The sequence below is a fragment of the Bartonella sp. CM31XJBT genome (assembly GCF_028618555.1).
In the GTDB taxonomy this organism is placed as follows: domain Bacteria; phylum Pseudomonadota; class Alphaproteobacteria; order Rhizobiales; family Rhizobiaceae; genus Bartonella.
Genome location: NZ_JAQITD010000004.1, coordinates 1 through 115343, shown reverse-complemented (window position 1 = coordinate 115343; position 115343 = coordinate 1). Strand labels below are relative to the sequence as shown.

At 37.8% G+C, this 115343-nt stretch carries 89 protein-coding genes, 1 other RNA gene and 6 pseudogenes (1 of these 96 running past the window's edge); 46 read left to right on the top strand and 50 right to left on the bottom strand.

All coding sequences use genetic code 11. From position 1 onward, the window contains the following. From PVV63_RS03340 to PVV63_RS03330, 3 genes are all read left to right on the top strand, one after another. Positions 1-302 carry the 3' portion of an invasion associated locus B family protein gene (locus PVV63_RS03340; RefSeq protein WP_273790632.1) on the top strand. Its footprint begins 259 nt before the window's first position, so 302 of the gene's 561 nt are visible here — the last part of the coding sequence; its start codon lies off the left edge, out of view; it ends in the stop codon at positions 300-302. A 327-nt stretch (positions 303-629) separates the two neighbouring features. Beyond that, on the top strand, positions 630-923 hold the full coding sequence (locus tag PVV63_RS03335) for a YggT family protein (RefSeq protein ID WP_273790631.1): 294 nt from the start codon (positions 630-632) through the stop codon (positions 921-923). Between the two features lie 22 nt (positions 924-945). After that, positions 946-1260, top strand: coding sequence for a DUF167 domain-containing protein (locus PVV63_RS03330; RefSeq protein ID WP_273790630.1), 315 nt, complete (start codon positions 946-948; stop codon positions 1258-1260). 53 nt (positions 1261-1313) lie between these two features. Here the strand turns inward: PVV63_RS03330 and ppa are convergent, their stop codons facing one another. The 3 genes from ppa to mgtE form a co-directional block, all read right to left on the bottom strand. Continuing rightward, positions 1314-1844 (bottom strand): inorganic diphosphatase, encoded by a 531-nt coding sequence (gene ppa, locus PVV63_RS03325; RefSeq protein ID WP_273790629.1) that lies wholly within the window; start codon positions 1842-1844, stop codon positions 1314-1316. A 68-nt stretch (positions 1845-1912) separates the two neighbouring features. Then, positions 1913-3739 carry a translational GTPase TypA gene (typA, locus tag PVV63_RS03320; RefSeq protein WP_273790628.1) on the bottom strand — a complete coding sequence of 609 codons (1827 nt, stop codon included), beginning with the start codon at positions 3737-3739 and terminating at the stop codon, positions 1913-1915. A 1260-nt stretch (positions 3740-4999) separates the two neighbouring features. Beyond that, entirely contained in the window at positions 5000-6376 is a 1377-nt protein-coding gene (gene mgtE / locus PVV63_RS03315; protein WP_273790627.1) for a magnesium transporter, read from the bottom strand. 552 nt (positions 6377-6928) lie between these two features. Here mgtE and PVV63_RS03310 point away from each other — a divergent pair. Next, positions 6929-8953: a M3 family metallopeptidase gene (locus PVV63_RS03310; RefSeq protein ID WP_273790626.1), complete on the top strand. Its 2025-nt coding sequence runs from the start codon at positions 6929-6931 to the stop codon at positions 8951-8953. 162 nt (positions 8954-9115) lie between these two features. Here the strand turns inward: PVV63_RS03310 and PVV63_RS03305 are convergent, their stop codons facing one another. Further along, positions 9116-10192, bottom strand: a complete 1077-nt coding sequence (locus tag PVV63_RS03305; RefSeq protein WP_273790625.1) for an SGNH family hydrolase — start codon at positions 10190-10192, stop codon at positions 9116-9118. A gap of 14 nt (positions 10193-10206) precedes the next feature. Then, a complete protein-coding gene (locus tag PVV63_RS03300; protein WP_273790624.1) occupies positions 10207-11460 on the bottom strand; it encodes a lytic murein transglycosylase in 1254 nt (417 codons plus the stop codon). A 264-nt stretch (positions 11461-11724) separates the two neighbouring features. Between PVV63_RS03300 and PVV63_RS03295 the strand changes: the two genes are divergently transcribed. Both PVV63_RS03295 and PVV63_RS03290 read left to right on the top strand, forming a co-directional pair. After that, positions 11725-12615, top strand: a complete 891-nt coding sequence (locus tag PVV63_RS03295) for a UTP--glucose-1-phosphate uridylyltransferase (protein ID WP_273790623.1) — start codon at positions 11725-11727, stop codon at positions 12613-12615. Positions 12616-12654: 39 nt separating this feature from the next. Continuing rightward, positions 12655-13647, top strand: a complete 993-nt coding sequence (locus tag PVV63_RS03290) for an SIS domain-containing protein (protein ID WP_273790622.1) — start codon at positions 12655-12657, stop codon at positions 13645-13647. 276 nt (positions 13648-13923) lie between these two features. On the opposite strand, the gene PVV63_RS03285 is transcribed toward PVV63_RS03290, so the two are convergent. Then, positions 13924-14283 carry a hypothetical protein gene (locus tag PVV63_RS03285; protein ID WP_273790621.1) on the bottom strand — a complete coding sequence of 120 codons (360 nt, stop codon included), beginning with the start codon at positions 14281-14283 and terminating at the stop codon, positions 13924-13926. A 252-nt stretch (positions 14284-14535) separates the two neighbouring features. On the opposite strand from PVV63_RS03285, the gene PVV63_RS03280 reads away from it, so the two are divergent. The 10 genes from PVV63_RS03280 (at position 14536) to PVV63_RS03235 (ending at position 29084) form a co-directional block, all read left to right on the top strand. Continuing rightward, the gene (locus PVV63_RS03280; RefSeq protein WP_273790620.1) at positions 14536-15921 is read left to right on the top strand and encodes a sigma-54 dependent transcriptional regulator; all 1386 of its coding nucleotides are present in this window, start codon (positions 14536-14538) and stop codon (positions 15919-15921) included. A gap of 403 nt (positions 15922-16324) precedes the next feature. Continuing rightward, positions 16325-17896, top strand: a complete 1572-nt coding sequence (locus PVV63_RS03275; RefSeq protein WP_273790619.1) for a phospholipase D family protein — start codon at positions 16325-16327, stop codon at positions 17894-17896. Between the two features lie 150 nt (positions 17897-18046). Further along, positions 18047-19546, top strand: coding sequence for an IMP dehydrogenase (gene guaB, locus PVV63_RS03270; RefSeq protein WP_273790618.1), 1500 nt, complete (start codon positions 18047-18049; stop codon positions 19544-19546). A 780-nt stretch (positions 19547-20326) separates the two neighbouring features. Continuing rightward, the gene (locus tag PVV63_RS03265; protein WP_273790617.1) at positions 20327-21613 is read left to right on the top strand and encodes an RsmB/NOP family class I SAM-dependent RNA methyltransferase; all 1287 of its coding nucleotides are present in this window, start codon (positions 20327-20329) and stop codon (positions 21611-21613) included. A gap of 132 nt (positions 21614-21745) precedes the next feature. Beyond that, positions 21746-23302, top strand: a complete 1557-nt coding sequence (gene guaA, locus PVV63_RS03260; protein ID WP_273790649.1) for a glutamine-hydrolyzing GMP synthase — start codon at positions 21746-21748, stop codon at positions 23300-23302. A 76-nt stretch (positions 23303-23378) separates the two neighbouring features. Further along, positions 23379-24101, top strand: coding sequence for a glycerophosphodiester phosphodiesterase family protein (locus tag PVV63_RS03255; RefSeq protein ID WP_273790616.1), 723 nt, complete (start codon positions 23379-23381; stop codon positions 24099-24101). A 757-nt stretch (positions 24102-24858) separates the two neighbouring features. Continuing rightward, positions 24859-26193, top strand: a complete 1335-nt coding sequence (gene ugpB, locus PVV63_RS03250) for a sn-glycerol-3-phosphate ABC transporter substrate-binding protein UgpB (protein ID WP_273790615.1) — start codon at positions 24859-24861, stop codon at positions 26191-26193. 95 nt (positions 26194-26288) lie between these two features. Continuing rightward, positions 26289-27173 (top strand): sn-glycerol-3-phosphate ABC transporter permease UgpA, encoded by an 885-nt coding sequence (ugpA, locus tag PVV63_RS03245; protein WP_273790614.1) that lies wholly within the window; start codon positions 26289-26291, stop codon positions 27171-27173. Positions 27174-27183: 10 nt separating this feature from the next. Further along, positions 27184-28035: a sn-glycerol-3-phosphate ABC transporter permease UgpE gene (gene ugpE, locus PVV63_RS03240; protein ID WP_273790613.1), complete on the top strand. Its 852-nt coding sequence runs from the start codon at positions 27184-27186 to the stop codon at positions 28033-28035. 2 nt (positions 28036-28037) lie between these two features. Beyond that, the gene (locus tag PVV63_RS03235; RefSeq protein WP_273790612.1) at positions 28038-29084 is read left to right on the top strand and encodes a sn-glycerol-3-phosphate import ATP-binding protein UgpC; all 1047 of its coding nucleotides are present in this window, start codon (positions 28038-28040) and stop codon (positions 29082-29084) included. 1719 nt (positions 29085-30803) lie between these two features. On the opposite strand, the gene PVV63_RS03230 is transcribed toward PVV63_RS03235, so the two are convergent. The 3 genes from PVV63_RS03230 to PVV63_RS03220 are packed head-to-tail and all read right to left on the bottom strand — an operon-like array spanning position 30804 to position 33357. Continuing rightward, entirely contained in the window at positions 30804-31721 is a 918-nt protein-coding gene (locus PVV63_RS03230; protein ID WP_273790611.1) for a metal ABC transporter solute-binding protein, Zn/Mn family, read from the bottom strand. A 10-nt stretch (positions 31722-31731) separates the two neighbouring features. After that, positions 31732-32601, bottom strand: coding sequence for a metal ABC transporter permease (locus PVV63_RS03225; protein WP_273790610.1), 870 nt, complete (start codon positions 32599-32601; stop codon positions 31732-31734). A 3-nt stretch (positions 32602-32604) separates the two neighbouring features. Next, complete coding sequence (locus PVV63_RS03220) at positions 32605-33357, bottom strand: ABC transporter ATP-binding protein (RefSeq protein ID WP_273790609.1); 753 nt, start codon at positions 33355-33357, stop codon at positions 32605-32607. 682 nt (positions 33358-34039) lie between these two features. On the opposite strand from PVV63_RS03220, the gene nrdH reads away from it, so the two are divergent. The 4 genes from nrdH to nrdF are packed head-to-tail and all read left to right on the top strand — an operon-like array spanning position 34040 to position 37780. Continuing rightward, positions 34040-34264 carry a glutaredoxin-like protein NrdH gene (gene nrdH, locus PVV63_RS03215; protein ID WP_273790608.1) on the top strand — a complete coding sequence of 75 codons (225 nt, stop codon included), beginning with the start codon at positions 34040-34042 and terminating at the stop codon, positions 34262-34264. Further along, complete coding sequence (nrdI, locus tag PVV63_RS03210; protein ID WP_273790607.1) at positions 34264-34662, top strand: class Ib ribonucleoside-diphosphate reductase assembly flavoprotein NrdI; 399 nt, start codon at positions 34264-34266, stop codon at positions 34660-34662. The genes nrdH and nrdI overlap by 1 nt, the downstream gene beginning before the upstream one ends. After that, on the top strand, positions 34644-36794 hold the full coding sequence (gene nrdE, locus PVV63_RS03205) for a class 1b ribonucleoside-diphosphate reductase subunit alpha (RefSeq protein WP_273790606.1): 2151 nt from the start codon (positions 34644-34646) through the stop codon (positions 36792-36794). The genes nrdI and nrdE overlap by 19 nt, the downstream gene beginning before the upstream one ends. 11 nt (positions 36795-36805) lie before the next feature. Next, complete coding sequence (gene nrdF, locus PVV63_RS03200; protein ID WP_273722534.1) at positions 36806-37780, top strand: class 1b ribonucleoside-diphosphate reductase subunit beta; 975 nt, start codon at positions 36806-36808, stop codon at positions 37778-37780. On the opposite strand, the gene prmC is transcribed toward nrdF, so the two are convergent. The 4 genes from prmC to secA all read right to left on the bottom strand — a co-directional run bounded on the left by prmC (position 37777) and on the right by secA (position 43087). Beyond that, a complete protein-coding gene (gene prmC / locus PVV63_RS03195) occupies positions 37777-38643 on the bottom strand; it encodes a peptide chain release factor N(5)-glutamine methyltransferase (protein WP_273790605.1) in 867 nt (288 codons plus the stop codon). The genes nrdF and prmC overlap by 4 nt on opposite strands. Further along, entirely contained in the window at positions 38640-39716 is a 1077-nt protein-coding gene (gene prfA / locus PVV63_RS03190; protein ID WP_273790604.1) for a peptide chain release factor 1, read from the bottom strand. The genes prmC and prfA overlap by 4 nt, the downstream gene beginning before the upstream one ends. 223 nt (positions 39717-39939) lie before the next feature. Further along, positions 39940-40431, bottom strand: coding sequence for a Fur family transcriptional regulator (locus PVV63_RS03185; RefSeq protein WP_273790603.1), 492 nt, complete (start codon positions 40429-40431; stop codon positions 39940-39942). Next, positions 40370-43087, bottom strand: a complete 2718-nt coding sequence (gene secA / locus PVV63_RS03180; protein ID WP_273790602.1) for a preprotein translocase subunit SecA — start codon at positions 43085-43087, stop codon at positions 40370-40372. Before secA ends, PVV63_RS03185 begins: the two co-directional genes overlap by 62 nt. Before the next feature lie 435 nt (positions 43088-43522). On the opposite strand from secA, the gene PVV63_RS03175 reads away from it, so the two are divergent. The 3 genes from PVV63_RS03175 to mutT all read left to right on the top strand — a co-directional run bounded on the left by PVV63_RS03175 (position 43523) and on the right by mutT (position 46373). Further along, complete coding sequence (locus PVV63_RS03175; protein ID WP_273790601.1) at positions 43523-44476, top strand: peptidylprolyl isomerase; 954 nt, start codon at positions 43523-43525, stop codon at positions 44474-44476. 125 nt (positions 44477-44601) lie between these two features. Next, positions 44602-45834 (top strand): bifunctional glutamate N-acetyltransferase/amino-acid acetyltransferase ArgJ, encoded by a 1233-nt coding sequence (gene argJ, locus PVV63_RS03170; protein ID WP_273790600.1) that lies wholly within the window; start codon positions 44602-44604, stop codon positions 45832-45834. Positions 45835-45959: 125 nt separating this feature from the next. Continuing rightward, a complete protein-coding gene (mutT, locus tag PVV63_RS03165; RefSeq protein ID WP_273790599.1) occupies positions 45960-46373 on the top strand; it encodes an 8-oxo-dGTP diphosphatase MutT in 414 nt (137 codons plus the stop codon). A gap of 876 nt (positions 46374-47249) precedes the next feature. Here the strand turns inward: mutT and PVV63_RS03160 are convergent. The 4 genes and pseudogenes from PVV63_RS03160 to PVV63_RS03145 all read right to left on the bottom strand — a co-directional run bounded on the left by PVV63_RS03160 (position 47250) and on the right by PVV63_RS03145 (position 51788). Continuing rightward, on the bottom strand, positions 47250-48137 hold the full coding sequence (locus PVV63_RS03160; RefSeq protein WP_273790648.1) for an NlpC/P60 family protein: 888 nt from the start codon (positions 48135-48137) through the stop codon (positions 47250-47252). A 153-nt stretch (positions 48138-48290) separates the two neighbouring features. Beyond that, positions 48291-49664, bottom strand: a pseudogene (locus PVV63_RS03155) (leucyl aminopeptidase family protein). Between the two features lie 13 nt (positions 49665-49677). Then, a complete protein-coding gene (gene coaA / locus PVV63_RS03150; RefSeq protein WP_273790598.1) occupies positions 49678-50676 on the bottom strand; it encodes a type I pantothenate kinase in 999 nt (332 codons plus the stop codon). Positions 50677-50798: 122 nt separating this feature from the next. Then, positions 50799-51788, bottom strand: coding sequence for an asparaginase (locus PVV63_RS03145; protein ID WP_273790597.1), 990 nt, complete (start codon positions 51786-51788; stop codon positions 50799-50801). Between the two features lie 220 nt (positions 51789-52008). Between PVV63_RS03145 and hslV the strand changes: the two genes are divergently transcribed. Both hslV and hslU read left to right on the top strand, forming a co-directional pair. Next, positions 52009-52590: an ATP-dependent protease subunit HslV gene (gene hslV, locus PVV63_RS03140; RefSeq protein ID WP_012754621.1), complete on the top strand. Its 582-nt coding sequence runs from the start codon at positions 52009-52011 to the stop codon at positions 52588-52590. Then, positions 52591-53901: an ATP-dependent protease ATPase subunit HslU gene (gene hslU / locus PVV63_RS03135; protein ID WP_273790596.1), complete on the top strand. Its 1311-nt coding sequence runs from the start codon at positions 52591-52593 to the stop codon at positions 53899-53901. A gap of 19 nt (positions 53902-53920) precedes the next feature. Here hslU and PVV63_RS03130 read toward each other — a convergent pair whose 3' ends face one another. The 3 genes from PVV63_RS03130 to rpsO form a co-directional block, all read right to left on the bottom strand. Then, positions 53921-54916, bottom strand: coding sequence for a class I SAM-dependent methyltransferase (locus tag PVV63_RS03130; RefSeq protein ID WP_273790595.1), 996 nt, complete (start codon positions 54914-54916; stop codon positions 53921-53923). A gap of 74 nt (positions 54917-54990) precedes the next feature. After that, positions 54991-57186: a polyribonucleotide nucleotidyltransferase gene (gene pnp, locus PVV63_RS03125; protein ID WP_273790594.1), complete on the bottom strand. Its 2196-nt coding sequence runs from the start codon at positions 57184-57186 to the stop codon at positions 54991-54993. A gap of 250 nt (positions 57187-57436) precedes the next feature. Further along, the gene (gene rpsO / locus PVV63_RS03120; RefSeq protein WP_007347659.1) at positions 57437-57706 is read right to left on the bottom strand and encodes a 30S ribosomal protein S15; all 270 of its coding nucleotides are present in this window, start codon (positions 57704-57706) and stop codon (positions 57437-57439) included. Between the two features lie 314 nt (positions 57707-58020). Between rpsO and PVV63_RS03115 the strand changes: the two genes are divergently transcribed. After that, complete coding sequence (locus tag PVV63_RS03115; RefSeq protein ID WP_273790593.1) at positions 58021-59649, top strand: MFS transporter; 1629 nt, start codon at positions 58021-58023, stop codon at positions 59647-59649. A gap of 462 nt (positions 59650-60111) precedes the next feature. Here the strand turns inward: PVV63_RS03115 and truB are convergent, their stop codons facing one another. The 24 genes from truB to PVV63_RS02995 all read right to left on the bottom strand — a co-directional run bounded on the left by truB (position 60112) and on the right by PVV63_RS02995 (position 86105). Beyond that, the gene (truB, locus tag PVV63_RS03110) at positions 60112-61074 is read right to left on the bottom strand and encodes a tRNA pseudouridine(55) synthase TruB (RefSeq protein ID WP_273790592.1); all 963 of its coding nucleotides are present in this window, start codon (positions 61072-61074) and stop codon (positions 60112-60114) included. A gap of 4 nt (positions 61075-61078) precedes the next feature. After that, entirely contained in the window at positions 61079-61486 is a 408-nt protein-coding gene (rbfA, locus tag PVV63_RS03105) for a 30S ribosome-binding factor RbfA (protein WP_273790591.1), read from the bottom strand. 123 nt (positions 61487-61609) lie between these two features. Beyond that, complete coding sequence (gene infB, locus PVV63_RS03100) at positions 61610-64129, bottom strand: translation initiation factor IF-2 (protein ID WP_273790590.1); 2520 nt, start codon at positions 64127-64129, stop codon at positions 61610-61612. Then, positions 64126-64761, bottom strand: coding sequence for an RNA-binding protein (locus tag PVV63_RS03095; protein WP_273790589.1), 636 nt, complete (start codon positions 64759-64761; stop codon positions 64126-64128). The genes infB and PVV63_RS03095 overlap by 4 nt, the downstream gene beginning before the upstream one ends. Then, positions 64762-66393: a transcription termination factor NusA gene (gene nusA / locus PVV63_RS03090; RefSeq protein ID WP_273790588.1), complete on the bottom strand. Its 1632-nt coding sequence runs from the start codon at positions 66391-66393 to the stop codon at positions 64762-64764. Positions 66394-66440: 47 nt separating this feature from the next. Then, positions 66441-67091, bottom strand: a complete 651-nt coding sequence (gene rimP, locus PVV63_RS03085) for a ribosome maturation factor RimP (RefSeq protein WP_273790647.1) — start codon at positions 67089-67091, stop codon at positions 66441-66443. A gap of 127 nt (positions 67092-67218) precedes the next feature. Then, positions 67219-67920, bottom strand: a complete 702-nt coding sequence (locus PVV63_RS03080; RefSeq protein ID WP_273790587.1) for a tRNA (guanine(46)-N(7))-methyltransferase TrmB — start codon at positions 67918-67920, stop codon at positions 67219-67221. After that, on the bottom strand, positions 67917-69185 hold the full coding sequence (metK, locus tag PVV63_RS03075) for a methionine adenosyltransferase (RefSeq protein WP_273790586.1): 1269 nt from the start codon (positions 69183-69185) through the stop codon (positions 67917-67919). The genes PVV63_RS03080 and metK overlap by 4 nt, the downstream gene beginning before the upstream one ends. A gap of 130 nt (positions 69186-69315) precedes the next feature. Continuing rightward, positions 69316-69729: a helix-turn-helix domain-containing protein gene (locus tag PVV63_RS03070; protein ID WP_273790585.1), complete on the bottom strand. Its 414-nt coding sequence runs from the start codon at positions 69727-69729 to the stop codon at positions 69316-69318. Between the two features lie 148 nt (positions 69730-69877). Then, on the bottom strand, positions 69878-71512 hold the full coding sequence (gene lnt / locus PVV63_RS03065) for an apolipoprotein N-acyltransferase (protein ID WP_273790584.1): 1635 nt from the start codon (positions 71510-71512) through the stop codon (positions 69878-69880). Further along, entirely contained in the window at positions 71475-72500 is a 1026-nt protein-coding gene (locus PVV63_RS03060; protein WP_273790583.1) for a hemolysin family protein, read from the bottom strand. The genes lnt and PVV63_RS03060 overlap by 38 nt, the downstream gene beginning before the upstream one ends. An 84-nt stretch (positions 72501-72584) precedes the next feature. After that, positions 72585-73076, bottom strand: coding sequence for an rRNA maturation RNase YbeY (gene ybeY / locus PVV63_RS03055; RefSeq protein WP_273790582.1), 492 nt, complete (start codon positions 73074-73076; stop codon positions 72585-72587). Beyond that, the gene (locus tag PVV63_RS03050) at positions 73073-74209 is read right to left on the bottom strand and encodes a PhoH family protein (protein WP_273790646.1); all 1137 of its coding nucleotides are present in this window, start codon (positions 74207-74209) and stop codon (positions 73073-73075) included. Before PVV63_RS03050 ends, ybeY begins: the two co-directional genes overlap by 4 nt. A 158-nt stretch (positions 74210-74367) precedes the next feature. Beyond that, the gene (gene miaB, locus PVV63_RS03045) at positions 74368-75744 is read right to left on the bottom strand and encodes a tRNA (N6-isopentenyl adenosine(37)-C2)-methylthiotransferase MiaB (protein WP_273790581.1); all 1377 of its coding nucleotides are present in this window, start codon (positions 75742-75744) and stop codon (positions 74368-74370) included. A gap of 31 nt (positions 75745-75775) precedes the next feature. Then, positions 75776-76267 carry a ribosomal protein S18-alanine N-acetyltransferase gene (gene rimI / locus PVV63_RS03040; RefSeq protein WP_273790580.1) on the bottom strand — a complete coding sequence of 164 codons (492 nt, stop codon included), beginning with the start codon at positions 76265-76267 and terminating at the stop codon, positions 75776-75778. Beyond that, positions 76267-76953 (bottom strand): tRNA (adenosine(37)-N6)-threonylcarbamoyltransferase complex dimerization subunit type 1 TsaB, encoded by a 687-nt coding sequence (tsaB, locus tag PVV63_RS03035; RefSeq protein WP_273790579.1) that lies wholly within the window; start codon positions 76951-76953, stop codon positions 76267-76269. Before tsaB ends, rimI begins: the two co-directional genes overlap by 1 nt. Positions 76954-77666: 713 nt before the next feature. Further along, complete coding sequence (locus tag PVV63_RS03030) at positions 77667-78695, bottom strand: YeiH family protein (RefSeq protein ID WP_273790578.1); 1029 nt, start codon at positions 78693-78695, stop codon at positions 77667-77669. A gap of 49 nt (positions 78696-78744) precedes the next feature. After that, positions 78745-79350 (bottom strand): recombination mediator RecR, encoded by a 606-nt coding sequence (recR, locus tag PVV63_RS03025; protein ID WP_273790577.1) that lies wholly within the window; start codon positions 79348-79350, stop codon positions 78745-78747. Positions 79351-79380: 30 nt separating this feature from the next. After that, complete coding sequence (locus PVV63_RS03020) at positions 79381-79704, bottom strand: YbaB/EbfC family nucleoid-associated protein (RefSeq protein ID WP_273790576.1); 324 nt, start codon at positions 79702-79704, stop codon at positions 79381-79383. A 14-nt stretch (positions 79705-79718) separates the two neighbouring features. After that, entirely contained in the window at positions 79719-81659 is a 1941-nt protein-coding gene (locus PVV63_RS03015; protein ID WP_273790575.1) for a DNA polymerase III subunit gamma/tau, read from the bottom strand. Positions 81660-81882: 223 nt separating this feature from the next. Continuing rightward, positions 81883-81980: signal recognition particle sRNA small type (gene ffs, locus PVV63_RS03010), an RNA gene on the bottom strand. Positions 81981-83568: 1588 nt separating this feature from the next. Next, positions 83569-83976 carry a hypothetical protein gene (locus PVV63_RS03005; RefSeq protein WP_273790574.1) on the bottom strand — a complete coding sequence of 136 codons (408 nt, stop codon included), beginning with the start codon at positions 83974-83976 and terminating at the stop codon, positions 83569-83571. A gap of 537 nt (positions 83977-84513) precedes the next feature. Next, positions 84514-85377, bottom strand: a complete 864-nt coding sequence (locus tag PVV63_RS03000; protein ID WP_273790573.1) for a prephenate dehydratase — start codon at positions 85375-85377, stop codon at positions 84514-84516. Continuing rightward, positions 85374-86105 carry a 3-deoxy-manno-octulosonate cytidylyltransferase gene (locus PVV63_RS02995; RefSeq protein WP_273790572.1) on the bottom strand — a complete coding sequence of 244 codons (732 nt, stop codon included), beginning with the start codon at positions 86103-86105 and terminating at the stop codon, positions 85374-85376. Before PVV63_RS02995 ends, PVV63_RS03000 begins: the two co-directional genes overlap by 4 nt. A 104-nt stretch (positions 86106-86209) precedes the next feature. Between PVV63_RS02995 and PVV63_RS02990 the strand changes: the two genes are divergently transcribed. Continuing rightward, positions 86210-86773, top strand: coding sequence for a cytochrome c family protein (locus PVV63_RS02990; protein ID WP_273790571.1), 564 nt, complete (start codon positions 86210-86212; stop codon positions 86771-86773). An 822-nt stretch (positions 86774-87595) separates the two neighbouring features. Here the strand turns inward: PVV63_RS02990 and PVV63_RS02985 are convergent. Then, complete coding sequence (locus PVV63_RS02985; RefSeq protein WP_273790570.1) at positions 87596-88390, bottom strand: molybdopterin-synthase adenylyltransferase MoeB; 795 nt, start codon at positions 88388-88390, stop codon at positions 87596-87598. An 87-nt stretch (positions 88391-88477) separates the two neighbouring features. On the opposite strand from PVV63_RS02985, the gene gshB reads away from it, so the two are divergent. The 11 genes from gshB to PVV63_RS02930 all read left to right on the top strand — a co-directional run bounded on the left by gshB (position 88478) and on the right by PVV63_RS02930 (position 101029). Further along, positions 88478-89425: a glutathione synthase gene (gene gshB, locus PVV63_RS02980; RefSeq protein ID WP_273790569.1), complete on the top strand. Its 948-nt coding sequence runs from the start codon at positions 88478-88480 to the stop codon at positions 89423-89425. A 132-nt stretch (positions 89426-89557) separates the two neighbouring features. Continuing rightward, entirely contained in the window at positions 89558-90604 is a 1047-nt protein-coding gene (locus PVV63_RS02975) for a PstS family phosphate ABC transporter substrate-binding protein (RefSeq protein ID WP_273790568.1), read from the top strand. A gap of 75 nt (positions 90605-90679) precedes the next feature. After that, positions 90680-92140 (top strand): phosphate ABC transporter permease subunit PstC, encoded by a 1461-nt coding sequence (pstC, locus tag PVV63_RS02970; RefSeq protein ID WP_273790567.1) that lies wholly within the window; start codon positions 90680-90682, stop codon positions 92138-92140. Continuing rightward, positions 92137-93426 carry a phosphate ABC transporter permease PstA gene (gene pstA / locus PVV63_RS02965; RefSeq protein WP_273790566.1) on the top strand — a complete coding sequence of 430 codons (1290 nt, stop codon included), beginning with the start codon at positions 92137-92139 and terminating at the stop codon, positions 93424-93426. Before pstC ends, pstA begins: the two co-directional genes overlap by 4 nt. A gap of 51 nt (positions 93427-93477) precedes the next feature. Beyond that, on the top strand, positions 93478-94236 hold the full coding sequence (gene pstB, locus PVV63_RS02960) for a phosphate ABC transporter ATP-binding protein PstB (protein ID WP_273790565.1): 759 nt from the start codon (positions 93478-93480) through the stop codon (positions 94234-94236). Positions 94237-94257: 21 nt separating this feature from the next. After that, positions 94258-94980 (top strand): phosphate signaling complex protein PhoU, encoded by a 723-nt coding sequence (gene phoU / locus PVV63_RS02955; RefSeq protein WP_273790564.1) that lies wholly within the window; start codon positions 94258-94260, stop codon positions 94978-94980. Between the two features lie 550 nt (positions 94981-95530). Beyond that, positions 95531-96367: a cell wall hydrolase gene (locus PVV63_RS02950; protein ID WP_273790563.1), complete on the top strand. Its 837-nt coding sequence runs from the start codon at positions 95531-95533 to the stop codon at positions 96365-96367. A gap of 174 nt (positions 96368-96541) precedes the next feature. Then, positions 96542-97789 (top strand): aminopeptidase, encoded by a 1248-nt coding sequence (locus tag PVV63_RS02945; RefSeq protein WP_273790562.1) that lies wholly within the window; start codon positions 96542-96544, stop codon positions 97787-97789. A gap of 272 nt (positions 97790-98061) precedes the next feature. After that, positions 98062-98937 (top strand): bifunctional DNA-formamidopyrimidine glycosylase/DNA-(apurinic or apyrimidinic site) lyase, encoded by an 876-nt coding sequence (gene mutM / locus PVV63_RS02940; protein ID WP_273790561.1) that lies wholly within the window; start codon positions 98062-98064, stop codon positions 98935-98937. An 84-nt stretch (positions 98938-99021) separates the two neighbouring features. After that, entirely contained in the window at positions 99022-100416 is a 1395-nt protein-coding gene (locus tag PVV63_RS02935; RefSeq protein WP_273790560.1) for a M20/M25/M40 family metallo-hydrolase, read from the top strand. Beyond that, positions 100409-101029 (top strand): ribonuclease D, encoded by a 621-nt coding sequence (locus PVV63_RS02930; protein ID WP_273790559.1) that lies wholly within the window; start codon positions 100409-100411, stop codon positions 101027-101029. The genes PVV63_RS02935 and PVV63_RS02930 overlap by 8 nt, the downstream gene beginning before the upstream one ends. Before the next feature lie 248 nt (positions 101030-101277). Here the strand turns inward: PVV63_RS02930 and PVV63_RS10455 are convergent. Further along, positions 101278-101712: pseudogene (locus PVV63_RS10455) on the bottom strand (integrase); the annotation flags it as partial. Positions 101713-102124: 412 nt separating this feature from the next. Here PVV63_RS10455 and PVV63_RS02920 point away from each other — a divergent pair. The 3 genes from PVV63_RS02920 (at position 102125) to PVV63_RS02910 (ending at position 105471) form a co-directional block, all read left to right on the top strand. Continuing rightward, positions 102125-102454 carry a hypothetical protein gene (locus tag PVV63_RS02920; RefSeq protein WP_273790557.1) on the top strand — a complete coding sequence of 110 codons (330 nt, stop codon included), beginning with the start codon at positions 102125-102127 and terminating at the stop codon, positions 102452-102454. Positions 102455-103472: 1018 nt separating this feature from the next. After that, positions 103473-104306 carry an outer membrane protein gene (locus PVV63_RS02915; protein WP_273790645.1) on the top strand — a complete coding sequence of 278 codons (834 nt, stop codon included), beginning with the start codon at positions 103473-103475 and terminating at the stop codon, positions 104304-104306. A 337-nt stretch (positions 104307-104643) separates the two neighbouring features. Next, positions 104644-105471: an outer membrane protein gene (locus PVV63_RS02910; protein WP_273790556.1), complete on the top strand. Its 828-nt coding sequence runs from the start codon at positions 104644-104646 to the stop codon at positions 105469-105471. Positions 105472-105748: 277 nt separating this feature from the next. Here the strand turns inward: PVV63_RS02910 and PVV63_RS02905 are convergent, their stop codons facing one another. Continuing rightward, positions 105749-105919, bottom strand: coding sequence for a hypothetical protein (locus tag PVV63_RS02905; protein WP_273790651.1), 171 nt, complete (start codon positions 105917-105919; stop codon positions 105749-105751). On the opposite strand from PVV63_RS02905, the pseudogene PVV63_RS02900 reads away from it, so the two are divergent. Together PVV63_RS02900 and PVV63_RS02895 are read left to right on the top strand one after the other, a co-directional pair. After that, a pseudogene (locus PVV63_RS02900) lies at positions 105849-106651 on the top strand (outer membrane protein). The gene PVV63_RS02905 and the pseudogene PVV63_RS02900 sit on opposite strands and share 71 nt — an antisense overlap. Before the next feature lie 182 nt (positions 106652-106833). Further along, positions 106834-107724, top strand: coding sequence for an outer membrane protein (locus PVV63_RS02895; RefSeq protein WP_273790555.1), 891 nt, complete (start codon positions 106834-106836; stop codon positions 107722-107724). A 410-nt stretch (positions 107725-108134) separates the two neighbouring features. Here PVV63_RS02895 and PVV63_RS02890 read toward each other — a convergent pair whose 3' ends face one another. After that, positions 108135-108359: a hypothetical protein gene (locus PVV63_RS02890; protein WP_273790554.1), complete on the bottom strand. Its 225-nt coding sequence runs from the start codon at positions 108357-108359 to the stop codon at positions 108135-108137. A gap of 6 nt (positions 108360-108365) precedes the next feature. Here PVV63_RS02890 and PVV63_RS02885 point away from each other — a divergent pair. The 3 genes and pseudogenes from PVV63_RS02885 to PVV63_RS02875 form a co-directional block, all read left to right on the top strand. Next, positions 108366-112168: pseudogene (locus PVV63_RS02885) on the top strand (hemagglutinin repeat-containing protein); the annotation flags it as partial. Further along, on the top strand, positions 112165-112578 hold the full coding sequence (locus PVV63_RS02880) for a hypothetical protein (RefSeq protein WP_273790553.1): 414 nt from the start codon (positions 112165-112167) through the stop codon (positions 112576-112578). The pseudogene PVV63_RS02885 and the gene PVV63_RS02880, both read left to right, overlap by 4 nt. Positions 112579-112757: 179 nt before the next feature. After that, positions 112758-113160 (top strand): annotated as a pseudogene (locus tag PVV63_RS02875) (hypothetical protein). Between the two features lie 100 nt (positions 113161-113260). On the opposite strand, the gene PVV63_RS02870 reads toward PVV63_RS02875, so the two are convergent. Continuing rightward, positions 113261-113461, bottom strand: coding sequence for an AlpA family transcriptional regulator (locus PVV63_RS02870; protein ID WP_015856172.1), 201 nt, complete (start codon positions 113459-113461; stop codon positions 113261-113263). Between the two features lie 207 nt (positions 113462-113668). Continuing rightward, a pseudogene (locus PVV63_RS02865) lies at positions 113669-114835 on the bottom strand (tyrosine-type recombinase/integrase). Positions 114836-115343: the final 508 nt, after the last annotated feature.

Below are 115343 nucleotides of genomic sequence, written 5' to 3'. Positions count from 1 at the left end.
CTGAGGGTGTTGTATCTGGTAATTTAACAGTTCCTTTTGGCATTTTGGTTTCTAAGCCTGTTCGTTTACAAGTTGATGAGGGAAAAGCTGTTATCGAAACCGGTATCCGGACTTGTGTACCAGCAGGTTGTGTGGTTCCTGTCGTTTTTGACAAAAATCACGTAGCAGCTTTACGTTCTGGAAAACAGTTAAAGTTGGCGATGACAATTGCTGCTGCAGGTGAACCAGCTTTGAATGATTTATTTGTTCAGCTAGATGGTTTTAGCAGTGCTCTTAATCGTTTGACTGCTTTGCAGAAATAATTTTAAAACTAAAAGCGGCCTTTAAAAGGCCGTTTTTAGTTTGTTTGTTTTTTATATATTAATAATTAAGACGATGAGATTTAAGATTAATCCTATAAGGGATATTCAGATTTTTTGCCGTTTCTTCTATTGTATGTGCTATTTTTAATTTTGATATTTGTTTTCTAACTGCATCGTCATTAAATAGAGAGATGAAGAATTTAGATATCTGGTTTTTATTCAAGAAAAAAGAGTATTGAAATATAAAACCATTTTTTGATACACAGACCTGCTTTAATGAAGGTTTTCTATACGCTCTTCTGTTTCCTTGATTGAAAGGGATGACGCATGATTTATGCATTGCTTCGAACGATTGATTTGATTTTTGAGATTTATATTGATATTTTAATCGCTAGTGTCATTTTTTCTTGGCTTTATGTCTTTAATATCATAAATTCACGCAATCGCTTTGTTGTTTTGATAGGAAGCTTTCTAGATCGTCTTACAAATCCCGTTCTAAGCCGTATCCGGAAAATTTTACCAAATTTGGGAACGATTGATATTTCACCTATTGTAGTGTTCATTATTATATATTTTATTCGTACTTTTATGTGGCGCGTTTACGCAAACATGTATGTATAGAAATATTACTTGAGGCGAATACATGTTTTATCAAGTTGATAAAAATAACTTGATTTTGTTTGTATATCTCATTCCCAAATCGTCCGTTGACAAAATAATAGGGATTGAATGTAGGGATGGTGAGAAACAATATCTGGTTATACGCCTTCGTGCTGTTCCTGAAGATGGAAAAGCGAATAAAGCTCTCATTAAATTTCTTGCCAAGCAATGGAGAATACCATCTTCTTCTATTTCTCTGAAAAACGGTGCAATATCTCGCTACAAACAACTTTACTTTTCAACACATTTAGAAGAGCTAAAGCAGATATGGCAATCCTTTAGAGATTGCATCTCGTAGAAAAAATAAAGAATAAAGCCTATTTTTAAATAGGCTTTATTTTATTAAAATCGTTATATTTTTTTATTGCGCTCAACAGCTTGCTTAATTAATTCATGCGCAAAGTTTTTATCACGCCATCCTTCAATTTTAGCCCATTTTCCAGGTTCCAGATCTTTGTAATGCTTGAAGAAATGTTCAATTTGTTTGAGTGTAATCTCGGGTAGATCTGTATAGTCATGAATATTGATATAGCGTTTTGTTAATTTTGTAGTGGGAATGGCAATAATTTTTTCATCTTTACCACCATCATCTTCCATCATTAGAGCTCCGATGGGGCGAACATTGATAACACAACCAGGCATAAGTGGACGGGTATTACAGATAAGGACATCAATAGGATCACCATCATCTGAAAGCGTATGAGGGACAAAACCGTAATTTCCAGGATAAACCATTGATGTATGAAGAAAACGGTCAACAAATAATGCACCAGACTTTTTATCCATCTCATATTTTATTGGTTGCCCACCAAGGGAGACTTCCACAATAACGTTAATATCTTCTGGTGGATTTTTGCCTACGGGTATTTCCTTAATATTCATAGAGACATCCTTTCTGGAATATAGTGAGGCTCAATACAATTAAATATTTTACCAAAGAGATTATGAAATTAACTTGAAATTGATGCACGTGTTTTTTCAAAACGTTTACGTTCATTAGGATCAAGATAGAGTTTGCGGAGACGAATATTTTTAGGGGTTACCTCCACAAGTTCATCATCTTGTATCCACGATAAGGCACGTTCTAATGTCATTTTAATGGGAGGCGTTAACTTTACGGCCTCATCTTTTCCAGAAGCGCGCATATTGGTGAGTTTTTTCCCTTTTAAGACATTGACTTCTAAGTCATTATCTCGTGAGTGGATGCCAATAATCATACCTTGATAGACTTTCACACCCGCATCGATGATCATAGGACCACGATCTTCAAGATTAAAAAGAGCATAAGCGACAGATTCACCGTTGTCATTTGAAATCATAACACCATTAACACGACCAGCAATGTCTCCTTTATAAGGTTCATAAGCATGGAAAAGGCGATTCATAATTGCTGTACCACGTGTGTCCGTTAAAAGTTCAGATTGATAACCAATGAGTCCTCGGGTTGGTGCATAAAAGACAAGGCGGACACGATTACCTCCAGAAGGACGTAATTCCACCATTTCGCCTTTACGTTCAGACATTTTTTGTACAACAGTACCGGAATATTCTTCATCAACATCGATAACAACTTCTTCGATTGGCTCAAGAGTTATTCCATTTTCATCTTTTTGCATAACAACACGTGGGCGTGAAACACTAAGTTCAAATCCTTCACGGCGCATATTTTCAATGAGAACTGCAAGCTGTAATTCTCCTCGTCCTGAAACGTAGAAAGAATCTTTATCGGCTGATTCTTCAATTTTAAGAGCGACATTGCCTTCTGCTTCTTTTAACAATCGGTCACGAATGACACGGCTTGTTACTTTATCGCCTTCAGTTCCAGCAAGGGGACTATCGTTGACGAGAAAACTCATAGTAACAGTAGGAGGATCAATTGGTTGGGCAGTAAGGGGTTCATTGACAGTAGGATCACAGAAAGTATCAGCTACGGTACCTTTTTGCAGACCTGCAATCGCAACAATATCACCAGCACTTCCTTCTTCAATAGGTTGCCGTTCTAAGCCACGAAACGCTAAAATTTTTGAAATACGCCCAGTTTCTAAAAGTTTTCCATCTTGTCCAAGAACTTTGACATTTTGATTGGGTTTTAGACAGCCAGAATGAATCCGCCCTGTAATAATTCGTCCCAAAAACGGATCCGCTTCAAGAATAGTTCCAATCATGCGAAACGGTCCTTCTGCTACACTAGGAGAAGGGACATGCTGCGTCACAAGATCAAATAAAGGACCTAATCCATGATCTTTTGGTCCTTCAGGGGCTTCAGCCATCCATCCATCGCGTCCAGATCCATAAAGAATAGGAAAATCAAGCTGTTCATCGGTTGCATCAAGAGCAGCGAAAAGGTCAAAAACCTCATTAATGACTTCATCAACGCGTGCATCCGGTCGGTCAATTTTATTAATAGCAACAATAGGGCGCAATCCTACTTTCAATGCTTTGCCAACGACAAATTTTGTTTGTGGCATTGGTCCTTCAGCAGCATCAACAAGTACAATGGCTCCATCAACCATATTTAGAATGCGTTCAACTTCTCCACCAAAGTCGGCGTGTCCTGGTGTATCAACAATATTAATTCGAGTATCTTTCCAAACAACAGATGTCACTTTCGCTAGGATTGTAATTCCGCGTTCTTTCTCAATATCGTTTGAATCCATCATACGTTCGCTTGTACGCTGATTATCACGGAAGTTTCCTGATTGCTTGAGAAGTCCGTCTACAAGCGTTGTTTTCCCATGGTCAACGTGGGCAATGATGGCAATGTTACGCAATTGCATAAATTTTCTTCTTTTCGTTTAATGAAATTTCATTTGAGGCAAAGTCTTTACATTCTTTGCCTGACTATTAAAAAACCTTTTACATGTTTTTTTATAGTTTTGGAAGATGGAGGCAATATTTTTATGACAAAACTATTTATCCAAGTCTTTAGGGTTCTATTAAGCTTCAATTGCTGGAGCTTCGTAAAAGGATTTTTATAGTGCGTATGTTCTATTCTCGAGCTAAGAATTATCCAAAAAATCACCGTCAACTTGATTTCTATCAATATGACACAAGGAGTTTATATGAGCTCTTGTAAGAGTAAGTAAGTATAAAGCTAGCCATATTATTGTTGTTGTTTTGCAAAGAGATTAATAAAAATCCAGAATATCTCTCAATCCATAGCCAATTTATTGACAATTGTACAACATTCTTATTCTAAATAAAGCTTTTTCTTATTCTATAACTTGTCAATCAAAATCCAGATCTAATGCAACCGTGTATTTGAGGTAAATATTGAGATGATTAAGAATTTTATAAGAAGTTCTAGCTTTTGTATGCCAGATTGGGCAAGAGTTATATCTGTTTGATTTATTTATGAACCCGGAATACAGTTTTATTTAGAAAGAATATGAAGGCATCCAAAGAAAATTTCCATCTTTGCTGTTAATCCAATTTATGCTTTCAAAGGCATCTAAAGTAATATCTTTTAAACCATGGAGATAGTGCTTTGCCCCTCACACTTTTGTTAATCGTATTCTCTAATAGGAGCATGCTTTTCATGCCAAACAGAACACTTTAAACAGAATATACTTGTTGTTGCATATTCATGTACTTAAGAGAGATTGCTTAACGTACACTACATCCATTCCATGATAGGCTCATAAATGATATAATATACGCGAATAGTATACTACTAACGCCTTTGTGAAAAAATATAAAACTGTTGAGCATTATCATTCTTTCTCAGCTGTCAATATTGCGCCAGTTTTTGCTACGAGAAAGAAGATATAAGAAGTATTTTATTTTTTTCTTGAATAGTTTTTAGCCATACACCGATCTCGTTTGTGACTGGCAAGAAGATGACTTTAATCGATTTAATATGAGAAGCTTTATGATGAGGTAAATTTACGTTATTCGGAGCTGTTATTCAAAAAAATAATAAATTATCTATGGAGCGGTGCGCTAGAAAATAAATAATAAAGCTTATTCTCTTATGGAAAGAATCTTAGGTTACATGACAAGATCTTTCCATAAGTAAGAGTTTTTACTTTACATGTTTAAAGAAGAGTTCCTGACAAAATGAGGGAAGCTACAGAAAAATAGATTATAATGCCCATGACATCTACTAAAGTTGCCACAAAAGGAGCGGAAGCACTTGCTGGATCAAATTTTAAACCTTTAAGAATAAAAGGCAACATAGATCCAGAAAGAGAACCAAAGGTAACGATTCCAACTAAAGCTGTACCCACTGTTGTCGAAATAGCAATCCAATGTTGGCCATAGTCGTAGATACCCAGTTTTTGCCAAAGAGCAATGCGCGTAACACCAATAATTCCTAGTAAGAGACCAAGGGATAGTCCTGTTGGAATTTCACGAATGATCACTTTCCACCAGTCTTTCAACGTGAGTTCACGTAAAGCCAATGCACGGATAATAAGGGATGTAGCTTGTGAGCCGGAATTTCCTCCTGAGCTCATAATGAGAGGTATGAACAGTGTAAGAATAATCGCTTTTTCGAGTTCTGTTTCGAAATGTTGCATAGCGCTTGCTGTCAGCATTTCACCGATAAAGAGTAAAGCGAGCCATCCGCCACGTTTTTTCATCATTTCAGGAAACTTAATTTGCATATAGGGCTTATTAAGCGCTTCCATACCCCCAAATTTATAGGCATCTTCATTCATCTCATCGACCATAGTATCAAGCACGTCATCAACGGTTACAATGCCAATGACATGGTTACTTTCATCAACTACAGGCACAGAGAGAAGATCATGGCGCTGGAAAAGGCGTGCGATATCTTCATGATGTGTGAAGGGCGATATTGTAATGGGCGAGTCATGGGTAGGGACATTAAGAATTAGTTCATCAGGTGAGGCAAGAATAAGGTTACGCAGGGAAACAGCTTTGAGAAGAGTACCTGTTTTAGGGTCAATTACATAGCTGGTATAAACTGTTTCACGTGTTCGCTCGACCTCACGGATGTGATCCAAAGTTTTTTGTATGGTCCAGTTTGAAGGAACGGCTATAAATTCTGTTGTCATCAGTGCCCCTGCTGTATGGTCAGGATAACTGGTGAGTTTTTTAAGTTCAGCGCGCGTTAAGGGGTTAAGCAAGGCATAAAGTCGTGTGCGGGTTTCTTTATCCATTTCTTGAAAGACGTCTGCAGCAGCATCGGCAGACATGCCATCAAGAATTTCAACAGCACGATTTATAGGGAGAAGTTCTAGGATGGCAGCAGGTTGCTCAAGCTCTGGTTTATCAAAAAGTTCGATAACATAATCAAGAGGCAGAAGACTAAGAATAGTTACACGTTCCATGCTATCGAGGTCATTTATGATATCAATAGAGTCTGCAAAATGCTGGTTCTTTAACTTTTCAGCAAGAGCTTCAGGAGAAAAATTTTTGAAGTCGAAGGCCGTTTTGATTTCAGTCATGATAAAGTACCTCCTGAAGAGTTGGAGAGTTATAAATCTAGATAATAGATGAGATAAAAACAAAAGTTTATGGAAGATTTAAAAAAAACTCCCCAGCTATATTCCCAATTGTTAATATTTGAAGTAAAGTCAAGGGTGAATTATAAGTTATAAACAAGTTTCTGAATCACTAAAACGAGAATACAGCTTAATTTGAGGATAATATAAAAGCGTAAATGTAAAAATCAGTTCTGATTTTTACCATCATTTCTTTAATGCAGTTTTGTGATTTTCAAAAGAATCTACAGCAATATTTTGTAAAGAGTGGAGATTATGCCTTTCTCCAAGTGTTTTTGTTAATATGCAATTCTATTGTGATGTGTGAGCGAATAATCTTTATTGCTTCAATATAATATGGTTTAAAATGAAAGAACTTTGCGATTTTCAGGTTTTTTATTCAATAGCGTTTTGAAAGGTAGTTTTGAAACTCACGAGATAGTTTTAGTATGTTATCAATTTGTGTCGTAAAGATAATTGTTACAGTTTAAATTTATAATGGAGACATAAAGTATTATGGCAAAAGAAGCAGTGCTGGAGTGGAAGGGATTTTCATGTCTTCCTGATTTTTCTTCTATAAGTGATGAAGATTTTAAACCCGCTTTTGAACAGGCTCTTCAAGAAGCCGAAGAAGAACTAGAGGCGATTGCGATGGTGCAAGAACCACCAACGCTTGAGAATTTTTTACAGCCTTTTGAGCTTTGCGGCAAAGCGCTTGATCGTGTCTGTTCAATATTTTTCTTACGCACCAGTGCTCATACGAATGTATTAATTCAACAGCTAGAGCAAGAGTTCGTTGTAAAACTTTCTCGTTATTCTTCAAAAATGATGATGGATGCGCGGATATTTGCGAAAATAGATATGCTTTATAAACAGTCGCAGCTGGGCACATTTGAGAGTGAAACAACACGTGTTCTTGAATTATGGTGGAAAAAGTTTGTTTGTCATGGGGCAAAACTCGATGAAAAAGCTAAGAAACGGCTTTTGGAAATTAATGAAAGACTTGCTTTTTTAAATGCTACTTTTGGACAAAATGTCTTAAATGATGAAGCTGAATGGATTCTATTTTTAAAACAAACAGACTTATCTGGTTTACCGCAAGATCTCATTGCTTCAATGAAGGAAATTGCGTGTGAAAGAGGCAATGAAGAAGCGTATGCATTAACACTAGCACGTTCGATTGTTGAACCTTTTTTAAAATTCTCTGATCGTCGTGATTTGCGTGAGGTTGCATTCCAAGCTTGGGCTAAACGTGGTGAAAATAATAACAAGAATGATAATAAAACAATTATTGTAGAGATTGTTGCGCTTCGAGATGAGCAGGCTAAATTATTGGGATATAAATCTTTCGCAGATTTGAAGCTCGATAATACTATGGCTAAAAGTGTTGATTCCGTTATGGATTTGCTTATGCCTGTATGGGAGCGCGCAAGAGCGAAAGCTTCTACTGAGCAAATTGACTTACAAAATTTTGCCAACAATCAGGGCTGCAATGAATCTTTAGCTGCTTGGGATTGGCGTTATTATGCTGAAAAACTTCGTACTGAAAAACTTTCTTTCGATAGCGCGGAGATTAAATATTATTTTCAGCTTGATCGTATGATTAAAGCGGCTTTTAGGGTAGCAGAAAAACTCTTTGGCATTACATTTGAAGAAAAAAACGCTGTTACACTTTGGCATCCTGATGCACGTTTGTGGGAAGTAAAAAAGTCTGATGGAAGTCTACTTGGGCATTTTATTGGTGATTATTTTGCGCGTTCTTCAAAACGCTCCGGTGCGTGGATGAGTAGTTTGCAATCACAACATAAATTGGATGGCGGACAAAAGCCTATTATCTACAATGTTTGTAATTTTGCTAAACCGCCCAAAGGAGAAGTTGCTCTTTTATCACTTGATGATGCACGTACGCTTTTCCACGAATTTGGACATGCATTGCATGGTTTGCTTTCTGATGTCACATGGCCATCTGTGTCGGGAACATCTGTTGCACGTGATTTTGTTGAGCTACCTTCTCAACTTTACGAACATTGGTTAACCGTGCCAGAGATATTAAAATCTTATGCTATACATACAAAAACAGGCCATCCTATGCCACAAGAGTTGATAGATAAAGTTTTAGTAGCACAGACATTTAATGCAGGATTTTCTGCCGTTGAATTTATCTCATCAGCTTTAGTGGATATGGCTTTTCATCAAGGCGAAACAGTCACTGATCCAACAGTGTTTGAACGCCAAGAATTAGAAAAGCTGCAAATGCCTGACACAATTATTATGCGTCATCGTCCCCCACATTTTATGCATGTGTTTGCAGGGGATGGTTATGCATCTGGTTACTATTCTTATATGTGGTCGGAAGTTCTTGATGCAGATGCTTTTCAGGCTTTTGAAGAAACGGGAGATGTTTTTAATTCAGAGCTCGCTGATCTTTTAAAGCGTTGTATTTACTCCGCTGGAGGAAGTCGTGATCCAGAGGAGCTTTATAAAGCTTTTCGGGGACGGATGCCTTTACCAGAGGCAATGATTAACAAACGTGGACTATAAGATATAACGGTATGGTTAACACCATGCCGTTTTCATATTATTCGAAAGGTGCAGTTGCGAGTTATGCAAATTTCCTCTTCATTATAGCTCTGTAAACAGAGTTTTTTATCTTATTCGCTTTTTGTTTATAGAGGAAAACAGATTTTGTATTTTAAATAGACATTATGGGAAAGAAAAATCATCAGCTCGATCTTTTTGATGCCCATTTGGTGGAAACCATGATTTTTTTATAAAACTTAACTTTCTTTTGCCTAAAAGGTGAGTGTTTTGTTGTGCCATATCATCGAGGCTCATTGGAAGCTGACGCATAATTTTACTCCGCTCTTGATTCTCTGATTCTTGTATAAGTTTTTGAATAGCTTGATCGGTTGAGTAAGGATTTCCATGAGAAAAGGCATAAAAATTTAAAATATTTTTCAATGGCTTTTCTAAATAAGAGGCAAGTTTTTTCTTTCCTTCAGGGGTGAAATGCATGCCATTATTGGTGCGTAATTTGGTTATTTTCCCATTAATATCATAGCCTGAAAAAGAAAAATTTCCTGTCTCATCACTAAAGCCGCTCCAGATATCGAGAAAATACCCTCCTGCTGTTTCTGTTTCTTGTTGATAGAGCGCATTAAAAATTTTTATTTTTTGTGTCAAAAGATCATTTCCAAAAGAAGGCTGACCTATCCATATCCATGGTTTTCCAGAGGCATGAAGACTTTCAGCAATTTCGATAATTCTTTGTTTGTAGATGCGTATCCATTCTGACTGATCTGTGTTAATCATGTTATGAGAGTCTGTGATGGGTTGATTATCATTTGCACCGATCATCATGATAATAACATCGGGATTATTTTGATCAATGAGTTTAGAAATATTGCCTTGCCAAGAATAATAATCCGTTCGAACTAAGCCGGAAGCTGGTATTGTGTTGTTCATGATAACGATATAGCTATTATTTATAAAAGACTTCTTAAGTGCATCGGCAACAGCAGAAGCTGCAAAATCCCCTATGACAAGAACGCGCTTTGCATTCTCATTTTTTAGCTTTTGTATGTTTTTTTGTGTTACGATCTTTTTTTGCGGCTTGTCTATTTTTTGTTCTATAATTTGCGGTGGCTGCTGTGTCTGTTTGTTTTGTTGTGACAACCATTTGAAGAAGTTCGTTGCTTTACTTGGGGATGGCTGTAAGATCCCCACAATAGAAAGTGAAAACAGCAATAATGTCAAGTATATCAGGCGAAAAGAAGACAAAAATTTAGTCTCCCTTATTGTTTGCGAAGGAGAAAAAGCACTTGAGGTGATGGATATCCATTTGCTTTTAGACCGTGACGCAGTTGAAAAGCTTTAATTGCTTTGCGAGAAGCTGTTCCGATTTTTCCATCAACATTCCCTTTATAATAGCCCAGTGCACTTAAGCGAGATTGTAGTTCTTTACATTCCTGGAAAGTAAGAGGTTGAAAAGGTCTTTGCCAATCATTTACCAATCCAGGATGTCCAGCAATGCGATCAGCAAGAAGGCCAACAGCAAACGCATAACGATCTGCATTATTATAATGTTTCAGAACAAAGAAATTTTTTGTGACTAAAAATATAGGTCCTTTTGCTCCATCTGGATATTTTAATATTGCTTGTTCAGCTGATGTAGGAAGAGGGTGACCATTTGCGTGTTTTACACCTAATTTTTTCCATTGTTCAAAGGAATACCAGCCTTCAGGAAGGTTTTTCCCCTGCGGCACTTTTACCTCTACTCCCCAAATAAGATTAGGTTGCCAGCCATTTTTGTGGAGAAGGTTAGCAGCAGTAGCCAGAGCATCTGGAACAGAGTTCCAGATATCACGCCGTCCATCTTGGTCCATATCAACTGCATAGGCGAGATAACTGCTTGGAATAAATTGTGTATGCCCCAATGCACCGGCCCAAGATCCAGTGAGTTGAGAGCGTTTAATTTCGCCACTTTGTAGAATTTTCATAGCAGCAATCAGCTGTGTATATGCATATTTTGCACGTTTTTTATCAGCATAGGCTAAAGTTGCAAGAGAGCGAATGGTATCACGCATTACACTTTTATTGGCTAAAACCTTCCCATAGTTGCTTTCCATTGACCAAATAGCAAGCAGAATATTGCGATCAACACCAAAACGTTTTTCAATTTGAAGAAGCCATTTGTTCCATTTTTGAGTTTGGCGCCGTCCTTCCTCAATTGCAATATCATGGACACGATTATCGAAATAGTTCCATGAAGGAGCAACAAATTCCGGTTGGTATGCGGCGCTTTTTAGAACTTCTGGATCAATGGCATTAACACCTTTAAACGCCATATGAAACGTAGAAGGGGTAATATTGTGAGCAATAGCTATTTTTTTAAATTCTTTAATCCAGTGTTTAAATCCGCTATCAGCATATGAAAGGGATATAAAAAACATAAAAAAAGCAGAAAAAATAACGGCAGAGACAGTGAAAAGAGTTCTCCAAGTTATTGACTTCTCTAAAAAGAGAGTCTTCAATTCTGTTTTTTGCATTTTGAAATCCCCATTAATATTCAATTCATTAGATGTGCAATAACTTTATTTTGTATTTAGTTTAATCGATAATATGATCAAGAAGAGGAAAAAACTGAATAAATAATTCGTTTTAATCCTTTCAATAAATTCTCAGACTCTTTTTACATTTTTATTATCCATTATAATGATAATCAAAACAATAAGATATCTTTTTTACCATTTCGTAAAAACATATGATAAATAAAACAAAAAAGTTATATGAATTCATTGAGGAGGGTGAGTGTGCGTAAAATCCGGAAAGCAGTATTCCCAGTAGCAGGTCTTGGTACGCGTTTCCTTCCTGCGACAAAAACGATTCCTAAAGAAATGCTAACAGTTGTTGATAAACCTGTTATTCAATATGTTGTGGATGAGGCGAGGGAAGCTGGTATTGAGCATTTTATTTTTGTGACTGGACGTAACAAAGCAGTCATTGAGGATTATTTTGATGCGCAAGTTGAATTATACACGACACTTGCTGAATGTGGAAAGAAAGAAGATCTTGCAAATTTATACCGTTTACAGCCATTACCAGGGTCAACTTCTTTCACTCGGCAACAGCAACCTTTGGGATTAGGGCATGCTCTTTGGTGTGCGCGTGAATTAGTTGCAGGGGAACCTTTTGCTTTATTATTACCCGATATGTTGATACAGGCGAAAAAGGGCTGTCTTTCTGAAATGATGAGCCTTTATGAAAAGGTGGGTGGGGGAAATATTATAGCAGTTCAGGAATGCGATCCTAGAGAAACACATAAATATGGTATTGTTGGGAAAGGCAAACAGATTGCAAATGGTTTTGAAATCACAAAAATGGTAGAGAAACCAGTACAAGGAACGGCACCATCAAATTTGTACATCAATGGACGTTATATTTTGCAGCCAGAAATTTTTAATATTCTTTCTACTCAAGAACGGGGAACAGGAAATGAAATTCAATTAACAGATGCTATGATACGGCTTTCAAATGAGCAAGATTTTTGGGGTTTGCAAGTAAAAGGGCGCACTTTTGATTGCGGTTCTAAAGCTGGTTTTATTGAAGCCAACGTTGCATTTTCTTTGGCACGCGCTGATATGCACAGCCACGTTTCTGCTTCATTGAAAAATTTATTGGAAACCATTAATGTTGAAAAATAATATAGATCTCTCATTTAATTTTATTGATCGAATTTGATTATGATAATACCGTCTCCTCATATGGCTTTGCAGGGTGCTGTTGTATCAGCGCTTAAAACACTTGCCAGTGAAAAGCAGGGGCTTGAAGCCCTTGAAAAAGCTCTTCTGGAAAGTCTTTCTTCTTCTTTTGAAGCGGCTGTTCAAACTATTAGAAATGCTCGTGGACATGTGGTCATTACTGGTCTTGGAAAAAGTGGTCATATAGGGACAAAAATTGCAGCAACCTTAGCCTCAACTGGAACACCTGCCTTTTTTGTTCACGCTGCAGAAGCCAATCATGGTGATCTTGGTATGATTGGATCTGATGATGTTATTCTTGCTTTATCATGGTCTGGTGAAACTCAAGAGTTAAGTGGTATTATGAGTTATGCGGCGCGTTTTCGTATTCCCCTTATTGCGATGACATCAAGTAAGCACTCTGTGTTAGGACGACAAGCTGATATTGTGCTATTATTACCAAAGATAGAAGAGGCTTGCCCCCATGGTTTAGCCCCTACAACTTCAACAATTATGCAATTGGCAATGGGAGATGCATTAGCGGTTTCTCTTTTAGAAATGCGTGGTTTTACCGCAACGGATTTCAAAATATATCATCCTGGTGGTTCTCTTGGTGCAAGCCTTAAATACGTGTGTGATATTATGCATGAGGGTGATAATATTCCTTTGGTAATGCAGGGAACATCTATGACTGAAGCGATGAATGTTTTGGTGGAAAAACATTTTGGTTGTGTTGGTGTTGTGAATCAAGAAGGTGAACTAATCGGAATTGTAACTGATGGCGACCTTGCACGTAACATTCATTTTAATTTATCAAAATTTAATGTTGACGAGGTGATGACCAAAGCTCCTAAAGTTGTAAAGCCAAATACACTTGTTGGTGCAGCAACAGCTTTTATTAATGATCATCAGATTGGTGCATTTTTCGTGGTTGAAGATAAAAAACCGATAGGAATTGTCCATTTTCATGATCTTTTGCGCATTGGCGCTGCTTAGATTAAGCTTCCTTATCAAATAAAATGTTATTTTAGGTTGAAATAGATTGCAGGATACAAAGTTATAATTTTATTGTGAGGTGGCTTTACTGATATTTTGTGGAAGAAAATGATTATTTTACGCATTTCATAATGTTTAGAAAATTCTCAGGGTAAAGATTATACCAGCCTCTTTGCGTATTTTAGAGAGGATTTTCTATCAGGAGGAGAACGGATCGCCTCCTGCTTAATGTGTGTGCTCCCTCTGTTCTTAAGAGAGGTTTCCCTTGTACTTTGTTTAAGATTTCCGCTTAAGGAAAAACTGTGCTCCTGTATGTGAGGTGCAGAGAAGTTGTGTGGCGTCATAGGACATTGTACAATTGACTCTAGAAATTGTTCCACGGAGAATAGAGCGTATTTCAATTTCTATATTTTGGGCATTGAGATAATTATATGCCCCTTCTGATAGTTTTTCTTCTGTATCTGCTGCACGCGTTTCAAAAACACCATTGTGGAAAGAAGAAATAATACCATTCTCATCAACCCATTTCCCATCAATTCCAGTTGGCATATTTGAATTATAATATTGCGAAAATTTACAGGCACTTAACAGCAAGGCGGTGATTGTAAGACATAAAATATGATAGGTATGTTTCATTTATTGCACTCTATTTAGATTATTTGCTCTCGAGTTTCTATAACATTATTAAATTACCCCATGAGTCAATATGAAAAATTTAATGAAAATCAATGAAAAAGCAAAAAAATGGAAAAAAATGCCTTAATGTTGTATTTAATTGATAGCTTGATGAAGTTCGTAAGTGAAACACAAGAGGTGAAATATTTCTTATGGTTTACAACAATTTTGATATTAAGCTGCTGAGTAGTCTCAAAGGAGATTATTGACATTATGGTTGGTCCCATTCTTGTTGCGAGTGAAGATTATGGAAGACGTATAGAACTTTCTGCTATGCTGAGAGGTTTTGGTTATCGTGTCATTGAAGCAGAAAATGGTCTCCGTACGATTGATCTTTTACACAGGCGTAAAAACATTGTGCTTGCACTCCTTGATGTCGTTATGAGTGATTTGAGTGTGAGCGATTTGATTAAAATGATTAGAGTTGCTGGTGTTTCTGTTCCTATTGTCGTTATAGCACAACAAGAGAATCAGCATTTACTCCAGAAAGCTTTAACAGCTGGAGCTATTGATTATTGGATCCATCCAGTAACATTATTACGCGTAAGAGTTACTTTGGATATTCTTGCTCTTATTTCTGCCTTGGAGCACGAGGTTCGAGATATTCGGCGAAAAAAAGAGAATCATTTACGGTTTTCTGATCTTTGCGTAAAAAGTAGAGCTATGCAGATAGTGTTAGAACAATCGAGACAAGCAGCAACTTCTTTACAGAATCTTTTGATAGAGGGGGAAGCTGGAACAGGACGTGAGACATTAGCTCGGATTATTCATCATGAGGGATTATTTTCGGAGGGTGTTTTTGTTCGCTTTCAATGTTCAGCCATCGTTGATCCAGAAGAAGAAAATCAGCAGTGGTTTAAAGAATTCCTACCATTGGTTTCTTCTCTTGAAAAAGGGACACTTTGCCTTTGTGATATTGATCGACTTGAGCCCATACAGCAAAAACGGTTTGCTCATTACCTTAAAGAGAGGGAAAGGGATACAAAAGGAGGATTTTTCCCTTTTCGGATCATTGCTATTTCAACATCGCGTTTAAAGGACTTGGTTAATGAGAACTTTTTTTTGCATAGTTTGTTTGAACAATTTTCTCACTTGTCTATTAGCGTCCCTGCTTTACGAGAATTAAGGGATGATTTTCCAGAGATTACACAACGTTTGATTGATCACATTATCACAGAAACAGGGCGATCACATGTCCATGGTTTAGCAGGCTCTGCTCTTTCCTTGCTTATGCAGTATGATTGGCCTGGCAATAGAAATGAGCTTGAAACCTTTTTATTTCGTGCGATTTTACTCAGTGAAGGACCGTTATTAACTGTTCGAGATTTTCCGCAATTAATGGGAAATTCATTAATGAATGTTCCCAATATCATTGAGGGTAATATACAAGAAGATAATGAACAAGAATCGATAAAATTTTTGAATACTGATGGGCATGTGCGTACTTTTGCAGAGATGGAACATGATATTATAGAGAAAGCGATTAAACATTATAAAGGACATATGAGTGAGATTGCGCGCCGCCTTCATATTGGTCGCTCTACACTTTATAGAAAAATGGAAGAATTGAGAGCAATAAGAAATCAAGAACGAAAGTAAAATTCATAACAAATTTCTCTTCATGACAAGCATGAGTTTCAAAAAAATAGAGTGGATTTTGATAAAGTTCGTGGGGGAAGCTTAAGAAAACAATTATTTATTGTAAAATTTATCTATAGAGGATGATTTTGTAGATTTAAATCAAATATAAATTTTATGTGATTATTTTAATCGTTTGTTTCAATTTATACAATTTTAGTTAAGTTTACATTTATTAAAACAGAGAAGCATTTTTAAAAACTTTTAAATACTACCGCTAAAATTTTTGTATCATCAATATTAAATTTATACTCTCTTAAGCAAGAAGTGGCATTTTATCTGCTATACGATTAAGATAAAGTGATTAGTGTTATCGTTTGCATTACTGATGATGTGATAGTTTAAAATAGAAAGTTTATCCTCTTTGACTCTTTTACAGATTGTTATTGGTTTTGTCCTCTTTTTTTTTATTGCATCTATGTTGGCAATCTACACCTATGGACGTTTTGTGAAAAATGCTAGGGGGCAATGTTCTTATGCGTTACCTATTCAGAAAGATGAAACTAAGCTTGATCGTATCGTCAGTCAATTAGCTGAGGAAGAAAGTGGATTGGGGATTGATAAAGATGCCCTTTCCCTCATTATCAGCAATTTGGATGCGTTTTGTGTTCGTGCAATAGGAGCTGCAGAGGCTGGGCGTAGCCTTGATCTGATGTATTATATTTGGGACGATGATTTAACGGGGCGCCTATTATTAAGTGAAATAGTTGAGGCAGCAGATCGGGGTGTTCGGGTACGGCTTCTTTTGGATGATATTAATGCTCAGGCACGTGATCCAGCTTATATTGCGCTAGATAAACATCCTCATATTGAGGTGAGAATGTTTAATCCAGGGCGATCTCGTAAAGGTGGTTTACGCCGTGGTTTAGAAATTATATTACGGGCAATTACCGTAACACGTAGAATGCATAATAAAGCTTTTATTGTTGATGGCAGGGTCGCTTTTGTAGGAGGACGTAATCTTGCAGATTCTTATTTTGATGCTGGTAAAGAATCTCATTTTCGAGATTTAGATTTGATGTTAATCGGTCCCTCTGTTAAAAAGGTAGAAAGTATCTTTGATGATTTTTGGAATAGTGCTGTTGTTTTACCAATTCATACTTTGGTTGTTCCTAAAAGCGCAAGTGATCTTAGCTATTGGAAAGATAAATTACGAAAGTTTCGTGATTCCAAGGTTGCAAAAGTTTATTTAGATTATGTCAAAGAGCACATTAACTTTAATTGTTTTATCCAAACAGGAAAGCGGTTATTTTTAGCAGACAAAGTTGTTGTTCTTTCTGATCCTCCAGAAAAAGCATTGCGTAAAAAAGCAAGCAATTGGCTTATGAAGGCACTTTCAAAGGTTATTGGAAATGCCCAAAAAACGGTTCAGATTACGTCACCTTATTTTGTTCCTGGTAAGGTTGGCACGCAGAATTTTAGTAATTTGGTTTCAAAGGGTGTTGATGTCAAAATTCTGACAAATTCTTTAGCAGCTACTGATGTAGCATTAGTGCATGGTGGTTATGTACCGTATCGTAAGGCATTGTTGAAAAGTGGTGTTAATCTTTATGAATTAAAAGCGGAAGGCAATACTCATGGGTTACGATTGTTTCGATCGAGTAAGGCAAGTTTACATGCCAAAGCTTTTTTAATTGATCGTAAAACAGCTTTTATTGGATCTTTAAATTTTGATCCAAGATCAGCATCATTAAATACAGAAATGGGCATTCTTTTTGAATGTGCTCCCATTACAGCAAGATTAGATTTGTTGTTTTCTGAAGAAACCACAGGGGAAATGAGCTATCATCTGCGTCTTGGTGATAATAATCGTATTTATTGGGATTTTATTGAAAATGAAAAAAAATATAGCATTGACTATGAGCCAGAAAGCAATTTTTGGCGTCGCGCATTTGCAAAAATAATAAGTTGGTTACCTATTGAATCACAATTGTAAATTTTTATAAACCACACTTAAAAAAATATTTTATTTTTCTTTTCATTTTGTTTGTAGCATGGCATAATTTTTTGCCAATCTACCATGTATGAGAACCGCAGTTGTATTTTAAAGCTCCTTGCGGTGTTTTATTATAAAAGGAATTTTGCTATGGCAAAGATTGTTGAAACGGGGACAGGTGCATTGGCACTGACTTTTGATGATGTACTTTTACAACCCGGTCATTCTCTTGTTATGCCTAGTCAAGTGGATCTCAGTACGCGCATTGCAGCGGATATTAAGCTCAATTTGCCATTGCTTTCTGCGGCAATGGATACGGTAACAGAATCGCGTTTGGCTATTGCGATGGCTCAAGCTGGTGGTCTTGGGGTTATTCATCGTAATATGTCTCCTGCAGAGCAGGCAGAAGAGGTCCGCCAAGTAAAAAAGTTTGAATCTGGTATGGTTGTTAATCCAGTCACCATTGGACCAGATGCAACACTTGAAGAAGCAAAATCTTTGATGCGCTCTCATGGTATTTCCGGTATTCCGGTTGTTGAAAATGGTGCTAAAGGTGAAACTGCTGGACGGCTTGTTGGCATTTTGACAAATAGGGATGTGCGTTTTGCATCGGATCCCAAACAAAAAATTTATGAATTAATGACGCATGAAAATTTAATCACAGTGCGTGAAAATGTTCAACTCAATGAAGCAAAGTATCTTTTACACCATCATCGTATTGAAAAATTATTAGTTGTGGATGAACAGAATCGTTGTGTCGGACTGATAACAGTTAAGGATATTGAAAAAGCAAAATTAAATCCAAACGCTGCCAAAGATTCGCAAGGTCGCTTGCGTGTTGCAGCTGCAAGTAGTGTAGGGGACGATGGGTTTGAGCGGGCTGAACGATTAATTGATGCAGGTGTTGATATTCTAGTGATTGATACTGCACATGGACATTCTCAGCGTGTATTAGACACAGTTGAGCGTATTAAAAAAATGACGTTTTCTCCAGCCATTATTGCTGGTAATGTCGCAACTCCGCAAGCAACACAGGCTTTGATTGACAGTGGTGCGGATGCTATAAAAGTTGGTATTGGTCCTGGTTCTATTTGCACAACGCGAATTGTTGCAGGTGTTGGTGTTCCTCAGCTTGCAGCCATTATGAGTGCGGCAGAAATTGCTGATAAGGTCGGTATTCCCGTTATTGCTGATGGGGGGATAAAAGCTTCGGGTGATTTTGCTAAAGCCTTAGCAGGTGGGGCTTGTGCTGCTATGATTGGCTCTCTTTTAGCGGGTACAGAAGAAAGCCCTGGTGAAGTTTATCTATATCAAGGACGATCCTTTAAAGCTTATCGCGGCATGGGATCTGTTGGTGCTATGGCACGAGGATCGGCAGATCGCTATTTTCAAGATGATGTTCGTGATGAACTTAAGTTGGTTCCTGAGGGTGTAGAGGGGCAGGTGGCTTATAAAGGTCCTATAGCATCAGTTCTACATCAGCTTGCTGGTGGACTTCGTGCTTCGATGGGGTATGTTGGAGCAAAAGATCTTGTAGAGTTTCGTGAAAAAGCAACGTTTGTACGTATTACGAATGCGGGACTCCATGAAAGTCATACGCATGATGTTTCTATCACACGAGAGAGTCCAAATTATCGTGGGCCAGTTTAAAGATACAAGATCCTAATGTCATATTGCATAAATATAAAATCTTCCGAGAATAAGAAAGAGAGACTGCGCTTTTTTCTGTTTGTAATTTGGTGTAATAATCCCAAAAAGGAAAGAATTAGAGGTCAAAACTCTAATTCTTTCTGTTAAGACTATATGAAATAAGTTATATAAAATTAGAATTAACTTTTTGTTGTCTTCCGTCCAGTCTTTGACGCACGTTGGCGAGTGTTTGTCTGATCACTTTGGATGGATTTCTTTCCGTTGTTTGAGGGCATTGTATTATGACGGCTTTTAGACGAAGTTGTTTTTCCATTATTATAAGTCATTATTTTCTCCTTTTAAATTGTCTGGCAGTTGCCATTAGAGTAAAAACGGTCATGCCAAATAGTGGTTCCAAGCATTTTCTAAAAAGTTAATTTTTTGTTGAACGTAAGATGAAATTGTTTAATTTTATGAGAAGACTTTTTCTATTTTTTCAGCAGGATAGCCGTACAAAGATGGGAGATATTTGATTTTTTCGTAATGCATGGCGGAAATAAGTTCTTTATGGATGGCTACGTATCTTTTAGCATAAGAGGTAGAAGGATAAAAAGCGAATGGGCAGAAGATGAAAGGAAAAATCTAGATACTCTAAATTGGATTTTATAAAAAAGTATGATCAGATCATTTTAATATTGAATGTAAATTTTTTATGGCTTTGAGAAGGTTCCATTGGCAAGAAGACGATAATATTATTTTTTTAGATGATTTAAAATTTTATTATTTTAATGGGAGAAATGAATGCGATTAGGTGGGCGTTTGCAAGCAGCAATAGATGTTCTCAAAGAGATAGAAATGAAGCATCGCCCAGTAGGAGCAGCTTTAAAGGATTGGGGGCTTTCTCATCGCTTTGCTGGAGCAGGTGATCGCGCAGCTATTGGTACAATCGTTTATGATGTTTTAAGACGACGTTATTCTTTACAATGGCGTATGGAGAGTGATGATATCCGAGATATCGTTTTTGGTGCCTTATTAGATTATGGAAAAATGACGCTGGAGCAAATTGACGGTGAGTTGGCAGAAGATCGGTTTGCACCACAGTTATTAGGGGCTAAGCAGCGTAAATCGTGGCAAGGTCAGCAATTAGTGGATGCTCCAGACTATATTCGTGGTGATATTCCACAATGGTGTCAAGCGCATCTGCGTCCTTTATTTGGTGATAATTGGATCACTGAAGCGGCTGCGTTAGCAACGCGTCCTTCTTTAGATCTACGGGTAAATAACCTAAAGGCAACACCAGAAAAGGTGCTGAAAGAATTAGCAAAAACCAAACTTAAATCTTTTCCATGGTTTGGGCAAGCTTTAAGAATTGCACCGATTGAAAAGTTTAATCGTCATCCCAATGTTCAAGTGGAACAAGCTTTTCAAAAAGGACACTTTGAAATACAGGATTTAGGATCTCAAATTGTTGCTCACCTTGTGGACGCGCAAGAGAGCATGCAGGTATTAGATTATTGTGCAGGTGCTGGGGGCAAAACATTAGCTTTAGCTTCCGATATGAACAATCGTGGACAAATTTATGCTTATGATTCCGATAAAGCGCGCTTAGCTCCTATTTTTGATCGTCTTCGACGCGCTGGTGTTCGTAATGTACAAACACGAGCACAAAAAGAAGAATTGAAGCCATTAATAGGCCAGATGGATAGAGTTCTACTAGATGCACCATGTAGTGGGACAGGAATATGGCGTCGTCGTCCAGATGCGAAATGGCGTTTAACATTAGAACAGGTGAAACAACGCCAAACAGAACAGAGGGCTATTTTGAATGAAGCGATAGCTTATCTTAAGCCAAATGGGCGCCTAATCTATATTACCTGTTCTCTTTTTACAGATGAAAATGAGGAACAAATTTCCCATTTCCTTCAACAACATTCTCATTTTTCTCCAATAGATATGCCAGCGCTTTGGCAGAAACATTTTAGTTTTTCTCCTGTGCAACCAGTTTTTTCAAATTATGGACTTACTTTGTCGCCAGCCACAACACAAACAGATGGGTTCTTTTTATCTGTGTTGCAAAAAAAACATTGATCCATATTTTTGCACTTTTTATCATAAACTTTACGAGAATAATCTTTTTCTTAAGAAAACAGGCTTGTGAAAAGAGAAAGATTAAATCATAACTCTCATGAGTTTTCTTTTACAATTGTTGATTGGTTTTCTATGAGCATATCACATCCAGACACTGTTCTTATTATTGACTTTGGTTCACAAGTTACACAACTTATTGCACGACGGGTACGAGCAATGGGGGTATATTGTGAAATTGCTCCTTTTCAATTGGCTTTAGAAGTTGTGCGCCGCATAAATCCTAAAGCTATTATTTTATCAGGGAGTCCTTATTCCGTTATTGATGAGGGTTTTCCGCGTGCTCCAATGGAAATTTTTGAGGCGGGTATTCCGATTCTGGGTATTTGCTATGGTGAACAAGTCATGTGTGTTCAGCTTGGAGGAAAGGTTGAAGTTGGGCATGAGCGTGAATTTGGGCGTGCTTTTTTGGAAGTGCAAGAAGAGAGTGCCCTTTTTGATGGAGTGTGGAAAAAAGGTTCTCGTTATCAAGTATGGATGAGCCATGGTGACCGTGTGGCAGCTTTACCAGAAGGTTTTCGTGTCATAGGAACCTCAAAAGGAGCTCCCTATGCGGCTATTGCGGATGAAAAAAGACATTTTTATGCGGTACAGTTTCATCCTGAAGTTATCCATACACCGGATGGTACAAAACTTTTGCAAAATTTTGTTCATAAGATCTCTGCTATTACAGGCAATTGGTCAATGGCTTCTTATCGTGAGCAGGCAATTGCTACGATACGACAAAAAGTTGGAAAAAATCGTGTGATTTGTGGTCTTTCAGGGGGAGTGGATTCATCTGTTGTAGCGGTACTCCTTCATGAAGCTATAGGAGATCAACTGACATGTATTTTGGTAGACCATGGGCTGATGCGCAAGAATGAAGCTGAAGAAGTTCTCACGCTCTTTCGTGATCACTATAATATAGAGCTTATTCACGTTAATGCTGCTGATGTGTTTCTTAATGCTTTAAAAGGTGAGACAGATCCAGAAAAAAAACGCAAAACAATTGGTCGCCTTTTTATTGAAGTTTTTGAAGAAGAAACGAAAAAAATAGGAGGTGCAGAGTTTTTAGCACAAGGAACACTTTATCCAGATGTTATTGAGAGTGTGTCTGCTATTGGTGAAACGGTAACCATTAAAAGCCATCATAATGTGGGTGGGCTACCAGAACAGATGAAGATGAAACTTGTAGAACCGTTACGTGAGCTCTTTAAGGATGAGGTTCGCTCGCTAGGACGAGAGTTAGGGCTACCGGAGCAGTTTATTGGTCGCCATCCTTTTCCAGGTCCCGGCCTTGCAATTCGGTGTCCAGGTGCTGTAACACGTGAAAAATTAGAAATTTTACGCGAAGCAGATGCTATTTATCTTGAGGAAATCCGTAAGGCCGGTCTTTATGATGAAATTTGGCAAGCTTTTGCTGTTCTTCTTCCAGTTCAAACTGTTGGTGTTATGGGGGATGATCGCACTTATGAATTTGTTTGTGCTCTTCGCGCTGTCACATCTGTAGATGGAATGACCGCTGATTTTTATCCCTATGATATGGCATTTTTAAGTAAGACAGCAGCACGTATTATTAACGAAGTTAGAGGGATTAATCGTGTTGTATATGATGTAACCTCAAAGCCTCCTGGTACTATTGAATGGGAATAATTGAAATGAAGAATAAGCTTTTATCTGACAATCTGTACGTCAATATCGTTTAAAATTGAGAAGTGTGGGATTTTGCATGTCTGAGAAAAAAATTGTTGCACACCGTGGAGGAGCTCATCTTTATCCTGAAAATACCCTTTCAGCATTTAATAATGCTATAGCGTTAGGTGTTGATGAAGTTGAATGCGACGTTCATTTGCTGAAAAGCGGTGAAGTGGTTGTCTTTCACGACTTCCGTTTAGACCAATTGGTTGGGAAAAAGGGGTATATTCACGACATTGATAATGAAACACGCAAACAACTCTGCGTGAAAGGAAGCCAAGAAGCACCTCCCTTATTAGAAGAAGTGCTTGATCTTTTAGCACCAACGAATGTTGCGTTGCATCTTGAAATCAAAACATGTGGTGAAGTGGAGCGTGAAACAATATTATCCCAAAAAGCGCTTGCACTAATAAAAAGCCGAAATTTATTAGAACGGGTTTCTGCAATTAGTTTTGATCCTTTTATCCTTCGTCCTTTTATTGAAGCAGGAATACCATCTGGTCCATGTGTTGATAATTTTGAAGGTGATATGTACCGTCATTTTTCTGAATGGAAGCAATTAGGTTATTCTGATCTAAGTTTAGATGGCTCCATTGTTTCACAGAACTTTATTGAATCAGCTCTTGAGGCTGGTTTTACTGTAGGGGTATGGACAATTAATGGAAAAGCTCGGTTATCACATTGGCTTGATATGCCTGTACATTACATTACGACAGATCAACCTGATCTCGCATTGCAATTGCGTGCACAAAGGTAAAAAACACATCAACACAAAAGGAACTATATATTTTCATAAAGCTAGCGTAATAAAAGAATAAAAATTATCTAATATATAACAATAATACATTGATTTATAATGATAATTAATGGTTTATTCATGTGAATAATAGACCTTAATACATAAGATTTTCTTATTTCAAATCTTTTTACAATGAATCAATTCAAATCATTCGTTTGCACATTACAAGCAGGGTTGGTGTGTGGATAAAAAATGATTGAGAAAAGAATGAAAATGTTCATTGAACGTATTTTAAATGCAAGATTTGTTGAAGCATTAGGGTCTCACATGATGATGTCGTTTTGCACTTTTATGAAGTGTAAAAGTGATGGTATACAAAAAGTCTTATATACTTTAGTGGAGAGGCTTTATGGCTTATATTATAGGAGCTATCACGAAATGTAGATGTATTGAAAGATTTTTTTACAGCATGGAAATTGGTCATACATTGTCATTTTGTTTTGCGTGAGGGGCGTGATCTTGTTACAGGGAAAGAGACTATTAAGCGCTCAAAATGATTTTTAATTTTAAGAAAAGTTTTATTTGTCTCTTCGTTAATACATAAGAATGCTTATAAAAGAAAATGAATAAATTTAAACAAATTCATTTGACCTTTTGGTGGTTCCTGTTTAAATGAGAGAATATGTTTCTGAAATAAAACTGTCATAGCATGTTCATGTGTAATACTATAAATTTAGGGGTAGTTTGTATTCCATCACTTCAGAAAGGGTGAACCATGAGTCGTTTTTATCTTTCCATAGCGGCCACGGTTGCTATCATAATGTCCACAGCGGGAATAACAGCAAGTTTTGCGCAGACAAAAATCAGCTTTTGGCATTCTATGAGTGGTGAATTAGGAAAGCAAACTGAAAGTCTCATTAACGATTTTAATGCAAGTCAATCTGAGTATAAAGTTGTTTCTTCATATCGCGGTGAATATGAAGAGGGGTTGATTTCACTTATTGCAGCATTTCGTGGAAAGAAACAGCCAGTACTTGCCCAAATTTATGACGTTGGTACTGGAACTATGATGGCTGCAAAAGGCGCAATCTACCCATTTTATCAACTTATGGCTGATACAAAACAAGAATTTGATCCTACAGATTATTTCCCTGCTATTAGTGGTTATTACTCCGATGAACAGGGGCGTATGGTTTCTATGCCATTCAATATTTCAACACCCATCCTTTATTATAACAAAGATATCTTTAAAAAAGCAGGGCTTGATCCAGAACAGCCTCCTAAAACGTGGCAAGATATAGAAAACTTTTCCAAAAAAATTCTTGAGACTAAAGCAGCAACTTGTGGTTTTACAATGGCTTATGCCGCTCAATGGATTGGTATAGAAAATTTTTCAGCGTTGCATAATGTTCCGTTTGGAACGAAGGAAAATGGCTTTAAAGGACTTGATTCAGAACTTACATTTAATGGACCTTTACAAGTGCGTATGTGGACTGACCTGAAAAAGTGGTCTGATCAAGGTATTTTCCGCTATGGTGGTCCAGCAGGTGCATTAGATTCAACACCAATGTTTATGGCACAAAATTGTGCAATTTTTATGCAATCTTCAGGATCACATGCTGGAATTGTTTCTGAAGCTCAGTTTAATGTGGGGGTTGGTATGCTACCGTACTATAAGGATACAGAAGGAGCACCACAAAATTCAGTTATTGGGGGAGCTTCTATTTGGGCGTTTAAGGGCCATACCCCAAAGGAATATGCAGGGGCAGCCGCTTTTCTTAAATTTCTTTCAAAAACAGAAAATCAAGCAAAATGGCATCAGGAGACAGGTTATCTCCCAACCACAAAAGCAACTTATGAATTGAGTAAAAAGCAACATTTCTATGAAAAAACGCCAGGTGCGGATATAGCTATCAAACAGATTAATCTTAATCCACCAACAGTTAACTCAAAAGGGATAAGATTTGGTAATTTACCACAAATCCGTGCCATTCTTGATCAAGAGTTGGAAGCTGTTCTTAGTGGTTCAAAAACACCGAAAGATGGTTTAGATGAGACCGTTGAACGTGGAAATAAACTCTTGCGTGAATTTGAAAAGTCTAATCATTAATTTCGTTTTATTGTTAAACATTAAAGACTCAACAAAAACAGTTGAGTCCTTTTTGTTTACCTTTTTAAAGTCTCTACATTTAAAGAGCCCTACGAATGCAAGAAAAACAAGCATATTTTAAAAATAGTCTACTTTCTTACGGACTGCTTTTTCCTCAGCTTCTTGTGACTTTTTTGTTTTTCTTTTGGCCTGCTGCTCAGGCAATAAAATCATCTTTTGAGCGTGAAGACCCTTTTGGTTTTACAACAACCTTTATTGGTTTTGAAAATTATCTAACCGTTCTTTCTGATCCTACTTATCGGCAATCACTTCTTACAACCGCAGTATTTTCCATCTCCGTTACTGTCGCTTCAATGACAATATCACTTCTCTTAGCTGTCTGTGTTGATCGTGTCATCCGTGCAAAAAAGGCGTATACAATGCTTTTGCTCTGGCCCTATGCTGTTGCTCCAGTATTGGCAGGTATATTGTGGCTGTTTATCTTTCATCCCACCATCGGAATTATCCCTTTTCTTCTCGAGAAAATAGGGGTGCTATGGAATTATCGTATTAATGGCACTCAAGCAATGATTCTTATTGTCATTGCGGCTAGTTGGAAACAAATTTCTTACAATTTTCTCTTTTTTCTTACAGGTCTTCAGTCTGTTCCGCGTTCTCAAATAGAAGCAGCCGCCATTGATGGTGCTGGTCCCTTTAAACGATTTTGGACAGTGGTCTTCCCGCAAATTTCACCAACGACGTTTTTCCTTCTTATTGTCAATGTCAATTATGTTATGTTTGATACTTTTGGTATTATTGATAATACAACTTCTGGAGGTCCTGCGCGTGCAACGAGCATCCTCGTCTATAAAGTATATGACGATGGCTTTAGAAATCAAATAATCGGTGCATCAGCAGCACAATCAACAATATTGATGTTGATGGTTATTGTCTTAACGTTTATCCAGTTTCGCTGGATTGAGCGCCGTGTACAATATTAGGAAACAAATTATGGTTGAAAATCGCCCTGTTTTGAAATTTCTAACCCATATTATTCTCATTGTTGGTATTATCATTATTTGCTTTCCAGTTTATGTTGCTATCATTGCATCAACTCATAGTTCAGCAGCATTTAACTCAGGAACACTTCCTCTCTTACCTGGGAAATATGCTTTGGAAAATTATAAAACAATCTTCGGTGATGGCCTTGCACAGCTAGGTTTGCCCAACCTTTGGCCACTCTTAATGAATTCATTCATTATGGCTCTTGGGATTAGTATTGGAAAAATTATTATTTCACTTTTGTCTGCTTATGCAATTATTTACATGCGCTTTCCCTTCCGAAAAACTGCTTTTGTTCTTATTTTTGTTACATTGATGCTCCCTGTCGAAGTTCGTATTCTTCCAACCTATGAGATTGTTGCAAAATTGGGGATGGTTAACACCTATAGTGGAATGATTATTCCACTTATTGCATCTGCAACCGCTACATTTTTATTTCGCCAGTTTTTTTTGACTGTTCCAGATGAACTCTTAGAGGCGGCACGTGTTGATGGTGCAGGTCCAGTTAAATTTTTTAAGGATATTCTTCTTCCTCTTAGTAAAAGCAATATCGCTGCTTTATTTATCATTATGTTCATTTATGGATGGATACAATATCTCTGGCCTCTTATCATCACAACGGATCAAAATCATCAAACGATCCTTATTATTTTAAAACAGCTTGTTGTCGAATCTCTTCAACATGATCCTCAATGGAATATACTCATGGCAGTATCGGTTGTTGCTATGGTTCCCCCTGTACTTGTTGTTATCTTCATGCAGCGGCTTTTTATCAAAGGCCTTATTGAAACGGAGAAGTAATTGTGGCCATAATCCAGTTATCAAATATAAAAAAACAGTATGACAACGGCATTCTGGTCATTGATGATTTAAACTTAACTGTTGCCGATAAAGAACTTCTTGTTCTTGTCGGTCCTTCAGGGTGTGGAAAATCAACCTTATTACGTATTATAGCAGGACTTGAACAAGTTACCTCAGGTGAATTATGTATTGATAACGAATGTATCAATGATCGTGAACCAGCTGATCGTGATATCGCTATGGTTTTTCAAAATTATGCCCTTTATCCCCATATGACAGTTCGTGGAAACTTAGAATATGGTCTTAAAAATCGTAAAACCCCTAAAGAAGAAATTAAAAAACGCATCGCACATGCTGCAAAACTTTTGGAGATAGAACCATTTCTTGATCGTAAACCACGACAATTATCAGGAGGACAACGTCAGCGTGTTGCAATGGGGCGTGTGATTGTACGTCAACCCCGTGTTTTTCTCTTTGATGAACCTCTTTCAAATCTTGATGCAAAATTACGGGCGCAAATGTGTATTGAAATAAAAACACTACAGCGTTCATTAGGAACAACGAGCCTCTATGTTACCCATGATCAACTAGAAGCTATGACATTAGCTGATAGAATAGTCGTTTTGAATAAAGGAGCTATCGAGCAAATTGGAACACCAATGGAAATTTACGACACTCCAGCAACAACATTTGTTGCTGATTTTATTGGTTCTCCTCCTATGAATTTTCTTGATCGCCATGTCTTAGAACAACATTTAGGGCATTCATTGTCTTATGGCGAAGAAACGGATCTTTTAGCATTCAGACCTGAAATAATCTTATTAGGCGAACATCCAGATAAAGGACCTGTCTTTCACACAAAAATTGAGCTTATCAAGCCTATTGGAACAGGTTGCCATGTTTTAACGCGTTGGAATGATATCATCTTTACGATTGAAATAAAAGAACGCTTGACACACGACTATGATCAAAAACTAAGTTTCACTGTCGCTCATCAGAATTTTCATACTTTTAACAAAAACACTGGAAAGCGCACAAATAATAAATAAGCATTAATTGATGTGACACGACTTTCTTTTATACCGCGTCATGATAATGGTGCGTTTCGACTTTCTCGATTACATTTACAAAATCAGATTATAACCGATGGGATTAAAAATAAAATTTTAAAAGTTTTGGTAATGATCCATTGTCCCATGGCGCTGAGAATGCCAAAATATTTATATGAACAAAATGTGCATTTTCAGGGTCTGTGAGAAGAATATTATTTTCAAACCTCAAACATAATAAAATCATTTTCATTATAAAAAAATATCAATATAAAATAACCATTTATTAACCATATTTTTCTCATTTATAATTTTTTTATAAAAAACAATATATTATCATATGTTCCTTGATGTAATAATTTATGTAACTTATAAAAAGTAAATGAGAGAAATAGAGGGAAACAATGATTCACAGATGAGAGGGGATGCGCCCCATATCTTAGCTTTGATCCCTAACATAAGAAGTCTATTTGATCCACAAAATACGACGCTGTTCTAAATAATCTGTACGAGAATAGGCACATTCTATTTTACCGCTGACCATATGATCTAAAATGGTTTCAGAGCTCCTATAAGAAGCATTTGTTTTTTCTACTAATTAAATAAATTAGAGAGAAACCTATGCGCGCATGCTGCAAGTTTATTTTTTCTCATGTAAATCACTATGCAATTCTCAGCGAGTGTATCCGATCAGTTGCAAAAGAAATCATTGAGAGATAGAAGGCGCGCTTGTTTTAGAATTTTCATTACTTTTAACGATAAAAGCAGATGAAACACATCTGTAACATCCCATCGATCTTTCTATATTCTTGAGTTAAAAATTGCCTGTAGATCATCCTCAAACAGATCTTTATGAATATAACATAATGAATATAACATAAGGGATCGGTGCGAACACCTATAAGAATCAGCAGGGACAAAGACAGTTATATTGTTGTTTTGCAAAGCATTTTATAAAAGCTGGTATATTTTTTCAATATATTGCCAGTCTATTAATGGTTTTATCATATTGCTTTCTTATAAAGCGTGTGCTTTTTTGTTGCTTATAAATCAACCTAAACTTTATACAGCAGTATGTTTGAGACAAATATGAAGACGGTTCAGTGCTGTATTCAGTTGTGTATGCCAGAGTAGAATGAGCTTATCTGCTTGTGTAATTTCTAAAATGAGGGGACTGCTTAATTTAGGGGAATATGAAAGCATCAAGATAAAAAATAGATTCTATCTTTAGCATCATCTTTTAATTTAGTATTGCGATTTTCAAAAATATCTGGGCCAATGTCTCTTACATAATGGCGATTAAGTATTGCCGAACACATTTTTTCACGTAGTCGTTTATGAGTAATATAACATAAAATCCATTGTGTATCTCAATCTTTATGCTTATAAAAATGCAAGCTTGGGCCATCATCATACTCTCTTTCAGTCTCCAACATTGCAATAATTATTGTGTTGAGACTCTTCTGAATTGTTTCAAGTGTCGAGAGTTATTGTAAAAGAATCATTGAAAAGTAGAGTGCTACTGCTGATGGTTTGGGCACCATGAGGCAATAAATCCACTTACTTTATCTATCTTAGCATCTATTGAGTATAAATTTCTCTGTAAAAGTAACTTTATTTCATATCAATGTTAATCAATTATAGATATTGGGTATCATTAGTAACATAATCATAGACTTACGATTTTATAAACTCTTTTTATCTCTTTTGTAGAAGATCTTAATGTTTTGTGATGGCATCAATGATGGTATTCACATTATGTTCCATCATATCGAGATAAGTTGCTGCTGGACCATTTTTGTTTGACAATGCATCAGAATAAAGTGTTCCACCAATTGTTAAACCTGTTTCTTTTGCAATCTGTTTTATGAGACGGGGATTAGAGATATTTTCAACGAATAGTGCAGCTGCTTTATTCGCTTTAATTTGTTTGATAAGTTTAGCAACATCGGCTGCGGTTGCTTCAGCTTCTGTTGAAGCACTTTGAGGGGCAAGGATAGTAAAACCATATTCCTCGGCAAAATAGCCAAAGGCATCATGAGATGTGATAATGATACGTTTATCTTTAGGAATGGTAGCAATTTTTGTTTTTAGGGTATCTTGTGCTATTGTAAGTTTTTGGATGTAGGTTTCGGCATTTTTTTTGTAGCTGGTACAGGATTGTGGATCGATTTTACAAAAAGCAGCAGCGATATTCTTCACATAGATTTTGACATTGGGAATTGTTTGCCAAGCGTGTGGATCAATAACGCTGTGGTAGTGATGGGCATTATGTTCTTGATTTTTCATTTTGATGGAGGGAATGTTAGCGCTAACTTCGACAAGAAGTGCTTTTGTACCGCTTGCTGTAATGAGGCGATCAATGAATCCTTCTAAATGAAGTCCGTTGATGAAAATAATTTGAGCATTTCTAAGAGCTTGAGCATCATGGGGGGTAGGTTCATAAGTGTGGGTATTCGCATTGGGACCTACAAAAGTGGTCATAGAGATATGGTTGTCTCCTACATTTTTTACGAGATCTGCAAGAATAGAAAAGCTCGCAACAACTTTGATTTTATTGTGTGCAGAAGCAGAAAATGGAGAAAGAGCAAGCAATAAAGCTCCAAGAAGAACAAATTTTTGAGCAAACTTAGGCACATTTTTTTCCTTAAAGTGAGGAGGTATAAAAGAGGTGGGGAAACCATGTTACAATAAAGCCACGTGGACTTATCAAACAGGAAACAAGATAAATAAATCCTGCGGCAATGATGATAGCAGGGCCGGATGGAAGTGAAAGATGAAAAGAAAGCAGGAGACCACATACACTAGAAATGATTCCAAAAAGAGTGGAAAGCGCGCAAATAGGGCCTAGCCGTGAAAACCAAAAACGGGCTGTAATAGCTGGAATCATCATAATGCCAACGGAAAGTAATGTTCCTAGTGACTGAAAGCCTCCAACCAGATTCAACACCACAAGTCCAAGCAATGAAATATGAATATATTTACTCAATGGAGAGAGTGATTTAAAAAAGAGGGGGTCAAAGCTTTCTAAAACGAGTGCGCGCCAAAAAATACAAAGACTGCATAGTGTAATCAGCATTATAGTAGTGATTAACCAGAGGGCTTGTGCATCAAGTGCAAGAACCGATCCGAATAAGAGATGAAGCAGCTCAATTGTTGAATCTTTCAGTGAGATAATAATGACACCTGCCGCGAGTGCAATAAGATAAAAGACAGTCATGGATGCATCTTCTTTCTGAAAGCTATTTCGTGAAATTAAAATGGTTGCTAAAGCAACAATAATACCAGCGAAGATGCCACCAAGTGTCATAGATATGAGGGAAAAGCCACAAATCAGAAAAGCAGTTGCAACACCAGGAAGAATGGCATGAGAGATAGCATCTCCTGTCAAGCTCATTCCACGGAGCATCAAAAACACACCAACAGGACAAGCGCTAATAGACAGGAAAATAGAACCGATAAGGGCGTTTTGCATAAATTGGAAATCAACAAAGGGGGCAAGAAAAAATGCATACACGTCTTATAACCTAAGAAAGAGAGGATCATTGATGGGAAGATTTTGTTTTTGTGCGCTAACAGGGAAAGAATTGGATGAGAGAGGTGGCATAACGTGATGAATGGTGTTGTTTAAAAACTGTGTTGTTTCTCCATAAAAGGCGTTTTGTTGATCAATTTGAATCATTTGGGGGAAAAATTCTTGCACGATGAGAGGGTTATGGAGTGCGGTGAGAATTGTGCGTCCTTGCTGTTGCCAGTATGTGATCAGTGCAAGAAGGTCTTTTTGGGTACTATGATCTACACCATTGAAAGGTTCATCAAGCAAAATAATATTGGCATCTTGCACAATGATACGTGCAAAAAGAGCGCGTTGTAATTGCCCGCCTGATAATGTTTCAAGTGAACGGGGTGCGAGTTCTGTAAGCCCAACCATTTTAAGCGCATTTTGAATCTTAGAATCATAAGGGCGTTGATTTTTCCATAATCCACAAAAAGACCACAGTCCTGTTTTTACAAGCGTTTTCACATCAATTGGAAATGTTTGATCTATATCACATTGCTGAGCAAGATAAGCAATGCGACTTTTTTTTTGTTTTATAATTTTTCCCTTAAGAGGTTTAATCAATCCGGCGATGGCTTTTAGCAGTGTCGATTTTCCAGCGCCATTATCACCTGTTATTGCGACCAATGAACCAGCTTTTAACTTTGCTGAAAAGTTCTTTATTGCTATTCTATTCCTATAGCCTAATGTTGTCTTATTGAAGAGCAGATCCATATTTTTTACCATCGTTGCTTATTATTTTGGAAACTATGTAATAATATAACGTTTGTCAACAAAATGTTATATTATTACATAGTTTTGAGTACTGAAAATTTTAGTGGGAAGATCGTGGAAAATTAAAAATAATAATTGAATTCACCTTGACGAAAGAGAGAGAGTATATACTATATATAGTATCAAAATGATTGGTGATTCTAAATAAGCACAAGAGAGGGTGTTAGTGTGTTTCGTTTGGTATCTAAGTTATTTCCATTATTGTAAAGAGTTTATTGACCAAGGGTATAGCAGTATTTTTGCTGAAGGATCTCTTTTGGAAGGATTCCCTTTCATTTTTGTAATTGATTTTTGCCGTAAAAGAGTAAAACAGAGCTCTTGGAAAACGGTAGTTTAGAACGTTAGTTTTTTAGACAGCAGGAGGGAATTGTAATGCAAGCAAAAGATTGTTTTATAACTAGGGGGCTTTGCCATTTAAGTTGTAGAATAATCTCTTATTCTCATCATAGTCTTTGAAGTTATTTGATGAGGAATTCTGTTATATTCAGGAAGCTGTGTACTATTTGAAGAATAACCACATGCTTTGCGTACAATTTCTATTTTTTGTTATTCTTGAGTACCTATAAAATTATTAGATTGACCTTTGAGGGTTGATTGTTTGGAATTGTGAAAGTTGAAGAAAATGTCGATCACTATTTATAGTAAACCATCTTGTGTCCAATGTGATGCTACACGCCGCGCTTTTGATGCAAAAGGCATTCGTTATCGTGTTGTTGATATTTCCTGTGATGAACAAGCATACAGTTTTGTTCAATCTCTGGGGTATCGTCAGGTTCCTGTCGTTGTTTGTGGTGAAAATCATTGGTCTGGTTTTAGACCAGATATGATTAGTGGTCTTTGTGCTTAATGGGGCTTATTGTTTATTATTCGAGTGCAACGGGTAATACACAGCATTTTGTCTCGCAGCTTGGTCAACGACTCTTCAAAATTGATAAAAGAAAGCCTTCTGCATTGGTTGGTGAACCTTATGTACTGGTTGTTCCTACATATGCAGATGGTGAAGGAAGAGGGGCAGTGCCGAAAGCCGTTGTCCAGTTTCTTAATGAAGCTGAGAACCGAAAATTAATTTGTGGTGTTATTGGCGGTGGGAATCGTAATTTTGGTCGCTATTATAATTTAGCAAGTAAAATTATTGCTGAAAAATGTTGTGTACCTTGCCTTTATCGTTTTGAGCTGCGTGGAACTGATGAAGACGTTATTTATGTAAAAAAGGGATTGGAAATATTTTGGAAACAATTGGTATAGGACAATCGCAGAAATCGGATCAGATTACTGATTATCATGCGCTGAATGCAATGCTTAATCTTTATGATGAAAATGGTCATATTCAATTTGATATGGATCGGCTTGCCGCACGGCAATATTTTCTTCAGCATGTTAATCAAAATACAGTTTTTTTTCATAACCTGAAGGAAAAAATAGATTACTTAATAGAAGAAGGTTATTATGAAAAAGCTTTATTTGAGCTTTATGATTTTTCTTTTATTAAAAAACTTTTTAAACGTGCTTATGCATTTAAGTTTCGTTTTCCTACCTTTTTAGGCGCATTTAAGTATTATACCAGCTATACACTGAAGACTTTTGATGGGAAACGTTATCTTGAACGTTATGAAGATCGCGTCTGTCTTGTAGCTTTATATTTGGCACAAGGGAATAAAGCTCTTGCTGAAAATTTTGTGGATGAAATTATTACAGGACGTTTTCAACCGGCAACACCGACATTTTTAAATGCTGGGAAAAAACAACGAGGTGAATTGGTTTCGTGTTTTTTGCTACGTGTTGAAGATAATATGGAATCGATAGGTCGTGCGGTTAATTCGGCTTTGCAGCTTTCAAAACGTGGTGGAGGTGTGGCGCTTTGTTTAACGAATTTGCGGGAAGCAGGGGCACCAATTAAGCAAATAGAAAATCAGTCCTCAGGTGTTTTACCGGTGATGAAACTCTTGGAAGATTCTTTTTCTTATGCCAATCAGCTTGGGGCACGACAGGGGGCTGGAGCTGTTTATTTGCATGCTCATCATTTAGATATTATGAAATTTTTGGATACAAAGCGTGAAAATGCTGATGAAAAAGTTAGAATTAAAACGCTTTCGCTTGGTGTCGTTATTCCTGATATTACTTTTGAGCTTGCACGGAATAATGAGGATATGTATCTCTTCTCATCGTATGATATCGAGCGTGTGACAGGTAAGCCTTTTAGCGATATTTCTTTAACGGAGCATTATCGTTCTTTTGTTGATAATGCAAAGATTCGTAAAAAGAAAATAAGTGCACGCGTTTTTTTCCAGACATTAGCGGAAATTCAATTTGAGTCCGGTTATCCCTATATTTTATTTGAGGATACTGCTAATCGATCGAATCCGATAGCTGGGCGCATAAGTATGAGCAATTTATGTTCAGAAATTTTGCAGGTGAGTGAGGCGAGTGAACTGGAGACAGATTTAACTTATCGCACGATTGGAAGTGATATATCCTGTAATCTTGGATCCATGAATATTGCCAAAGCAATGGAAAGTCCTGATTTTGGACAGACCGTGGAATCTGCTGTTCGTGCTCTTACTGCTGTTTCGGATATGAGCAATATTGCCTGTGTGCCTTCCATTGCGAAAGGCAATGCTGAAAGTCATGCGATTGGTTTGGGACAAATGAATTTGCATGGGTTTCTAGCGCGTGAGCAGATCTATTATGGGTCTCCAGAAGCGATTGATTTTACCAATATCTATTTTTATATTGTGACATATCATGCCATACGGGCTTCCAATTTAATTGCGCACGAACGTCAAGAAATGTTTGCAGGGTTTGAAAAATCAGCTTATGCAGATGGAAGTTTTTTCGAAAAATATATTGAAAAAGAATGGAAACCGCAATTTGCGCTTGTGCAAGAGCTTTTTGCACGGAATAATATTGTTATCCCAGATCAAAAGGATTGGCAGGAACTCAAAAAATTAGTTATTGAGTATGGGCTTTATAACCGCAATTTGCAGGCAGTTCCACCTACGGGATCTATTTCCTATATTAATCATGCCACTTCTTCTATTCATCCAATTGCTTCAAAAATTGAAATTCGCAAAGAGGGAAAAATTGGGCGCGTTTATTATCCCGCTCCTTATATGGATAATACGAATTTGAATTTTTACCAAGATGCTTATGAGATTGGCCCTGAAAAAATTATAGATACCTATGCTGCTGCAACACAGCATGTTGATCAAGGTCTTTCATTAACATTATTTTTTCCTGATACAGCGACCACACGTGATATTAACCGCGCACAAATTTATGCTTGGAAAAAGGGTATCAAGAGTATTTACTATGTACGGTTACGGCAAGTAGCATTAAGTGGAACGGAAGTTGATGGCTGTGTTTCTTGCAGTTTATAGGAGATCATCATATGACAAAGATTACAACCAAAAATCCTGTTGTGTGCGCTGTTAATTGGAATAGATTACATGATGAGAAGGATCTTGAAGTATGGAATCGCTTAACTGGGAATTTTTGGTTACCTGAGAAGGTTCCACTTTCCAATGACATTCCCTCATGGTCAAGCTTAACGGATGAAGAACGTAAATTGACAATTCGTGTTTTTACAGGACTAACGCTTTTAGATACAATTCAAAACACTGTAGGAGCCATTTCGCTTCTGGCTGATGCGATAACAGAGCATGAGGAGGCAGTTTTGACGAATATTGCCTTCATGGAAGCGGTTCATGCACGTTCTTATTCCTCTATTTTTTCAACCCTTTGTTCGACGGTAGAAGTTGATGACGCGTTTAGATGGTCAGAAGAAAATATTCATTTGCAGAAAAAGGCTAGATTAGTACTTGAGCGTTATGAAGCAAATGATCCACTTAAGAAAAAAATTGCTTCGACTTTGCTGGAAAGCTTTTTATTTTATTCTGGTTTTTATTTGCCCATGTATTGGGCCAGTCGCGCTAAGTTGACCAATACAGCAGACCTCATTCGACTAATCATTCGTGATGAAGCAGTCCATGGTTATTATATAGGTTATAAATTCCAATTGGGCTTTGCAAAGCTTGATGAAGCCAAAAGACAAGAAATTAAAGATTTTGCTTTTAACCTGCTCTTTGATCTTTATAACATTGAGTGCAAATATACTGAAGATCTTTATGATGCGCTTGGATTGACAGAAGATGTTAAAATTTTTCTTCATTATAATGCAAACAAGGCTTTAATGAATTTAGGTTTTGAAGCTCTTTTCCCCCCTGAGGTTTGTCGTGTTAATCCCGCTATTTTGGCAGCTTTATCACCAAACTCTGACGAAAATCACGACTTTTTTTCAGGGGCAGGTTCTTCTTATGTCATCGGCAAGGCGGTTGCTACCACGGATGATGATTGGGAATTTTAATGTTTGCATGCAAATAGAAGTGCGCGGGGTATTCCACTTAGATCTTTGCGCACTTCTAAACATTGAAAACCATTTTTTTCGAACAAATTGCAGACTTCATTTTCTTGAGAGAAACCAATTTCAACAGCGATATAGCCGTTTTCTTTTAAGTAGTTGGCTGCTTCATGGGCGAGTTTTCGATAAAAATCAAGTCCATCTTCTCCTCCTATCAGAGCGCGCAATGGGTCATGTAAGCGCACTTCTTTTGCAAGTTTTTTGATATCTTTTGCGGGAATATAAGGTGGATTGGAAACAATAAAATCAAAGCGATCTGCGACAGAATCAAACCAGTCGCTAAGAAGAGGTGTGAAGCGGTGTGCTACTTCAGCATTTTTTGCATTTTTTTTTGCTGTTCTAAGGGCATCTTCAGAAATATCGACTGCCACCGCATAGGATTGGGGAATTTGTTTAAGGAGTGCAATAGCAATGGCGCCACTTCCTGTTCCCATATCAAGGAATGTTGTTTTTCTCGAATTTTCGACCTGTTTTTGGAGAAAAGGGAGAACAAGATCTATCAGCGTTTCTGTATCAGGGCGAGGTTCTAACGTCTCTTGAGACAATGTAAAAGATATACCATAAAATTCTCGTGCTCCTATAATACGGTAAACGGGTTCGCCTGCAATACGCCGTTGTAAAGCTTGTTCTATTTGTATAATATGCTCAGAAGATAGATGCATATCTGGTTTAGAAATTCTTTCAGCAGCATTTATTCCTGTTATCCATTCAACGAGTATTTTCGCATCGAGATCGGCTTCAGCAATTCCTTTCGTGCGCAATTTTTCTTGCATTTGTTGGATGACATTCTTGAAAGAATATTTGCTCAATTATTATCCATTTCCATCAGCAGTGTTGTTTGATGATCTGAGATGAGTGCATGAAGAAGCTCATCAAGATCTCCCTCTAGAATGCGATCAAGCTTATACAAGGTTAGATTAATACGGTGATCCGTGACACGTCCTTGTGGAAAATTATAGGTACGAATACGTTCTGAGCGATCACCAGAACCAACTTGGCTTTTACGAGAAGCTGAACGTTCACTTTCCGCTTTTTGTCGTTCGATATCGAATAAGCGTGCCCGTAAAATTTGAAGGGCTCTTGCTCGGTTTTGATGTTGTGATTTTTCTGCTTGTACGACCATAATTCCTGTTGGAATATGCGTGATACGAACAGCTGAATCCGTTGTATTAACATGCTGTCCTCCTGCTCCGGATGCACGCATTGTGTCGATACGAATATCTTCAGGACGAATATCAATATCAATATCTTCAGCTTCTGGAAGCACAGCAACGGTAGCAGCAGATGTATGGATACGTCCACCTGTTTCTGTTTCAGGGATGCGTTGCACACGATGAACCCCTGATTCATATTTCAATTTAGAAAAGACACCTTTTCCTGAAATGGTAGCAATAATCTCTTTATATCCGCCAACTTCCCCCTCACTAAGTGAAATAACTTCTACTTTCCAATGGTGAGCATGGGCATAACGTTCATACATGCGGAAAAGATCACCGGAAAAAAGTGCTGCTTCTGATCCACCCGTTCCTGCACGAATTTCAACAATAGCGTTTTTTTCATCAGCAACATCTTTAGGCAAAAGCAGAATCTGGAGTTCTTTTTCAAATTGCTCTACTTTTTTATATAACGATGGTAGCTCTTCTTGGGCAAGATTACGTATCTCTATATCTGTTTGTTTATCGTTGATAATCGTTTCTAATTCTGTAATCTCTTCGTAAAGAGCATTTAATGCGCGTATAGAGGCAATAACGGGTTGTAGTTCTGCATATTCAGAAGCTAATTTAACATATGTTTCAGCATTTGGATTCGTCGTCATTTGGCTTTCAATTATTTCAAAGCGCTTTTCAAGCTGTCTCATACGATCTTGTGGCAAGGAAACCATGATAATATTGGCCTAATTTTTTATAATACAATTTTTTATAATATTTTGTTGCAATGATTTTTTGTTATAATATTGGCAATGAATTACCGTATAGCATCATACAAAGAGGGGTAATAAAGCAATTCTTTTTTTTTGCCAATGAAAACTATTATATTTTAAAGGTAAATTTTTATAAAATTTGATTTGCCTGAGGTCTTTTATCTAATGATATATGATCACTTTTTTAAGAGTTTTTTTTTCCGTAAAGTTCAAGGCGGTGATGAATAATATCATAGCCAAGAGATTTTGCAATTTCCTCTTGTAGCTTTTCAATAACATCAGAATGAAACTCGATGACTTGTCCTGTTTCTATATCAATGAGATGATCATGATGTTGCCCATCTGCTTGCTCAAAACGAGATGGACCACCACTAAAGCTATGGCGATGAATTGTTCCATTTCCTTCTAATATTTTCATGGTTCGATAAACAGTTGAGAGTGAAATATTCGAATCTATTTTGTTTGCACGCTGAAAAATTTCAAATGCATTGGGATGATCATTTGTATCAGTCAAAATATCAAGAATAACTCGTCGTTGACGTGTTACTCTTAAACCAGCGGTGCGCAATTCTTGCTCATAATTTCGCTTTTTATTCATTTGCATAATTTGCTTTTCAAATAAAGGCTCCATGACAGTGTTTGTATTTTTTCTCTGAACCGCAAGGACAACGCTCATTACGTCCAACTTTTCCCCATGTGGTTATATCGTTAGGGTCACGATCTTGTGGATTAACAAATCTATTTTCTTGTGATCGTGCCGATAAGGTGGGAGCATTTTCTTGACTTTGATCATTAAAGACAGAAGAAGCAGCATCAGTTTGCTCAGGTATGGTCGGTTCTGTGGGGTGTTGAATGATTTCAAAGCGCATAAGCTTAGAAGTGACAATTCGGCGCAAATTTCTCAACATACTTTGAAAGAGTTCAAATGATTCTGTCTTATATTCATTGAGCGGATCCCGCTGCGCATAACCACGAAAACCAACAACAGAACGCAAATGGTCTAAACTCACCAGATGTTCACGCCATAACGTGTCAATAGTTTCGAGCAATACTGCTTTGTGAAAATAAGCCATAACTTCTGGAGAATATCGTTCAGTACGCTCATTTTCAAGTTTTGTAACAGCATCTGATACACGCTCTAGAATTTGCTCCTCGGCAATTCCATCTTCTTTTGCCCATTCTTCCACTGGAAGCTCAAGATTAAAGAGTTGTTGAAGCTCTTCTTCAAGAGTTTTTGCATCCCATTTTTCAGAATATGTCCCTGATGGAATATAAGCCTCTACGAGATCCTCTACGACTTCATTGCGCATTTCAAGGATCATTTCTGATAAATCATCTGCGTTCATGACCTCCATACGCTGTTCAAAAATAACCTTGCGTTGATCATTCATGACATCATCATATTTTAGCAGATTTTTACGAATTTCAAAGTTTCGTGCTTCGACCTTTTTTTGTGCTTTTTCAAGGGCTTTATTAATCCATGGATGGATAATAGCTTCATTTTCTTTCAATCCAAGTTTTTGCAGCATACCATCCATACGGTTAGAGCCAAAGATACGCATAAGATCATCTTGAAGAGAGAGAAAGAATTTTGAGCGACCAGGATCGCCTTGGCGACCAGAACGTCCACGAAGCTGGTTATCAATACGACGGCTTTCATGACGTTCAGTAGCGATAACGTAAAGCCCTCCAGCCGCTAAAGCTTTTTCTTTAAGCTTCTGAACATCTTTTTTTATTTCTTCAATTTTAGCTGTCCGCTCTGGACCTTCGGGGATATCCTGTAACTCTTGTCGGATGCGCATTTCAACATTACCACCAAGCTGTATATCCGTACCGCGTCCTGCCATGTTGGTTGCAATGGTGAGAGCTCTAGGAACGCCTGCTTGCGCAATGATATATGCTTCTTGTTCGTGATAGCGAGCATTTAAGACTCTAAAATCGGTAATGCCTTCTTTTCGCAAACGCTCTGCCAATTGTTCTGACTTTTCAATAGAGGTTGTTCCAACAAGAATAGGCTGTTCTTTTTCGTGCGCTTGACGGATATCACGCACAATTGCCCGATATTTCTCTTCTGCTGTTCGATAAATCTCATCATCTTCATCAATACGTTGTATTGGCAAATTTGTAGGGATTTCGACAACGTCAAGACCATAAATATTTCTGAATTCTTCGGCTTCTGTTGTTGCAGTTCCAGTCATGCCAGATAATTTCCTATACATACGGAAGTAATTTTGGAAAGTGATGGAAGCAAGTGTCTGGTTTTCTGGTTGAATAGCAACATGCTCTTTAGCTTCTAACGCTTGATGAAGTCCTTCAGAATAACGCCGCCCAGGCATCATTCGCCCTGTAAATTCGTCAATAATAACGATTTCATCATTGCGAACAATGTAATCTTTATCGCGAGCAAACAGTTTATGAGCTTTTAGAGCATTATTGACATGATGAACGATAGCGACATTTTCTATGTCATAAAGACTCTCACCTTTAAGATGCCCAGCTTGTTCGAGCATTTTTTCAATTTTTTCAGTACCAACTTCGGTAAATGTCGTTGTTTTTTGTTTTTCGTCTATTTCATAGTCTTCTGGAGTTAAGGCAGGAATAAATGTATCAATAAGGTTATAGAAGTCAGTACGATCTTCTAGAGGACCAGAAATAATAAGGGGGGTACGGGCTTCATCAATAAGAATCGAATCAACTTCATCGACAATTGCGTAATGATGTCCCCGTTGGACCATTTGACTACGATCGAAGGCCATATTATCACGCAAATAATCAAAACCTAGTTCATTATTTGTGGCATAGGTGATGTCGCATGCATAGGCCTCTCGGCGGGCATCACTATCAAGATCATGAAGAATCACGCCTGTTGTAAGCCCTAGAAAACTAAAAATTTTTCCCATTGTTTCAGCATCACGACTGGCGAGATAATCGTTTACTGTCACAACATGAACGCCTTTACCTTCCAATGCATTGAGATAAATTGGTAGAGTTGCCATTAAGGTTTTACCTTCACCAGTACGCATTTCAGCTATGCCGCAGTCGTGAAGGACCATTCCACCAATAAGTTGTACGTCAAAAGGACGCATGTCATAAACACGTTTTGCGGCTTCACGAACAGTCGCGAAAGCTTCTGGTAAGAGCAAATCAACACTTTCACCTTCACTAAGACGTTTACGAAAGGCATCTGTTTTTTGGCAAAGCTGCTCATCACTTAATTTTAGGAATTGTTCTTCCAAAGCATTAATTTGTGCAACTTTTTGGCGGAGTGCTTTGAGATGTCGCTCATGAGCTGAACCAAAAAACTTACGGGCAAAAACACCTAAACTGACCATCTCTGGCCCTTTCTTTTAATTGTTGTCACTCTTGTTGGGAAATTCATATGCTCTCCCCATACTCTACATTTCCTTCAGGTTGTCTGATATCATTGGAGACATCATGAAATGCAGATGGTACCATTATACTTGCTGGTGTGCAATTTTTCACTCTAATTGTAAAGTAGAGATAAGAGGCTAAGCGCTTTATGTCAACTTTAAGTATGCTATTTAACTGATACAATACAAAGTAATTTAAGATACAATATGTCATTTTTCTCTATTATCATGTTTTTCATCTGCATTAGATAGGATTGGAGAAACTGAGATAAAAGGATGATTTTATACTTTTTTAAAATAAAATTACTAATTTATTTCTCTATGTTTAAAGATTAAAGTGTTATGGTAAAGAAAATTGGAATCTTGAACCTGCCTTCATTTTTAAGGAGTATATTTATGAAATTTAACTTTATCACGCTTTTTTTAGCATCAACTTTATTGGCAAGTACAAGTTTAGGGGTGAGTGCTCAAGAAGGTTTGAATTCATCGTCGAGTGATTTAAAGACTTTAGAGAAAGCTTCTGAAAAAGCCGTTTCTCCTTCTCATGTTATGGCGGTTATTGATGGGAAAAATATTACAGCAGGCCAATTGGATGATTTAGCGCTTGAAATAAATCCTAATTTAGCACGTTTTCCTGATGAACAACGCCGTATGATGGTTTTAAAAGCTTATTTAGATATGCAGGCACTCGCAAAAGCAGCAAGAAGCAAGGGTCTTGATAAGACAGAAGCTTACGATAAACGTATGGCAGTCATGCGTGACAATGTTCTTCAACAGCTTTATTTTAAACAGGAGATTGTTGATAAAATATCGGATACTGATTTGGAAGCTCTTTATAAGCAAGAAGTTGCTGCTTTACCTAAAGAGGATGAGGTTAAAGCGCGTCATATTTTGGTCAAAACGAGAAAAGAAGCAGAAGCTATCATTAAGCATTTAAATAAAGGCGAAAATTTTGAAGAGATTGCAAAGAAAAGTTCAACAGATGGTTCTGCTGCCGTTGGGGGTGATCTTGGTTATTTTAGCCATGGTCAAATGGTCAAGCCTTTTGAAGATGCCGCATTTGGTTTGAAAGTTGGCGAATACACAAAACAACCCGTTGAAAGTCCTTTTGGTTGGCATATTATTAAATTAGAAGATCGTCGTGTAAAACAACCGCCTGCATTTGATGATGTTAAAGAGATGTTGCGGACACAGCTAATAAAAAAGCGCTATCAAGAACTGATTGTTGATTTGCGTAGCAAGATAGATGTGAAATACCCTGATCCTAATGTTACCAAAATCATGGAATCGCTTCATCAAAATGGGACGCTACTTCCCGATGAGACATCAGATGAAGAAGATACGGAATAGCTAGGAAAAATAGATAGCCTCTTTAATAGATAATTTGCTAGGTTAGTTTTGTTCAAAAAGCCTAGCAGTTTTCTATGAGAGGTTATTGATCTGCAATCATTTCATTTTTTTATAGAAAGCATATTGTGGTTTTGAAAATCTCTCCTTTGTCGCCTCAAAAGATCCAAGAGCTTTCTCCATTATCTGGTGTACGGATAGCAACAGCTGAAGCTGGGATTAAATATAAAGATCGTACAGATCTTCTTTTCATCATATTCGATAAGCCAGTGAGTGTGGCCGGTGTTTTTACTCGTTCAAAATGTCCATCTGCCCCTGTAGAGCATTGTCGTGCATCGCTTCCTCATGGGGTTGCGAGGGGTGTTGTTGTGAATTCTGGAAATGCAAATGCTTTTACAGGAAGCAAAGGAAAGCACACAACCGATGCAATTATTTGTGCAGCAGCGAACGCTTTAAAGGTTAGAGAAGATGAAATTTTTATAGCTTCTACGGGTGTTATTGGTGAGCCAATGGATGCATCGGGTATTGTCAATCTTTTACCAAGTATGGCAGAGACAGCAGAAGAGGGCAATTGGTTGGAAGCTGCAAAAGCCATAATGACAACGGACACATTTCCAAAACTTGCGACGCGCACTTTTGACTGTGGGGGAGAGCGTGTTACCATTAATGGAATTGCAAAAGGTTCTGGTATGATTGCACCAGATATGGCGACAATGCTGTCATTTGTGGTTAGTGATGCGACTATTTCTTCGGATGCACTCCAATCCATGTTATCAGAGGCAGTTGAGGGTTCTTTCAATTCAATTACTGTTGATAGCGATACCTCAACTTCAGATACGCTTATGTTGTTTGCGACAGGAAAAGAACATTTTCCATGTCTTACAAGTAAATCTGATCCGCGTTATAGGGTTTTTGTGAAACAATTGAGTGCACTTCTGCATGAACTTGCACTACAAGTTGTTTGTGATGGTGAAGGTGCTCGTCATTTAATTGAGGTTAATGTGATGGGCGCTACAACAAACAATGCAGCTAAAACTATTGCTTTATCAATTGCAAATTCACCGCTCGTAAAAACGGCTATTGCCGGTGAAGATGCGAATTGGGGGCGGGTCGTTATGGCAGTTGGGAAGGCCGGTGTTGAAGTCGATCGTGATCTATTGACGATTTGGTTTGGTGAGCATCGTGTGGCCGTGAATGGCGTACGAGATCCTGAGTATTGTGAAGAGACAATAGGTGCTTATATGCAAGGTAAACACATCACAATTCGTGTTGATATCGGTTTGGGTAAGAGCACGGCGACGGTTTGGTCTTGCGATTTAACAAAAGAGTACGTTATGATCAATAGCGATTACAGAAGTTAATGGATGCACTTTATATTTAACAGCTTATTATTTTTCAGAGCAAATGGGGTATGTGAGCTCTTTTAGGAGCAGAGGGGATATGATAGGAAAGTCAGTTATTTTTATGTTCCCTATTGGGGAGTGATATGTGTATGAAAAGTTCTATTCTTCTTGTTGTTGCATGCGCATTGTTCGATCAGAATAATCGTGTTTTGCTTACACAGCGTCCTGAAGGAAAATCACTGGCTGGTTTATGGGAGTTTCCTGGTGGCAAGGTTGAGCAAGGTGAAACTCCGGAAGCATCATTGATTCGTGAATTAGAGGAAGAGCTTGGTATTTATGTTCAACTAAATAATTTACACCCTTTAACATTTGCAAGTCATAACTATAAAACATTTCATCTCTTAATGCCATTGTATCTTTGTGACCATTATGAGGGTGTTGCGCAAGGACGAGAGGGGCAAAATTTAGAATGGGTTTTTATTAATGATCTTGATAAATACTCTATGCCTGATGCTGATAAACCATTGGTTCAGGTATTGAAAAATCATCTTCTTTAATGTGTTATAAGAAGAAAATATAATTCAATATATTGATTTAAAATGATAATTTATAATTTTTTATGTTGAATGGGGAAGTCCAGAGTCGTAAAAAACTTTCTCATTTCAAATCTGTTTTATGTTAAATTAATCAAAACCATTCTTTTGCACGTTCCAAGCGGGGAGGGTTATGTGGATAAAATTATTTAAGAAAGAAATAAAATACGTGCTGAAAGAACACTCTCCAATAGCCAAGGGTTATCGCAACATTGAGAATTGGCAAAGTGTATAACGATGTCTTTACACGATTCATAAGTATAAAGATAGTGGTAGACAATGTATGTTACACTTTTCACGTGTATCATTGTGAGATGGGTTGGGGTGCACTGAGAGGTATAAGGGGTATTTATTTCATGAGATATCGATAATAGGAAAAATTTCAAAAAATGTTGCTTTTGATTAAGAGGGGTACGTTCTTTACGTAATGTAGAATGGCATTGTGTTGCATATTCACGAGCTTTTTTAAAAGAGGCACCTCGCAATGCTCCAAAGCCCATTTCGCGACGGTGCCGGAATGATATAACGTTAAAGTCCCTATGGAAATAATGTAAAATCTATTGAGCGCCACTATCTTTACGCTTATGAAGAAGTAAGCTGGTCCCAATATTACGATAGCTCTTGGCATTTGAGGGCATTCAGAAGGAATATTTTTCTTTTCATAATCATTTTTACTTATACATCAATTACGCTTGTGATGAACAGACAAGCGGCTTTGATTGATCCAACATAAAAACAGATTTGAAATAAAAAATTTTACGATATTTAGAATGCTTGACGCAGAGTGAATGATGGATAATTATCCTTATAAATCAATATATTGTATAATAAAACATTCAATTAATTTTTTATAGGAGGCATGCATGAAGTTTCTTGAATTGGACGGCGTTTTGCGATGGGATATTGATTTTTTTTAGCGATACGCGTAATTGCTTTTTCCAATGGCTCAATCATAACGTCCATAGAAAAACCATTTGCGTGAATAATATTTGCGTGATCGACCATAATAGCAACATGATCTTTCCAAAAAATTAAATCGCCTCGTTGAAGTTTATCAGTATCTGTAAGAGGACTGCCTATAGTTTCTTGCTGCATATCGGTATCACGTAAAACTATTTGATCGGTCATCATCATAGAGAGCTGAATGAGTCCCGAACAATCAATTCCAAAACCGCTGACACCACCCCAAAGATAAGGTGTACGGATAAAGGTTTCTGCAACTGTGACATAATCTTCATATACGCGTCCAATGGGGCTGAGATGGCTCGTAATGATTGCTGTTCCATTTTCAAGAATAGAATACATTGTGTCACGGACTTCAATTTCATCAACAACACTGACTTTGCTTCCCATAGATAAAGGGGACACTATTGGTCCACGTAAGTCAGCGTGTAAATATTTAAATGTACGTGGTACTGAAACCACATGCGTTTGTTTTATGGTTGATGTACAAAGAACTTTTGTATCAATATAACCAACATAACCATCTTTGAGTGATTGTCCCCACGACATTGTTTCCCCTTGTTCAAAAATGAGAAGTTCTTCTCCGAATAAGCATTCTGTTTGTCTTTCACTTTTTTTACTATTTTCTTTAAAAAGTCCAGCGACCCCTGTATTAACACGTCTTTTTTCACCTTGAACAAAGCGCTGAGCTGTAATTTCTGTTTCAAGACGTTGATCTGCTAGATCATCTCTGAATGCATGAAGTCTTGGGTCTTTAGAGATCATCTTTTTGCTTTCCATTTTGTTACTTCTTACCTTTAAACAAACTCATGAAAGCTGTATTGGTAAGATTTTTATCCTCAAACAAAACTAAGAATACTGTGTAAGACCAATTATTCTTTAAGCTGCAAAATTGTCTATTTTTTTGAATATTGTGTGTCAAACTTCATTTTTAAAAATATTATAAAGGGCACGAATAGTTTGTGCTGATCCACCAATAGGGTATCCTGGTTTTTCTTTTGGAATCCATCCATAAAGGTCAAAATGCGCAAAATGTTCAGCTTTTTCAACAAAAGAATTAAGAAATAAAGCAGCTGTTATAGAACCAGCAAAGCTATTTCCAGTTACATTGTTAAGATCAGCAATTGGTGATGATAACATCTCTTGGTAAGGTTTCCAAAGGGGCATTTGCCAAAGAGGATCAAAGACAGCGTGAGCAGATTCAGAAATTTGTTGTGCTCATATTGAATCATTACAATAAAATGCGGGAAGATCTGGTCCTAATGCTATACGCGCTGCCCCTGTTAAAGTAGCCATACAAAGCATGAATTGTGGACTTTCTTCATCACCATAGGCGAGTGCATCGGCAAGGACAAGGCGCCCTTCAGCATCTGTATTACCTACTTCAACACTTAAACCTTTACGACTTCTGAGGATATCACTTGGTCGGTAAGCATTCGCAGAAATTGCATTTTCTACAGCTGGAATCAAAACACGGAGACGGAAAGGCAATTTTGCATCCATGATAAGTTTAGCCAATCCCAAAACGTTTGCCCCACCCCCCATGTCTTTTTTCATAAGCAACATGTTATTGGCTGATTTAATATCGAGTCCTCCAGTATCAAAAGTTACGCCTTTGCCCACCAACGTTATTTTAGGATGATCTTCTTTCCCCCAGAGTAACTCAATCAGTCGTGGTGCAGTGCTGCCTGCTCGTCCTACAGCATGAATCATCGGAAAGTTATGGGTTAAGAGATCATCTCCACAAATACTTTTGATGTGAGCACCGTAGGTTTTTCCTAGTTTTCGAGCTTCTTTTTCGAGAGCATCAGGGGTCATATCATTGGCTGGAATATTAATGAGATCACGGACGAAAAAGACAGCTTCATAAATTCGTTGGAGTTCATTAAGATCAACGGCCTCATTGACATGGATGGATAATGATTTGAAAGAAGAATTTTGACGATAGCGATTAAATTGATAGCTACCGAATGCTAATCCAAGATAGGTATTTATTTCATCAGAGGTTGTACCTTCTAAATGCCATTGACCAGCAGGAAGTTTTTGAGCAAGAACTCCTGTGATAAAAGGATCGCTATTATTGCCAATTCCAAATAAAACTTTTTTTAAATGCCCCGTTTCGTGAGGAACAAAGAGTATTTGTCCCGCTTTGCCAGTAAAGTCATTAACTTTTATCCATGCTGTTGTTGACGCATCAAGTGATAAGTTAGCAAGATTTCTTTGGTTTACCAAGATGATAGGGCAACTGTTATCGATACGCGTTGAGGTAAAATGAATGTGGTGGTGCTGCATAGTTATGAGATCCTTATAGTCGTCTAAGTGCGACATATTCGACCAAATGATTTTTTCCCTTTCGTAGAATGAGATTGGACCGTGGTCGTGTTGGCAATATATTTTCCTGTAAATTTTTTAAATTAATCGTTTGCCAAAGATCCTCAGCGATTTTTGAGGCTTCTTTTTCATTGAGGTGGGCATAACGATGAAAATAGGATTCAGGATTTTGAAAAGTTGTTTTACGCAAACGTTTAAAGCGCTCCAAATACCAGTGACGAATGACTTCTGTTTCGGCATCGACATAGATTGAAAAATCAAAAAAATCTGATACGAAAGGAATAGCTTTTCCATCTTTAGGAAGATCACTGACCTGTAATACATTAATACCTTCAACAATTAAAATATCAGGACGATCGATGGTAATTGTCTGATTTTCTAGAACATCATAGGTCATATGTGAGTAAAGTGGGGCACGGACATTTCCGATACCTGCTTTTATAGCCGAAAGAAAGCACAGCAGTTTTTTAATGTCATAGGAATCAGGAAATCCTTTACGATTCATACGATTTTTTTGCTGTAAGATTGCGTTAGGATAGAGAAAACCATCCGTTGTGATTAGATCAACTTTAAGACTAGATGTCCAACGTTTCAACAGTTCTTGAAGAATGCGAGCCGTGGTTGATTTTCCTACAGCTACAGAACCAGCAATTCCAATAATAAAGGGTGTTTTTCTACTCTCTTCTTGATGGAGAAACTGCTGACGTTTGTGGAAAAGTTCCTGTACTGCTTCAACATGGCATGATAACAGACGCGATAAAGAAAGATAAATGCGTTGGACTTCTTTAAGATCGATAGGATCATCAATAGAGCGTAAACGCTTAATTTCATCAAAAGTCAAAGTAAGAGGTGTGTCTTCACGAAACTCTGACCATTCTTGTGCAGTAAAAACACGATAGGGTGAATATCGGTCAGAAACAGATTTGACCAGATTATCTTTCTGATTAATTTTTTGTATAGTTGTATCAATCATTTGTATTTGTCAAGATTTTTTTGCAGCAGCAATTGATTAAGAGCAGACAGAAGAGCGGCTTTATTTTCAAATAAATTTTGTTTTGCATGCTCTCTTCTTTTAAGATAATAGATCATTTTTCATTAACTTATAGTCCAGTCATTCCAGTTTGCACGGATTTGTGCTAATGAGTGCCCTTGCGCCAAAAAAGTCCATAAAAGTAGACGCGCTTTTACGGCTGATAAATAACCAGACATGAGAGCACCAGAAGCAATCATATCAATTTCGGAGCCTTTATAGCCATAAGTTATACGAGTTGTTGAGCCATTACAACAACGACTAGCAATAATGATTGGTATTTTTTGTGCATATTGTTGTACAAGGTCTGCTTCTTGAAAACTACAGTGCCCCGCACCAAAACCAGCAATAACAACTCCAGCATAATACCCACTTTCAAGGCATAGTTTCATTAATTGTGCACCAGATGATAAAGAGGAATAGAGGAGTGCAATTTGATGATCATGGTTTTGGGGAAGATCAAACGTTGTCGGAAAAAATTTTCGATCATTGAAATAAATAAGTTTTCCCTCTAAAATAGTTCCTAAAACACCTGCAAGACCTGATTGAAATGTTTCGACTTTGACGGTATGGCTTTTATAGAGCCAATAAGGTGAATGAATTGCATCATTTATGACAACGAGAACGCCCCTGTTACGACTTTGTGTGGCTGCTGCGACACGAGTGGCTGCTAAAATGTTTGCGGGGCCATCCGCGCCTGCTTCATGAGGCATGCGCATAGCGCCGGTTATGATGAGTGGTTCAGCCTCCTTCCAATAAAGAGAAAGAAAAAAAGCTGTTTCTTCCAGAGTATCAGTCCCTTGTGTTAAAACAATACCTTCTGCACCAGCGTTTATTTGTTGTTTTGCCCACTTAATTATTTCAAAAAGCATTTGAAACGATAAAGATCCACTTGGTATTTGCATTAATGTTTGTGCATGAATATCAGCAACGTTATTTAAATCAGGAACACTTTTTATGAGGTTATCTGAAGTTAAAGTCGGTTGCATGTGACCAAAACTATCAGCAGTCATTGCAATTGTTCCACCTAAGGTCCCTATGGCTATTTTTTTCATAATTTTCCTCTAAAAAGCACAAACTGTTTATATAAAGCTATTTAGCAGTAATTTACATTGACAACAATGATATCATTTTTCCATTTTCAACAAATTGAGTTATGCTGAATCATTGTGTTTTGCTGTATATGTTCTTAAATAGGACAATAGTAATTGAGTTTTACATTGTATGAAAAGAAATCAATATTAAAAAGTAAAGTTAATATTAAGGAGTTTCCTTATGACAGAACATAAGCCAGACATAATGTATGGTACAACAATTATTACGGTACGAAAAGGTGGAAAAGTCGTGATGGCCGGTGATGGTCAGGTCTCTCTTGGACAGACAATTATGAAAGGCAATGCACGTAAAGTGCGTCGTCTTGGAAAGAACGGAGTGGTTATTGCTGGTTTTGCAGGTGCTACGGCAGATGCTTTTACATTACTGGAGAGATTGGAAACAAAGCTTGAACAATATCCTGATCAGCTTATGCGTGCCTGTGTAGAACTTGCAAAAGATTGGCGAACAGATCGCTATTTGCGTCGTCTCGAAGCAATGATGCTCGTGGCTGATAAGAAAGTAACTTTGGCTTTAACAGGGCTTGGTGATGTCTTAGAACCAGAAGATGGGGTTATGGCAATTGGCTCTGGAGGAAATTTTGCTCTTTCAGCAGCGCGTGCACTCATGGATTTGGATTTGGATGCAGAAACTATTGCTCGTAAAGCTATGGCTATTGCCGCTAAAATTTGTGTTTACACCAATGATCATTTTACGATTGAAACATTGGATGCAGAATTATCTTCTTTAGAGAAAGCTATTTAAATGTGTGTTGTATTTTCCCCTCGTGAGACTGTTTCTGAACTTGATCGTTTTATTATTGGCCAAAATGATGCCAAACGCTCTGTAGCTATTGCATTGCGCAATCGGTGGCGTAGGCAACAGCTTGATGAGCCGATGCGTGAAGAAGTTATGCCAAAAAATATTTTAATGATAGGGCCAACAGGTGTTGGTAAAACAGGAATCGCACGTCGATTAGCAAAACTTTCTGGAGCACCCTTCGTTAAAGTAGAAGCGACGAAATTTACTGAAGTTGGTTATGTGGGACGTGATGTTGAGCAAATTATTCGAGATCTTGTTGAAATTGCCATTTCTCTTGTACGTGAAAAGAAACGAGATGAAATAAAAGAAAAGGCTCACGTGAATGCTGAAGAGCGCGTTTTAGACGCCCTTGTTGGTAAAACAGCAAGTCCTGCTACCCGTGATAGTTTTCGTAAAAAATTGCGTGAAGGTGAATTGGATGAGAAAGAGATTGAAATTGAAGTCGCCGATAATAATAGCAATAGTGCTTCAACCTTTGATATTCCTGGTATGCCTGGGGCACAAATGGGTATTATGAATTTATCAGATATTTTGGGCAAAATGGGCAGTCGTACAAAAGTCCGTAAGACGACGGTAAAGGATTCTTTTAAACCGCTCATTGATGATGAATCTGAAAAACTCCTTGATCAGGAGCAAATTATTCAAGAGGCGCTTCGTGTTGCTGAAAATGACGGTATTGTTTTTATCGACGAGATTGATAAAATTGCAACTCGAGACGGTGGAGCAAGTGTTGCGATTTCGCGTGAGGGCGTTCAACGGGATCTTTTGCCTTTGGTTGAAGGAACAACAATTGCTACAAAATATGGGCAAATCAAAACAGATCATATTCTTTTTATTGCCTCAGGTGCATTTCATGTTTCCAAGCCATCTGATTTATTACCGGAACTTCAAGGACGTTTGCCCATCCGTGTGGAGCTCAATCCTTTAACAAGGGAAGATTTACGGCGTATTTTAACGGAACCAGAAGCTAGTTTGATTAAACAATATATTGCTCTTATGGCAACAGAAGAGGTTCATTTGGAAATTACCGATGATGCAATTGATGCTTTAGCAGATATTGCTGTAGATTTAAATGCAAGGATTGAAAATATAGGGGCACGTCGTTTGCAAACAGTGATGGAGCGCGTGTTGGATGAAATTTCTTTCACGGCACCTGATAAAGCTGGAACATCGTTTATAATTGATGCCGCTTATGTGAGAAAATCTATTGGCGAGCTTGCTGCTGATATCGATCTTTCCCGTTTTATTCTTTGAAAGTTATTGCTTGTTTTGTTTATCTGCGCGCTTCGATAATTTTGAAACCATGGGCTTGTTCATGTATCAACACTGTGCGGAAAATATTTTTTAATAATGTTTCATAAGGCAGGTGGCGGTTTGCAACAAAAAGCAGACTGCCGCTTGGTTTTAAGCACTTTGCAGCATTTATAATAAAATTTTTTCCTAATGAAACATCTGTCGTTTGTTGTGTGTGAAACGGTGGATTTGAAATGATTGTGTCATATAGATTTGTGATAGGTTCATGTACAAGGTCATGCCAATAAAAATGAATTGGAAAAGGAGCTGTTATGGATTTAAGGTGCCGTTTTGCTGCTCTCAAAGCGTTGTAGTCGGCTTCATAAAGGTCTAGAGTAGTGAGTTTTTCACTTCTTTCAAGTGCAACGTGAGAAAGATAGCCCCATCCAGCACCAAAATCAGCCGTTTTTCCAGAAATAACTTTGAGCATATAAGACGCAAGCGCAGCAGATCCTGGATCAATACGTCCGTGTGAGAACATACCAGAAGCGGTTTGAAATTTACCAAAAGTGAGCGGTGGTGAGCGCAATTGCGCAATGTTATGTCTCTCAATTTGTTGAGGAACTTGCAACCAAAATACAAGACCATGATTTTTAGATAATTTATTGGTGATGGGAACAATTGTTTTGACCCATTTCATCATTGAAGCAGCACCAGCAGTTTTATTCCCACTGATTACAATCCATCCATTGGGTTTAACGCATTCTAATAAATCAAGAAAACAATTTTGGTTCAAACCACGATATTTGCTCAAATGTAAAAATGCACCATCATAGCTGAAGGTTTTATCTATTTGAGGAGAGCAGTGAAATTGAGTATCGACAAATTTTAAAAAATCTGGTCGCCAAGGCGTAATAACTCTTAAATTTTGTGCCCATTCTTGAGCTGGGATTTCTGTTAAACCAAAACTTAGCCAACACTGGTTTGGATCAGGATACGGGAGTTCATGATTTTCAAAAGGCAAAAATAATAACACATATGACTCTTTCAAAGAAAAAAATGCCACTCCAATATTGGAATGGCATTTCATGATACGATAAGAAGAAAAACTTACTCTTCTTTTTTCTTACGGCGTCGCTTATTTTCAGGTTGTTTTTTTTCATCCACGCACTTTTCTTCATTCATCGCTTTATCACCGGTGATTTCCTTTCCGGTTGTTTGATCAACGACCTTCATTGATAACCGAACTTTTCCACGCTCATCAAAGCCCATTAATTTAACCCAAACTTTGTCACCTTCTTTTACAATATCGGTTGTTTTGCTGACGCGTTCTGATGCAAGCTGAGAGATATGAACGAGTCCATCACGAGAACCAAAGAAGTTTATAAATGCACCAAATTCTGCAGTTTTTACAACTGTTCCTTGGTAGATAGCACCAACTTCAGGCTCATCGACAATAGAATGGATCCAGCGTTTTGCCGCTTCAATGGTTTTAGCATCAGCAGAAGCAATTTTAATGGTACCATCATCTTCAATATTAATTTTTGCTCCAGTTTGTTCCACGATTTCCCGAATAACTTTACCACCAGAGCCGATAACATCACGGATTTTATCGACAGAAATATTCATAACTTCGATTCGTGGAGAAAATTCACTCAGCTCAGCACGTGCACTGGTTAAAGCTTTCGCCATCTCATTAAGGATATGGATTCGACCTCCTTTGGCTTGTTCAAGCGCGATTTTCATAATCTCTTCGGTAATACCATCAATTTTGATATCCATTTGCAAGGCAGTAATACCATTTTCTGTTCCTGCGACTTTAAAATCCATATCTCCAAGATGATCTTCATCCCCTAAAATATCAGAAAGAACAGCAAAGCGTTCTCCTTCTTTAATCAAGCCCATAGCAATACCAGCAACAGGGCGTGCTAGAGGAACACCAGCATCCATAAGAGCAAGTGAGGTTCCACAAACCGTTGCCATAGAAGAAGAGCCATTGGATTCAGTGATTTCTGAGACAGCACGAATGGTATAAGGAAAAGATTCTTTCGTTGGCAACATGGGGTGAATTGCCCGCCATGCCAATTTACCATGTCCAATTTCACGACGACCAGGAGAACCAAGGCGTCCCGTTTCACCCACTGAAAATGGTGGGAAATTGTAATGGAGAAGGAATGTTTCCTTATACATTCCCGTTAAGGAATCAACATATTGTTCATCTTCACCAGTTCCTAGCGTTGCAACGACAATAGCTTGTGTTTCTCCACGGGTAAAGAGTGCTGATCCATGTGTGCGGGGTAAAATACTTACTTCTGATTGGATAGGGCGCACGGTAGAAAGATTGCGTCCATCAATCCGCTTTTGGGTATCAAGAATGTTCCCACGAACAATTTTTGCTTGCAACTGTTTAAATACGGTTGCAATTTGATCTGTACTAAATTGACAGTCTTTTTCTGTTTCTGGCATAAATTTATTGAGGATTTCTGTCTTTAGTGCATCAATTGCAGCATAACGTTCTTGCTTATCAGTAATTGTGTAAGCCTTTCGTATATCCTGTTCTGCCATTTTCTGCATCTCTTTTTCAAGTTCAGAAAGATCTTCAGGAACAAAATCACGAGGATCTTTTGCAGCAACTTCAGCAAGCTTTATAATGGCATCAAGGACAGGTTGAAGGCCTTGGTGACCAAACATCACGGCCCCCAACATGATATCTTCCGGTAATTCTTGTGCTTCTGATTCAACCATCAAAACAGCACTTTCTGTTCCAGCAACAACAAGATCAAGTTTTGATTCAGGCATTTCATCGATATGAGGATTAAGAACATATTGTCCATTACAATAGCCAACGCGTGCACCAGCTATAGGTCCCATGAAAGGAACACCTGACAGGGTCAATGCGGCAGAAGATGCAATCATCGCAAGGATATCGGGATTGTTTTCGAGATCATGCTGTATAACGGAAACAATAACTTGTGTATCATTTTTATATCCCTCAACGAAAAGGGGACGAATTGGGCGATCAATCAAACGTGAAACCAAAGTTTCATTTTCACTTGGTCGACTTTCACGTTTTAAATAGCCCCCAGGTATTCTACCAACAGCATAGAATTTTTCTTGATAATTAACAGTGAGTGGAAAAAAGTCCTGGTCTGGTTTTGGGTTTTTGGCCGATACAACGGTTGCTAAGACAATAGTTTCTCCATAGGTAGCAATCACTGCACCATCAGCTTGACGCGCTATTTTCCCTGTCTCAAGGGTGAGAGGACGCCCAGCCCATTCAATTTCTATCTTGTGCGTTTTGAACATTTTTTATCCTTAATGACCAGTGTTTAAATCTTTGATTGCTTACATTCTGGTTGTGCGTAGCATATTTGCAAGTTTTGGGGTGGACAACAAATTACTTCCTTTGTTGCGAGAAGAGAGAAGTAAATCGCATTAAATGTGAAACGATGAGCAGTCCTATCCCATAATAACTTATCAGTTTTTAAAATTTTTAATTAAAAGCAACATATTGAAAAAATGGGTGGTTTTTTTAAATACCACCTCCATTTTTCTTTTAGCGACGTAAACCTAACTTCTTTATAAGTATCTGATAACGATTTTGGTCAACTCCTTTAAGATAATCAAGAAGACGCCGGCGTTGAGACACCATCTTCAAAAGACCTCGACGAGAATGATTATCCTTTTTGTGAGATTTAAAGTGGTTTGTTAAATTAGAAATACGTTCAGAAAGTACAGCAATCTGTACTTCTGGTGATCCTGTATCACCAACTTTGTTTGCGTATTCTGCGACAAGAGCTTGTTTACGTTCAGCTGTAATCGACATCGTATTATCCTTTCCAAAAACGAAGAAACATAAAGTCACCCATAGCCGAGATGTCGTTCAGCTAGGGTCTGTGAGAAAACAGGAAAAGTCGAAGACTCTTACCTAATTTCGTTCTTATATAGGAAAGAAGGTTAAAATACTAGTCCTTGACAGCATTTTGAAGTCTTTCTTTAAATAAAAGCTTTTGTTTTGAAATATTGATTTAAATAGAGTTTTATGAGAAGTTTTTTAAACAATTATGCATCCTTTTGATACAAAGATTATGAGTGTGTGTGAGTGGTAACAAAAGTGATAAATACCGTTGGAGGAAAAAGATGCAGAGCATTTCAACATTAAAACTTTTTCGTAATTCGGTATTTCGAAATTTATGGTCATCTACTCTTATTTCTAATTTAGGGGGGCTGATACAAGCTGTTGGAGCAGGGTGGTTAATGGCGTTGATTAGTTCTTCGCATTCCATGGTTGGGCTCGTTCAAAGTGCCACAACATTACCACTTGTTATGTTTTCTTTGATGGCAGGGGCATTAGCTGATAATTTTAATCGGCGTCAAATTATGTTGTGTGCACAGATTATGATGATGGTCATATCGATGAGTTTATCTGTTTTAGCCTATATGGGATTTCTAACACCTTGGCTTTTGTTATGTTTTACGTTTTTGATTGGATGTGGCACAGCTTTTTATAATCCTTCTTGGCAAGCAACGATAGGAGATATTGTGAGCAGGGAAAATATTCCTGCTGCTGTTAGTTTGAATAGTGTTGGCTTTAATTTGATGCGGAGTGTTGGTCCTGCTATTGGTGGTGCCATCATTGCAACTTTAGGGGCATCGGCTGCTTTTTTGTTTAATGCTATAAGCTATATTCCTCTTATTGGTGCGTTGTTTTTCTGGAAGTCGAATTATGAAAACAACTCATTGCCACGAGAAAGGCTGTTAGGAGCTGTCTCAGATGGTTTGCGTTATGTTGCGATGTCACCTAATCTCCTGAGCATTATGGTTCGAGCGTTCCTTTTTGGTATAGGAGCAATTTCTATTTTAGCACTTTTGCCAATTGTTGCGCATAAAGTTCTTGGAGGAAGTGCCCTTCTTTATGGTACATTGCTCGGTTGTTTTGGGTTAGGAGCCATGACAGCAGGCATTATTAATGCAGTTGTACGGCATCATTTTCGTTCAGAAACAATTATTGCAAGTGCATTTATTGGTTTCGCCTTTTCTTGCTTTTTATTGGGAATCAGCCGTTCACTGATTATAAGCCATATTGCTTTATTTCCTGCAGGTTTATGTTGGGTTTTGGCCTTATCATTGTTTAATACATCTGTACAACTCTCTACACCACGCTGGGTTGTTGCACGTTCTTTAGCTCTTTATCAAACGGCATCTTATGGGGGGATGGCTATTGGAAGTGCAATCTGGGGAGGTTTAGCTGATGGTTATTCTCCAACAATTGCTTTGAGCGTTTGTTCTTTATTCTTGATTTTTGGTGCTCTTGCAGGGGTAAAATTTAGAATTCAAGAAATTCCTCAGATAGATTTAAATCCTCTTGATCATTTTAGAGAGCCGGAATTATTACTCGACCTCAAAGCAAGAAGTGGCCCGATCATGATAATGATTGATTACCAAATTCATGAAAATGAACTCGAAGAGTTTCTCAAAGTGATGACGCGTCGACGCCATATTCGATTACGTGATGGTGCGCGTCAGTGGGTCCTTTTACGAGATCTTGAAAGACCTGAATATTGGACAGAGGCTTATCATATGCCAACATGGGTAGATTATTTACGCCATAATCATCGTCGTACAAAAGCAGATGCAGAAGTCAATAAGCGTCTGCGTCATTTAAATTGTGCTCCTAACGGTATAAGAGTGCACCGCATGATTGAACGCCAAACAATACCTCAAGCCAATGAGATGCTTTTAAAAGTTTCCTCTGATCATCTCCCTTAGGGTTAAAACAGTTTTTGTAAATATTAAATATGTTAATATTATTTCGATCAATTTGTTAGCTTAATCATAACAAAAAATTGCTGTTTCAATAGTTAATAAATTGATTTATAACGGTTATTTACAATTTTTCATGTTGAGTGATAGTTCTGAAAGTCTTAAGCTTTTCTCGTTTCAAATCTATTTAGAGTAAATCAGTCCACATCTTCGCTTGCACATTACAAACGAGGGCTAAAGTGTGAGTAAAAATGATTGAAAAAGAAATAAAAAGCCTCTTATGAATCCCTTCAAATGCAAGGATTATTGCGACATTAAGAGGAAAAAGTGTGTGGTGGTGTTAGCTTATAGCACTGACTTAAATTTTGATATGAATACGGTAAATATAGACAATGAAAAGCACCATATTTTTCTTAATTGATAGAGAAAAATATCTTTTCGCAAAAGGTGGTTGTGAAAAAGAATCGATTAAATTGTGAAAATCCGCTTTGGTTTAAATAGACCTTTGTCGAGAATGCCAATAGCAAGAAGTTGTTCCTTATAGAGGACACAAATTTCCTCTTCATCAAGAGGTACTTTGTGATGATTCAAGAGGATAGAATGACCCTTGATAATTCTCTGTGCTTGAGTTTCATTAAGGATATAGTGAGGGAGGCAATCTAATGCGGCACTTGTGTCAATTAAGAGCCCATCGAGTGTTGAGAAGTTTTTTTCAAAAGAACGATTATTTTCATCTGTAGTGTTTTTATTTGGCGGAATGGCCGCTTTTAGTTCCTCCCATGTAATGAGATCTTCTTCATCAAAAGGTGCGACGGCAATACGTCTTAAATCAGCAATATGCCCATAGCAACCGAGATCACGTCCCATATCGCGTGCTAAAGAGCGCACATAAGTTCCTTTTCCGCAGGTTATTTCAAAGACAGAATGCTCTTTAGTAGGCATTTCTAATAACTTGAAAGTTTCTATTTCCACTTCACGGGGCGGAATTTCAACAACTTCCCCTTCACGCGCTAAATCATAGGCACGATTTCCGGCAATTTTGATTGCTGAAAATTGTGGAGGTGTTTGCAAAATAACACCTGTATATTGAGGAAGAAGAGCAAGTATTTCTTCTTGTGTTGGACGTTTGAGAGAAGTTTTCGTTATTTCTCCTTCTAGATCATCTGTTGAGCGCTCTTGCCCCCAAGCAATATGAAAACGGTAAGTTTTTTTGCCTTGCATCACGTAAGGGACGGTTTTGGTTGCTTCGCCCAATGCAATAGGAAGGAGACCAGAAGCAAGAGGATCAAGTGTACCCGCATGTCCTGCCTTTTGAGCATGAAAGAGCCATTTGATTTGTGAGACAGCTTCTGTTGATTTCATTCCTTTTGGTTTATCAAATATGACCCAGCCAGAAACAGGACGCCCTTTTTTCTTGTGTTGCCGCGCCATATCTTTAATCCTCATCTATATCACTATGGTGAAGATCGCGTGCAACCTCAGGCGAGCGAAGGAGGGCATCAATTTTTGAAAAATTATCAAAACTATTATCAAGTCGGAAACGCAGTTCTGGCATATATTTCATTTGTCGCAACGCATGACTGATTTCTCCACGGAGAAAACGACTATGTTTATTGAGGGTATCAACAACATCGGTATGAGAAGCATTTTTAAGAGTGCTGAGAGGTGATACAAAGCAAGTAGCAATTTTTAAATCTGGTGACATGCGTACTTCAGAGACAGAAATAACAATATCTTTTAAGATATCATCAAGCAAAATATCACGCTGTAATATATGCGCTACTGCATGACGTACTTGCTCTGCTACTCTAAGTTGCCGTTGTGATGGTCCTGCATTTTTCATCAAAGTTTTATCCTTGCTACAAGATCTCTTTTTTTGACCATTTAGATAAGGAAAAAAAGATATTGTGTATAAAATCTAATAACTTTTTCTCATTTTATAACAGAATAAGGTTATTGGATTATTTTATAATGTGCGATTAATATGTTCGATACGGAAGGTCTCAATGATGTCTCCTGCGCGCATGTCGTCATAATTTTCAAAGGCTATTCCACATTCTTGACCACTTTGCACTTCACTGACTTCATCTTTAAAGCGTTTGAGTGTTTTCAGCTTTCCTTCGTGAATAACGATATTATCGCGGATAAGGCGAACACCGGCTCCTCGTTCTATTTTACCTTCTGTAACACGACATCCTGCAACTTTTCCAATTTTTGTAATGTTAAAGACTTCTAGAATTTCAGCATTACCAAGGAAAGTTTCACGCTGTTCTGGTGAGAGTAATCCAGACATGGCAGCCTTGATATCGTCAACAAGATCATAAATGATGTTATAATAACGAATTTCAATTCCTTGTGTTTTAGCAAAATCACGTGCCTGCTTATTGGCTCGAACATTAAAGCCAATTACAGCAGAGTTAGAAGCTTCCGCAAGAGAAATATCACTTTCGGTAATTCCTCCAGCACCAGAATGTACAATACGCGCACGAACCTCATCATTTCCGAGTTTTTCCAATGCTGAAGCAATTGCTTCAATTGATCCTTGCACATCCCCTTTTATAATAAGAGAAAACTCCTTAACACCAGTCGTTTGCAATTTTGTCATCATCTGTTCAAGAGAACCACGCGAACCAGTTTGCCGCGCAACAGCTTTATCACGTGCTAATCGTTGACGATATTCAGAAATTTCACGTGCTTTTGCTTCATGTGTGACAACAGCAAAACGGTCTCCGGCTTGTGGTGTTCCTTGCATTCCTAAAATTTCAATCGGTGTAGAGGGAACGGCTTCTTTGACATGGCGGCCATGGTCGTCAATCAAAGCACGCACACGACCCCATTCATTTCCGGCAACTATAATATCAGAAGGGTGTAATGTACCTTTTTGAACAAGAACTGTTGCCACAGATCCACGTCCGCGATCCAATTTGGCTTCAATGATAACGCCCTCTGCAGTTCGTTGAGGATCTGCTTTCAGATCAAGCATTTCAGCCTGAAGAAGGATAGCTTCGAGAAGTTTATCAAGATTTTGACCAGTTTTAGCAGAAACTTCAACGTCCAAAGTTTCACCGCCCATAGTTTCAACAAACACTTCATGTTGTAGAAGTTCTGTCCGTACTTTTTGTGCATTCGCAGCTGGTTTATCAATTTTGTTGATAGCAACAATGATAGGTACACCAGCGACTTTCGCATGATTGATTGATTCAATCGTTTGGGGCATAACACTATCATCAGCGGCTACAACGAGAACAGCAATATCAGTAACACGAGCTCCACGTGCACGCATAGCCGTAAATGCAGCATGACCAGGTGTATCAATAAAGGTAATTTTTTGACCGTTTTGTTCTACTTGATAGGCACCAATATGCTGCGTAATACCTCCTGCTTCGCCAGAAACAACATTTGCTTTACGAATAGCATCCAAAAGAGAAGTTTTTCCGTGGTCAACATGGCCCATAATGGTTACAACAGGGGGACGCTGCTGCATGTTTTGAGGATTATCTTTTATATTAAAGATACCTTCTTCTACGTCAGATTCTAAAACACGTTTAACAGTATGGCCAAATTCAACAGCGATGAGTTCGGCAACATCTGCATCAATAACATCGCCAGGTTTCATCATTTGTCCTTGTTTCATCAAGAATTTAATCACATCAACAGAACGCTCCGTCATACGTTGTGCGAGCTCTTGAATGGTAATCGTTTCAGGAAGAACAACTTCGCGAGAAATTTTTTCTCTTGGTTCTTGATTTTGTGCACGCTTAAACTTTTCCTGTCTACGCCGCATTGCAGCCATTGAGCGCCCACGTGCGTTTCCTTCTTCATCCAGTGCACTATTCAGAGTTAGCTTTCCGCGTCGCCGCTCATCAGCTCCTTTGACAACTTTTGGTACACGTATTTCTGATTTAGCAGGATTAGCACGTCGACTATGCCGTTCTTCCTCTTTATTGTCATCTATTTTGCGTTTTTCAATCACGGTTGTGTTTTTAGGCGCAATAGGAATATCTGTCTGTTCAATGAGAGGGGGAACAGGTGGAGTCTGTACTGGTGATATTTCTTCTTCTTGTTGGAGATGTATTTCTTTTTCTTTACTTTCTTGCTGTAAAATTTCTTCACGCTCTTTAGCGCGTCTTGCTTCTTCTTCGGCTTGTTCTCGCGTTATTCTTTCTTGGATATGTGCTTCTTCTAACGCGCGAAGTCTCGCTTCCATTTCAGTTGATGAAAGATTGCTTTTGGCCACAGATTCTTGAGGCTTTTTTCCTTCAAAACGCGGTTTAGAACGCTGGGGGGCCACATGCGGCTTTGTAATGGGCTGTAGGGTTTCAGCTTTTTCATCAGGTCGCGTAATTTTACGCCGTTTGGTTTCGACAACGACAGCCTTCGTACGGCCATGACTAAAATTTTGTTTAACCGTGCTCGTTTCCAAGACAGACCTCTTGAGAGTTAGTGTCTTCTTGACGGTTGTTTTGTCGTTGTTATTTTCACTCATTGTACTTCCTTCACGGCTTGTGCCGTCATCTCACTAGACTTACTATGCTTGTCGTCACGATAGCTGATCAATTTACATGTCGTTTTGAGAAATCCTTCAGCAGCCTTTGTGTCCAGTAAGGCCGCGTGCATTACAGGATTAGAGCCAAAAGCCACTCGCATTTCATCACTTGTAAATAAAGATATGGTTTTTATAGTCCGATTTGTTTGTTGTTGTATTGAATGGATGGCCTGTGCAATTTTTCGTTTCCCATCTTCTGTTGTTTCTTTAGCATGAAGTACAAGAATAACTTTACCAGAGCGGATAGCAGCGTCAACCTTTGTTGCTCCCATAACAATTGCTCCCGCTTTTCGTGCCATGGAAAGGCTTGAAAGAGCGGCTTTTAGTAAAAGCGTATCAATAACATGCACAAGATTTGGTGCAACCTCAACATCTGTTTTAAAATTTCTATGAAAAGCTTTCTGTTTTATTGCTTTCTCAATAACAGCGTGATGGGCAGAAATCCAAACGCCACGCCCTGGTAAATTTGCTTTAAGATCAGGAACAATTTGGTTATTGGGACCAATAACAAAACGGATCAGCGTTTGTGCTGAAGCATTTTTTCGGGTCACAATGCAAGTCCGTTCATTCATTTAAAGTGTATCCACATCCAAATCATCGGTTTTTTCATTTTCTGTAGAATTTTCATCTTCTACAGGATTTTCTGTAACAAGATCAGCTTGGTCTATCCAGCCTGCTTGTACACGTGCGGCTAAAACCATAGCTTCTGCATCTGCGCGTGTAATGTCAAAAGGGGTTAAAATACCAGAAAAATTCTGTGTTTGACCTTCTTTGCGTTCTCTCCAACCAGCTAAATCATCAACGGCATAGCCAGCAAAGTCCTCTATTGTTTTTACACCATCCTCACCTACAGCAACCAACATAGCACTTGTCATTCCAGGAAGTGTTCGCAATTCGTCAGAAACTCCGAGCTTTTTGCGTTTTTCATCAAGTTCTTTTTCTTGATGATCAAGATATTCGCGGGCACGACTTTGGATTTCAGCGGCAGTATCATGGTCAAAACCATCAATAGAAGCGATTTCTTCAAGATCAATATAGGCGATTTCTTCAATAGAAGAAAAACCCTCTGATGCCATAACCTGTCCGATCATTTCGTCAACCTCTAAGGCTTCCATAAACAATTTACTCCGTTCAGTAAATTCTTTTTGACGATTTTCAGATTCTTCCTTTTCCGTTAAAATATCAATGTTCCATCCTGTTAGTTGTGAAGCTAAGCGAACATTTTGCCCACGTCGTCCAATAGCAAGGCTAAGTTGATCATCTGGCACAATAACTTCAATCCGTTCAGCATCTTCATCAAGGATAATTTTAGAAACTTCAGCAGGTTGCAGTGCATTAACGACAAATGTTGCCGCATCAGGCGACCAAGGAATAATATCAATTTTTTCGCCTTGTAATTCAGCAACAACAGCTTGTACACGACTTCCTCGCATTCCAACGCATGCTCCAACAGGATCAATGGAACCATCGCGTGAAACAACGGCGATTTTAGCCCGTGAACCTGGATCACGAGCAACAGATTTGATTTCTATAATACCATCATAAATTTCTGGCACTTCCATAGTGAAAAGTTTTACCATAAATTGGGGATGTGTGCGTGAAAGGAAGATTTGCGGCCCACGCGTTTCACGGTGTACATCATTGACAAAAGCACGAATGCGATCTCCATAGCGGAATGATTCACGAGGAATTAATTCATCACGGCGCACAATAGCTTCACCGCGCCCTAGATCAACGATGACGTTACCATATTCCACACGCTTAACTGTACCAGAAATAATTTCACCAACTTTATTTTTGAATTCCTCATATTGCTGATCACGCTCTGCGTCGCGTACTTTTTGTACAATAACCTGTTTAGCAGATTGTGCTGCGATACGTCCAAAATCCATAGGAGGTAAAAGATCAGCAAAAAAATCACCAATTTTTGCTTCTGCTTGATGTTTGAGAGCATCAGACAAAGTAATTTCCGTTGTATAGTCTTCAACGACATCAACGATTTTAAGCAGGCGCTGTAATTTAATTTCACCTGTTTTAGAATTGATTTCAGCACGGATATTGGTTTCTTGACCATAACGAGAACGTGCTGCTTTTTGAATAGCATCAGCCATCGCAGAAATGACAATTTCACGGTCGATTGACTTTTCACGTGCAACAGCATCTGCAATTTGCAGAATCTCAAGCCTGTTAGCGCTTGTAGCCATCAATTTTCTCCTTCTTTGTGCCACACGATGGGTATTCCCCTGTGATATTATTTTTTGAAATTGAGCGTCTGTATAGAGTCGTTAGCGTTCTCTTCGGCAATGAATTGTTGACTTAAATCTTTATTTTGTTTCAATGCATCGCGAATAAGCTCATCGGTAAGCACTAAATGTGCATTTATGATATCACAAAAGGAAATAGGGGTATACATGGCTTCTCCATAAGCAGCTTTATCGGTGTTTAAAATAAATCCATCTTGCGTGATATTTGTAAGTGTCCCGCGAAATTTTCGGCGCCCATCAATTATTATTTTTGTTTCAATTTTTGCAAGATGCCCTTGCCAATGAAAAAAATCAGATTTTCTTACCAATGGACGATCAATTCCAGGTGATGAGATTTCTAAATGATATTTGCGTTCAATAACATTTTGGACATCAAGGAGTGGGGAAACAGTTCGACTAACAGTTTCACAATCTTCTATGGTCATAGAACCATCGGCACGTTCAACCATAATTTGAAGTGTTAAACCATTTTGACCAAGAAGTTTTACACGAACCAAACGAAAACCTAAAGGTTTAAGTAGTGGTATGACAAGAGCAGCAACCTGTGCTTCGATACCCTCTTCTTCAAACAAGCGCGGTTCGTCAAGATTGCTTATTTTTTCAGCTTCGTTCATACATTTTATCCAAGTTGTTTTCATCAGTTTTATGATATTAAAAAAGAGCGGGTCCAACGGCCCACTCTTCATCATAAGACCAAGAATTTAACTATTGATACTCTTAAATTCAAAATTTTTCAAGTTGTTTATGAGAAAAGCGCTTGATCATTTATTTCTTGATAAAGGTAAGATAGGCAGGCGTTCGTCCTTCGCGTAAAGCTTTTGCTTCATAGCGGGTTCCACTCCATAGTGGATAAGGGAGTTTCCAGTCTTGAGGGCTTTCTGCTTTCCATTCAAAGTGATCATGTTGTGCACAATGGTACAAAGTCCAGTTTACATAACTGTCTATATCGCTAGCAAAGCGAAAAAGTTTTCCTATTTTAAGAACACGAGCAAAACGGTTAAGATTTTTTATGTTGATGAAACGTCGTTTCCAGTGTTTCTTTTTCGGCCAAGGATCGGGATAGAAGAGGTCTATTCCATCAAGCGAGTTATTAGGGAGCCAATCAAGGAGGCGTGTAGCATCATCATTATAGAGGCGAAGACGATTTTGATGGTTTTGATGCTGTTCAAGAGACAACAATATTTTTGCCATGCCATTGATAAAGGGCTCGACGCCGATAAAACCAGTTTTTGGAAAATATTCCATTTCATGAAGTAAATGTTCACCTCCACCAAAGCCGATTTCAAGTCGAATTTCTCTTACTTTGCTTGAAAATAAGGATGTAAGGTTTGAAGGAGGAGGAACATTTAAATCAATATTAAAATTGGGGAGAAGCATTTTTATACGTGTAAGCTGACTGTTTCGAAGTTGTTTTCCTTGTCGGCGTCCAAAAAATGCTTCACTCTTACGTATATTATGTTTAATCATGGGATTTGGATCATTGTTTGAAGCGTTTTCACGAGATCAGTTTTTTCCCATGAAAACGAACCATCGTTTTTTGGTTTACGACCAAAGTGACCATAGGCAGCTGTTTTTGCATAAATAGGTTTATTGAGGTCAAGATGTTTTCGAATGCCGGTAGGTGAAAGGTCCATTATTTTGCGGATGGCTGCTTCAATAACTTTTTCATCGACTTTTCCTGTTCCATGAAGATTAAGATAAATAGATAAAGGTTGTGCAATACCAATTGCATAGGAGAGTTGAATGGTGCATCTCTCTGCTAAATGAGCAGCAACAATATTCTTAGCCAGATAGCGTGCCGCATAGGCAGCAGAACGATCAACTTTTGTTGTATCTTTTCCTGAAAAAGCACCGCCTCCATGGGGTGCTGCACCTCCGTAAGTATCCACAATAATTTTGCGTCCCGTTAATCCGGCATCGCTTTGAGGTCCTCCAATAACAAATTTTCCTGTTGGGTTAATATACCAACTGCATTGAGCTGCAATGGGAATGTCATGTAAAGCTTGGCGAATGTAAGGCTCAACCACTGTACGTACTTTATTGGAATCCCAGCTTTCATCAAGGTGCTGCGTTGAAAGAACGATGGATGTGACCTCTATTGGTTTTCCATTTTTATAGCGTATGGTTATTTGGCTTTTAGCATCTGGTCCTAATTTTCCAGTTTCTCCCTCTCCTTTATGTCGGGCTGCGGCAAGAAGTTTGAGAATTTTATGCGCATAATAAATTGGTGCAGGCATGAGATCAGGTGTTTCACGGCAAGCATATCCAAACATGATGCCTTGATCACCTGCTCCTTCTTCACCATGCCGATCCGTAGCATTATCAACCCCTCTTGCTATATCAGCTGATTGGGGGCGCAAAAGAACATCAATTTTAACAGTTTTCCAATGGAATCCTGCTTGTTCATAGCCAATGGTACGAATAGCACGGCGCGCTGCTGTACGAAAACGTGTAGGATTAATGAGTGGAAAGCTAGTTTCATCGTAGATGAATTCTTTATTTTTATCTTTTTTTAATAGCGTATCGGGAACACGTACTTCACCAGCGATAACAACACGGTTGACACTGACGAGCGTTTCACAGGCAACGCGTACTAACCATGGATCAGTACCAGTCTTTTCAGCTTCTTTATAGATCATATCAACGATTTCATCGGAAATACGATCACAAATTTTATCAGGATGTCCTTCCGATACCGATTCGCTCGTAAAAAGATAATCTTGATGCGGCATAGGAACTCCTTCAAAAAAGAAAACCAACGATTTAATTAATTGCTTACTAAAGTCGCTACCATTTGCTAATTCTGTAGCAAATCGTCAATGCAAATTTATATGAATAAAAGAGAAAAGATATAATTTTAATTTATAACTTATTTGTCACATCTTCCTCAGAAAGTGCTTTTGCCAAGTCAATAATTTTTCGACGCACTTTAGCATCAGATATATTTGTAAAAGCGCGCATGAGCTGAATCCCTTCGCTGCTAGAACAAAAGTCTATAAAATTGTGATCACTTTCGGCAAAACCCTCTACTTGTTGGGAGGTAATACCTTTATCAAAAAAGTAAGAAACAGGAACATCCATAATTTCTGCTATCGCTTGAAGACGACTGGCACCAATACGGTTTGTTCCTTTTTCATATTTTTGGATTTGCTGAAAAGTAATTCCTAATTTTTCACCTAGTTTCTCTTGAGTGAGTCCTAAAATATTACGACGTAAACGGATACGAGTTCCAACATAGATATCTATAGGGTCAGGTTTTTTTCTAGTTTCGGTCATAATGCAACTCTTTATTTCCAGCACTTTTCTTCTAAACCAACATCATATTTATGCGAAGCTGATTTATCATATAATTAAAACAATATGTAATATTTTTTCCCAATACTACTGGTACACGCAACATAATGCCGTACAAAGGGCACTTGAATCATTTAAGCTGTTTTGTAGAACCAAAACCAACACGACACAATAGCATAAGGATGAATAAGATAAAAGTAGAGAAAGTTCTGTATTCATTGCTTCCTATAGGGGTAATGGATGATGGAACTTGTGAATCAATAATGCCCACAGCATTTTGTCGAAGAGCTACAACGATTCGTCCATAAGAATCAATAACAGCTGATATGCCATTATTAGCTGCCCGTATGAGGGGGATTCCCAGTTCAACGGCACGAAGCTGTGCTTGTTGAAGATGTTGATAGGGTCCAGGTGTTACACCAAACCATGCATCATTTGTAATATTAATAATTGCTTGAGGCGGGGAGCCTTGAAAAGTCATTTCATGGGGAAATATTGCTTCATAACAAATTAAGGGTAGATAAGAAAATCCGTTTGGCATTGTAACAATTTTGCGCACACTTGCAGTACTATATCCACCAATATTATCGGCAAGGGTACGCAATCCAATTTTTTTCAATAAATTCTGATAAGGAAGATACTCACCAAAAGGAACCAAATGAAGTTTATCGGAGGTATTTAAAATATTACCTTGAGCATTAATGACTGCAATTGTATTAAAATATTGTGTTTGGGAATGAGGTAGATCATTGCTGGCGCGTATTGCTCCGATAATAGCCCATTGTTTAGGTTTTAAAAGAGAGGCAATGCGCATTGTGATAGATGAGTTATCATAAAGAAGGTAAGGAACGGAAGCTTCCGGCCATATGATAAAATCGGGTTCTGAATTTTGATCGGTTGTTGGTGTTGCACTTAGCTTCATATGCGCTTCCAACATAGCTTCTCGTGTATTATCACGCAATTTTATATTTTGTTGGATGGACGGTTGAACAATACGCACCCAATAAGCACTTTTTTGATCTTCAGCTGTGTTTTCTATAGTATGAAGACGATAAAACCCAAAACCACAGTGAATGAATATAAGTGATAAGCAAAGAGAAAGTGCCACTTTCTTTTTTTCATTCGTTAATAAAACAGTTGGCAAACTGTAGGCTAAGACAGCAAGAATATTCATTCCGTAAAGTCCTACGATTGCATCAGATTGCATGAACATTGGGGTTGGCATGGCTGTATAGCCAAGAGAATTCCATGGAAATCCTGTGAATAAAAACGCACGCAACCACTCGGATAATCCTAATGCAAAGGCTAAAACAAAAAAGCGTGCTATTCCTTTTGTCCATAATAAACCGACAATGAAACCAGAAAAAAACCAATAAAGAGAAAGGTAGAGTGGAGGGAATAAAATGGCTAATGGGACTGCCCAACCAAAAGAATCTGGATCTGTTAACAAAGCATTGCATAGCCACCAAAGGCCGCAAATAAAATAACTAAAACCAAAGGTTCCACAGCTTAAAGCGTAAGTAAAAAAATGTTTTTTATTGTTTTTGGTGGCCCGTATTGAGTCAAGTAAAACAATAAAGAGAGGGAAAGTTAAAAAGCAAAGAGGTGTTAAATAAAAGGGTGGAAGTGCAAAAGAAGTAAGAGCACCACACAGAAATATCCATGCTTGGCGCTTCCAGCCTGTAACAGAGAACAAAAAAACGATGAAATTGTTTAAAAACGCTGGACTATTCTTTAGGGATGGCATTGTTCTCAAGATTCTCATTTTTGGGAATGCGAAAAATGCGCAATCGTTTAATCCGGCGTTTATCAGCTTCTAAAATACGAAATCTATAGCCAGGTACAGCTTCGACAATTTCACCTTTAGCAGGAATGCGATCAAGAATGGAGACGATCAAACCACCAATAGTATCAACTTCATCACCATATTCCCCTACGATAAAATCAGGACCAAGAGCTTTCTCCACATCTTCTAGTTCAGTTCTTGCATCAACGAGCCATTTATTATTTGGTTCACGTACGATAGCATTGTCGACATTATCATGTTCATCTTCGATATCCCCAACGACTAACTCAACAATATCTTCCATTGAAACCAGCCCATCTGTTCCTCCATGTTCATCAATAACTAAAGCCATTTGAGTTCGTGTAGTTTGCATCCGTGTTAATAATTTGCTCGCAAGCATAGAACTGGGAACAAAGAGAACTGTTCGGATCAAATCCAATTCACCGATTGGAGTATGCAAGTCTGTATGGTTTAATTGAAGCAAATCGGATTTTTGTTCGGTTTTTGTTGGGTTGATAATAAAGCGAGTGATGTAGTTAAGAATATCGCGGATATGGATCATGCCGCGCGGATCATCTAAAGTTTCAGCATAAACGGGTATACGAGAATGACCAATTTTTGCAAAACATTGAAGGGTTTCTCCAAGAGAGGTGTTTATTTCTAATGCTTCGATTTCAGAACGAGGTATCATAACATCATCCACGCGTGCTTCACGTAAGCGTAAAATGTTATGCAGCATAGTACGTTCTTCAGGTGAGAAGAGGGCGGTATCTTTTTCATTGTTAGTCGTGAGTGCAACGGTAAGATCATCGCGCAGTGACGTAGATGCACAATTACGACCCCGTAAGAATGAAAATAAATGATTCATCAGGGAATATTTCTCTGTATGATTCGTCTGTTGAGAGGGGTCTTTTTCATTATTAGAAGATGCTTGACTATTATTTTGTGCATTTATTTTGTTTGCCATGGTTTTGAAATCTTCTAGACTTTCTTTTTATAATAGATAAATAAGAGGCTTTAAATGGTATGCTGGTAATACTGATTTTAAAAGTTAAATTTTATCATTTATAGACAATTCTGCGTAAGGATCTTTTATGGAAAGCTTTTGAAGAATTTCTCTTTCGAGCTTTTCCATTTTATATGCTTCATCATCAGTTTCATGGTCATAACCAAGTAGATGCAAGATACCATGAACAATCATATGCGTTAAATGGTCTTGAAATGTTTTTCCTTCTTTCGCTGCTTCGAAAACAATAGTTTCTCGGGCAATAATAATATCACCGAGCATGGGACCAGGTCGATTTCCAGCTTTAAGTGGAAAAGCAGGAAAGGATAATACATTAGTGGATTTGTTTTTGTTGCGCCATTGTGCATTGATTTGCGCCATATGTTCATCATTCGTAAAAAGCAGGCTAATCTCGCTTACAACATCTTCCAATGAAACATGATGCATAGTCGTCATTAATGCTTTTTCAGTGATATTATAAAGCATTTTCTCATCATTCCACCCTGCGCTTTTAACCATTATATCAATAATAATCATGATGAATCAAACTCATTTTTTAATGCATCATGTTCATCATCGCATGCGAATGATTTTTTGTTATTTTTTATCTCGGAATCACGATCATAAGCACGAACGATAGCAGCAACAAGTGGATGGCGTATAACATCTTTTTCATCAAAATGTACAATTGCAATATTTTCTACATTTGAAAGAATGCGAATTGCTTCAATAAGACCTGATTTTTGCCCTGTAGGCAAATCAATTTGGCTTACGTCACCGGTAACAATCATACGTGTGCCTTCTCCAAGACGTGTGAGGAACATCTTCATTTGCATAGGCGTAGTATTTTGTGCCTCATCAAGAATAACAGCAGCATGGGCAAGTGTTCGTCCGCGCATAAAGGCAAGAGGAGCAATTTCGATGACACCAGAAGCTAAAATGCGCTCGACTTTTTCAGCAGGCATCATATCATAAAGAGCATCATAAAGTGGTCGTAAATATGGGTCGACTTTTTCTTTGAGATCACCGGGAAGAAAACCAAGATGTTCTCCAGCTTCAACAGCCGGACGCGAGAGAATAATTCGCTCAATGATACCACGTTCTAGAAGCATAGCAGCATGAGCAACAGCAAGATAAGTTTTACCTGTTCCTGCTGGTCCTACACCAAACACAAGTTCAGTATGCTCCATAGCGCGTATGTAAGTATCTTGTGTTGGAGTTCTTGCATGAATTATTTTTTTATGGGTACTTAACCGTGCTGGTATACGTTTTGTTGCAGATTTGTGAGTTATTGTGTCTTCTTTCTGCTTCTTTGGTATATTTGCCATAGCAAGCGCTCCTTTTATATCTGATAAAGTGAGCTCTTGATGTGTTTTGGCACGTTCATAAAGTTGCTGCAATACATATTGCGCACGTTTTATAACAGAAATATTTCCACGGATTAAGACTTCATTACCACGCGGATGAATACTAAGTTCGAGTTTTTTTTCGATATAAGCGAGATTTTCGTCAAATTTACCAAAAACCGCTTTTGCATATTTGTTATTTTCGAAAATCAAAACAACTTGGCTCAGATCTGAAGCGCTTGTTTGTTTCAAGGTATCAGCCTTTTCACGGGACATATTTACATTTTCTTTAATACGCTTTATTTTTTCGGTTGAAGCTTTCAGCCTATTCTCCATATCTACATAAAGATTGCACATTTTGTTAAGTAAACTTTATAAAAGACAATTTTTTACAAAAGTGCACGCTTTAGATGTAATCATTTTCTTTTAAAATAAAAGAGTTTTCCAAAATATTTATTGTGAACAAGGTTTTAGAGGCATATTTATCTATTTGTCACTTCACCAACAAAACTGTTTGAGCTTGCATTTTTAATATTAACTTCTATTACGCTACCTGTAGAGGCTTCTGTATCGACGACAACAGGTAAAAGCCAAGGGGAACGTCCTACCATTTGTCCAGAGTGACGTCCAGGTTTTTCGATGAGAACGTTCGTTTTTTGACCAATTTTAGAACGCAAAAACGCATTTTGTTGCTCAAGGAGAAGGGCTTGTAAATGTTGAAGTCGGGAATCTTTTACAGATTCATCAACATGATTTTTCATTGTGGCTCCCACTGTTCCAGGACGGGGGGAATATTTAAAAGAATAAGCTGAACTGTACTGTACTTGTTGAATAAGTTTAATGGTTTCTTCAAAGTCTTCATCTGTTTCTCCTGGAAACCCTACAATAAAATCGCCTGAAAAGGCAATATCTGGCCGTGCGTTTCGAATTTTTTCGATAAGATGAAGATAATGAGAGCTTTTGTGTTGTCTGTTCATGGCTTTTAAGATGCGATCTGAACCTGATTGAACAGGAAGATGGAGGTAAGGCATTAACATATCAAGATCTCGATGCGCGGCAATAAGGCTATCATCCATATCACGTGGGTGGCTTGTTGTGTAACGCAAACGCTTTAAACCATTGAGTTTTGCAAGATGATAAAGAAGATCGCCAAGACGCCAAGTTTTGCCATCAGCACTTTGTCCATGCCAACCATTGACATTTTGTCCAAGCAGCGTAATTTCTTTGACACCCGCTTCGATGAGTTGGCGGGCTTCCTCGGTAATTTGCTCGACAGACCGTGATATTTCAGCACCGCGTGTGTAAGGAACAACACAAAAAGTGCAAAATTTATCGCAACCTTCCTGTACTGTTAAAAATGCGCTAACACCTCGTTTTCTTACTGCATGTTTATTATGGGGCGGCAAATGAGCAAATTTATCTTCAACAGCATAGTCTGTTTCGATAATTTTTTTTCCTTGTTTTGCTTTTTCTAATAATTCTGGCAAGCGATGATACATTTGCGGACCAATAACAAGATCCACTGTTGGAGCACGGCGCAAGATTTCACTTCCCTCAGCTTGTGCAACACAACCTGTTACACCAACCATCAGGGGTTTATCAGGTGTGCGCTCTTGACGCATAACGCGCAAACGACCAAGATCAGAATAAAGTTTTTCTGCTGCTTTTTCACGAATATGACAGGTATTAACAAGAATAAGATCGGCATCATTGGGAATTTGTGTTGTCACATAGCCTTGCGAACTGAGGCTATCAGTCATCCGTTGGCTATCATAAACATTCATTTGACATCCATAGGTTTTGATAAAAACCTTTTTAGGAGCAACAGGAGGCGTATTTTTAGGATTTACTTTATTCATAGCGCATGTGTAAATGTTTTTTACACAAATCTCAATCTATTTGCTTAAAAGTTTTTTGCATGATAATTGCATCACCACGACCATTTTTTGACGCGTAGTAGGCAAGACGTTCAGAAATTTTTTGAAATTCAAAGCGTTGATAAAGGTTCAAAGCAGAAAGATTTGTGGCTTCTACTTCCAAGAATAATTTTATAGCGCCCTTGTCGTGAAGATGGTGAACTGTACGATCGATAAGAAAGGTACCAATTCCTTGTTGACGATAATGAGGATGAACAGCAATTGTGATGATTTCTGCTTCATCAAGGATGAGACGGCATAGGCAAAAGCCTAAAATTTGATCAGAGCGATCAATGAGAAAAACTTTGTATCCGAAGATAGAGTGATCTGTTAAGAAATTATCAAAAGCTTGTTTTTCCCAAGAAGGGGTAAAACAATGTTGATGAATTTGATGAAGAGAAGCACTATCATTAACTTGTAGCGGAGCAATTCCAAAAATCTTTTTTGTCAATGAAAATTTGGGCATTATTTTTTTTGTGGCAAAGCAAAATTGGTTTGTTGTTTTGCATCAGCGCTGCGTAGATAGAGTGGGCGAGGCGAATTTTTTGATTGTTTGTTTGCAGCAAGATAAGCATAGTTTACAATATCGGCCGCTTCGCAGGGGATTTTTTCTAGGACAATTTTTTCGTGTATTTTATGGTTTTTAATATGTTCCATAACGACATCAGCAGCTGGGCCAGTCAGTCGGGTTTTTTTTGGCAAATCTTCGAGGATATTTTCAATTGTTTTTAATCCCGGCTCTCCCAAAGGTGTGAGATCATTATGAAAATTTTGATGGTAGAACATTCCTCTCCCTGCTTCAATGACAACAGTAATTGCCGATACTGCACTTTTACTGTTTATGACTTGTGCTGCTAACGCTTCAAGAGCACTCACTCCAACAGCTGGTATTTCAAGTGCTAATGCCAAAGCGCGTGCTGTTGCAACACCGACACGTACACCAGTAAATGATCCAGGTCCAATATTGACAGCAATACGCTCAACTTGATCAAGCGTCATATTGGCTTGTTTCATTATTTGTGTAATCTGCCCAATAATTTTTTCGGCATGTCCTTTGTTCATGCGTTCATTGATACGCGCAATAACAGATTTATGACGAATAAGCGCAACAGCACAATAAATTGAAGCAGTATCTATAGCAAGGATAAGCATAAAAATATTTTAGTTGAATAAAACGATAAATAAAAGTCCTGCTGTATTTTTAATCTTTTCATTATCGTATATTTCATTTGTAAGAAAGTTACTAGTGCCAATAAGCAACAATATCTTTTTATGAGATAGAACGAGATGTTAATTTAATCCTTATTATTTCACTTTTTGAATGAGTACCTTGAGTATTGTAAGATTCTCTTATTTTAAATTTACTTATGGTGAAACAATTAAATTTATTAGCTTGTATATTACAAGCGGAGTTAGCGTATGAATCAAAACTCCTTTCACGAATCATTTAAATGTAAGGGTTGTCACAACTTTTAAGCTATCAAATAGTACGTTGATGCCACTTGTATTACATAGTAAGTAAAAGTAATTTAAAAGAGGAAAAGTCATGACCTCACATTTTTTCCAAATAAGAATATATTTTATCAGTCTTTGTATAAAAACCTCAGCGTAATGAGAGCAGATGAAAGAAATGGTATTGTTTTGTATGAGTTACGTATTTTGATACTACCCCGTTGCAAATCATTATGGACTGAAAAGCAAAATTGACAGTTTTCACTTAAATATCAGCTCTTTCAATTTTTTGTATAGAATAATGGGCAATATTTTAGAACTTTTTCTGGTTTATGAAAGAACTGATTTTAATAATAATGAGGACTTTGGGTTGATTGCATACTACGTTGAAAAAATAATAATCAATGCACATTTTAAAATGTTATATGATTTAAATCATTCAATTGTATCATAATAAGGCTACAAATACCGAGAATAATTATGGAGCAGGTTGAAGCCAAAATGACGCGCCATCCTGCTTTTTTTAGTGATCGGATATCAACACCTAATCCTAGTGCAGCCATTGAGATAACAGTAAACAACTGGGCAATAAATTTGATGGGATTGATAGCCTTTTCAGGGATAAGACCACTTGAGCGAACAAGCATCATGATAATAAAGCCAATGATAAACCATGGGACGAGGGTATGTAAACGCAAGCGTGTTTCTGCTGATCGGCGATAAATGATTGATAGAGTAAAAATAACAGGGCCTAACATGAGAACCCGTACTAATTTGACAATTGTTGCAATTTGAACACTTAGAAAAGAGATAGGTGCTGTTGCTGCTAAAACCTGTGGTACAGCATACACAACCATGCCAGCAAGCACACCATATTGGCTAAATGACAAATTCAGAGATGGATGTAAAAAGGGTAGAAATAAAATAATAAGAATTCCTAAAAGAGCAGTGAAGGCAATTGACGCGGCTACATCGTCATGTTTTGCTTTTATAACAGGTGCAACGGCGACAATAGCTGAATTGCCACAAATAGCATTCCCACAAGCGACCAGCATTGCCAAATGTGTAGAAAGCCCGAAAAGTCGGCCGATGGCAAAGCTCAGGATAATCGTTACGAATATCACGAATATGATACTAGCAAGCAAATTCCAGCCAGCTGAAAGGACTGCGTTAATGCTAATGCTTGCTCCTAGAAGAACGATAGCAATTTCGAGAAGTGTTTTTGCACAAAAGGTGATACCTTTTTGAAAATATGTTGGCAAAGAAAAACAACTACGGATAATTGATCCTAGAAGAATTGCCAAAACAAGGCTTTCAAGCCACGCTTCCGTGAAAAACTGTTTTTCTACAACTTCTAAGCCATAAGCTAAGGCTGATATGAGTAAACATACTAAAATACCAGGACCAAAGTCGTTTAAAAGTGAGAGATTTTTCTTTATCATTTTAATATTCCCCCGTCATTAAAGAGCTAAAGGTTAAGAAGAAAAAGTTTTAAAGATTTGTTCTTGCTTGTACAGCTGCTGCTAAAGTTCCATCATCAAGATAATCAAGCTCACCTCCTACAGGAACACCATGAGCAAGTCGCGTAATTTTAACTGGAAAATTAGAAAGCTGATCAGTGATATAGTGAGCAGTTGTTTGACCTTCGACAGTCGCATTGACAGCAAGAATAATCTCCGTAATAGGGTTTTGTACAACACGCTGTATTAAGGTGGCAATGTTGAGTTCGTCAGGACCTATTCCATCTAAGGGGGAGAGTCGTCCACCCAACACATGATAACGTGCGGCTAAAGTTTTTGCGCGCTCAAGGGCCCACAGATCAGCAATATCCTCAACAACGATGATTGTTGTATCATCGCGGCGCAAATCTGTACAAATTGAACAAGGATCAATGGTATCGACATTTCCACAAACAGAACAAATACCGACTTTTTCGATAGCTGCTTGTATAGCCGCTCCCAAAGGCTCCAGCAATGTCTCCTTTTTTTTGATAAGATGAAGCGCAGCACGACGCGCTGAACGTGGACCAAGACCTGGTAACCGTGATAAAATCTGAATGAGACGTTCAATCTCAGGTCCTGCAATGTATTTAGACATATTTTTGTCCCACGGAAAAAATCCGTTTCATTAAAATGGAAGCTTGAAACCTGATGGGAGTGGTAGCCCTGCCGTTATACTTTTGGTTCTTTCTTCTATTGCGATTTCGATTTTTGTTCTTGCTTCATTATAAGCTGCCATAATGAGATCTTCAAGAATTTCAGCTTCTTCAGGTTTGAGTAATGAAGGATCAATTTGAATTGCTGTTATAATATTTTTGCCATTTAAAGTGATATTGACGAGACCACCCCCTGCAGTGCCCACAGCTTGCAGATTAGCTATTTCCTCCTGAATCTTCTGCATTTTTTCTTGCATTTCTTTGGCTTTTTTCATCATGCTCATCATTTCACGCATAGGAATAGGTATCCTTATTCATCATTGATATCATTTTTATTTTTAAAAATATCAGCATTTTTAAAGGTATTGGAGAGTAAATCAAGATCATTTTCTTCTTTATTGAGTCGAATATCGACAATTTTTGCTTCTGGGAAATGATTGAGGATTTTCGCAATATCAGGATCTGTTTCTGCATTAGAAAAAAGAGTCTTTTGAATCGCTATACTTTCCTCCTGTAAGGTTGGGCCACCTCCTTCATTAACAAAAGTTATTGTCCAGCGTTTTTCTGTCCATTGAGATATCTTTTTTTCTATATCATGAGCAAGAAATTGTGGGGTATTTTCAGAAAGTCTTAAGGTAATATGCCCAGCTTCAAAAGAAACAGGATGAACAAATTCTTTAATAAGGAGTTTGAAAGGAGTGTCATTATGCTGTTCGGCTAATTGAACAATATCGTGCAAAGAATTAATCACGAGAGTTTTAGGTTCAGTAATCTTTTCTGTTGTTTGCGTGACAGAATGCGATAAATTTACAATCTTTTCAGAAAGATCAGTAGATGGAGAAGTTTCTAGAATTTCTGTTACTTCTTGGGCGTTGATTTTGTCATAGTTTTGATTTTTAACTAAATTTTCCGGTTGTAAGGAATGATCTAATTGGTTTTTCAAAGAGCTTTTTAAATCTGATTGATCGGGTAATGTATTTGAAACGCTCGAGGAAGCATGGGCTCCGACCATTGTTTCTTTTGTTATATTATTTGCATTTGTAGATTCTTGATGAGAAGAGTTTTTAACCAGTGTGAGAGGCGTTTTTTCTTGCGTAAGCTTTTTTAAAGCCTCATCAAGAGTTGGTAAGTCAGCCGTGTGAGCAAGACGAATTAAAAGCATTTCAGCGGCTTGAAGAGGACGTGCAGTTTGATTAACTTCCTGTAAACCTTTGAGTAACATTTGCCAGTTTCGGGATAAAATAGGAACGGAAAGTTTTTTTGAAAAGTCTAAACTTCTTAAACGTTGTTCTTCAGTTAGAGAGAAATCTTCCACTATTTCTGGTGTAAAACGTAAACGTGTGACCAGATGATTAAAATCGGCTAGTTCTGTCAATATAGTAAGAGGATCAGCACCTGCTTCATATTGACTGCGTAATTCATGTAACGCATTGACAACATCGCCCTTCATAATAAATTCAAAAAGATCAATGATACGTGCTTGATCCGCTAATCCTAACATTGTACGCACCGCAATAGCATTAACATTGCCATTGCTATGGGCGATTGCTTGATCAAAAATGGATAATGCATCACGTGCTGATCCTTCTGCAGCACGGGCAATCATAGAGAGTGCTTGATCTTCTACTTCCACCTTTTCATATTTCGCAATTTGACGCAAATGTGCACTCAAAGCTTTTGATTCAATACGTCGCAAATCAAAACGTTGGCAACGCGAAAGAATTGTAATAGGAACTTTGCGAATTTCTGTTGTGGCAAAAATAAATTTCACATGGGACGGTGGTTCTTCAAGAGTTTTCAATAAACCATTAAAGGCTTGTGTTGAGAGCATATGTACTTCATCTATAATATAAACCTTATAGCGTGCAGAAACAGGACGATAGCGTATTTGTTCAATAATTTCACGAATATCATCAATGCCCGTATGAGAAGCGGCATCCATTTCTATAACATCAATATGGCGTCCTTCGATAATTTGTGTGCAATGTTCTCCAAGAGAGTCCAATACGGTTGTTGGTTGATCAATATCTTTTGTTTTATAATTAAGCGCACGTGCCAAAATACGTGCTGTTGTGGTTTTACCTACGCCACGAATCCCTGTTAACATCCACGCTTGTGCAATACGACCTTTTTCAAAGGCGTTGGTGAGAGTACGCACCATAGCTTCCTGACCAATGAGGTCAGAGAAGTTTTTTGGTCGATATTTACGAGCAAGAACACGATAGGCTGTTTCTACCGGTAAATTTTCCATGAGTATTTCCAACTTCGAAGTTCTTTATGCGTACATTTTGATAATACAAAAGCATAGATCAATACTGTAGTCTCATATAAAAGGATTTTTTCTTAATCAAATTATTTATGGGACAATTTGTTTAAAAATAACAAAACCCCTTTATTTGCTGCATACAAATGCTGCTCTGAAGATTAAAAATACCTCGCTAAAAGACAGCATAAAAAATAATTTCTTCAGCAAAATAGGAGGTTGGAACGATGACCCGTACCAGAACTCGTTGGGGCTGCTTCTTTCCAGACCTGACCCAGTTGGCGAGTAGTTCGTCCACCACCAACCTCCCAAGCTCATATTGTCGATTTGGAATGAAAAATCAAGATCAGAAACGAAAAATATCCTAAGAACGACGAAGAATTTTCCTTTGCGTTTAATTTATTGACATATAAACAACAAAGAGATTGTGGATTTACCAGTTTTTATAGCAGTAGCTCTTCATATTTATTTGGTATGAAAATATTTTTTCGCTTAAGATAGTCTGAATGTATAATTATTCTCATTCGCTGAAACATGTAAGAGTTTTAGGATAGATACATCTGTTCTAAAACTACGAAATTGAATCATCAAAAATTTACAATAGTCAAAGAAGCAAATAAAGCAGATAGATCATGTAATTGGCTAACATTCGAAAGTCAGGGGGAAGAGTGCTATTTAAAGAATTATAAAATATTGCTTTAATGGTGTTTCTCATCTCACACAAAACAGAACATCCCAAACAGAATATATTTAATGTTGTACATTCATAGGCTTTTTAAAGAGCGATTGCTCAATACTCTTAACTATATTTCAAACGCCACTCATAAATAGTATACATGCTTCCCTTGAGTTATAAATCTATAGTTGCGCTACCCTCTTTATGCTTAATACAAAGTATAAATTTTAGCCCTCATGCTATTTAACAACTCCCAATGTTGCGATCCCTTGTACTTGAGAGGCTTTATAAGAAGCATTTTTATTCCTTTTTTTAATCGTTTTTACTCACATACCAATCCCATTTGTAACTTTCAAAGAAACGATTTTAATGGGTTTAATATGAGATTTAAGATGGGAGGATCTTACTTTATTCGTGGTTTTAATTCAGTATAAGAAAATCAAAGTCGTATAATGATAAGCCAGTATCTTATAAGAGTACCACCTCATTTCTATAGTGAATGAGAATATAAAATATGTAATATTTTTTCTTTTAACATAATATAAATATATAAATACTGAATAGATGTTATCGCTCTTTTTTTGCGTGCTTGTTCTTTTAATTAAAAAACATTGATGTTCATCACAAGGTGGGTCAATATATGAAGTTTCATTATTTGAGAAAAGATTTCATATATTTTTTAAGGGGCTGTACTCATACAAGAGAAGATGCAACATTCAACGCTATAGAAATAAGGGGATACTGATTTTATAAGCATAAAAATGGTTCTTATTCGATAGTAAGCGACATTTTATAGTTTCAAATAATATATTCTTTAATAAGGAGGGAAAAGCGAGATAATTTTTATAAAAAGCTGAATGAGTATGACTTAAAGTGCAGTGAGGAATGCATCTGTAGAGCAAATTTTACTTTTCCGTTTATCTAAGTGATTTGGGTACGATGTGCTTTATATCACTTAAAATGAAGCAGTTGCGAAGAGAGAAGTATATTCTTATTAAAAAAATAGCTCTGATAGTAGAAAATACAGAACAATTTAAATTTAGTCTTTTAGTTTTCGCAAAATTTCCTTAATATCTAACCTTATGAGCAACTTAAGGTTTGCCATATTAGGATAAAAACACCTCTTCAGCGATAAGTTTTAATGGCTCATTATGCCCTATTTTGAAAAAAATACCTGAAAAAAGAATAACTCTACTCAAATTTAGATGTTATAGAATATTGTTAATCATAATCTCCTGTGTCACAATTTGTTCCAACAACTTTTTTCTTCGTAATATTTTTAAAAATATAATGTCCTGACGAAGGAAAACTTATATGAAGAGATTTTATATTTTTTAGGATAAAGATCTTCTTTTCTTTATCATGGGTTATTTTCTTTTCATCATCAACAGCAATTCTCAATTTGTTTAAATCAGAAGGGGTAGAGTACGATAAAGTAAAGGATACTTTCTTCGGTTCAAAGATACTACAAGAGTATTCAGCTCCTTGATGGATTGTATCGGATGGTATGATCACAACACTTTCATCCAGCCCAAAATTCCATTTTTTCTCACCAAAGCCAGCAAACGCACCACTAGAGTAGGCGAGAATATTTGCGGCTAATAATCCTTGCATGAAGATTTTTTTCATTATCCTCTCCTTTTTCTAAAGTGAGGTGAATCATAAATCAATTTTTATAAAGATAAAAGCTCAAACTTAACGCTAAAATCAGGGCTAAGTTGCATTTTCTAGCTTTAAACCATGTTTAGAATGACATTAATCTAAGAGATTTGAATGCTCTATTATGTATAATAATTTGAATTGTTTTGAGAGCTAATTTAGAAGTTCGTTATCTTTATTGGAATATTGTCAGAGGAAATGACTTTTCTCAAGAAGCTCTCTTTGAATATATAAAGGGAAATAGATGGTACAAGCGTTTTTATTTTTGGTTACTGTGTTTTTTTACACTGGTTTTTATACAAGTTGAAGTGCTTTTTATCATGATATAATTTGTGAAAAAATATTATGGAAATAATTTATATATTCTTTTATGAGCCGTTTTTTCTTCTTCAATGTTTATGAAGGGTGTTGAGTAGAAAAAAACGAGCTCTTTCAAGATACGTTGCATTATGAAATTTTTACGATGCTCTTTGATATCAGCAAAGAATGATAGCAGCCTAATTGCTTTTATATATACGATGTTCGATCGTTTTGTGCTGGATAAGTACCGATAATACGCAGTTCTGCAGAAAAGAAAGATAATTCTTCTAAGGCAAGTTTCATCATCGGGTCTTCAGGATGCCCTTCAATATCAACAAAGAATTGTGTTGCATTGAAATTTCCACCAATTTGATAGCTTTCTAATTTTGTCATATTGATACCATTCGTTGCAAATCCTCCCATAGCTTTATAGAGAGCAGCGGGGACATTGCGCACTCGAAAAAGAAGACTGGTGATGATTTTTTCGCCATTTTGAGGTTTGGGGACATGTCGTTTGGAGCGTGAAAGGATGACAAAACGGGTAATATTATGAGGGTTATCTTCAACATCTCTTTCAAGAATATCAAGTCCATAGAGTTCTGCTGCGATTAAAGGTGCTAAGGCAGCCTGTGAACGTTTAGCATTTTTTTTAATAAATTTTGCAGCTCCAGCGGTGTCAGCAGAAACAACAGGTTTCCAACCGTTGTTTCGTATGATTTTTCGGCATTGTGCAAGGGCATGCGTATGGCTGTGGACGGTTTTAATTTCGTCATGTGTAACGCCGGGTAAAACCATGAGTTGAAAATGGATAGGTAAAAAATATTCATCAATAATATAAAGAGATGACTGCGGTAAAAGATGATGAATGTCTGCAACGCGTCCCGCAAGGGTATTTTCAATAGGGATCATAGCAAGATCAGCTTTCCCGCTTTCCACTAAATTAAGGGCGTCTTCGAAAGTAGCAGAGGGAACAGCATCCATATTGGGGAACATATTGGAGCAAGCAATATGGGAATTAGCGCCGTATTCTCCTTGGAAAGAAATTTTATTGGTTTTTTTAAGTATTTTCATGCTAAAATCTCACAAACTCTATCGAGATCATGTTGTGTGTCTACACCTAAGGGAATTGTATCGACTATTTCCACATCAATACGCATGTTGTTTTCTAATGCACGTAATTGTTCAAGTTTTTCACGTTTCTCAAGTGGTGAGGGTTTGAATGATACAAATTTCTCAAGTGCTTCGCGCCTATAGGCGTATATTCCAATATGGTGATAAAGAGGACCGTCTCCATAGGGTGCTGTGGCGCGCGTAAAATAAAGAGCACGAAGACGATTTTGAGAAAGCGGTGTACCAATGATTTTGACAACATTGGGATCTCTTGTTTCATTTTCTTCAATGATTTGGGCGCCCAAGGTTGCAATGTCAGTAAAGCTATTTTCTAAAGGGCGTAGCGCACGAATGATTTCACGAGGCATTATTGTTGGTAAGTCACCTTGTATATTTAAAATGGCATTGTAACGTTGTTCCGGATCAATGCGCATTAAAGCTTCATAAATACGATCAGATCCAGACTTATGATCACCTCGTGTTATGATATATTCATGTCCATAATCTGCAACAGCTTTAGCGATATCATTATGATCTGTTGCAACGATTGTACGTCCTATTGCAGCTTTTTTAGCTTGTTCTGCGACATGAACAATCATCGGTTTTCCGCCAATTTCAGCGAGAGCTTTTTGAGGAAGACGGGTTGAGCCTATACGGGCAGGAATAAGAATAATTGGTTCAAGAGCCATTGTAAGATTCCAAATGTCATCTGTGATGCATTTATGATGTTGTGTGTTATAAAGAAAAAGCTTAGACTAAAAATGGTAATGAAACCGTGAACATTTGAGTTTTTATGAATCGCCGGAGATTTATTTATTTTATTTGTGCTTGTTTATGTGTGCTGGTCGCTGTTGTGGGGATTTCCACACTCAGCAATATAATTTACGATCATCCTACATCAGTCCAATATCATCATACAGTTGCCAAGAATGATATATTTCAAGAAAAACAAAAAGCACCTGATGTTTCCCTATCACTAAATAGCCGCCTTCAACAAGGCAATTTTGAAAATGGCCGTAAAGTTTTTCGCCAATGTGCCATATGCCACACATCTGGACGCAATGAAGCAGGGCGTGTTGGTCCAGTCCTCTGGGAGATTGTTAACCGCCCTTTGGCATCAGCAGCAGGTTTTGCTTATTCACGGGCATTACGTGCTCATTCTGATCAAAAATGGGATTTTGTAACGTTAGATCGTTATTTACATTCTCCACGTGAAGCTTTTCCTGGGACCATTATGTCTTTTCGTGGAATTAAAAATGACCAAGATCGTGCCGATCTTTTGCTTTATTTACGCAGTTTATCCGATCATCCTGTTCCTTTACCAATGGATAATAATAAAGCAAACAAGCTAAATTAACTTATACCATAGATGTTAATTTTAGAAAGAAGTCTGACTTTTTGTAATTTTAGTTTCAAGGTTTTATAAAAAGAGCTCTTTTATAAAAATGCACTCTTTACGCTGTCATCTGCAGATTGGTTTTCAAGATTTGTTTGCTTCACTTTTTCTACATATACTTGTCTGTGAAATTATTGCTGAAGGATTATCAATTCATGAGCCGCAACTTTCTGCTTCTGAATGCGATAATTATGTAATTAAAGCTCTCCATGAGGTTTATCTTAATCCTTCTATGCACATCAATCCCCATGTACTTTTACATCAATTTCCATGTATCAGAGACAATTGATTGTTCTTATACGTGCAATGATCCTAAGCTGCATTTTATGATGCTTGATGAATAGACGTTTTCTCTTGAGGTTAGAGGTGTAGGTACAGATCATTGACCTTCTATAGTATCAATCACTAAAATATGACTTAGATTATTTATTTATAGGTTATGGTTTGAAGTAAGCACTTTCATGTGAAACAATTTTCATATGTGAATAGTAAAATAGTTGAATAGAGTTCTGCTGATTGTATTTTTATCTACGTTGAAAATTTTTTACACAAGAATACTGATGGCAGCTAAGTTTGCACGAGTCTCTGTCCATTTATAAACAATGACATGAAATTATACTGATAATCCATTATAGAGAATTATTTTTTCACAAAAGGTTTTCCATATTTGTGATAAATTTAATAGGTTTCATTGGTTACAATGTTTCGATGACTTGATATAAAATATTAGTATTTTAATACATATTGCGAGAGTGCTAAAAATTAGTGGAAGAGAGGACATAATCATAATTCTCCAAGCTTCTTAATAACTATGGCATTTTCTTTATAATTTGAGCGTTTATAAGTAATAATATTAAATTGCGCTAATAATCCATTATAGAGAAGAATCTTTCCTACTAATGGCTCTCCGATGTTTGTGATCATTTTAATAACTTCCATTGCTTGTAGGGTCCCAATAACGCCAGGTAAAACACCGATTATTCCAGTTTCAGCGCATGTTAGGATAGTCCCGTGAGCTGGAGGGGTGGGAAATAAATCGCGATAGTGAGGATTATTGTCTTTATACGGCATAAGGACGGTTAATGAGCCATTAAAACGTTCTACAGCACCACTTATTAAGGGTTTTTTGCATTGGGCAGCGTGATCAGCAAGAAGATAGCGCGTCGTAAAATTATCGCTTCCATCAACAATGATGTGGTAAGCATTAAGCAGTTTATCCACATTACTTTTATCTAAGCGTAGGGTGTGTTTTTCAACTACAACATGGGGATTTATTGCTTTTATAGTGGCTTCAGCACTGTCTGTTTTGCTTTTGTTTATTGCATTTGTTTTATGAATAACTTGGCGTTGTAAATTGGAAAGTGAAACGATGTCGTTATCGACAATTCCAAGGGTTCCTACACCTACGGCAGCCAAATAGGTTAAGACAGGAGCACCAAGACCACCAGCACCCACAACAAGAACACGTGCTTTTTTTATCTTTTGTTGTCCTACACCACCAATCTCAGGCAAAATGATGTGGCGTGCATAGCGTTCGATTTCTTTGTTGTTTAATTTTGTATCTGTTTCTTTTGTCATAAATTTTCTCTTGTCATAGTTCTTTTATTGTTTACTAAGTTTATGATGCTTAGACCAGTCTGCTTTTAGGATAGGGAGGATTTATTTATGAAAATTGCCATTCAGATGGATCATATTTCAACAGTTCGGATTCAAGGAGATACGACATTTGCACTCGCTTTAGCAGCACAAGAACGTGGACACTCTCTCTTCCATTATACACCAGATCGTTTATCTCTGTATGATGGTTGTGTGATTGCACGACTAGAGCCATTGATTGTACATGATAAAGAGGGAAGCCACTATCAATTAGAAAAGCCTGTTCGCACGGAATTAACAGATATGGATGTGGTTCTTTTACGCCAAGATCCACCTTTTGATCTCAATTATATCACAACGACTCATTTGTTAGAACGTATTCATCCTAAAACACTCGTTGTGAATGATCCGGCATGGGTACGCAACAGTCCAGAAAAAATTTTTGTGACTGAATTTTCTGATCTGATGCCAGAAACATTAATTACCAAAGATATTGAAGAAATAACAGCTTTTAGAGAGACATTTGGCGATATTATTGTTAAACCACTTTATGGAAATGGGGGCGCTGGTATTTTTTATTTAAAACAAGATGATCGCAATTTAGCATCATTGTTGGAAATGTTTGCAGAAATTTATCACGAACCTTTTATTGTTCAGCGCTATTTAGAGGCAGTACGAAAAGGAGATAAAAGGATTATTTTGCTTGATGGTACACCTGTTGGAGCTATTAATCGAATTCCGACAGAAACAGATGTGCGCTCTAATATGCATGTTGGAGGCCGCGCGGAAAATGTTGAGTTAACAAAACGTGATTATGAGATTTGTGAACGCATTGGTCCAGCTTTAAAGGAACGAGGTCTTCTTTTTGTGGGGATTGATGTGATTGGAGATTATATAACAGAAATTAATGTGACGTCTCCTACGGGAATTCGTGAAATTAAACGCTTCTGCGGTACAGATGTTGCTCATTTGTTTTGGGATGTTATTGAGTTCAAGCGTTCAAATGAATTTATTTGACAGAGGACAAAAACATGGTTTTAAAAAATGATCCATGTTGTTTTTTATATTTGTTATGTTGCAAATGTGAACTAGAATGACCGTATGATATAAATTAAGAGGCTTTATCCTCAATTTTTAGGGAGCTTATAGATGAACAGAGTATTATCAATTGGAGTGGGATTGTTTTTTGCGCTACTGCTGTCAGCAAATGGAGGCAATGCGCGCGATCAAATACAGATTACTGGTTCATCTACAGTTTTACCTTATCAAAAGATTGTTGCTGAAACATTTGGAGAAATTTATCCTCATTTTAAGGTTCCTGTTATCGAATCGGGTGGAACAGGAGCTGGTATTAAGGAATTCTGCCGTGGTATTGGGGAGAACACTGTTGATATTGTTAATGCTTCGCGAGCAATGAAACCGAGTGAATTACAGTCTTGTTTTGATGCTGGTGTAAAAGATGTTGAGGAAATACGTATTGGGTATGATGGCATTGTTTTTGCAACTGATATTAAGGGACCTGATTGGAAATTACAGCCAGTAGATGTTTATAAAGCCCTTGCTGCTCGAATTATTATAGACGGAAAGTTGCAACCGAATAATTTTTTGAAATGGAGTGCAGTCAATAGTGCTCTTCCTGATTGGACGATAGCAGCGTATATTCCTGGGGAGAAGCATGGGACACGTGAAGTTTTTGAGGAAAAATTACTTACTAAGGGGTGTAAAGAGAGTGGGGCAGTTGAAGTGATGAAGTCTTTAGGAATGGATGATAAGGAGATACACACTGCTTGTATTGCGGTACGTAAGGATGGAAAAGCGGTTGATATTGATGGTGATTATTCTGAAACATTTGCGCGTCTAACTTCTAATAAAACAGGGGTTGGTATTTTTGGTTTGTCTTTTTATCAAAATAATGCTGATAAACTAAAAGTTGCCGATATTAACGGTTTTGCGCCAACAGTTGAGACGATTTCTAGTGGACAATATCCGGTTTCTCGTCCGCTTTTTTTCTATATTAAGAAAGCACATTTAGGTATTATTTCAGGTTTGCGAGAGTATGTTGACTTTTTTCTTTCTGATCAAATGATTGGTCCAGAGGGTCCTTTGGCTGAATATGGTTTGATTGTTTCTCCTGAAAAGGAGCGTCAAGCACAGCGTTCTGATTTTTCTGCTGGTCGAGTAATGACATTGAAATAATTTGCAGGGAAAATTTGTTGGATTTCTGGGATAGGAAATTTGGATGCTATTTTTTTATAAAAACTGAAAGATAAAATGCGCATTTCCTTTATTATTTTGTTATTATTGATTTTTGGATTTTGTGGTTTTTGTATTTCTTATATGCGAGCACGCATTCTTGAATACAGACAACATAAAATGCATTCTCGTGCGTATTATTATGGCTGGTGGACATTTTTGATTACTGTTATTCCAGCTTTTATTTTTTTAATTGTTTGGGATGCTGGGAGTACAATTTATTTAGAATATAATGCCTCTCGAGAGCTTGAGGCGTATAGTGCGCATGTAACAGAGCCTGTAAATCACGATCTACTTTGGGAGACACTTCGAAGTCTCGTCAAAAAGATTCATCGCTTTGAGGGGAATCTTTCTAGCGCTTCCTATAAGGAAGTGCAGGCACAATTACTCGCGAAGGGATGGATTTTACCCGATGAAGCATCGGATGATGTGTTCAAAATAGCACAGTCGTGGGTATTTTCTTCTGAAAAGCTTAAATTTATAGGTTATGTTTTCCTTTTTGCTATTGCGTCCTTTGGTTTTATCTGTGGAATGATGCAAATTGCGCCTCATCAACGTGCGCGTAATAAGGTTGAATCTTTTATTATTATTGGATTGATTTGTGCATCTATTGTTGCAGTCTTGACAACAATAGCCATTGCGCTTTCTATGCTTTTTCAGACAGTAAGCTTTTTTCAGTCTGTATCCTTTTCAAATTTCTTTTTAGGAACAGTTTGGGATCCACGTTTTTCCGCGAGCGGTTCAGGCGATGAAGTAGGACAATTTGGTTTAATACCGCTTCTTGCTGGTACGCTTTATATTGCATTTGTTGCCATGCTTTTTGCTGTACCTATAGGACTATTTTCAGCTCTTTATATGGCTGAGTATGCTTCTGCGCGATTGCGAGCAATTGTAAAACCATTATTGGAAGTTCTTGCTGGCATCCCAACCATTGTTTATGGTTTTTTTGCTTTGAAGGTTGTAGGACCATTTTTACGTGATCTTTCTGTTTCTCTCTCAGGTGGGGTTGGTTTTATTATGGCACAAAGTGTTTTGACCGCTGGAGTTGTGATGGGAATTATGTTGATACCTTTTGTTTCCTCTTTATCGGATGATGTTATTACGGCTGTTCCACGCATTTTACGTGAAGGTTCTTATGGTTTAGGCGCAACACAATCTGAAACAATTAAAAAAGTTGTTATACCAGCAGCGCTTCCAGGGATTATGGGGGCTATATTGTTGACGGCATCGCGTGCAATTGGAGAAACAATGATTGTGGTTTTGGCGGCAGGTGTTGCAGCAAACTTAACACTCAATCCTTTCGAAGCAATGACTACGATGACTGTTAAGATTGTTAATCAATTGACCGGTGATTTTGAGTTTAATTCTCCACAAACTCTGGTGGCTTTTGCCTTAGGGATGACGCTTTTTGTTATGACACTTTTGATGAATATTCTGGCTCTTTATATTGTGCGTAAATATCGGGAACAATATGAATGAATGAAGATTTTTTTCCTCGTCGCAATATTAGTCTCAAGCGTCGATATTGGGCTGAACGTCGTTTTCGTGCCTATGGTTTGATTGCCATTTTTATTGGTTTGTTTTTTTTATTTGCGCTTTTATGGTCTATCATTAGTCAGGGTTATACAGCTTTTTTTCAAAGTGAAATGACATTGTCGATTTATTTGGATGAAAAGATCATCGATCCAAGTGGTCAACGTAAAACAAAACCACAAGTTCTCATGACGGCGAATTATCCACTTCTTGTACGCAATGCTTTAGCAAAGAAACTTAATATCAATCAAAATGATCGAGCCTCTCTTCGGGACGTTAACCGTATGTTTTCAAATGGTGTCCGCGTTCAACTACGTGAAATGGTGACAAAGAATCCAAAATTGATTGGCACAATGCAAAAAGTTAAAGTTTTGGCATCTGCGGATATTGATTCTGCTTATAAGGGACAGATTGATCTGCGTGTAGCAGAAAAAAACCGTAAAGTTTCTAATCGACAAGTGGAATGGATAAAACGTTTAGCGCATGATGGTACGCTTCATAAAACATTTAATATTGGTTTTTTTACATTTGGCGCTTCAAGTCGTCCTGAGACTGCGGGATTAGGTGTTGCGATTATTGGTTCTCTTTATATGATAGGCATCGTTTTATTAGTTTCACTTCCAATAGGCATAGCAACGGCTCTTTATTTGGAAGAATATGCACGCAAAAATAAATTTACAGATTTTATAGAGGTTAATATCAATAATCTTGCAGCTGTTCCTTCGATTGTGTTTGGTCTTTTAGGACTCTCTTTTTTTGTTAATTTTTTAGGATTACCACGTTCAGCCTCCTTTGTTGGTGGTCTTGTTTTAGCGCTCATGACTCTTCCCACGATCATTATTGCAACACGTTCTGCTCTGCGTGCTGTTCCTCTCTCTATTCGTGCAGCAGCTTTAGGGCTGGGAGCATCAAAAACACAAATGATTTTTCATCATGTTGTTCCTTTAGCAGCGCCTGGCATTTTGACAGGCACAATTATTGGAGTTGCTCAGGCTTTGGGTGAAACAGCTCCTTTGCTTTTGATTGGAATGGTTGCTTTTGTTGTTAATATTCCTACGACCCCCATGGATCCAGCAACGGCTTTGCCTGTTCAAATTTTTATGTGGGCGGGGGAAGCAGAGCGTGCTTTTGTTGAAAAGACATCAGGTGCTATTATTGTATTGATGATTTTTCTTGCGATCATGAATATTTCTGCGGTTTTTTTACGACGACGATTTGAACGCCGCCAGTAATTTTAATAAAATAACAACTTTGATAAGATTTTTGTAAGGTGAATTTTTGTAATGAAGATTAAAATGCGTGGTGAGGATGTGAAGGTTTCTTATGGAGACAAAGAAGCACTCCACGGTATTACACTTGATATTCCTGAACATCAAGTAACTGCTTTGATTGGTCCATCAGGATGCGGAAAGTCGACTTTTTTGCGTTGTTTTAACCGTATGAATGATACGATTGAAGGCGCTAAAACAACCGGTCTTATTACCTTAGATGGGGAGAATATTTATGACACACGGATTGATGTTGTAGAATTGCGCGCTCGTGTTGGAATGGTTTTTCAAAAGCCCAGTCCTTTTCCAAAATCTATATTTGAGAATGTTGCGTATGGTCCACGCATTCATGGTTTAGTAAAAACGCGCTCTGAATTGCATGATGTAGTTGAAAAGAGTTTGAGGCAGGCAGGTTTGTTTGAAGAAGTAAAAGACCGTCTTCATGATCTTGGAACAAGTTTATCAGGGGGACAACAACAGCGTTTGTGTATTGCACGTGCTATTGCGGTTAGTCCTGAAGTTATTTTGATGGATGAGCCTTGTTCAGCTCTTGATCCTATTGCGACAGCACGGATTGAAGAGCTTATCGATGCATTACGGCAAAATTATACAATTGTTATCGTAACGCATTCTATGCAGCAGGCCGCACGTGTTTCTCAATATACGGCTATGTTTCATTTAGGGCATTTGGTAGAAGTTGGTGCGACTGAAATGATCTTTACCTCACCAAAAGAGCAACGGACACAAGATTATATTACGGGGCGTTTTGGATAGGTGAATTGAGGAGTGTAAGATATGTCTATGAACCATACTGTCCGTTCTTATGATGCAGAACTAAAATATTTAAGAGCAAGGATTATAGAAATGGGGAGCCATGCAGAAAGGATGATTGAACGTTCTGTCGCATCGGTTGTGTGTAGTGATCTTCAACTTGCAACGACAGTGATTGCCGATGATGTATTTTTAGATGAAGCAGAACGTGACATTGATGAAAAAGCGGTTGCTATTATTTGCAAACGCCAACCGATGGCTGTCGATTTGCGTGAAATTATTGGAGCCATTCGTATTTCTTCTGATCTTGAGCGGATTGGGGATATGGCCAAAAACATTGCTAAAAGGACGGTTGCACTTTCAGAAATACGACAATCTGCTTCTGTTTATCATGGGCTTGAAACAATTACAGCTTTAGCACTCAATCAATTAAAAGAAGTCTTAAATGCTTATACGAGTCGCCTATTAGAGCGTGTTGACGCGGTGCGTGAGCGTGATGAGAAGATTGATGCTTTGTATACTTCTCTTTTTCGTGAACTTTTGACGTATATGATGGAAGATATGCGCAATATTACGGTTTGTACGCACTTACTGTTTTGTTTAAAGAATATTGAACGAATTGGTGATCATGTTACTAATATTGCTGAAATGCTGCATTATATCATAACGGGTTACCATATGTCCTCTGATCGTCCTCGCGATGACCTTACTTATAAAGTTGGAGTAGGTGAGAAGAAAATAGATTAAAATTTTTCTTATATGTATAAAATAAGTTTGTAGATATGTGAGTATTTTCTTACAGTGCAGCTATAGAAAGAATAAGATAACCGTCTTATGGAAAAGCACAAAGAAGCAACAAAGAGTTTTTTCAGAGAAGCGTGGCAGATTGCTAACTCTTGGTTTGACATATTTGTATATTAGATGATATCATCACTCGTATTGTGGCCGGAGGGGAGTTTTCTAGGGGAATTTCCTTTCAGATCATTTTGTTAAAATTTTATATTAAAGGGGATATCTGTATTATTTTTTCGTATGTAGAAGAAATGGATAGCGTTATTTTACTATAATTGAAACGTATGGGTTATTATAGCCTATATTGAACCATGAATAATAACAATATTGATCTATAAATTAAGAGTTTTTTATTTTTTATTTTGCATAGATACTTTATTGATTACCTCTTGTATTAAAATTTTGCTGAGTGGTAACAATTAGCTATGTACTTTATTGAGAGATACATTTAAAGCTCATTTCAAGACTTGAATAGCTCAGAGATTATAGGAATGTGTTGCATAAGATGAAAAAAAATCGTTGGAATGTATTTGTTACCTGTTGTGTAGCGCCGTTAGTTGTTGTGGGGTGTGCTTCAAATCATTTAGATACTGGAAAAATAAATAATAATAAGACAAAAACGGTTACGTATCCATTGACAGAGCGTCAATGTCTTATGCGAGCGATGTATTTTGAATCAAATCGCACAAGCCGTGAAGGAATGATTGCCGTTGGGACGGTTGTTATGAATCGTGTTAATTCGACCGCCTATCCTAAGACGATTTGTGGTGTTGTTGGTCAATATAGGCAATTTGCTCCTGGTGTTTTAACGCGTCCTATGACGGAGAAAGCATCTGTTGCTCGTGTAAGAGAGGCAGCTGATGCCGTTTTACGGGGTGAACGAGATAAGAAAGTTAAACACGCTAAGTTTTTTCATACCGCTGGTTTGTCTTTTCCGTATAAAAACATGCATTATGTTCAGGTTGCAGGGGGAAATGCTTTTTATGAAAAACGATCAAGTGATGGGGCACTTCAAGTTCCTACAAATAATCGCCCTTATGATGTTGCTTATGCTTTTGCTCAAGAACGTTCTGGTCATGCGCCAAGCTTTATAGATGAAGGCTTAGAGAGTAGGGGAGTAAAGGCAGAGAAAAGTACATCTCATTCGACAGAAGTAGCACAATCCAAGACGTCACATCCAGCGCCTTTTGCTATGGTACAGCTTGATAAAGTTCCTATCCCTGCCTATGCACCTCAACATCTAGCTAGGAAAGAGGAAAATAAAACGATTATGGCTTTACCTTCATCCGATCAGTTAAATGCAATTGTTGCAATGTTAGAAAAACGACACAGAAACTGGTAAGTTTTTCATGACCAAAGAAGGGTTATACACCCATTGCGGTTTATGAATTAAGTGAATTTTAGCGATAATGATATGCATAAGTATACGTAGAGAAAGTGAACTCAAAGGATCTGAAAAACAATTTATAATATGACGACATAAAGAACGCATTTTATTTAGAGAAGGGTATTGGTAATGTACTTTGATATTCATGAGACAATTTCGCCTGAAATGCTTAATCGTCTTGCAGAAATTACAGTGAAAGTGGGGTTGAATTTACAAGAGGGGCAAGATCTTGTTTTGACTGCTCCAGTTTCAGCGTTACCTTTTGTTCGGCGTATTGCATATCATGCTTATAAGGTTGGTGCTGGTGTCATTACACCAATTTTTAGTGATGATATATTATCGCTTACACGGTTTGAAAATGCCCATACAGCTAGTTTTGATTGTGCTCCTTCTTGGCTTTATGAGGGAATGGCGAAGGCTTTTGAAAATGGGGCAGCGCGTTTAGCGATTGTTGGGGATAATCCTTTGCTCCTTTCTAATCAGGATTTTGATAAGGTTTCACGTTTAAATAAAGCCACTTCAATAGCTTATCAGCCGGCACTCAAGCAAATATCAAATTTTGCTATGAATTGGTCGATTGTTGCTTATCCAACAGCAGGGTGGGCTGAGGCGATGTTTCCTTCTTTATCGCTTAATGAGGCGATTAAAAAATTAGCTGATGCAATTTTTTCTGCTTCACGTGTTACAGAAGAAGATCCGGTACAGGCGTGGACTGTCCATAATGCACATTTGAAGAAACGATCATCTTGGCTTAATGAGCAGCGTTTTTCTGCCTTACACTTTACAGGGCCAGGAACTGATTTGACGGTTGGTTTGGCAGATGATCATGAATGGCATGGCGGTGCATCTGTTGCTCAAAATGGTGTTATTTGCAATCCGAATATTCCGACAGAAGAAGTTTTCACGACTCCTCATGCTCATAAGGTTGAAGGTTTCGTTCGCTCAACAAAGCCCCTTTCCTATCAAGGAACTCTGGTTGATAATATTGAAGTACGTTTTGACGCAGGGCGTATTGTTGAGGCTCGTGCATCAACAGGCCAAGAAGTTTTACAGCAGGTTTTGCAAAGTGATGAGGGTGCAAGCCGGTTGGGCGAAGTTGCCCTTGTGCCCCATTCTTCACCAATTTCTAAGAGTGGCCTCCTTTTTTATAATACCTTATTTGATGAAAATGCTGCATGTCATATTGCTTTAGGGCAGTGTTATTCCAAATGCTTTTTAGATGGGGCATCATTGACGTCAGAAGAGATTGCAGCACGTGGTGGGAATAAAAGTGTCATTCATATTGACTGGATGATTGGTTCTGGTGAAATTGATATAGATGGCATTACCCAAGATGGTGTAAGAGTTCCTGTATTTCGTAAGGGTGAATGGGCTTAATTTTGTTACCATAAAACACGGTCATTTGAGGTGGGGTGGGATGTAAGCCTCATTGATACGTTAAGTATTTTAGAGTGTGTGGTATATATTCAAGGCAGGGCTTGGCCATAAAGCCTTTAGTTAAATGACTCACATGAGTAGGAAGCCAAGTGAAATCCACTCATCAAGAATTTGTTTAGTAGATGTAGAGGAAGTCTTCGTTCTTTGAGGGGGAAAAGAAGTTAATATATCAGTGATACGATTGGAAAGTGTATAATTATTAAAGAAGAGAGATGCCTGAACTTCCTGAAGTAGAGACAGTTCGTCGTGGACTTGAATCTGTTGTAATTGATGCAAAGATAGTATCTGTCAAACTTAATCGTAGAGATTTGCGCTTTCCTTTTCCTGAGGCTTTTTCTGAGCGCCTTATTGGCAGAACAATTATAGAACTTGGTCGGCGTGCAAAATATTTATTATTTCATCTTTCTCAGAATGAAACGATTTTAAGCCATTTAGGAATGTCTGGTTCATGGCGTATAGAGAATGATCTTTTAAGAACAGTTTTTTCAACGACAAGTAAATTGGTTAAGCATGATCATTTTGTCATGGATATTCAAACAAGGGATGGTGAAGTTTATCATCTTATTTATAATGATGTGCGTCGCTTTGGGTTTATGCTTTTAGTCGATACGGATAAGCTTTATGAACATCCACTTTTAAATAAGCTAGGTCTTGAACCTATGAGTAATTCGTTTTCTGGTCGTTATTTACAAAAGGCTTTTGTTAATAAAAAAATGTCTCTCAAGGGTGTTTTACTTGATCAGTCTATTGTTGCAGGTCTTGGGAATATTTATGTTTGCGAAGCACTTTGGCGGAGTCGTTTGTCTCCACAACGTGGTGCATTTACATTGGCATCACAAACGGCACGGGCACGTGAATTTGCAGATTCTTTAGCACAAAATATACGCAATGTGATTTCTGAAGCCATTTTGTCTGGTGGCTCTTCTTTACGTGATTATATGCATATAGATGGTTCACTTGGTTATTTTCAGCATGCTTTTTCAGTTTATGGACGAGAAGGCAAGCAATGTTTGGAATGTGGAGCGCCTATTATGCGCATTTTACAGGCTGGACGTTCAAGTTTTTACTGCTCACAATGTCAAAAATGAATAAGGCGTCTTGCAAAATCTTACAAGAGGCTTAAAGTCATCGTATCTATAATATAATTACACAAGGCTTGAAAGGTTTTTTTTATGCTGAATAAAGTACTAACACATCTTGATGGAAATATAGAGAAGAGCCTTGAACGCCTTTTTTCTCTTTTACGTTTTCAATCGATTTCTACAGACTCGGCTTACAAGGATGCATGTCGTAAAGCAGCTGATTGGTTAGTAGAGGATTTAAAAAGCATCGGTTTTGAGGCTTCACGCCGTGATACACCGGGGCATCCAATGGTTGTTGGGCATCATCCTGGACCTTCAGATGATTGTTTGCATGTGTTGTTTTACGGACATTATGATGTTCAACCTGTTGATCCATTGAGTTTATGGGAGGATGATCCATTTACACCTTCTTTAAAAGAGAGAGATGGAGAGAAAGTTATTTGTGCTCGTGGAGCTTCAGATGACAAAGGTCAGTTGATGACTTTTATTGAAGCATGTCGTGCATTTAAGAAAGAAACAGGGCAGCTTCCTATTAAAGTTACTATTTTATGTGAAGGCGAGGAAGAGAGTGCTTCTCCTTCCCTTATTCCTTTTTTAAAAGCAAATACAGATGAACTTAAGGCAGATTATGCATTGGTTTGTGACACGTCAATGTGGGATGCGAATACTCCATCTATTGCTCTTTCTCTTCGGGGAATTATGGCAGAAGAGATTATTATCACAGCAGCTAATCGTGATTTGCATTCTGGTTATTTTGGAGGAGTAGCAGCTAATCCCATTCGTATTTTAACGAAAATCTTAGCAGGACTTCACGATGAAAATAATAGGGCAACACTTCCTGGCTTTTATGATGGAGTAGAAGAAACACCTCCACATATTTTACAATCATGGAATGCGCTTAATTGTACTGCTGAAAATTTTCTTGGTCCTATAGGACTTTCTGTTCCAGCTGGTGAAAAAGGGCGGAGCATTTTAGAGCTTGTATGGGCACGTCCTACCATGGAAATTAATGGTATTAGTGGCGGCTATGAAGGGGAAGGGATGAAAACGGTTATTGCTTCTCAAGCGAGTGCAAAAGTATCGTGTCGTTTGGTGCATAAGCAAGATCCAGAGAAAATACGCCAAGCGTTGCGTGATTATGTACGTAGCTCAATTCCTGCTGATTGTAAGGTTGAATTTAAGAATCACGGTTCTTCTCCGGCACTTCAGATTTCTGATGATTCATCTTTTATCAAGGAGGCGAAGGATGCCTTATCACAAGAGTGGGAAGTGCCTGCTGTCTTGACAGCCATGGGGGGCTCGATCCCAATTGTAGCAGATTTTCGGTCAATTCTTGGCATGGAAACTCTTTTGGTTGGTTTTGGACTGGCTGATGACCGTATTCATTCGCCTAATGAAAAGTATAATTTAAAATCATTTCATAAGGGGCAGCGGTCTTGGGCGCGTATTCTTGCAGCTTTAGCAAATAGGAGGGTAAATGGCTGAGATTCGTGTTCATCAAGGTGATTTACCAAACTTAGATAATTATCAAACTGATGCTGTTGCGATTGATACCGAAACTTTAGGATTACAACCCCATCGTGATCGTTTATGCGTTGTTCAGCTTTCTTCTGGAGATGGTACTGCCGATATTATACAGATTGCTAAAGGACAAAAGAATGCACCTAATTTGGTCAAGCTTCTTAAAGATAAAGCAGTCGTAAAAATATTCCATTTTGGGCGTTTTGATCTTGCTATTTTAGCACATACATTTGGTGTTATGCCAGAGGCTATTTTTTGTACAAAGATTGCTTCGAAACTCACGCGTACTTACACGGATCGTCATGGCTTGAAAGAAATTTGTAATGAATTGCTGAATGTGAATATTTCTAAACAGCAACAATCTTCGGATTGGGCGGCAGAAACGTTATCACAGGCGCAAATTGAATATGCTGCGTCGGATGTGTTATATTTGCATCGTTTAAAGGTTATATTTGAAGAACGTTTAAGACGTGAAGAGCGAGAAAATGTTGCCAAGGCATGCTTTCAATTTTTGCCTATGAGAGCTAGGCTTGATCTTTTAGGATGGGCGGAAGTTGATATTTTTGCGCATAGCTAACTTTAAAATTGGCTTTTAATGGAGTTAATTATTGATGTGAGAGGACAAAATGCTTGTACATTATGGACATTTTATCCTCTCATCTTTTCTGATAAGAATTATAATAAATTCTTAAGTGCTATTTCATTTGAAGTTTAGGCAATAAAAGTACTTTTGCGAATTCATATTTTTTATTTTTGTAACAGCTTTTATTTGAAACAAAGCAATTTTGAGGAGAGGCTGGAAACATACGGTGATTGGAAGACTTAAATCTCTGCAACCGGTATACAGCCTAATTGGGGGAGAATATGAATGTGTAAATGTAAAAAACAAATCTCATCTTTACCATCATTTTTAATTCGGCTTTACGACTTTCAAAAGTATTTAAAGCAATGTCTGTTAAATAATAGAGATTACGCATTGCCTCATGTTTTTAATGGATTTACGTTCTTCGTGTAAAACAGAACGCCCTAAACGGAATATATTTGTGTTGCTAATTCATGTGCTTTTTTAAAGAAACCGGCACCCAAATCCATTTTACGACGGCGCTTATGAATGGTATAACGATAAAGCCCCCAAAAATATGATATAAAATTCATTGAGCACTCCCATTTTTACGCTTACGGAGTAACAAGCTGCTACCATCACACCACTTTGCCAACTCCCAATGTTGTGTAGCCCTTGGCACGGTTCATAAGAGACATTTTAGTCTTTTTAGTGTTTTTTATCCACACAGCTCTTCCAACTTATAACGTGCAAACAAATGGTTTTAATTGATTCAACATGAAAAAGATTTTGAATGAGAGAATCTTATGATGTTTAGGGTTCTCAGTCAATGTGAATAATGCTAAATTATCATTATAAATCAGTATATTATATGAAGTTCGTATAGTTTATTATTTTCAGACGATACTTCGTGCCTTTATTTATTACTCAATAAGTAATTTCTATGTTGGCAGAGCAGGGCAATTTGCTTTTATTTTAAAAGCAAAATGCTCCAAAGCTTTATTTTTAAGGATTTTCACTTTTTATCTATAAACACATTATTTTTCTCTGGAAATTTGCAATGAAGGCACTAGATAAAATCCATTATGAATATTTGATGAGGTTAAATTTATGAATATAAAATATTTTATTACAGCTTTTGCTACTTTTGCTTCAATCTCTATGGCTCAAGGTGCAAGTTTTTTAGCGTCTCAAAATCTTATACAGAGAGCATCTTCGACTGTTCCTCCAATAGGTTTTTTTTCTGGTGAACAGCTTTGCAAGTTATTATCTGAAGTTTTTCAGATAGAACTTTCTTGCACAAATAACAGCGAATGCATAACAGCAGCTAAGTTAGTACCTGTGTTACATTCTGGTAAAAAAAGAGATCATTATCCTAAAAGAAGACCAGGGAAAAGAGGACGGCCAAACCTATTTGCACGAGGTCCAATGAGTTTTTAAAAAGTGAAAAAACAACATTAAGAAGTATAATATATGTTTTGAAGTTGAAAAAGAGGGATATTTTTTCTGCCAAATTCATGATTTTTAAAGCAAGGGGTGGTTTGAAAACTTTAAGAAAGATTTCTCATTTTTTCAGCTTTAAGGAGATTTCTATATAAGTTTTAATGTTTATCATACCGGTTGTTTGTCTTTAGGTATTTTTTTCAATTTCGTCTTGTAAAGGAGTATGAAATGATAGCCTACAAATAAGGCTGAAGCTCTGAAAAAGACTTTACTATAAGGTTGAGAGAAGAAAAAAATGGTAAGTATGTCAAAAAGGAATAAATGCCTAAATTAAAAACAAAGAGTAAATGTAATGAAATTGCATGTAATCTTGTTGCAGTCCATAGGGTAGTGGAGATCTTGTTCATGTGCGCTACAAGCATTCTTTACAGTGATGAAAAAATAATCAAAGAGCTATTCACATTTGGTTATACGAAGGATGAAGCTAAAAACGTTGTTTGTATGAATTTAAATGGAACAGTTACATTTAGCTGCTCTCAATATTGTAACGGTCTTCACTATTACAATATTGAGAGTATTAATAGGAAGCATTTTAGCTTTTAAATAGTTTTATTTATTCACACACTTGCTCGTTTGTGAGGTGCTGGGGGGGCTTTAATATAAAAAGGCTTAAGATAAGAACATCTTCAATATTGCAGACGAATTAATATAAAAGATATTTTTTCATTATAAATCAATATATTATATTTTTATGTCAATAGCACACGCTTTACACGGAGGGTACTGTGGCGCAGTTTTTTTATCAAAATGATAAAGGAGAGAAAACGTGAGGAAAAGAGATCATTTGTGCATGGGCATAGTTTAATTCTCATTTATTACAGATCAAGCAATTAAGGGTACTTTGATTGGCTTTTTGTTTTTTTTATAAGTGTATCATTTTTGCTACAGATATCTGAAGATGGGGCTCTATATGAAATGGTGTGTTCAAATAAATATTCAGCTATGGAGAGAAAATATGAATATGAAATGGTTAATAACAGCTTCTGCTTTCGCTTTTGTTTCAGCTTCAGCAGCTCAAGCAGCAGATGTTATTGTTCCCCCCAGTCCAACACCTGTTGCTCCTGTTATTGTTGCTCCAACTTTTTCTTGGACAGGTTTTTATGTTGGGGGGCAGATTGGTGGTTTTTCGGGTAAGACGAAAATGGATATTCTCAGTAACGGAAAAAAGATTCCAGCACCTGATGATCTTTTGCCTAAACTATCTGGTTTCATGGGTGGTCTTTACGCAGGTTCCAACGTTGATCTCGGCAATGGCCTTATTTTAGGTGTTGATACAGATATCATGTGGTCTAATAAAGATGACACGAAGACAGGAAAAACATATGTTATTGCTCCAGATCACATAAATTATATTAAGAAGATATTAACAGAATCTGGAATTAATATTGGTAAAGATGCGCTTGTACCTGGTGATAAACGAACCCACAGTTTCACTTTTAAAGAAAAGTGGGCTGGTGCGACACGTGTACGTATTGGTTTTGCAGCTGAACGCATTATGCCTTATGTTGCTGGTGGTATCGCCTATACACAGCTTCAAGATAGTGCATTGATTTCAATAACAGGGAAAGATTCAGATAAAGTAATAGCTTCTGGTACTCTGTCTGATGAAACAAAGACCCTTGTTGGTTACACGCTTGGTGCTGGTGTTGATTTAGCAATGACCAATAACGTTATTGTCCGTGCGGAATATCGTTACTCTGATTTTGGTAAAAAGAAATTCTCAAATGACAAATATGAGACATCTTACAAAACCAATGATTTCCGAGTTGGTGTTGCTTACAAATTTTAATAGATGGTAAGTTAAATAACGAAGAGGCTCTGTCAAAGACAGAGCCTCTGTTATTCTTTGTTGCTATATTATCACACAATACATAATTTATTGTGGATGTGAAAAGATATTATTCAGATTTTCTTAAAAAAATTCATAGACAACAAACAAGAATTACATTTAAAAATCAATAATATATATATATATATATCTTTAGGTTTCTCGTACAAAATCAAGTTATGAAGCAATTTTGTCTGGGATGTGCCCTCCATTTTCTGTGACTGTATCATTTTTACTACAGCTTTTCTTTCTGTAATCTTGTAGCACTGTGCTCATAAATAAATTAGGAGCAAAGTTTATGAATATAAAATCTTTAGTAACAACTTCTGTTATCGCTATAGCAGCAGCTTCTGCAGCACAAGCTGCTGATGTTGTCATCCCTCATGAAACAGCCCCAGCAGTCATCGCAGCAGCCCCTTCATTTTCTTGGACAGGCTTTTATATCGGTGGTCAAGTTGGTAACTTTTCAAGTAAAGTTGATGTATACGATTCAGCGACGAACAATAAAATTAGTGACAAAGATTGGATGCCTAAGCCTTCTGGTTTCATGGGTGGTATCTATGTAGGTTCCAATGTGGATCTTGGAAATGGCCTCATTCTAGGTGTTGAAACTGATGCCGTCTGGGCAGACCGCGAAGAATCAAAAGACCGCGCTGCGGAAACTGTTGGAGCAGGTTATGATGAGACTTTTGACAAACTCAAACCTAATTATGCTTCAGGAAAAAATAAAACCTCTATCACGGCGACAAGCAAAAAGATGAATAGCGTTTCTCTAAAAGCAAAATGGTCTGGTGCTACACGCGTTCGTGTTGGTTTTGCAGCCGTTGATCGCATTATGCCTTATGTTGCTGGTGGTATTGCTTATGCACAGGTACAAAAAGTTGATTCGATTAAGGTAAAAGATGAAAATAATGCAGATATTGGTACTGCTACCGTTTCTGATGCATCAAAAACGATGGTTGGTTTCACTGTAGGTGGTGGTATTGACTTTGCAATGACAGACAATGTTCTGTTGCGTGCAGAATATCGTTACTCAGACTATGGTAAAAAAGCATTTGTAAAGAACGGGGATAAAGTAGCTTACAAAACCAATGATTTCCGTGTTGGTGTTGCATACAAATTCTAATTTCGTCAACAACGAAATAAACTTCCAAGAGGCTCTGTCAAAGACAGGGCCTCTATTCTTTTCTGTTGTTATATTATCACATATCCTATATTTATTAGGGGAGTAAAAGATATTATTCAGATTTCCTTAAAAAGATTTTTATAAACGAGAGACAATAATTACGCGGTAAAATCAATGAATTATACGTATTCATAATTTACAATTTCTTGTGAAACGTGAAGTTATGAAATGACTTTATCTTGCGTCAGCTTTCGTTTCCTATGATTGTATCATTTTACTACAGCGTTTTTTTGTAGTCGTATAATACTGTGCTCGTAAATAAATGAGGAGCAAAGTTTACGAATATAAAATCTTCAGTAACAACTTTTGTTATCGCTATGACTACAGCTTCTGCGGCACAAGCTGCTGATATTGTCATTCCTCGTAAAAAAGCTCCAACAGTTATCATAGCTCTTTCGTTTTCTTAGACAGGTTTTTATCTTGGTGGTCAAGTTGGCAACTTTTCAAGTCAAAGTTTATGTATTTGATTTAGAGACAAAAGAAAAAAACTTCAGATAAAGATGCACTACCTAAGCCTTCAGGTTTCATAGGTGGTATTTAATTTTAGGTTCCAACGTATATCTTTGAAATGTCCTCATTCTAAGTGTTGAAACCGATGCAGTCTGGGCAGACTGAGGAGAGACGAAGACGGTCTCAAAGATTCTTGCGATTGATGAATTTGATGATTTTAATGATGAATTTAAAGATGCTGGTGTCACATTGGATGAAAATGAAAAGTTTCAAAAGGGTGACACAGCAGTGTATTGCATTGGTTTCAAAGAAAATGGTCTGGTGCAACACGGGTTCGTGTTGGTTTTTCCGTCGCTGACAGTATTATGCCTTATGTGGCTGATGGTATTGCTTATGCGCAAATACAGGGTGTTGGTAAAGTTTCAGGAACAAACAAAATTGGCAAATGGGTAAGCCAAGTAAAGAAGTTTCTGCTACAGTATTTGATAAAATAAAAACGATGGAGGGTTTCACCCTTGGTGGTGGTATAGATTTCGCGATGACAGATCATGTTCTGCTTCGTGCGGAGTACCGTTACTCAGACTTTGGTAAGAAGGAATATAAAAAGTATTACCTTAAACTAGGCTACACAACCAATGACTTTCACGTAGGTATCGCTTACAAGTTCTAATTTCATCAAAAGTGCAATTATGAATAAAAAGTATTAATAAAAAATTAAATTTCCAAAAGATATTGACTTTTACAAAATCGCTGTTTTCTGGGCTTTTATTTGTACGACTGTGACATTTTTACTACAGCTTTTCTATTTATAATCTTGTAAGGTTGTTTTGTAGTTAATTTAGGAGCAAAATTATGAATACAAAATCTTTAATAGCAACTTCTATTGCCGCTTTAATTTCAGCTTCTGCAGCACAAGCTGCTGACGTGGTGATCCCTCGTGAAACAGCCCCAGCAGTTATCGCAGCAGCCCCTTCGTTTTCTTGGACAGGCTTTTATCTTGGTGGTCAAGTTGGTAACTTTTCGAGTAAAACTAAAGTAACTATTCCAGGAGAAGATAAAGAACTTGTCAAAAAAGATAACACACCTAGTCCTTCTGGTTTCATGGGTGGGATTTATGCCGGATCTAACGTAGACCTTGGAAATGGTCTCATTCTCGGTGTTGAAACCGATGCAGTTTGGGCAGACCGTGAAGAATCAAAAACAGCCCGTGAATTGACTCTTACTAAAGAAGATGTGGCATTTTTTAATAATGCCCTTGAAAAAGCTAAGGTTGAATTAAAAGATCAGCAACGGTTTGAAATAGGTGACAAGGTAACGGAAAAGCACAGTTACAAAGAAAAATGGTCTGGTGCTACACGCGTTCGTATCGGTTTTGCTGCTGTTGACCGTATTATGCCTTATGTTGCTGGTGGTATTGCCTATGCGCAGGTACAGGGTATTCAATCAGTTACAGGAAAAGGAGAGAGAGCTAAAGTTGAGCAGAAAGCTGACGGGGATGGAAAAGTGCCAGAGGCAGGGGCTAAGCAAGCCATAGATTTGACTGGTGGTACTTGGGCTGATGACACGAAGACAATGGTTGGTTTCACTATTGGCGGCGGTGTTGACTTTGCAATGACCGACAACGTTCTTTTACGTGCAGAATACCGTTACTCCGATTTTGGTAAAAAGAAATTCGCCAACGATACACGTGAATTCAACTACAAAACCAATGACTTCCGTGTAGGTGTCGCTTACAAATTCTAATTTCGTAAAAATGAAATTATTAGCACAAAAAATACTAAGGCCTCGTTTAACGGGGCCTTTATTTTATTAGCTCTCTATTTTATTTCTCTTAATCTCTTTTATTTTTTATTTGTATCATTTTGTATTATAAGGCTTAAAAAAGTTTTATATTATAAAAGGCGAATTAGTAGTATGCAGTGATTTTATAACTACTTATTACATAAAATCTTATATTACGGCTATCATTTTACACTTAAGTGAAAAGTATTTAATTAATCTCAGAAATAAGACAATATCATAACCAGTGACGAACTTTAGTCTACTTTTATATGCTAGATTAGAGCGAGCATACTACATATATCTGTTAGAGTAAGTTCTGAAACGGGAATACAGCCTCATTGGGGAAGAATATAAAGTTACAAAGAGAAAAACTAGTTTCCAACTTTATCATCTTCTTTTAATTTAGCTTTACGATTTTCAAAAGCATTTAGAGCAATATCTTTTAAATAATGAAAATAAAGATGATGCATTGTCTTACGTTTTTGTTTATTGCATTTCTTAATGGGATCATACTCCTCATGCAAAACAGAACGCCCTAAACGGAATACACTTGTTGTTGTGTATTCACACATTTGTTTTAAATAAATATTTTTCAAAGTACATCAAGCCCACTTCTCTCTGGAAAAGATTTGAATATTTTAGGCTCTGATGTTCAAGCAACGGATAAACTTCTCTTGCAAGCTGAGAGGAATGTTTCGATTGATGCCACACGCAACAGTGCCAATAGCCATCGCGGGGATCAAACCTCTCATGTTGCTTTGCACAATGGCTCTCATTTAAGTTCTGAAAAAGAGACCACTGTTCTCTCTGGAAAAGATATCCATATTGCTGCTTCCGATATAGATGCCAAGGGCAATATTGCTCTTGGCGCCCAAGGGGAGATAACAATAGGGGTAAGAAACGATGAGATGGAGTATCATCTTCGCACCAAAAACACGAAAGTGGACATGCAAGCTTCTCATGCGGTTGGATCTTCGATAAAATCGGGAGGTGACACCACTGTCATTGCAGGGCAGGATGGCAAACCGCATGATCTTAGCATCACAGGCAGTTCCATTGCGGCTGATGGCAAGGTGGGGCTGAAAGCCAGCAACGATATTCTCATCAATAATGCAGAGGATAGCTTACATTATGAGATGTCGTACCATAAAGAGGGAGGGGTGTTTAGTAGCAGCAAATCTGAGCATAACAAGATGGATGTGCGCCAAGTTGTGGGGTCAAGCATAACAGGGGGTGAAGGCATTGCCATTGATTCCGGAAACAACACGGAAGTTGTAGCCTCGACGCTCGTAGCCGGTAAGGCAGAGGAAACGTCAGGAGAGAAAGCACCAGGAGAACAGAAACAAGCGGATATTACCATTCACTCTGGGGGAAAGATTGTCATAAAAGGCGCCCAAGAACACTTGGATCAGCAAGCACAATCGTCTTCAAGTGGCTTTTTGCATGAGAAATCTTCCGATACATCTCAATCGCATACCACAACGGTCTCCTCTATCCTTGGGGCAACGGGCAACATTATCACGCAATCAGACAAAGAGACCACAATCACTGCTTCTCATCTGCTTTCCGGTCAAGATATCAATGTGAGCGGAGAAAGTGTGACGATTGATGGCATGACAGATCACCATAAAAGCCATTCAGAGACCCATGAAACGGGTTTTGGTGTGGGATCAGGCAAGGGTTTTGTGTCGATATACGGGAGTGAAGGAAAGACAGAAAATGAAGAGAGTTTTGAGCATCAAGGCTCTTCTCTCAATGGGAAAAATATCACCATCACCGCCACCAAAAAAGATGTGAACGTGGAGGGCTCTGATTTTACTGCGCAAGAAAATATTCATGTTTCGGCAGCCCATGATGTGAATGTTTCACCTGGTCACAATCGTCATAGGGCAAGCTCAAAGGAAGAACGCACAGGTTTTGGGTTTCAGTTTGAAAAGAACCCTAGCGGTGCTTCTGTAGGTGTTGGAATTGCAAGCGCTAAAGATACGGGCGATCAATGGGAAAATACCAATACGCCATCTCATTTCAAGGCGGGCAAAGATGTGCAGATCAATGGTGGCAATGATGTGAATTTACAAGCAACCATTGTTTCGGCGGATCGTGATGTCAACATTGATGCTGGCAATAATATCACCCTATCAGAAAGCTATGATACCTCTAACGCAAAAGAAAAGCATGAAAAGTCTTTTGCTGGTGTGACAGGCTCTGTCAATGTGGGTATTCTTGGTACAGTAAAAGATGTAAAGGATGCAGTCAAACGTTTTGGTCATGGGGATACAAAACACAAAATCGGTAATGGTCTTATTGCTGGTCTAAAAGGCTATGATCTCTATAGCAAAGGCAAAGGTCTTTATAATGGGATGAAAGGTGGAAACAAACAGTCTATTCGTGATATTGCTGATGTTTCTGCTAGCGTAACCGTGGGCTTTAAGACAGAGAAGGAGGAGGCATCGGTTCAGACATCTACTGCGGTGACAGGTACAATAGAAGCAGGACGCGCTGTTAATATGCAAGCCCACAAAGGCAGCATCCATGGTGTTGGAGCCGATATTATTGCCGGTACAAACCCGATGCAAAGCAATGATGAACAGAGCGGGAATATCACCATGGGAGCAGGTAAAGATATCCTCTTTGAAAGTGCGCAAAACACGCAAAGCACACAAAACCACACGCAAAGCGCTTCAATGAATATTGGGTATAGTTATGGTTGGTGGTACAGGGTGGATGGGGAATGCTTCTTTTGGTAAAGGCAAGGGTTCCAGTGAGGAAGTGCATCACAAGAACAGCCATATTATTGGTACTGGCACTGTTCATACCAGCAGTGGAGAGGATACCACATTGGCAGGCGCCGTGGTTTCTGGAGAGCATGTAGAAATGGAAGTAGGGGGTGATTTTGCCATTACCAGCCGCAGTGATACGGGACAAAGTTCCAGCAAGCAAAACTCTGTTTCCATTGGTTATAATAGCCGAGAAAAGGATGGTACAGCCACAACCAATATTTCCTTGAACAAGGATAAATCCTCTAGCGATTATCACAGTGTTGTGGAGCAATCAGGCATCAAAGCCGGTGATGGCGGTTTTAAGATCAACGTTAAAGATAAAACAACGCTGACCGGAGGCATCATTGCCAGCACCGCGCCGGCAGATAAAAACAGCCTGACCACAGGAAGCATTAGCACCAGTGATATCAGCAACAGTGCGCATGCTCAAGCTAGCAGCCAAGGTTTAAGCATTTCTGCGGGTGGTCCGATGTATCAGGGCAAATATGGTGTCGGGAAAAACATTGCTAAAAATGTCTTAGATCATTCAAAAGCTAAAGATTCAGAGGAAGGATATACCAAATCTGCTATCAGCAATGGCACCATTGTCATTACTGATGAAGCAGGGCAGAAGGCATTGACAGGGCAAGACGTGGGAACAAGCCATAGCCTCCCTTAATCGTGATACTGCCACCGCCCATAAGGGTGTACAACAACTCGATGTAGGCAAGCTGGAACAAATCGTCCATGAAAACCGCGAAATGGCAACCCAACTTTTAGAAGAAGGGTTTAAATACAGCGATGATTCCTATAAAACCATGTTTATCAAAGAGCACCCCATCGCCGTGGTCGACCGTGATGAAAAGGGTAATATAATCTATGAAATAGATGCAAATGGAGAGCCTATAGAAGACGCTCGTGGACAAAATATCCCTAAGTTTCATTATTTAACGGATGAAGAAAAGCAGCATTTGCAAGCCGGCTCTGATGGCAAGGTGCATGTGTCCCTCAATGGCATTTTTACGCCACCCTATGAAGCTGCTGTTTATGCAGAGCAACATGCGGAGAATAAAAATGTACCGCTTTATTTTGTTGTGTTCCCCCAAGCCGATTCTGCTATCTCAGAACTTCTGGTCGCGGGCTATCAGAAGTTTATGGAAAATAACTTTTGGGGTTTGACCAATTCCACACAAGAAGCAAAAGATATAATGTCTCGCTATGGTAACACAGGATTGCATTTTGATGCCCATAGTCGTGGCAGTTTGACAGGCTTTAATATGATGAATTCTTTCAAACAAGAAGGTGTAAATGATGTAGCTGGCAATACAACGATCAGTTTCTATGGACCAGCGGCTAATGTTTTGGCGGCATCCGGTTTGTTAGGTTATGTGAGTGATGGCAAACAAACCACTATTGGTTTTGATGGGAATAGATATGACTTTGTAAGCCGATGGATTGGCGGCAATGGCTATACTTACGAGACAATACCTGCTGGTAGTAACTGGTGGAAAGAAACATGGAATATGTTCTCAGATCCCATAAATCCCCATACCTGTCTTGGAGACGCGGGCGATAAGTGTAACGTGCGTTATGGCTCATCTCATCGTGAACAAGTTCCTTCAAGTAAATCATGGAGTAAAAAATGAAACAAACCTTAAAATTATTAAGTGCTGTAACTCTATTCAGTATCGCTGGATGTCAGTTTAATAAGCCTCCTTCAGGATACTTGACTGCTTGGGAGAAGCCAGGAGCAGATTTTACTGAAATAGGAAAAGCATTATTAGAATGTGGTATGCCAACGCCTTATGATGTATTTCCAGAAAATAGAAAGCAGAGCATCAATGCAAAAGCAACAACTTATGCTTGCATGATTCAATCAGGATTCCGCTATAAAGATGAAGAAGTAGCAAGAGCGGGAGGGTGGTGTTATACTTTTAGAGCCGAAAACTTGCCCATTTGTCGTCCAGGTGCTGTGATCCCGAGGCCCAGTGTCAAGAAGCGCTTAAACAGCCCTTTTTGTAAAAAATATAAAAATGCACCTGAATGCAAACCTTAAGTCTTGCTAGTGATGATCAACAATCCGCCATCCTTGCCTTCGCTTGGAATGGCGCGATTGTTTCCTCAATCCATCATCTCAATATTGGTCACCGTTGTTTTAAGCAGCGGTGACAGGAAATATCAACAAGCTTATGAGCTCTGTTTTATCGTAAATAAATCCATTGAAAGAGGGGAAGAATGAAGAAAATCTTAAAACTATTGGAGCTGTATAGCTCTGTTAAGTATCGCTGGATGTGACTCAAAGCCTCCTTCAAGATACTTTGTTATATGGCAAAAGCCAGATGCAGATTCTACTGAAGTAGCAAAAGCATTGTTAGAGTGTGGTAAGCCAACTCCTTATAATGCCGATACAGAAAATAGTGGATTAGGTTTCGGTGAATGGGCAATAATTCATACTTGTATGCTTCAATCTGGCTTCCACTATAGAAGTGAAAATGGAAAGTGGTGTGAAAATTGTCAAGATGATAGGATTCCGGTGTATCCTCTTAGTGGTTCTATCACGCCTCAACGAAGTGTTGAGAGACGCTTAAATAGCCCTTATTGTAAAAAGCATTCAGAACAACTTGAATGCAAACCTTAGGTCTTGCTTCAGCAGAGAAAGCCTTGAATTTACACCAAATAAAGCTCTAGGTTGATGAGCTTGAGAAAGCCTTGTCCGTCCTTACGTGACAAGGTTTTTTTTATGCCGCGTCGTTATAACGTTGCTGCTTTGCTTGCTCGATGACATTCAAAAGATCTGATTGTAACCAACGCGATAAAAAACCAAATTTTAAAGGTTTTGGGAGAGAGCCATTAGTTACATGACGGCGAAATGTTGAAACACTCATATGAAGCAATTTTGCACTTTCACGGTCTGTTAAAAGAATATCATTTTCTGTCATATTAAAATCCTTTCACTATAAAAATGGTAACAAATCATAACCATTTATTAACCACATTTTGGTTCATTTTCGAAGGTATTTTATTTATAGAAAACAATATTTTATCATATAATTTCTTATGTGATAATTTATGACTCTTATTGAGAGAGAATGAGAGAAAAGAGAGTTAAAGTTATCCACAGATCATGGGGTTATTCACCCCATATTTTAGGTTTGACCTGTGACATAAGCCGCCCATTTATCCATATAGACACGGCGCTGTTCTAGATAGTCAGTACGACGATAGGAGCGCTCTACTTGCCCTCCTACTGTATGACTTAGAATGGTTTCAGCGACCTCATAAGGGGCATCGGTTGTTTCTGCTAGCCAATCGCGTAAATTAGAGCGAAAACCATGGGGACAAGCTTCAATTTTATTTTTTCTCATATACGCCGCCATCATCGTATGTGAAAGAGGACCACGACCGGTAAGTAAAAAGATGAAATCACTTTTAGAGATACAGCGGGCTTGTTCAATTACTTTTATTGCTTCAGATGATAGGGGCACGCGAAACTCTGTTGTGGCATCACGCTTGCCTTTCATATTCTCAGCAGGGATTGTCCAGATATCATCTTCAATCTGATCTTCACGAATATGACGCAAAGGATTGCTACGAACGCCTGTCAGAATAAGCAAACGCAAAGCCAGTTGTGTTATGGTTGATGCTTCACAGAGTGTTTTATAAAAAGCCGGCACATCTCTCCAATCCATGGCTGGTAAGCTTTGTTTTTTATGACGTTGTTTGCCTAAGAGAGCGCGTGCTTTTTCTGTTACTTGTAAATCAACATCTAAGCCTAATGCAGCCGCATGTTTGAGACAAAGGTTGAGACGCATCAGTGCTGTTCGAGCAGTTCCAGCTTTTGTATGCCAAATAGGGGCAAGAACATTGCGTATCTCTGTTTGTGTAATCTCTGAAACGGGCAGACAGCCTAATTTGGGCAGAATATGAAGGCGTAATGGTAAAAACCAATCCCCATCTTTACCATCATTTTTTAATTCAGCTTTACGACTTTCAAAAGCATCCAACGCGATATCTTTAAATAATGGAGATTGCTTATTGCTTCACGCTTTTGTTTTTCACGTTCTTTAATAGGATCACGCCCCTCACGTAAAACAGCCCGCCACCCAGTTGCCAATTCACGAGCTTGTTTTAAAAAAACATCTTGCAACGCTCCCAAGCCCATTTCACGGCGCCGCACATGAATGGTAAAACGGTAAATCCATTGAGCACCTCCATCTTTACGCTTATGAAGTAACAAGCCGGCACCATCATTATATTTGCCAGCTCGTGGGTGTTGCGACAGCCCTTGCATTAAGACGGTTCATAAGAACCATTTTTACTCCTTTCTTATATAAATTTTATCCACACACTCATCCCACTTGTTATGTGCAAATGAGTGGTTTTAGTTGTTTCAAGATAAACAGATTTGAAATGAGAGAATCTTACGTTATTCGGGACTCTCATTCAACATACAAAACAGTAAATTATCATTATAAATCAATATATTGTTATTGTGAGAAGCGTGCTTTATAGACAAATGTTAGAAACCCTATTCCCTTAACTTTACTCAGGCACCATTAACTTAAAAGTCAATAAAAAAATAGGTTACATACAACAAAGAAGAGTGTGGTGCCCAGACGCGGCAAGCAGGGGCTTAGCAACAAGATTCAAAGTGTATAAAGATGTGTAAGGGCGTATTGATGTCTATAGCTTTTTATGATTCAATAAAAAAAGTAAGTATTAAAGAAAAAATCTCAAATCAGAAATTAAAGGTGGTCTAAAAGGTGGACCAAAAAAGGTGGACGAGCAATGCTTGAAAAGGTGGACGAGAGGGGACGTTAA

Excerpts from the sequence above, each read along its gene's own strand:
- PVV63_RS03015 (WP_273790575.1), bottom strand. The coding sequence starts at position 81,659 with ATGGAAAATTTACCGGTAGAAACAGCCTATCGTGTTCTTGCTCGTAAA.
- PVV63_RS03005 (WP_273790574.1), bottom strand. The coding sequence starts at position 83,976 with ATGAAAAAAATCTTCATGCAAGGATTATTAGCCGCAAATATTCTCGCC.
- PVV63_RS02985 (WP_273790570.1), bottom strand. The coding sequence starts at position 88,390 with ATGACAAAAGAAACAGATACAAAATTAAACAACAAAGAAATCGAACGC.
- hslV (WP_012754621.1), top strand. The coding sequence starts at position 52,009 with ATGACAGAACATAAGCCAGACATAATGTATGGTACAACAATTATTACG.
- rpsO (WP_007347659.1), bottom strand. The coding sequence starts at position 57,706 with ATGTCGATTACAGCTGAACGTAAACAAGCTCTTGTCGCAGAATACGCA.
- PVV63_RS02910 (WP_273790556.1), top strand. The coding sequence starts at position 104,644 with ATGAATATAAAATCTTTAGTAACAACTTCTGTTATCGCTATAGCAGCA.
- truB (WP_273790592.1), bottom strand. The coding sequence starts at position 61,074 with ATGGCGCGGCAACACAAGAAAAAAGGGCGTCCTGTTTCTGGCTGGGTC.
- metK (WP_273790586.1), bottom strand. The coding sequence starts at position 69,185 with ATGCCGCATCAAGATTATCTTTTTACGAGCGAATCGGTATCGGAAGGA.
- ugpA (WP_273790614.1), top strand. The coding sequence starts at position 26,289 with ATGCAAGAAAAACAAGCATATTTTAAAAATAGTCTACTTTCTTACGGA.
- PVV63_RS03115 (WP_273790593.1), top strand. The coding sequence starts at position 58,021 with ATGCAGAGCATTTCAACATTAAAACTTTTTCGTAATTCGGTATTTCGA.
- PVV63_RS03145 (WP_273790597.1), bottom strand. The coding sequence starts at position 51,788 with ATGAAAAAAATAGCCATAGGGACCTTAGGTGGAACAATTGCAATGACT.
- gshB (WP_273790569.1), top strand. The coding sequence starts at position 88,478 with ATGAAAATTGCCATTCAGATGGATCATATTTCAACAGTTCGGATTCAA.
- guaA (WP_273790649.1), top strand. The coding sequence starts at position 21,746 with ATGAGCATATCACATCCAGACACTGTTCTTATTATTGACTTTGGTTCA.
- PVV63_RS03020 (WP_273790576.1), bottom strand. The coding sequence starts at position 79,704 with ATGCGTGAAATGATGAGCATGATGAAAAAAGCCAAAGAAATGCAAGAA.
- ugpE (WP_273790613.1), top strand. The coding sequence starts at position 27,184 with ATGGTTGAAAATCGCCCTGTTTTGAAATTTCTAACCCATATTATTCTC.
- PVV63_RS03060 (WP_273790583.1), bottom strand. The coding sequence starts at position 72,500 with ATGGCAAACAAAATAAATGCACAAAATAATAGTCAAGCATCTTCTAAT.
- mutT (WP_273790599.1), top strand. The coding sequence starts at position 45,960 with ATGTGTATGAAAAGTTCTATTCTTCTTGTTGTTGCATGCGCATTGTTC.
- pstA (WP_273790566.1), top strand. The coding sequence starts at position 92,137 with ATGAATGAAGATTTTTTTCCTCGTCGCAATATTAGTCTCAAGCGTCGA.
- miaB (WP_273790581.1), bottom strand. The coding sequence starts at position 75,744 with ATGAATAAAGTAAATCCTAAAAATACGCCTCCTGTTGCTCCTAAAAAG.
- typA (WP_273790628.1), bottom strand. The coding sequence starts at position 3,739 with ATGCAATTGCGTAACATTGCCATCATTGCCCACGTTGACCATGGGAAA.
- PVV63_RS02920 (WP_273790557.1), top strand. The coding sequence starts at position 102,125 with ATGAATATAAAATATTTTATTACAGCTTTTGCTACTTTTGCTTCAATC.
- rimP (WP_273790647.1), bottom strand. The coding sequence starts at position 67,091 with ATGAAAACAACTTGGATAAAATGTATGAACGAAGCTGAAAAAATAAGC.
- pnp (WP_273790594.1), bottom strand. The coding sequence starts at position 57,186 with ATGTTCAAAACGCACAAGATAGAAATTGAATGGGCTGGGCGTCCTCTC.
- mgtE (WP_273790627.1), bottom strand. The coding sequence starts at position 6,376 with ATGACTGAAATCAAAACGGCCTTCGACTTCAAAAATTTTTCTCCTGAA.
- infB (WP_273790590.1), bottom strand. The coding sequence starts at position 64,129 with ATGAGTGAAAATAACAACGACAAAACAACCGTCAAGAAGACACTAACT.
- PVV63_RS02930 (WP_273790559.1), top strand. The coding sequence starts at position 100,409 with ATGGCTGAGATTCGTGTTCATCAAGGTGATTTACCAAACTTAGATAAT.
- PVV63_RS03175 (WP_273790601.1), top strand. The coding sequence starts at position 43,523 with ATGAAATTTAACTTTATCACGCTTTTTTTAGCATCAACTTTATTGGCA.
- PVV63_RS02995 (WP_273790572.1), bottom strand. The coding sequence starts at position 86,105 with ATGGCTCTTGAACCAATTATTCTTATTCCTGCCCGTATAGGCTCAACC.
- PVV63_RS02990 (WP_273790571.1), top strand. The coding sequence starts at position 86,210 with ATGAATCGCCGGAGATTTATTTATTTTATTTGTGCTTGTTTATGTGTG.
- PVV63_RS03220 (WP_273790609.1), bottom strand. The coding sequence starts at position 33,357 with ATGGATCTGCTCTTCAATAAGACAACATTAGGCTATAGGAATAGAATA.
- PVV63_RS03030 (WP_273790578.1), bottom strand. The coding sequence starts at position 78,695 with ATGATAAAGAAAAATCTCTCACTTTTAAACGACTTTGGTCCTGGTATT.
- PVV63_RS02935 (WP_273790560.1), top strand. The coding sequence starts at position 99,022 with ATGCTGAATAAAGTACTAACACATCTTGATGGAAATATAGAGAAGAGC.
- PVV63_RS03000 (WP_273790573.1), bottom strand. The coding sequence starts at position 85,377 with ATGAAAATACTTAAAAAAACCAATAAAATTTCTTTCCAAGGAGAATAC.
- PVV63_RS02895 (WP_273790555.1), top strand. The coding sequence starts at position 106,834 with ATGAATACAAAATCTTTAATAGCAACTTCTATTGCCGCTTTAATTTCA.
- PVV63_RS03285 (WP_273790621.1), bottom strand. The coding sequence starts at position 14,283 with ATGAAACATACCTATCATATTTTATGTCTTACAATCACCGCCTTGCTG.
- PVV63_RS03160 (WP_273790648.1), bottom strand. The coding sequence starts at position 48,137 with ATGATCTCTAAAGACCCAAGACTTCATGCATTCAGAGATGATCTAGCA.
- PVV63_RS02950 (WP_273790563.1), top strand. The coding sequence starts at position 95,531 with ATGAAAAAAAATCGTTGGAATGTATTTGTTACCTGTTGTGTAGCGCCG.
- PVV63_RS03265 (WP_273790617.1), top strand. The coding sequence starts at position 20,327 with ATGCGATTAGGTGGGCGTTTGCAAGCAGCAATAGATGTTCTCAAAGAG.
- phoU (WP_273790564.1), top strand. The coding sequence starts at position 94,258 with ATGTCTATGAACCATACTGTCCGTTCTTATGATGCAGAACTAAAATAT.
- secA (WP_273790602.1), bottom strand. The coding sequence starts at position 43,087 with ATGGTCAGTTTAGGTGTTTTTGCCCGTAAGTTTTTTGGTTCAGCTCAT.
- PVV63_RS02905 (WP_273790651.1), bottom strand. The coding sequence starts at position 105,919 with ATGATAACTGTTGGAGCTTTTTTACGAGGAATGACAATATCAGCAGCT.
- PVV63_RS03310 (WP_273790626.1), top strand. The coding sequence starts at position 6,929 with ATGGCAAAAGAAGCAGTGCTGGAGTGGAAGGGATTTTCATGTCTTCCT.
- rbfA (WP_273790591.1), bottom strand. The coding sequence starts at position 61,486 with ATGAAAAATGCAGGACCATCACAACGGCAACTTAGAGTAGCAGAGCAA.
- hslU (WP_273790596.1), top strand. The coding sequence starts at position 52,591 with ATGTGTGTTGTATTTTCCCCTCGTGAGACTGTTTCTGAACTTGATCGT.
- ugpB (WP_273790615.1), top strand. The coding sequence starts at position 24,859 with ATGAGTCGTTTTTATCTTTCCATAGCGGCCACGGTTGCTATCATAATG.
- PVV63_RS03255 (WP_273790616.1), top strand. The coding sequence starts at position 23,379 with ATGTCTGAGAAAAAAATTGTTGCACACCGTGGAGGAGCTCATCTTTAT.
- lnt (WP_273790584.1), bottom strand. The coding sequence starts at position 71,512 with ATGAGAATCTTGAGAACAATGCCATCCCTAAAGAATAGTCCAGCGTTT.
- nusA (WP_273790588.1), bottom strand. The coding sequence starts at position 66,393 with ATGGCTACAAGCGCTAACAGGCTTGAGATTCTGCAAATTGCAGATGCT.
- PVV63_RS03290 (WP_273790622.1), top strand. The coding sequence starts at position 12,655 with ATGATAATACCGTCTCCTCATATGGCTTTGCAGGGTGCTGTTGTATCA.
- pstC (WP_273790567.1), top strand. The coding sequence starts at position 90,680 with ATGCGCATTTCCTTTATTATTTTGTTATTATTGATTTTTGGATTTTGT.
- ybeY (WP_273790582.1), bottom strand. The coding sequence starts at position 73,076 with ATGATTATTATTGATATAATGGTTAAAAGCGCAGGGTGGAATGATGAG.
- tsaB (WP_273790579.1), bottom strand. The coding sequence starts at position 76,953 with ATGCTTATCCTTGCTATAGATACTGCTTCAATTTATTGTGCTGTTGCG.
- PVV63_RS02870 (WP_015856172.1), bottom strand. The coding sequence starts at position 113,461 with ATGACAGAAAATGATATTCTTTTAACAGACCGTGAAAGTGCAAAATTG.
- PVV63_RS03070 (WP_273790585.1), bottom strand. The coding sequence starts at position 69,729 with ATGACCGAAACTAGAAAAAAACCTGACCCTATAGATATCTATGTTGGA.
- nrdH (WP_273790608.1), top strand. The coding sequence starts at position 34,040 with ATGTCGATCACTATTTATAGTAAACCATCTTGTGTCCAATGTGATGCT.
- coaA (WP_273790598.1), bottom strand. The coding sequence starts at position 50,676 with ATGATTGATACAACTATACAAAAAATTAATCAGAAAGATAATCTGGTC.
- prfA (WP_273790604.1), bottom strand. The coding sequence starts at position 39,716 with ATGGTTTCCTTGCCACAAGATCGTATGAGACAGCTTGAAAAGCGCTTT.
- ppa (WP_273790629.1), bottom strand. The coding sequence starts at position 1,844 with ATGAATATTAAGGAAATACCCGTAGGCAAAAATCCACCAGAAGATATT.
- nrdI (WP_273790607.1), top strand. The coding sequence starts at position 34,264 with ATGGGGCTTATTGTTTATTATTCGAGTGCAACGGGTAATACACAGCAT.
- PVV63_RS03185 (WP_273790603.1), bottom strand. The coding sequence starts at position 40,431 with ATGAGCGTTGTCCTTGCGGTTCAGAGAAAAAATACAAACACTGTCATG.
- mutM (WP_273790561.1), top strand. The coding sequence starts at position 98,062 with ATGCCTGAACTTCCTGAAGTAGAGACAGTTCGTCGTGGACTTGAATCT.
- PVV63_RS03095 (WP_273790589.1), bottom strand. The coding sequence starts at position 64,761 with ATGAATGAACGGACTTGCATTGTGACCCGAAAAAATGCTTCAGCACAA.
- rimI (WP_273790580.1), bottom strand. The coding sequence starts at position 76,267 with ATGCCCAAATTTTCATTGACAAAAAAGATTTTTGGAATTGCTCCGCTA.
- guaB (WP_273790618.1), top strand. The coding sequence starts at position 18,047 with ATGGCAAAGATTGTTGAAACGGGGACAGGTGCATTGGCACTGACTTTT.
- nrdF (WP_273722534.1), top strand. The coding sequence starts at position 36,806 with ATGACAAAGATTACAACCAAAAATCCTGTTGTGTGCGCTGTTAATTGG.
- pstB (WP_273790565.1), top strand. The coding sequence starts at position 93,478 with ATGAAGATTAAAATGCGTGGTGAGGATGTGAAGGTTTCTTATGGAGAC.
- PVV63_RS02945 (WP_273790562.1), top strand. The coding sequence starts at position 96,542 with ATGTACTTTGATATTCATGAGACAATTTCGCCTGAAATGCTTAATCGT.
- PVV63_RS03280 (WP_273790620.1), top strand. The coding sequence starts at position 14,536 with ATGGTTGGTCCCATTCTTGTTGCGAGTGAAGATTATGGAAGACGTATA.
- PVV63_RS03330 (WP_273790630.1), top strand. The coding sequence starts at position 946 with ATGTTTTATCAAGTTGATAAAAATAACTTGATTTTGTTTGTATATCTC.
- PVV63_RS03335 (WP_273790631.1), top strand. The coding sequence starts at position 630 with ATGATTTATGCATTGCTTCGAACGATTGATTTGATTTTTGAGATTTAT.
- PVV63_RS02880 (WP_273790553.1), top strand. The coding sequence starts at position 112,165 with ATGAAACAAACCTTAAAATTATTAAGTGCTGTAACTCTATTCAGTATC.
- PVV63_RS02975 (WP_273790568.1), top strand. The coding sequence starts at position 89,558 with ATGAACAGAGTATTATCAATTGGAGTGGGATTGTTTTTTGCGCTACTG.
- PVV63_RS03080 (WP_273790587.1), bottom strand. The coding sequence starts at position 67,920 with ATGATTAAACATAATATACGTAAGAGTGAAGCATTTTTTGGACGCCGA.
- PVV63_RS03300 (WP_273790624.1), bottom strand. The coding sequence starts at position 11,460 with ATGCAAAAAACAGAATTGAAGACTCTCTTTTTAGAGAAGTCAATAACT.
- PVV63_RS02915 (WP_273790645.1), top strand. The coding sequence starts at position 103,473 with ATGAATATGAAATGGTTAATAACAGCTTCTGCTTTCGCTTTTGTTTCA.
- recR (WP_273790577.1), bottom strand. The coding sequence starts at position 79,350 with ATGTCTAAATACATTGCAGGACCTGAGATTGAACGTCTCATTCAGATT.